Consider the following 86,290-nt stretch of genomic DNA (forward strand, 5'->3'; position numbering starts at 1 on the left):
CCGAGCCCCACTTCGATGCCAGCCGTCAGTCCATCGCCTGCTGGCTGGCAGGTCGTTGCTATCTGCCTCAGGCCGACCAGCCAACCTGATCACGCGATAGCGCGATAACTCTGTGATCATGCTTTGCCCGCTGGCCGGAGATGACGGTTTTTCCCGCTCAGGCCAGCCAATCCAGGCCCGCGTCGCCGGGGCTGGCCCTCCGTCATCAAATCATCACAAAACTGTCATATGCTCCTGTGGCGAATTCGGAGTGTGAGGTGAGGGTGACGAGGGTAACGGCGGTTTTCCTGCAATTTCTGTGGCTGGGGTGCATCAGTTTTGGTGGCCCGGCCGCCCATATCGGCTATTTCCAGCGCACCTTCGTCCAGCGCCTGGGGTGGCTCAACCAGGCCGAATTTGCCCGCCAGCTGGCCCTGTGCCAGTTGCTGCCGGGGCCGGCCTCCAGCCAGCTCGGTTTCGCCATCGGGCGCCAGCATGCGGGGCTCTATGGCGCCCTGGCCGCCTTCATTGGCTTCACCCTTCCCTCCTTCCTGCTGCTGTTTGCCGCCGCCATCGGGCTCGCGCAACTGGGGGAAAACCTCTGGCTGGATGCCGTCCTGCACGGCCTCAAGCTGCTGGCGCTCATCGTGGTGGCCGATGCGGTGTTTACCATGAGCCGCCAGTTCTGCCAGAGCCGGTTGCACCAGGGGATCATGGTGGTGAGCGCCGCCGCCCTCTGGTGGCAACCCGGACTCCTGACCCAGCTTCTGTTGCTGGGCGGGGCCGCCCTGCTCTGTGCCCGCCTTGGCCGGGGTGACGACACGGAACCGCCCGCCTCTCTCGCTCCGGACATCCGGGCTCGCCAGCCTCACTGGCCGACCCTGCTGCTGTTCGTCCTCTTGCTGATCGGCCTGCCCCTGCTGGCCCAGGGGCCCGCCAGCCAGCTGTTTGCCGACTTCTATCGGGCGGGCAGCCTGGTGTTTGGCGGCGGTCACGTGGTGCTGCCTCTGTTGAGCGAGGGGCTGGGGCAGACCCTGAGCCAACCGCAGCTCATGACCGGTTATGGCCTGGCCCAACTGGTGCCCGGCCCCCTGTTCACCCTGGCGAGTTATCTCGGCGCCCTGCTGCTGCCGGCCGCCCCCCTGGCAGGAGCCCTGCTGGCAACGCTCGCGCTATTTTTGCCGGGCTTTCTGCTGCTGTGGGCCGTCGGCCCCTGCTGGCAGCGCTGGCTCGCCCACCCCGCCCTTGCAGGCGCCGTGGGGGGCATCAACGCCGCCGTGGTCGGGTTGCTGCTGGCGGCCCTCTATCAGCCGGTGTGGCAGAGCGCCGTGCAGGCCCCCACCGATCTGGCGCTGGCAGCTCTGGGCTCCTATCTGCTGCGAGTCCTGACGCTGCCCATCCTGCCTCTGGCCGCCCTGCTGGTGACGGCCAGCCTGCTGCTGCACTGACGCCCACGGCCTGACGCCCATAAAAAACGGCGCCCCTGTTAAGGGACGCCGCTTGTCATCTCGTTGCACGCAAGGCTTCACGCGTCGGGATCGAAATCCAGACTCAGGCTGTTGACGCAGTAACGCTGGCCGGTCTCGGTCGGCCCGTCCGGGAAGACGTGCCCCAGGTGGGAGCCGCACTGGCTGCAGGTGATCTCCACCCGGGTCATGCCGTGACTGCGGTCTTCCGTGTAGTTCACCCGTCCCTCGATGGCCCGATCGAACGAGGGCCAGCCGCAGCCCGAGTCAAACTTGGCATCTGAGTGAAACAGCACGCTCTTGCAGCAGACACACTGGTAGTCCCCACTCTTGCGATTGTGGAGCAGGGCGCCACTGTAGGGGCGCTCTGTGCCCTTCTCCCAGCAGACGTGGAACTGCTCAGGGCTCAACCTGGTGCGCCATTGCTCGGGATTGTTGCCGCTCATACTGACTCCTTGCCTCTCAAACCGATGCCCAGCATACCCACTCGGGGGCCCTGACTCTAGCCCGCCAGCGGGAACTGTGATCCCGTTGGCAACACGGCGGCAACATCCGCCGTCGTCGTGACCCCGTCCGCCGCCAGCGCCACCGCCGACAGAGCGACCCGCTCCAGCAACTTGAGGGAGCGGGCATGACCCACCGCCACCTGGCGCTTGACGTCATCGGGCAGGAAGGGCATGCCATCGTTGGTGGCGGTATCGATGAGCTGGACCCACTCCATCCCCTCTCCCGCCGTCGGCAGGTGGAACTGGATGTCGTAGTCGCTGGCGTTGAACAACACGTACCAGCGCTCCCCACCGCAGTCGAGCATGCCGATGTCCATGGCAAATGCCTGTCCCATGGGCGCATGCCACTCCTGCTCGGTCAGCTGGTGGCCGTCTGGATGATACCAGTTGACCCTGTGGCAGCTGGTCGCCTTGCCATTCCAGCTGTCATCGACCAGTTGCAGGTTGGAGAAGACGTTGGATTCGGCGCGCAGGGCCATCATCTGGCGGGTGAAGGCGAGCAGCCGCTCATCCTCCGGCCGCCACTGCCAGTTGACCCAGCTGATCCTGTTGTCCTGACAGTAGGCGTTGTTGTTGCCAAGCTGGCTGCGGCCCATCTCGTCCCCGGCCAGGAAGTGCGGAGTCCCCTGGGAGAGCAGCAGGGTCGCTATCAGGTTGCGCTTCTGCTGCTGGCGCAGGTTGTTGACCCGCGGATCCAGCGTCGGCCCCTCCACCCCGTGGTTGTAGGAGAGGTTGTTGCCATGACCATCCCGGTTGTCTTCACCATTGGCCTGGTTGTGACGCTGGTTGTAGGAGACCAGATCCTCCAGGGTGAAGCCGTCGTGGTAGCAGAGGTAGTTGACGCTGGAGTGGGGGGCGCGCCAGTTCTTGGGGAAGAGATCCCGCGATCCCACCAGCCGGGTGGCCAGATCCCCCATCTTGCCCCCATCCCCGCGCCAGAAGGCGCGCACGGTATCGCGATAGCGGTCGTTGACCTCCAGCCACCGGCTCGGGAACTGACCGAGACGATAGCCGAAGGGACCGATGTCCCAGGGCTCGGCGATGAGCCTGACCCGCGCCAGCACGGGATCCGCCATCATGGCCTTGAAGAAGGCGCTCATGGGGTCGAACTCCCCCGCTTCCCGGGCCAGGGTCACGGCCAGATCGAAGCGGAAACCATCAACCTGCATCTCGGTTACCCAGTAGCGCAGGGCATCCAGCACCAGCCGCAGGCTGTTGGGGTGATCCAGATTGACGCTGTTGCCACAGCCGGTGACATTGGCGTGACGGCTGTAGTCCGGGCCATGGGCCCCGCTCTCGAAGGCATAGTAGCCCGCGTTGTCGAACCCCTTCAGCGACAGCATGGGGCCGTCAAAGCCCGACTCGGCGGTGTGGTTGTAGACCACATCCAGGATCACCTCGATCCCGGCCCGGTGCAGCTCGCGCACCATGGTCTTGAACTCGGTCACCGCCTCTCCCGAGCCGTAGCGCGGTTCGGGGGCGAAGAAGGCGATGGGGTTGTAGCCCCAGTAGTTGGTGAGCCCGATCTGGGCAAGTCTCGGCTCGGACATGTAGGCCGCCACCGGCATCAACTGCACCGCCGTGATGCCGAGCGACTGCATGTGTTCGATCATCAGCGGATGGCTGACCCCGAGGTAGGTGCCGCGCAGCCCTTCCGGGATGCCCGGATGCTGGCGGGTGAGCCCCTTGACGTGCGTCTCGTAGAGCACGACCCGCTCCGGCGGCAAGGCCGGCTTGCCGACCCCCTGCCAGTCGAAAGCGTCATCCACCACCACCGACTTGGCCACCATGGCCGCGCTGTCTCCCTCGTAGAGGCCATCGTCCCAGTGGGTCGATCGACTGAGGGCCCGGGCATAGGGGTCGATCAGGAGCTTGTCCGGATCGAACAGCATGCCCTCGTCCGGGGCGCCATGGACCCGATAGCCGTAGCGCTGGCCGGCTTTCACTCCGCGCACATGGCCGAAGCGATACTGGCCGCGCTGGCCGGGCAGGGTCAGCCGGACCAGCTCCTGCTCCTGCTCGTCGAACAGACAGAGTTCCACCCTGTCCGACTGAGGCGCCCAGACACAGAAGTGGCAACCCGTCTCGTCCAGACGGGCGCCCAGCGGGTAATCCACCCCGGTTTCCATTACAAACATCAAGACTCCTGTTTGATGAACAAGGTCGCGAGCGGCGGCAGGTCCAGCACTATGCTGTGCGTCATCCCCTGCCAGGGGGTCGGCTCGGCGACAAAGGCCAGGCCCACATCATAGTTGCTGCCCCAGTAATGCTCGCTGTCGGTGTTGAGCACCACCCGATAGCCGCCGGCCGCCGGTACCCCTAGCCGGTAGCCGATACGCGGCACGGGGGTGAAGTTGCTGGCCACCATGACGGGATTTTCACCCTGCTTGTCCGCCCTCAACCAGGCGAAGATGCTGTTGTCCGCGTCCTGATGATCCAGCCAGCGGAAGCCGCTGCGCTCATAATCCGCCTCGAACAGGGCGGCATCATGACGATAGAGCTGGTTGAGGTCGCGGATCAAGCGCTGCTGGCCACCGTGCTTGGGGTATTGCAGCAGGTGCCAGGGCAGCTGGGCGTCGTGATTCCACTCGTTGCTCTGGGCGATCTCGGTGCCCATGAAGTTGAGCTTCTTGCCGGGATGGCCGTACATGAAGCCCATGTAGGCCCGCAGGTTGGCGGCCTGTTGCCACTCGTCCCCCGGCATCTTGTAGAGCAGGGAGTGCTTGCCGTGCACCACTTCGTCGTGGGACAGGGCCAGGATGAAGTTCTCGTCATAGTGATACACCATGGAGAAGGTCATCTCGTTGTGGTGGTAGCGGCGGTGGATGGGCTCCTTCTGCATGTAGCTCAGGGTGTCGTGCATCCAGCCCATATTCCACTTGAAGCCAAAGCCCAGGCCCCCCAGGAAGGTGGGTCTGGAGACCCCGGCGAAGGCGGTGGACTCCTCGGCGATGGTCATGGCGTGGGGGTACTTGCCGTACACCTCCTCGTTGGTCCACTTCAAGAGGCTGATGGCCTCGTAGTTGTGGTTGCCCCCGTCGACGTTTGGCACCCACTCGCCGGCGTTGCGGGAATAGTCCAGATAGAGCATGGAGGCGACCGCATCCACCCGCAGCCCGTCCACATGGAACTTGTCCAGCCAGAACAGGGCGCTCGCCACCAGGAACTGGCGCACGTTGTTGCGACCGAAGTCATAGATGTAGGAGTTCCAGTCCGGGTGCCAGCCCCGGCGCGGATCCTCGTACTCATAGAGCGGGGTACCGTCGAAACGGGCCAGGCCGTGGGCATCGGACGGGAAGTGGGCGGGCACCCAGTCCAGGATGACCCCTATCCCCGCCTGGTGGCAGCAGTCCACGAAGTACTTGAAGTCGTCGACGCCACCGAAGCGGCTGGTGGGGGAGAACATGCCCACCGGCTGGTAGCCCCAGGATCCGCTGAAGGGGTGCTCGGAGACCGGCATCAGCTCGATGTGGGTGTAGGCCATCTCCTTGACGTAATCGACCAGATCCACCGCCAGCTCGCGCCAGCTCAGGCTGTCACCGTTCGGGTGACGCTTCCAGGAGCCCGCGTGCAGCTCGTAGATGGAGATGGGCTGCTCCCGCTTGTCATTGCGCTGGCTCTCGCGCCAGGCGGCATCCTGCCACTGATACTGGTCATGGTCATGGATGACGGAGGCGAACGACGGGTACTGCTCGCAGTAGAAGCCCACCGGGTCGCTCTTGTGGGGCAGACGGTTGCCAGCCGGATCCTTCAGCTCGAACTTGTAGCGCTCTCCGGCCTTGAGACCGGGCATGAACAGCACCCAGTGACCGCACTGGCTGCGCTGCATGGGGTGGCGGCGGCCATCCCAGAAGTTGAAGTCACCGATGAGGCTCACCGCGCTGGCGCTCGGGGCATAGACGGCGAAGCGCACCCCCTCCACCCGCTGGCCGAGGTGTTCGACGGTGCGCAGTTGAGCACCGAGGGTGTGGTAGAGGTTTTCCGGCTGAAACGTCAGCTCCGCCAGTCCTTCCCAGGCGGCGGCCTGGAACTGATAGGGATCGATGAATTCGGTACTGGCATCGGGGTAGCTGGCTGTCAGCTGATAGGGGAAGGGATTCTTGCGGCGAGTGAAAACAGTTTCAAAAAGGCCCGATTCATCGGTGGGGGTCAGGGTGGCAACGATTTTGCCTGACTTGAGATCCCTGACGCGGACCTCCAGGGCATCGGGTAGCCAGGCTGTCAGCTTGAGGCCTGGCCCACCCGGATTGGCCAGCAGGCCTAGGGACGAGAAGGGATCGGCACAGCGGGCGGCAACCAAACGTTCAACGGGCATCGGCATTTCCTTTCATGGCTGAACATCCGCGCCGGCCGAAGCCGGAGCGGATAAATATGAGTCAGTTGGCGACGGTGGCTCAACGACCGGCCTCATGACGAGCCAGGCTCATCCTGCTTGCCAGTGCCTTGAGCGCCTCGTCGGCAAAGATATCTTCCAGATCCCGGGAGAGCTTGCGACGCCAGTTGGGGTACTCATAGCTGGTACCCGGCACGTTCACCGGCTTGTCCATCTCCAGCCAGTCCTCCAGCTGGGTGCTGAACAGGGCACAACTGCCGCGGGACATGTGCAACTGCAGGCCGTGGTTGAGTTCGGTGTTCATGCCGACCCAGTTCACGTCGTGACTGATGTTGCCCGAGATGACCCCGTGGGCGTGCAGGCTGTCGAGGATCCGCTGCTTGGCCTGGTGGCGATCAGCATACAGGGTCTTGAGTACCGCTTCATCCGGGTACAGACCCAGCTCGCGACCCAGCGCCAGATCGTCGCAGTGCCAGAAGCCCTTGAGGGTCGGCATGTCGTGGGTGGTCAGGGCCGACATCGCCTGCTCGGTGTAGTGAGCCGGGGAGATGAAGCCGCCGTCCGCCTTGGAGCGCTCGAAGAAGAACACCTTGTAGGAGTGAACGCCGTTCTCCTTGAGGGTCACATCGATGCCTTCCGGCACGGTGCCGAGATCCTCGCCGATCAGCAGGCACTGATTGCGGTGGGATTCGAGCGCCAGGATCCCCAGCAGGTCGTTGACCGGGTAATAGATGTAGGCTCCCTTGGCGGCGGATTCTCCGGGCGGCACCCACCACAGGCGCAGCAAGGCCATCACGTGGTCGATGCGCAGCGCGCCGCAGGAGCGCATGTTGGCACGGAACAGATCCACCATGGGCTGATAGGCCGCCTCGAACAGCTGGTTCGGGTTCATGGGGGGCAGGCCCCAGTTCTGACCGAGCGGGCCCAGGATGTCGGGCGGCGCACCGACCGAGGCTTTCGGGCAGTAGAGATCCCGGTTCGCCCAGATCTCGGTGGAGCCTTCGGAGACACCCACTGCCAGATCCCGGTAGATCCCCATCACCATGCCGGCCGCCTTGGCGCGGGCGTCTGCTTGCGCAAGCTGTTCGTCGGCCAGGAATTGCAGATAGAGGTAGAAGCTGACATCGGCCTGATGCTCGGCGGTCCAGTTCGCCACCTCGGGATTGTGATAGTCGCGGAAGGCATCCGGCCAGACCGGCCAGCCCCAGGCATTGTCACCCTGGTCGTAGAAGTGGGCCTGCAGGGCATCGAACACCGCCTGCTGTTGCAGGCTGTCACCACCGGCCGCCACGAAGGCATCGAAGCTGGCCTGGCGCTCGGCGGTCAGTTTCCCCTGATCGAACACCTGGCGCAGCATGCCGATCTTGGTCTGGATGACACCGGTATAATCGACGTTCTCCTTGGCCCGCAGGGAGGCCAGCAACTGCTGGAATGCAGGAGAGGCAACCTCGGCCTTGAGCCGCTCGTTGGCCAGAAACTCCGGCACCGCCTCCACGTTGATGTAGGCCACGTTGAGCCAGCGACGGGAGGAGGGGCTGTAAGGACTGGCGCTCTCCGGGTTGGCCGGGTAGAGGGCGTGAATGGGGTTCAGACCGACAAAGTGGGCGCCCCAGGCGGCGGCTTTCTCGACCAGCTGGCCGAGATCGCTGAAATCGCCAATGCCCCAGTTGTGGCGGCTGCGCAGGCAATAGAGCTGCACGCTCGGCCCCCACACCTTCTGGCCATTGGCGATGGGCGCCTGCTTGTAGCAGGACTTGGGGGCGACGATGAGGCGCATGGTGGCGAGCGGCTCGTCGTTGCCCTCCTCCAGCAGCACCAGCTGGTGATAGCCGAGCTCGGGTTGCGCAGCCAGTGCCACGCGATAGGCCTGGCACTCCATCTCCTCGAATTCGGCGACCCCGACCAGCTCCCCGTCGATGGGGGTGATCTGGCCGGACAAAATGGCGCCATGCTCCTGCACCAGTTGCCAGCTGAGGGCATCGTTCACGAACTCCAGGGGCAGGCGCACTTCCAGGCTGATGGGTTCGCCGCTGCGCACCACCATCACGGGATCCAGAGCCCGCAGCCAGTGCTGGCGATGCTCCTCTTCCAGCTGCTCGGTCAGGGCATCCTCGTCATCGACGCGGTAACCCATGGCGCCCAGCATGGCGGCCTTGCTCTCTTCCGATACCTGGGCCGGATTGCCCCAGGCATCAACATACTCACTGGCAATACCTTTGGCGGCAGCCAGCTGTTCAATCAGGGTGGTCATAGTTTGAGAATTCCCGCTGTGGATTCTATCTATATGATTAATTTTTATGGGTGGTACTTGAACAGTGGCTCTATGGGCCATGCTAAACCGCGCACATTTTTACATATCTCCCCGGCTGGATGTGTGACCGGACAGGCACTATTGTTGATCGCTGTGGCGGCAATCGGCTGATGACGGATTCAACAAAAGTTGGTAGCCAGTTACATAAACCGAAAATAAATTTCACAGTTTTTCATGATATAGCGCAATTTCGCGCAGATTGTTGGTTGACTCACGGGGGAGTTCTAGTAAATTTACAAACGGAATTTTCTTTGACTACTGAACAGTTAGGTAACCAATTATGACTATCAAAGTAGGTATTAACGGTTTTGGCCGCATCGGCCGTTTCGTATTCCGTCTGGCCGCTGAGCGCAACGACATCGAAGTTGTTGGTATCAACGACCTGATCGACGTTGACTACATGGCTTACATGCTGAAGTACGACTCCACTCACGGTCGTTTCAATGGCACCGTTGAAGTCAAAGACGGCAACCTGGTTGTCAACGGCAAAACCGTACGTGTTACCGCTGAACGTGACCCGGCAAACCTGAAATGGGGCGACATCGGTGTTGATGTTGTTGCCGAAGCTACCGGTCTGTTCCTGACCGACGAGACCGCTCGCAAGCACATCGCTGCCGGCGCCAAGAAAGTCGTACTGACCGGTCCGTCCAAAGACGCGACCCCGATGTTCGTCATGGGCGTTAACGACGCCACCTACGCTGGCCAGGACATCGTTTCCAACGCTTCCTGCACCACCAACTGCCTGGCCCCCATCGCCAAGGTTCTGAACGATACCTTCGGTATCGAATCCGGCCTGATGACCACCGTTCACGCTACCACTGCTACCCAGAAGACCGTAGATGGTCCGTCTGCCAAAGACTGGCGCGGTGGCCGCGGTGCGGCTCAGAACATCATCCCGTCCTCTACCGGTGCTGCCAAGGCCGTTGGCGTGGTTATCCCCGAGCTGAAGGGTCTGCTGACCGGCATGGCCTTCCGCGTTCCGACTCCGGACGTGTCTGTTGTTGACCTGACCGTCAACCTGAAGAAAGCCGCTACCTACGCTGAAATCTGTGAAGCCATGAAGGCTGCCTCCCAAGGCGCCATGAAGGGTGTTCTGGGTTACACCGAAGACGAAGTGGTTTCCACCGACTTCCTGGGTGAGCGTCAGACTTCCGTATTCGACGCCAAGGCTGGTATCCAGCTGAACGACAAGTTCGTTAAAGTTGTATCCTGGTACGACAACGAAATGGGCTACTCCAGCAAGGTTCTGGACCTGATCGCTCACATCTCCAAGTAATTTGGGATGCGCAATCAAGTAGCATGAAAAAGGCGGCCATTGGCCGCCTTTTTGTTGTTTTCAGTTTTCATCATGGCAGGAGCCCACATGCAATCCATTCGTCCCCTGACAGCCCACTGCAAGCTCGCCAACAACGCCACGGGTCTGCCCGTGCTCACCATCAACAATGACAGCGCCCAGGCCGAGATCAGCCTGTTTGGTGCCCATGTGCTGAGTTACCAGCGCCATGGCGAGCCCGCTTCCCTCTGGCTGAGCGACAAGGCCGTGCTCGATGGCAGCAAACCCATTCGTGGCGGCATCCCCCTGTGCTGGCCCTGGTTTGGCCCCTCCCCCGCCCGGGTGGGTCAGGGCAAGCCAGCCCACGGCTTCGCCCGCACCACCCTGTGGACCCTGGATGGCGTCTCCGATCACGAGGATGGCACGCTCGTCCATCTCTCGTTGCGTGACAACGAGGCGACGCGCTCCCTCTGGCCCCACGCCTTCGAACTGGAGCTGGACGTGCTGGTGGGCAAGGAGCTCTCCCTGGTGCTGACCACCCGCAACACGGGCAGCAGTCCCATCGTCTACAACGCGGCCCTGCACACCTATCTGCAGATAAGCGCGCCAGAGGCCGTCAGCGTCAGCGGGCTGGGTGAGCCCTACCTCGACAAGCTGAGCGGCCAGGATGAGCGGCAACAAGGTATTCTGACCCTCTCAGGGGCCATGGATCGCATCTACCGCCAGCCCGAGCCCGTGGTGCGGCTCAAGGATGGTGCACGCACGACCCAGGTGATCAGTGGCAATCACGACAGCGTCGTGGTCTGGACCCCCTGGCTGGAAGGCGCCAGCGCCATGGCAGACATGAGCGATGATGGCTATCGCACCATGCTCTGCATTGAGGCAGCCATCACCGCCGATGCAGGTGTGACCATAGCGCCGGACGAAGAACACAGCGTCTCTACCGTGATCCTCTGATCCACGACTGGTCTCATGCAGAAGGGGCACCCACTGGGTGCCCCTTTTTTGTATTTCCAGCGACGGATCAGGCGTTGCCTTGCGTCTTCAACTTGAGTTCGGCGGCAAAGTTCAACATGCGATCCAGCGGGATCAACGCCTTCACCCGCAACGCCTCATCCACCAGGATCTCGTGGCGCTCGGCGCCGTCGGTCAGCGCCTCCTTGATCGCCACCAGGCCGTTCATCGCCATCCAGGGGCAATGGGCACAGCTGCGGCAGGTAGCCCCATCCCCACCCGTGGGCGCCTCGACCATCTCCTTGTCCGGGCAGGCCTGCTGCATCTTGTAGAAGATGCCGCGATCGGTCGCCACGATGAGTTTGCGCTGTGGCAACTCTTTGGCCGCCTTGATGAGCTGGCTGGTGGAACCCACTGCATCGGCCAGCTCGATGACGGAGGCGGGGGACTCCGGGTGGACCAGCACGGCGGCATCCGGGTTCTGAGCCTTCAGATCCCGCAGGGCCCGCGCCTTGAACTCGTCGTGGACGATGCAGTGACCCTGCCAGCGCAGCATCTCGGCGCCGGTCTTCTTCTCGATGTAGGCGCCGAGGTGGCGATCCGGGCCCCAGATGATCTTGTGACCCTGACTGTCCAGGTGCTCCACGATCTCCAGCGCGATGCTGGAGGTCACCACCCAGTCGGCACGGGCCTTCACCGCCGCCGAGGTATTGGCGTAGACCACCACGATATGGTCTGGGTGAGCATCGCAGAAGGCGGAGAACTGCTCGATGGGGCAACCCAGATCGAGGGAGCACTCGGCCTCCAGAGTCGGCATCAGCACCCGCTTGTGGGGACTCAGGATCTTGGAGGTTTCCCCCATGAATCGCACCCCTGCCACGATCAGGGTCTGGGCGGCGTGATCCCGGCCGAAGCGGGCCATCTCCAGGGAGTCACCGACGAAGCCGCCGGTGGCTTCCGCCAGCGCCTGGATCTCGGGATCCGTGTAGTAGTGGGCGACCAGCACCGCCTGACGCGTCTCGAGCAGCGCCTTGATCTCGGTGATCAGGGCCGCCTTCTGTTCGGCAGTCAGGGGAGCCGGCTTGACCGGGAAGGGGTAGTCCATCTCGACGGCAGGAGGGACACTGCTCAGTGCATTGCTCATTGCGACTGTTCCATCAACGCTTGGAAAGGCGAAAATTATACCCAGAAGCCGGCCACAAACCCATCAGCAAATCCGGGGCTCGGGCTAAGTCTGCTTCGCCACTGGAAATTATGCTCCCTGCCTGCCCGCCGGAGCCCAGAAACGAAAAAGCCCGCTATGCAGCGGGCTTCTGGCTTTCTTTGACAAGAAAGTGGTGGTCGTTACTGGGCTCGAACCAGTGACCCCCTCCTTGTAAGGGAGGTGCTCTCCCAGCTGAGCTAAACGACCTGGGAATTCAGTGAAATGATGGTGGGTCGTGCTGGATTCGAACCAGCGACCAATTGATTAAAAGTCAACTGCTCTACCGACTGAGCTAACGACCCATCGAAATCATTTTTAAAGCATGGTGGTCGTTACTGGGCTCGAACCAGTGACCCCCTCCTTGTAAGGGAGGTGCTCTCCCAGCTGAGCTAAACGACCTGGGAAACAGTGAAATGATGGTGGGTCGTGCTGGATTCGAACCAGCGACCAATTGATTAAAAGTCAACTGCTCTACCGACTGAGCTAACGACCCATCGAAATCATTTTTAAAGCATGGTGGTCGTTACTGGGCTCGAACCAGTGACCCCCTCCTTGTAAGGGAGGTGCTCTCCCAGCTGAGCTAAACGACCTGGGAAACAGTGAAATGATGGTGGGTCGTGCTGGATTCGAACCAGCGACCAATTGATTAAAAGTCAACTGCTCTACCGACTGAGCTAACGACCCATCGTAATCATTTTTAAAGCATGGTGGTCGTTACTGGGCTCGAACCAGTGACCCCCTCCTTGTAAGGGAGGTGCTCTCCCAGCTGAGCTAAACGACCTGGGAACTCGGTGGTCAAGATGGTGGGTCGTGTAGGGATCGAACCTACGACCAATTGATTAAGAGTCAACTGCTCTACCGACTGAGCTAACGACCCATCTTGAACCTGTCACCAACCGCATGTGGCGGGCAGTGTAAACATGGTGGTCGTTACTGGGCTCGAACCAGTGACCCCCTCCTTGTAAGGGAGGTGCTCTCCCAGCTGAGCTAAACGACCTGGGAATTCAGTGAAATGATGGTGGGTCGTGCTGGATTCGAACCAGCGACCAATTGATTAAAAGTCAACTGCTCTACCGACTGAGCTAACGACCCATCGAAATCATTTTTAAAGCATGGTGGTCGTTACTGGGCTCGAACCAGTGACCCCCTCCTTGTAAGGGAGGTGCTCTCCCAGCTGAGCTAAACGACCTGGGAACTCGGTGGTCAAGATGGTGGGTCGTGTAGGGATCGAACCTACGACCAATTGATTAAGAGTCAACTGCTCTACCGACTGAGCTAACGACCCATCTTGAACCTGTCACCAACCGCATGTGGCGGGCAGTGTAAAACATGGTGGTCGTTACTGGGCTCGAACCAGTGACCCCCTCCTTGTAAGGGAGGTGCTCTCCCAGCTGAGCTAAACGACCTGGGAATACGGTCTTCACCTTGAAGTGAAGAAATGGTGGGTCGTGCTGGATTCGAACCAGCGACCAATTGATTAAAAGTCAACTGCTCTACCGACTGAGCTAACGACCCTCACCACGACCAGATTCGAGTGCACTGCTGCACCGACTCTGACGGCGGCCTATATTACGGATTTATCATCCTTGCGCAATAGAAAATTCTCAAATTAAATCTGTTTGCTCACTGTGCATACAAAGCCGGGCACTGTTTACAAGAGTGTTACGAAAACAGTGACCTACGGCAATGTTACAGCTTGCTCAGACTCTGCTTGGCAAGCTGGGCCGGCGAGGTGTTCGGATACCCCTTGATCACCTGCTCATAGAAGTTTTTGGCTTCCGCCTTCTTGCCATCGAGCTGCGCCAGCATGCCTAGCTTGAGCAAGGCATCGGCCCGCTTGGGTGACTTGCTGTACTTGGTCGCGACCGTGGTGAACTGGGCGGCGGCGCCGGTTCTGTCCCCTTTGTTGAACATCAGCTGGCCAAGCCAGTAATGGGCATTGGGCACATAGCTGGAGTTCGGGAACTGCTTGATGAAGCCCTCGAAGGCGGGAATGGCCTTGTCGTAGTTCTTCTCCTTGAGCACCATGTTCACCGCGGCGTCATAGGCCTGGTTCTCGCTCTGATTGGTCGAGTAGTTGGCCGCAGCGGCGGGTGTGGCAGCAGCTGCCGGTGTCGCTGGTGTGGCGGCTGGCTGGCTGTTTGCTACCTTGTCGAGCTCCTGATAGAGCTGACGCTGGCGCTCCTGGGACTGCTCCATCTGGTAGGTTTGCTGTTCCAGCTGACCACGCAGCTCGGAGACCTCCCCTTGCAGGGAATCCACCTGTTGCTGCAGATCGGCCTGCAGACGCAGACGGGCGTTGAGGGTTCGCTCCAGCAAGGCAACCCTGTCTTCCAGACTGCCTGTTGGCACGATGGCACCATTGTTGCCGCTGAGCGCGACACTGCTGCCACTGTCACCGCTGAGATCGCTCACCGGCGCGGCCGCCTGGGCGTTCAATGCGACCAGCATGGTCAGCACGATCGGCGTTAGCTTGTACACAGATTTCATTCGGATCAAACCTTAGCGTTGGGTGCAAGCAGAGCGGCCATCACGGCAGTCGCTTGCTGATACATAAATTTCATTCGGATCAAATCGGCACATTCGATGTAAATAAAACGGCCATCAAGATGGCCGTTAGCTTATACACGAATTTTGTTCACTTCAAACCTTAGTAAACCAGGACCGCGCGGCGGTTTTTGGCAAAGGCTTCTTCGGTGTGGGACAGATCCAGCGGCTTCTCTTCGCCATAGCTGACGATGGAGAGCTGCTCGGCCTGAACACCCAGGGTTTGCATGTACTTGGCAACAGCCTTGGCACGACGCTCGCCCAGGGCGATGTTGTATTCCGGTGTACCGCGCTCATCGGCGTGGCCTTCGATCAGAACCTTGACGCTCGGACGCTCACGCAGGTAGCTGGCGTGGGCATCCAGCAGGTCGGCGTACTGACCCTGAATGTCGTAACCGTCATACGGGAAGTAGATCACGTTGTCGCGCTGCAGCGCTTCGAACTTTTGACGCATCTGTTCTTCCGGGGACAACATGCCGTTGGCGCCACCGGTTTGTACACCGCCCATGCCGTCGGTCATGCCAGACTCGGCACCAGCGGCGTCGGAGTCAGAGGAAGAACTACAGGCAGCCAGGGTGAACAGTGGCAGTGCGATGGCCAGACCCTTGAGCAGTTTATTGAGTTGCATGCTATTTCCTTAAACCTTTATAACAAAACAAAAAACAATCGATTTTTTTATCAATTCAAGAAGGGCGACCAAGCTGGTGCACGAATTTCACCGCTATTGGTCGGAAGCACTGCCTTGAAGCGACCGTCGGTCGACACCAAAGCCAGACTCTTGCGACCTTGATAGATGGTGGCATAAATGATCATGCTGCCATTGGGAGCCACACTTGGCGACTCATCCAGAGCACTCTGGGTCAAGACCAACATGGCTCCATTTTCCATATCCTGGCGAGCGATGCGATATTGTCCCTGAACCCGGGTCACCATCACCATGGACTTGCCGTCCGGGGTGATGGATGCACCTTGGTTGGAATCTCCTTCCCAGGTCATCCGGCGAGTGACACCAGTCGCCAAATTTACGCTATAAATCTGGGGTTTGCCACCACGTTCAGAGGTGAACAGCAAAGTTTGACCATCCGGCATCCAGGAGGGTTCGGTGTCGATGGTACGGTTATTTGTGACTCGAGTGAGTTGCTTGCTAGCAACATCAACAACATAGATATCCGGCTGACCATCTTTGGACAAAACAATAGCCAATCGACGACCATCCGGTGACCACTCAGGAGCCCCGTTGATGCCGCGGAAACTGGTGATCAGGCTGCGCTGCTGGCTGTAGATATCCTGCACATAGATCTCGGACTTCTGGTTCTCGAAGCTGACATAGGCCAGCTTGCTGCCATCCGGTGACCAGGCCGGGGACATCAGCGGCTCGCGGGAGCGCAGCAGGGTCTTCTCGTTGTAGCCATCGTAATCGGAGATCCGCAGCTGGTACGGGAACTGGGTGCCCTGCTCCACCGACACATAGGCCAGACGGGTCAGGAAGGCGCCACGTTCGCCGGTCAGACGCTCATAGACGATGTCGGAGATGCGGTGGGCGAATTGACGCATCTGGGCACCCGGGATGGTCGCCATGCGGCTATCCAGGATATAGCCGTTGGCCTCCCCACCCTGGGTCTTGGCCAGCTGGCCCTTCAGCACGTCGACCAGCTCGAAGTTGATCTTGTAGGAGCCATCCCCTACCGCAGAGACGGTACCCACCACCACGGCTTCCACTCCTTGGGAGGCCCAGGGTGCGAAGTTGATCTCGCCACTGGTGCTCGGGGTCTGCGGCATCTGGCCACGGGCCAGGGGCTTGAACTTGCCGCTGCGCATCAGGTCGTTGGACACCACCTCGGCGATGTCCTGAGGCAGTTGACCATTACCTTCCCACTTGAAGGGAGCTATGGCGATGGGACGTGCGCTGTCGATACCGCCGGTGATGACGATGTCCAGGGCCGCCTGAGCGCTCTGGCCCAGCAGAAGGCAGCCAACCAAAGCAAAAAACACTTTTCTTATCATGGCTTAAATACTCTGTTCCAAAAAAATGAGAGGTGAAAATCCTTTATCAGCAGAAGCTGCCAATCACAATCTGTTACTCAGTTGTATCACGCTTAGATGCTTGGTTCTAACTTGAGGTTAAACTCCTTCAACATCTCGAACGCCGCAGGATCCTTCGGCACTGGCAGTTGATTCGCCTTCAGCACCGCCGCCTTGCCGGAGCGGCAGACAGCCGGGTCACCCTGACCATTGTCCACCGAGATGACGAAACCGGTACTGGCCAATTTGACACCGATAGTACAGGTTTTGCCCCGCATGGTGGGATCCAGGATCATGTAGCGCTCCACCGTGGCCTTGATGAGCGCGGCGTACTTGTCCACTTCCCCCTTGGCGGCAGCAGATGCAGCCTGACTGCGTGCATTGGCCTCAGCGGCCAGTTGCTGCTCCATCATGGCTTCCATCTCTTTTTGCAACTTGGCTTCTTCCGCCGCCTTGCGCTTGCGCTCAGCCTCTATCTTGGCCTTCTTGTCGGCCTCCGCCTTCGCCTTCTTCTCTGCGTCAGCTTTTGCCTTCTTGGCAGCTTCATCTGCGGCTTTCTTGTCGGCCTCCGCCTTGGCTTTCTTCTCGGCTTCTGCCTTGGCCTTCTTGTCGGCCTCCGCCTTCTTGGCCGCGTCCGCCTTGGCTTTCTCGTCGGCCTGCTTCTTCTCCAGTTCTTCTTTCTTTTTCTTCAACGCCAGCGCCTTGGCCAGCTCTTCTTCCTGACGCTTGGCTTCCGCCTTGGCCTTGTCGGCTGCCTGCTTGCGGGCTTCCTCGGCCTTTTGAGCCTTCTCTTCCGCCTGCTTCTGCTCGGCAACCTTCTTCTGCTTCTCGGTCTCGGCCTTGCGGGTCGCCTCTTCGGCTTCCTTGCGCTTGGTCTCGGCGATGCGCAGACGCTCTTGCTCCTGCGCCAACTCGCGTTTGGCCTGATCGGCGTCTTCCTTGTCCTTTTCCTTCTGCTGCTGGACCGCTTTGGGCTGTGCCTGCTTCTGCTGCTGGATCTGCTGTGCCTGTTGTTCCAGGAAGTCGCTGTCCAGCATCACCGCGTTGACGATCTGTCCCTTTGACTCGGGGCGCTTTGGCTTGCTGAAGTCGATACCGACCAGCAGTATGATGCCGATGATCAGATGCAGCAGCAGCGACGCGACGAGATAACCGGAAATACCACGCTTCACATCCATCTCCGTCAGTTCACCGGATCCGTCATCAGGCCAACCTGAGGCACACCGGCTTTCTTGAGGGCGACCATCAACAGGATCACCTCTTCGTAGCGTACGGACTTGTCACCGGCCACCACCACGGGGGCGTTCTGGTTGATGGCGAGATACCCCATGGCCTTCTCGGTGATGTATTGCTGCATCGCCTCGGGCGTGCCGCTCGGCACCGGCTCGTCGTCCGCTTCACCCGCCTTGATGACGTACTCCCCTTCGGTATTCACGCTGACGATGAAGGGGGGCTTGGCATCCTCGGGCAACTGCTCGGATTCCGCCTGGGGCAAGTCGACCTTGACCCCCTGGGTGATCACCGGCGTCACCGCCATGAAGATGATGAGCAACACCAGCATGACGTCGATGTAGGGCACCACGTTGATCTCGGCGACCTTCTTGCGTCGGATCCGCTGATAGGTTTGCATTTACTTCTCACCCTGCTGTGCAATTTGGCGGTTCAGGATAGTCGTGAACTCGTCCATGAAGTTGGCGTAGGCGTTTTCCAGTCGTTCCACCTTGTTGGTGAAGCGGTTGTAGAAGATGACCGCCGGGATGGCCGCAAACAGACCCATGGCGGTGGCGATCAATGCCTCCGCGATGCCCGGTGCAACCATCTGCAGGGTGGCCTGCTGAACCTGACCCAGGGCGATAAAGGCGTTCATGATCCCCCAGACGGTACCGAACAGACCGATATAGGGGCTGATGGAGCCGATGGTCGCCAGTACCGGCAGGTTGGACTCCAGATCGTCCACCGCGCGGGACAAAGAGACGCGCATGGCACGATAGGTACCGTCCATCACCGCATCCTGGCCACGGGCACCGGCCTTGAGCAGGCGGGCATACTCCTTGAAGCCGGAGTAGAAGATGTCTTCCATGCCTTCGATGTCATCGCGGCGGGAGGAGGACTCCTGATAGAGACGGTTGAGATCGACCCCGGACCAGAATCTGTCCTCAAACTGCTCGGAGGCCTGATTGGCCGCCTTGATGGCCTTGGAACGCTGGATGATCAGCGCCCAGGAGACGACCGACATGCCCATCAGGGTCATCATGACCAGTTTGACCAACAGACTGGCTTGCCAGAACAGGCCAATAAACGAAATTTCAGCGTGCACTTAACAGCACTCCCTTGATATTTTCAGGTATTGCGACAGGTTTCATTTGCGGATGACTGACACAGGCTATCTGTACCATGGCCTGGGTGATCAGTCGTCCATCAGCCGCCAGGATCCGTTGTGAAAAACGCATGGATGCACGTTTCACTTCAGTCACTTGCGTCAATACGGTCAGTAGTTCATTGAAGCGGGCTGCGGCGCGAAAATCGATCTCGGTCCGACTCACCACGAAGGCAAGCCCGGCCTGCAGCAGGACGTCCTGCTCGATGCCGTCGGCACGCAGGAATTCGGTACGGGCCCGCTCCATGAACTTGAGATAATTGGCGTTGTAGACGATGCCTCCAGCGTCCGTGTCCTCGTAGTAGACACGCACCGGAAACTCAGAGACTTCCCCCATAAAAATCTGTGATCCATTCGACAGTCAGATGGGGGGCTATCATAGCGCAGGGCTGAATAGGAAAGAAGCAGGGGGAGACAGGGAAATCCCATCCTCCACTATTTTTTATGGCAGGAAATATTTCAGACTAGATCCATGCCAAGAGAAGTCACTGGCATTGGAAAACACAACGGAATGAAGTCGCCTTCGAATACGAGATAACCAGTTTGAAGCGCCAGGGAAGGTCTGCTTGTCTCGCCAACGACCAAGGGATGGTCGTGCCCAGATGAGCCGAAAGGTGACGTGAGGCTACAGGGCGTCGTCGACAGGGGTGATAAAAGCAGGAGGGAGGCAGATGAATATCTGCCTCCCTCCTTTATCAGGACAGGAAATAGCTTTGGGTCAACCAGAGCCCATACAACAGAGTGGGCAGTGCGAGCCAGGGGCAGAACAGTACCCGGCCGACGAGGCTGCGGGGATGGAACCCCAGGCCATGCATCACGCCACAACTAACCGCCCACATCAGCCAAGGGGCGAGCAAGAGCCCGTGCTCGCTGGTGTTGGACGCAATCAGGTTGGGAGCCTGCAAGATGGCGACGGCGAGCAGGGTCGCCGCCACCAACATCACCCCTTGCCAGGGTTGGCGCTCCAGGGGAGCCGCCAACCGGGCGAGGCGATCACTTGTTTTCATCGATCTTGCGATCCATGTTCTCGGTGTGCTCCAGCCAGAGCGCGTTGATGACGCCAAAGGCACAGGCCAGCAACAGACCCAGGATCCAGGTGAAATACCACATATCAGGGCACCTTCTTAGTAGAGCGATTGTTGGTTGTCTTCGATGTGCTTGTTGCTCACCCGGCCAAACATCTTGATGTAGGTCCAGAGGGTATACGCCAGCACAGTCGGGACGAAGATGACTGCCACGACCGTCATCACCTTGAGGGTGTTGAAGGAAGCGGTGGCATCCCACATGGTCAGACTCTGGGAAGGCTCAAGGCTGGACGGCATCAGGAACGGGAACATGGAGAAGCCCGCCGTCAGAATGATGCCTGCGATAGCCAGGGAAGAGCACAGGAACGCCAGCCAACCTTTACCCAGCTTGGCCGCACCCGCGGTCAGCAGGCTCATCGCCAGACCCAGCACGGGCGCCGCGATCATCCAGGGATAGAGGTTGTAGTTGTTCATCCAGGCACCGGCCTGCACCACCACTTCCTTGTGAAGCGGGTTGGTGACGGCATCGGTCGCCATGGTGCCAACGACCACATAACCGTCCATCCCGCTCACCCAGACACCGGCCAGCGCGAACAGCACCAGGGTCAGCAGGGAGAAGATCATGGCGGCGGTACTGGAACGGGCCAGCACTTCCCCTTCGGTCTTCATCATCAGCCAGGTGGCACCCTGAGTGATGATCATGCACAGGCTCACCAGACCGGCCAGCAGGCCGAACGGGTTGAGCAGGCCGAAGAAGTTGCCGTGATAGGTCAACATCAGGAACTGGTTGAAACTGAACGGTACACCCTGCAGCAGGTTGCCGAAGGCGACCCCGAAGATGACGGGCGGTACGGCGCTACCGACGAACAGCCCCCAGTCCCAGTTGTTGCGCCACTTGGCATCTTCCCGCAGGGAGCGGTACTTGAAGCCGACCGGGCGCAGGAAGAGGGCCATCAGGGTCAGGATCATGGCAATGTAGAAGCCGGAGAAGGCTGCCGCATAGACCATGGGCCAGGCCGCAAACAGGGCACCACCGGCGGTCACCAGCCATACCTGGTTGCCTTCCCAGTGCGGGCCCATGGTGTTGAGCATCACCCGACGCTCAACATCCTTCTTGCCAACGAAGGGCAGCAGGGCACCGACCCCCATATCGAAACCGTCGGTGATGGCGAAGCCAATCAGCAGCACGCCGACCAGAACCCACCAGACCAGACGCAATACTTCGTAATCAAACATGGGATCCTCTCCTTAAGCCTTGCTCTGTTCGAAGTGGTACTTGCCCGTTTTCAGACTGCTCGGGCCCAGACGTGCGTACTTGAACATCAGGTACATCTCGATGACGAGCAGCACTGTGTAGAACAGGCAGATCCCGATGAGGGAGAACCAGATCTCCGATGCCGGGAGATTGGAGGCGGAAACGGAGGTTGGCAGCATCTCGGCGATGGTCCAGGGCTGGCGACCATATTCCGCGACGAACCAGCCACATTCGATGGCGATCCAGGGCAGCGGGATCCCGTACAGCAGCGCCTTGAGCAGCCACTTGCGCTCGCCGATCTTGTGGCGGGTGCTGTCGTAGAAGGCGATGCCGATCAGCAGCAGCATGACGATGCCGCAGGCCACCATGATGCGGAACGCGAAGAACAGCGGTGCCACCTGCGGGATGGAGTCATCCACGGCGGACTTGATCTGGGCGTCGGTCGCATCGGTCACGTTCGGGGTGTAGCGCTTGAGCAGCAGACCGTAGCCCAGATCCTGCTTCACCTCGTCGAAACGGGCGCGGGTATCGTCGGACTTGTCACCGGATTGCAGCTTGGTCAGCAGGTCATAGGCGACCATGCCGTTGCGCACACGCAGCTCGTGCTCGCTCTTCAGATCCTTCAGACCGGTCACCTGACCGTCCAGGGAACGGGTGGCGATGATGCCAAGCGCATACGGGATCTTGATGGCGTAGTCGGTGCGCATCTCTTCCTGGTTCGGGATGCCGAACAGGGTGAAAGAGGCGGGCGCCGGCTCGGTGTTCCACTCGGCTTCGATGGCAGCCAGTTTCACCTTCTGCACTTCACCTGTCTCGTAGCCGGACTCATCACCCAGGATCAGCACGGAAACGATGGAGGCCATGCCGAAGGCGGCCGCGATGGCGAAGGAGCGGCGGGCGAAGGCCACGTCACGATTCTTCAGCAGGTAGTAGGAGGAGATACCCAGCACGAACATGGCGCCCGTGGTGTAGCCCGCCGCCACAGTGTGGACGAACTTGACCTGGGCAACCGGGTTGAACACCAGCTCGGCGAAGCTCACCATCTCCATGCGCATGGATTCGAAGTTGAACTCGGCACCGACCGGGTTCTGCATCCAGCCGTTGGCGACCAGTATCCAGAGGGCGGAGAGGTTGGTACCCAGCGCCATCAGCCAGGTGGCTGCCAGGTGCTGGCGTTTGCTGAGACGATCCCAACCGAAGAAGAACATACCGACGAAGGTGGACTCCAGGAAGAAGGCCATCAGCCCTTCGATGGCCAGTGGGGCCCCGAAGATATCGCCGACATAGTGGGAGTAGTAGGCCCAGTTGGTCCCGAACTGGAACTCCATGGTCAGCCCTGTGGTCACCCCGAGGGCAAAGTTGATCCCGAACAACTTGCCCCAGAACTTGGTCATGTCCCGGTAGACAGTGTTGTTGGTCATCACATAGACAGACTCCATGATCGCCAGGATGAAGGCCATCCCCAGCGTCAAGGGTACAAACAGGAAGTGATAAAGGGCCGTCGCAGCAAATTGGAACCGCGATAGGTCTACCACATGCTCAGCAATCATGATGTTTCCTCACCGATTATTGGCACGGCTATTTTAAGTTTTAAGGACAAAGCTTCCATTGGAAGGCCCCGAATGATCGGCCATACCAAGAACGATGACCGGATTCGACTGCAACCACATTAACAACAAGGCAATATACAAGAACAAAAAAAGCTAATGTTTAACATCTGGTAAACATTAACTGCAATTCTATTCCCGCCTATAATGACCGCTGTTTTATATCACCTTTATTTGATTGAAATCAATGTAAAACCATCACCAATACATGCCTTTTCAGGGCAACTTATCGGGATAAAAGCCTTAATTATGGGAGCCACATCACAAAACAACACAACACATAAATGTTTGATTTAAATCAATTTTAATACATAACGAAATAGTTTCAATTCTGTTAAACAAATAATACTTCGCTATCCTTCAACCCTGTATTTCCTAAACTGAAGCCCAGCCCTTGATTGCAATTTAAAACCAGTAAAAACACATGTTTATGCTTATTTTACCGCTCGCATATATGATTAGTTAATCTAATCCGAATGTGGCAAATTTTCTTGTTTGTCCGGCTTGTCGAGTGCTCCTACAATGCGCCTCGCAGTGAGGGCATACCTCTGGATACAGGCCGGTCATACTGGGTTCCCGGTACGTATTCGATGAACATTTCGAACCTGTTTGTTGGGATTAATGATGAAAAAGTTTGTTGCCAAGACCATTCGTTACTACAAGCTTTCGTTCGTTCAGCTCTATCAAATGAACCGACTCTGAGGCCTCGCGACGGCTCCTCCGTGTTTTCCTGACCGGTCTGCAGACGCTCTCACTGTCTGTGAACATCCATCCTGAATTGTCTTTGCCCACCGCATCTGCCGTGGGCTTTTTTTTGGCCTCGGGAATTTTGTCAGAATAGTAAAAAACCGCCCCTGGAGGCGGTTTTTCGTTCAATCAGATATTTCTATGCTTCCGGCGGCCGCTGCAGGCCGAAGTGAGCATACGCTCTTGCTGTCGCCAGCCTCCCCCTTGGGGTCCGCTGCAGATATCCCTGCTGAATGAGATAGGGTTCCAGTACATCCTCGATGGTGTCCTTCTCTTCCCCGATGGCGGCCGCCAGGTTGTCGAGGCCCACAGGCCCTCCCATAAACTTGTCGATGACGGCCAACAATAGCTTGCGGTCCATGAAGTCGAAACCTTCGTTATCCACGTCCAGCATGTCCATGGCACGGGCCGCAATGGGTCCATCGATCCGGCCATCGGATTTCACCTGGGCGAAATCCCGCACCCGTCTTAACAAACGGTTAGCAATACGCGGGGTACCCCGGGAGCGTCTCGCCACCTCCAGCGCCCCGTCGTCCGACATCTCCAGCCCGAGGCAGCGAGCGCTGCGGGCGACGATGTCGGTGAGATCCTTGACGTTGTAGAACTCGAGACGCTGCACGATGCCGAAACGATCCCGCAGCGGGCTGGTCAGGGAACCGGCCCGGGTGGTGGCGCCGATCAGGGTGAAGGGGGGGAGATCCAGCTTGATGGAGCGGGCGGCAGGACCCTCCCCGATCATGATGTCGAGCTGATAATCCTCCATGGCCGGGTAGAGCACTTCCTCCACCACGGGGCTGAGACGGTGGATCTCGTCGATGAAGAGTACATCGTGGGGCTCGAGGTTGGTGAGCAGGGCCGCCAGATCGCCGGCCTTCTCCAGCACCGGGCCCGAGGTGGTCTTGATGTTGACCTCCATCTCGTTGGCCACGATGTTCGCGAGGGTGGTCTTGCCAAGGCCGGGGGGGCCGAAGATCAGCAGGTGATCCAGGGCTTCTCCCCGCTGGCGGGCCGCCTCGATGAAGATCTCCATCTGGCCGCAGACGTGATCCTGACCGGTATAATCCGCCAGCTTCTTGGGACGGATGGCCCGGTCGATGACCGCATCCTCGCGGGACTCCCCCGCCGATATCAGACGATCCGCTTCAATCATGTACTACCTCACCTGGCTGCACCGTCATGGCCACAGGCTCTGCCTTAGACATCGCCATCCCTACACCAGACTGCGCAGGGATTCACGGATGATCGCCTCGACTGACATGCCATCGGCCGCTACCTTGGCAACGATCTGGCTCGCCTGCTGGGGCTTGTAGCCGAGTGCCACCAGGGCACTGGCGGCCTCTTCGCTGGCATCCGGCGCCCGCAGGACGCTCTCTTTCTCGGGCAGGCTGATGGCGGCGGGAGAGAAGAGATCGTGGCTGACCCAGCCTTTGAGGCGATCCTTCATCTCCACCACCAGACGCTCGGCGGTCTTCTTGCCCACCCCCGGCAGCTTGACCAGGGAGCTTATCTCTTCACGCTCGACGCTCATCACGAACTGGGTGGCGGTCATGCCGGAAAGGATAGCCAGCGCCAGCTTGGGGCCGACCCCGTTGGTCTTGATCAGCTCGCGAAACAGCGCCCGCTCCTGCTTGTGGTTGAAGCCATAGAGCAGCTGGGCGTCTTCCCGCACCACGAAGTGGGTGTGAATGACCGCTTCCTTGCCGAGATCCGGCAGATCATAGAAGCAGCTCATGGGCATGTGCACCTCATAGCCCACACCGCCAACCTCCAGCAACACCTCGGGGGGCTGCTTCTCGATGATGACGCCTCTCAAGCGACCGATCATGTTCTCTTCCTCGCCACGCAGACACTGTATGAATTGGGCCATAGCATAAAGAATAACTGGATAAGTATCCAGCATAGGCCTGTGGTGAATCGCCGGGCAAAGCGCCTGCCAACCGGCCTCCCTCCCTGCCCGACATGCCCCTTCCCCATTCCTCGGCGCACTGAATTTAGCCCTTGGGCCACGCGCCTCGGCCTGTTAAAATTCCGCACTTGAAATTTTCCAGGGCTCCGGGCCCGAACTAGCTAAGGTCTACCGCGATGCGTACCAGCCAATATCTGCTCTCCACTCTCAAGGAAACTCCCTCCGATGCGGAAGTCGTCAGCCATCAGCTGATGCTGCGCGCCGGCATGATCCGCAAACTGGCCTCCGGCATGTACGCCTGGCTGCCGTCCGGCCTGCGGGTCCTGAAGAAGATCGAGAACATAGTTCGCGAGGAGATGAACAGAGCGGGTGCCATCGAAGTGTCCATGCCGGTGGTCCAACCCGCCGAGCTGTGGCAGGAGTCCGGCCGCTGGGACGACTACGGCCCCGAGCTGTGCCGCCTGACCGACCGTCACAACCGTCCCTTCGTGCTGGGCCCGACCCACGAAGAGGTGATCACCGCCCTGATCCGCTACGAGGTGAACAGCTACAAGCAGTTGCCGCTCAACCTCTACCAGATCCAGACCAAGTTCCGCGACGAAGTGCGTCCCCGTTTCGGCGTGATGCGCGGCCGGGAATTCCTGATGAAGGATGCCTACTCCTTCCACATCAACAAGGAATCCCTGATCGAGACCTACGAGAAGATGCACGCTGCCTACTGCGCCGCCTTCACCCGCATGGGTCTGAACTTCCGTCCGGTACAGGCCGATACCGGCTCCATCGGCGGCACCGGCTCCCACGAATTCCAGGTGCTGGCCGAGAGCGGTGAAGACCTGATCGCCTTCTCCGATACCTCAGACTACGCCGCCAACATCGAGATGGCCGAAGCCCTGGCCCCGGCCGGTGAGCGTGCCGCTGCCACCGCCGCCCTGACCAAGGTCGCCACCCCGGGCGTGCACACCATCATTGATGTTGCCGCCTTCCTGAATGTGGCTCCGGCCACCATCGCCAAGACCCTGCTGGTACTGGGTGAAGCGGACGAGCACGGCAAGCAGGCGGTCATCGCCCTGGTGCTGCGCGGCGATCACGAACTGAACGAGATCAAGGCCGAGAAGCTGCCGGGTGTCGCCAACCCGCTCACCTTCGCGAGCGACGAGCAGATCAAGGCTGCCGCCGGTTGTGATGCCGGCTCCATCGGCCCGGTCGGCTTCGCCGGTCGCATCATCGCCGATCGCAGCGCCGCCCACCTGGCGGACTTCGTCTGCGGTGCCAACGACACCGGCTTCCACCTGACCGGAGCCAACTGGGATCGTGACATCGCCTCTTACGAAGTCGCCGATCTGCGCAACGCGGTGGAAGGCGACCCCAGCCCCTGCGGCCAGGGCAAGCTCTTGCTCAAGCGCGGCATCGAAGTGGGCCACATCTTCCAGCTCGGCACCAAGTACTCCGAATCCATGAAGGCCAGCGTGCTGAACGAGGGCGGCAAGTCCGTCACCATGGAGATGGGTTGCTACGGCATCGGGGTCTCCCGCCTGGTGGCCGCCGCCATCGAGCAGAACAATGACCAGTACGGCATCATCTGGCCGGAAGCCATCGCCCCGTTCGAAGTGGCCATCGTGCCGATGAACATGCACAAGTCCGAGCGCGTCGCCGAGCAGGCCGAGCAGTTCTACACCGAGCTCAAAGCCGCCGGTGTGGACGTGCTGTTCGATGACCGCAAGGAGCGCCCGGGCGTGATGTTCGCCGACATGGAGCTGCTGGGGATTCCCCACGCCATCGTCATCGGCGATCGCGGTCTGGACAACGGCGTGGTGGAGTACAAGTGCCGCCGCACCGGTGAGAAGCAGGAAGTGGCCATTGGCGACATCATCGCCCAGCTCAAGGGCAAGCTGGGTCGCTGATAGCACCGACGCAGCCTTCCGCCATTCATAAGAAAGCCCCGAGTGCCACGGCACTCGGGGCTTTTTGTATATGGCATGTCTCCTCCATGGCTCACCGCAATGCCGCGCTGCTGCCAAGGGATATCGCGCTGTACAGGGCGCGGCTGATTTCCTAGACTGGCGCTCTTTACCCAGCGTGCCCGAGAAGCTATGCCCATCGCCTCAGCCAATACCGTTGTCGTGCTCGACTTCGAGACCATCGGCCTCTCACCCGGACAGGGGGACAGAGCCATCGAGATCGGCGCCGTCAGGATCAAGGATGGCCATATCAGCGAGCGTTTCTCGGCATTGATGAACCCGGGCTTCAACGTCAGCAGCTTCATCGAGCAATACACCGGGATCAGCAACGCCATGCTGAAACAGGCTCCCCCCTGCCACGAGGTGATGGCGGATTTCGTCGACTTTATCGGTGATGACAATCTGGTCGCCCACAACGCCTCCTTCGACAAGCGCTTCCTGGATGCGGAAGTCGAGCGGTTACCGGCGCGATATCGCGGGCAGTTTGCCTGCTCCCTGCTGCTGTCGAGGCGGCTGTTTCCCGATGCCCCGGATCACAAGCTGGGCACCCTGGTGCAATACAAGCGCCTGCCCAATGACGGGGTTTTTCACCGCGCCCTGGCGGATGCCGAGGTGACGGCCCACCTCTGGCTTGCCTTGTTGGAAGAGCTGGAATGTCGACATGGCATTATCGACCCGGATTTTGCATTGCTGCTGACCCTGGGCAAGAAGCCAAAACAGGCGATGGCATCCTTCCTGCGGGAATATGCGACCCGGACATGATCTGTGCCGACATGCCGCCCCCATCATCCATGCCGGCATCCGATGTACCCGCCTTTGATGCCCACCGAGACCCGGCGCACAGACGGCCAGAGAGAGCCAACACTGCCTGCGAATAAAAAAGCGCGCCAATTGGCGCGCTTTTTGTCACTTTGGCAGTGGTTGATGCTGCCAGAACTCTGATGTTCAGTCGTTGCGTCCGATGAAGAGATCCGTCACATGGCAGCTGCTGCGCGCCTCGAGGGCATCCAGCATGTAGGCGGCAGCATCCTCCGGCGTCATGAAACGGCTCGGATCCACGTGTTCCGAGTTGTCCCAGAACTCGCTCTTGATCCCGCTCGGGTAGAGGTTCACCAGTCGCAGGGGCGAGCCCTTGAGCTCGGCCCGCAGGGATTCCAGAAAGCCCCGCATGCCCCACTTGGAGGCGCAGTAGAGGCTCTCGTTGGCTTTGCCGCTCTGGGCCGCGGAGGAGAGCACATTGGCCAACACGCCCCCCTTCTCGCCGATGAGGCGCACCGTCTGCTGGGCTACCAGGATAGTGGAGACGAGATTGCTCTCCACCACCCGGCGCACCTGCTCTGCGGTGTAGACCCCGACCGGGCCGAACTCCCCCACCCCGGCGCAGTGGATCACCAGCTCCGGCAATCCCCCCCAGGCCACGGCAGCGGAGAAGGCCATCTCCACCTCCTCGTGGTGGGCGAGATCGGCGGCGATGCCGACCACGGCCTTGCCGAGCAGCTGTTCCTGCTCCTGCAGCTTGTGATAACGGCGCCCCATCATGGCAACCCGGTGGCCGCGCGCTACCAGTCCGATTGTCAGTGCGCGTCCAAGGCCGGAGCCCGCGCCAGTCACTATGATGTGGCCCATCATTCCTCCCGGATCAGACCTGGATACTCGGATTAGAACGTGAATTCGCCGCCGATGAACCAGCCATCGACTTTCTGGTCGACACGGTCGAAGTCCATGTCCACTTCACGCCAGCCGGCGCGCAGCTTGAGCGGCACGGTGGCGAACTTGTAGGAGCCACCCAGACGGTAGTCATAGTTGTCCGCATCCTGCACACGCAGATCGCCGAAGGCCGCAAAGCCGGTACCCGGAATGCGGATCTCGCCACCGGTGTAGGCCATCAGCACATCCTTGTCATAGGAGTAGTGCTGGGTGTTGAAGTCGCCGTCGTAGCGACGACCGGTCAGACCCAGATCGAGCTGGAACAGATCGTTGTTCATCAGGCGATAGTAGAGGGTCAGATCATAGGCCTGCAGCTCGTTGTCGAAGGCACCACCGCTGCTGCTGAGGTCGGACATCTCGAACTTGGCATTGGGCAAGAACCAGATCCCGTGCTCCAGCTGCAGGTAGCCGTTCCAGTTGTAGTCATCGTCATAGCTGCCATCGGCCCCGACGCCATCGATCTGACCGCTGCCTTGTGCGTTCCACACATCGGCACCGGCTGCGAAACGCCAGTCATCGGCGGCCATGGCGGCGTGGCTGAACAGGGCAAGCAGGCTGCCGGCAATCAAGGTCTTCTTCATCGTATAACTCCCTTATGGACTGGAAAGGCCATCATTTTACCCAGCGCGCAAGGAATACCTAGAGCAAAAAGCTGAACCAGCGTCCATTAATGTCAGTGCTGCATGCCTTTCATCGGCTCGACCGGCTTCACCGGCAGGCTCAGGCTGAGGGTCTGACCATCGTCCAAGCTCAGGGTCAGCGGGAAGGGGGTGTCCCGGGCGAGTTCTCGCACCTCGAACAACATGACGTGGAAGCTGCCGGGTTTGAGCGCCACCTCTCCCCTCGCGGGGATCTGGATGCCATCCACCCGGCGCATCCTCATCACCCCGTTCTCGTGCAGATGGGTGTGCAGCTCGGCCCTCGCCGCGCCGGGAGAGCTGACGGTGGTCAGGGTCACCGGCTTGTCGCCGTCATTCTTGAGCACCATGAACGCAGCCGTATTGGGGGATCCCGGGGGCAGCAGACGCACATAACCATCGATGGCCTCGACCTTGGCCAGGGCCGGGCTCGCCAACAGCAGGGTCAGCATGGAGTAAAACGCACGTTTAAACATGGTTTGAATCCTTTTATGATGTTGTCAAACGACGCAAAGCTTACCCCCGTGGCACGCTTTTGACAGCCTCAGATGACAAGGATTCAGACATGGCCCCCACAATTCTGGTCGAGCAGCAGGATGGCTTGCTCACCCTGACCCTCAACCGACCCGACAAACGCAATGCCCTCGACACCGGGATGTACCAGGCCCTCACCGCCGCGCTGCAACAGGCGAGCCAGGATGAGTCTGTGCATGTGGTGCTGCTGCAGGGTCAGGCGACCTGTTTCACCGCCGGCAACGATCTCGCCGACTTCATGGGTAAAACCACGCTGGAGGCAGACGACCCTATCCTGCAGTTCCTCCACGCCTTCGCCGATTTTCCCAAACCGGTCATCGCTGCCGTCGCGGGCCCGGCCGTCGGTATCGGCACCACTCTGCTGCTGCACTGCGATCTGGTCTATCTGGCCGACAACGCGCGCTTGCAACTGCCCTTCGTCGAGCTGGGGCTGGTACCGGAGTTTGCTTCCAGCCTGCTGCTGCCCCGGGCCATCGGCCACCTGAAGGCATCAGAGCTGTTGCTGCTGGCAGAGGTCATGGATGCGAGCGAGGCGCTGCGGCTCGGACTCGCCAACCGGGTAGTGGCGGCCGATGAGTTGCTCGGCCTTGCGCGGGAAACCGGATTGAGGCTCGCAGCCAAGCCGCCGAAGGCGCTGCAAAAGAGCAAGGCCCTGCTCAAGCAGGAGCTCAGGCAAGCGGTGCATTTCGTCATCGACATGGAGGCGCGCGCCTTCTCCCAGGCCCTGCAGGGAGAAGAGGCCCAGAGCCGCATCGCCCGCAAGCTGGGGCGACGGGACTGACGGTCAGTTAAGGCGGAAGCGGCCGATCAGCTCGCAGCCCTGTACCCTGTCCTGCACCTGGATCAGTTTGGCTATCTCGGGGTTGGGGTGGCGCTTCAGGAAGGAGAGCAGGGCGGCGCGGCAGCAACCCAGCTCGCTGATGAGGGACTCGCACTCCCGGTTCGGGCACTGGGGCACCAGGGCGGTGACCAGTTCCGAGGCGAGCTTGAGGTAGCGCAGCTCGTAGGCCGGCTCCTCCATGGCACGCCAGAAGTCGGCGAGGCGATGGCAGGTGGCGACCCGCATGCTGGCGAGTTCATCCAGCGCATCGGCGCTGAGATCGTCCGCATCCAGTTCATACACCTCTCCCAGCGCCTGCTGGTAGAGACAGATCGCCGTGCCGAGCGCCCCCATGTCCAGGGCGTTTTCCGCCTCCAGCATGTAGCGTTGCCAGTTGTCATTCATCATCATCTTCCTCTCCTCTGCCGACATGAGTGGAAGTTGTATCATGGCTAATTGAGAATAAATATCAACCAGAGCGTTTGTGCAGGATCCACCCTATTCCGCTATCTGCGGGGCCCACACCGGGTTCAGCCCGCACTTTTGGATTGATTGACGCGACACTGTTTGCCGGGATAGCCGGGCAACTCCCTCGCCTTGCTGCTGCAGGCGAGTCGCTTGGCCTGGGAGATACGATCCGCCAGATTGGCGTCGTTGACCGGCAACCAGTCCATCTGCTGGCCGAGCCAGCTGGCCCAGGCGAACTCGACAAAGTAGACCCGCCCCTTCTTGCTGAAGTAGCCAGCATCCTGCAGCTGACCCGCGAGGGTGCGATAGGGATAATCCGGCAGATCACCGATGTGCTCGGGCAACTGCTGGGGGGTCAGGGGCTGGCCCTTTTCATCCTTCAGCCAGGCCCAGTGGTTGTTCTGCATCTGGCTCCAGAAGCTGCTCTTGTCCTTGAGCCGGGCGATCACCTTGACCCTGGCCTGCTTCACCCCCTGCTGCCACAGCGCCTTGGTCAGGTGGTGCCTGTCCACCAGCCAGTAGCCGCCATCGGGGGCGATGACTACGGGGATCTCTTTCTTTTTCATCAACTTGTCGAGCTGCTCCGGGCTCTTGTCCGCCAGCTCCCGCGCCGTCGCATCGACCTGCAGCTGCCCCACTCCGCCCTGGGTCGGGTGCAACTGGGCAATGCTCAGCTCACACCAGCTCCCCACCGCGCTGGTGCGCTCGCAAGGGGCCAGCGCCCAGGCACTCTGACTCAGGGCACAGGCCAACAACATCCATACTCTCATCGCACACTCCTCTGTCGGGCGAAAGGCTAGGGCTAAACAAGGTAGCACGGTCCGGCAATCCCGGGACTCACGCTGGCGGTCTGACCAGCAAAGGGGATATCATGATTCCCCATCTGCCGGCGAATTTTTCTCGCCGAGTTTCTCCCCGCTTCACACTATTTGAAGGATTCGTCATGAAAGGATGGAGCCCCCTGCTGGCCCTGCTGGCCCTGCTGGGTTGCGCCTGCGTGCAGGCTGCTGATGTACCACCCGGAACCCAACTTGCCGCCGAACAGGCGGTCGTCCGTCACCTGAAAGACGAGCCCACCAGCCTGAGCCCCCTCAAACTGGTCGGCCTGCCGGAGCTGCAGGTGCTGCGGGATCTCTACGAGGGATTGTTGACCCAGGGGCCGGATGGCAAAGTACAACCCGGGGTGGCATTGCGCTGGGATAACGAAGGCAATCAAAAGTTTACGTTCCACCTGCGGCCGGATGCCCGCTGGTCAAACGGCGATCCCGTGCGCGCCGCCGACTTCGTCTACGGCTGGCGCAAGCTGGTGGATCCCAAGGAGGCGGCCACCTTCGCCTGGTTCGCCCAGCTCGCCCACTTTGAGAAGGTGGACGAGATAGTGGCGGGCAAGGCCGCGCCGAGCGAGCTCGGGGTCAAGGCCCTGGACGATCACACCCTGCAGGTGAGCCTCTCCCAGCCGGTGCCCTATTTCCTGAGCCTGCTGACCCACCCCAGCCTCTCCCCCCTGCATCAGGCCAGCATGGAGCAATACGGCAACCAGTGGACCCAGCCCGGCAAGCTGGTGGGCAACGGCGCCTTCGTGCTGAGCCACCGGGTGGTGAACGAGCGGCTGGAACTGACCCCCAACCCCTACTACTGGGACAGGGCACACACAGTGCTGACCCGGGTCACCTTCGTCCCCATCAATCAGGAGAGCGCCGCCGCCAGCCGCTACCTGGCAGGGGATCTGCACATCACGGAGTCCTTCCCCAAGGAGCAGTACCAGAAGCTGATGAAGCAGATCCCCGGGGAGGTCTATACCCCGGAGCAGCTCGGCACCTACTACTACGCCTTCAACACCCGGCGCGCGCCGCTGGACGATGTGCGGGTGCGCAAGGCGCTCTCCTACACCATCGACCGCGGCCTCATCGCCGACAAGGTGCTGGGCACGGGGGAAAAACCCGCCTATCACTTCACCCCGGACGTGACCGCCGATTTTGCACCCAAGCCGAACCTGCTCTCTACCAGCAGCCAGCAGGCGCTGGATGAGCGGGCGAGAGCCCTGCTCAAGGAGGCGGGTTATGGCCCGGACAAGCCCCTCAAGCTGACCCTGCTCTACAACACCGCCGAGATCCACAAGAAGATGGCGCTGGCCATCGCCAACCTGTGGAAGCAGAAGCTGGGGGCTCGCGTCGAGCTCACCAATCAGGAGTGGAAGACCTATCTCGACAGTCGCCAGAGCGGCCAGTTCGAGGTGATCCGCTCCTCCTGGGTCGCGGATTACAACGATCCTTCCGCCTTCCTCGGCCTCTGGGGCAGCCAGCACAGCGGCAACATGGCCCGCTTCGCCAACGCCCGCTACGATGCCCTGCTGGCGCAGGCGGCCAAAAGCCAGAATGCCAATGAGCGAGCCCGCCTGTTCGATGAGGCCGAAACCATACTGCAGGATGAGGCGCCGATCGCCCCCATCTACCAGTACACCAACGCCCGTCTCATCAAGCCCTGGCTCAAGGGCTATCCCATCAACAACCCGGAAGACGTGGCCTACAGTCGCCAGCTCTATCTGATCAAGCACTAGACAATGCTGAATGCGCGGGGCCAGCCTGGCTGGCCTCACGCATACCCTGTTCCTATGGCCTTTATCGACATAGAATGCTGCCTTTCTGCCGCCCTTAGCCGTTGAATCTCTCTGTATATGCGCTCTTTGCTACTGACCCTGCTGTTCTCGACCCTGCCCGTCCAAGCCGCCACCGAAACCGAATGCCAACAGGCCTTCACCGACTGGATGTTGAGCCAGCAGCAGGCGTTCAGCGATCGCAAGGCCAGCAAGATGGTGCGGCGCAACGCCGAACGGGCCATCGATCAAGTTCGCACTGAATACGCCAAGCAGGAGAGCTTCTGCCAGGCCATGGCCTGGGTCGAGGCGGACAAGACGCGGGATCCCAGCTTCAAACCGAGAAGCGGGGAGATCCACGATTTCAGAGCCGGTCGATAGGCCCTTGAATGCACCTTTCAACTGCTCTTTTTTATGCGTCATAGTGTTGAATTATTGACCTAAGCCAAGATGACCCCTTGGGCCGTCCCTACAATGAAGCCTGTATAAGAAACAAGAATAAAAACAATTTTATCAGTTACTTGGCTCAAATCAGGACGCGCACATGACCACAACCCAACGGAAGGGCGAGATCCGCTTTCCCGATCAGATATCCCTGATCTCCACGACAGACCCCGCCAGTCATATCACCTACGCCAACCAGCATTTTTGCGATGTGGCGGGCTACAGCGCCAGCGAGATGGAAGGGGTGCCCCACAACCTGGTGCGCCACCCCGACATGCCCAAGGCCGCCTTCGCCGACATGTGGCGCAGACTGCAGCAGGGCAAGAGCTGGATGGGGCTGGTCAAGAACCGCGCCAAGAGCGGCCAGTTCTACTGGGTCAACGCCTATGTCACCCCCATACTCGACGACCAGCGGCAGATCATCGAATACCAGTCGGTGCGCACTCGCCCCAATGAGCAGGATATCGACTGGGCGGAGCGCCTCTACGCCCGCGTCCGGACGGGCAAGCCCCTGCCCTGGTCGAGCCGCCTCCGGCTGGAACCCGGCCCCCTCACCCTCTGCCTGTCAGGCATCGCCCTGCTGGCATTCGGCCTCGCGCTCACCACGAACCAGCCCGCCTGGGGGGTGATAGCCCTGCTCTGCCTGCTCGGCCAGATGATCCACGGTTGGCATTGGCAACAGCGGCTGCAGCGACTTCTCGCCAACGCAGGGCAAGAGCTCGGCACCCCGCTCTGCCAGGTACTCTACAGCCGACGACGAGACAGCCTGGGAGCCCTCGAGCTGCTGCTGCGCATGAAGAAGGCAGAGCTTCGGGCCGTGGTGGGGCGCAGCGTCGACACCAACCAGCAGATCCTGCAGGCCGCCGAGGATGACAGGGGTCATATCCAGACCATAGACACCCATTTGCAACAACAGCGGGCCCAGAGCGAGCAGCTGGCCACCGCCATCACCCAGATGAGCCAGTCGATCCGCGATGTGGCCGGCAACGCCCATCAGGCCAATGCCCTGGTGAGCGAGGTGCAGCAGGTCTCCGTCAGTGGCCAGCAAGCCATCGCCACCACCACTTCCTCGGTCAACCGGCTGCATCAGGAGCTGGATACCAGCCAGAGCGTGCTGGCCCGCCTGACCCAGGACAGTCAGAAGATCAGCGGGATCCTGGAAGTGATAGGCCAAATCGCGGATCAGACCAACCTGCTCTCCCTCAACGCCGCCATCGAGGCGGCCCGTGCCGGCGAACAGGGGCGCGGCTTTGCGGTGGTGGCCGACGAGATCCGGGCCCTGGCCCAGAAGACCCGCAGTTCCACCGGCGAGATCAGCGACATGATAGGGGCGCTGCAGCAGAGCACACAGCAGTTGTCAGACGGCATGAGCCAGGGTGCCCGGACCTCGGCCCTGTGCCAGCAACAGATGGGGGATACCGCCGAGGTGCTCAACCAGATCAACCGGATGCTGACCCAGGTCACCCACACCAGTGACGAGATAGCCCAGGCCGTCAGTCAGCAGGCGGACGTCACCAGCACCCTGGATCAGGGGATCCAGCAGATCCACCAGCTAGCCAACCTCACCGCCGACAACGGCCGACAGGCGCTGGACGGCATCACCCTCCTGGTAGAGCGGCTGCAAAACCTCTCTCGCCTGATCAACCAGTTCCACGACTAGCTCATCGTCCGGGGCGCGCATCCGCCGCGCCCCCTCTCTCCCGAGATCAATCCTTTTTGGCTGACGCTCCCCATATGGGGCCCTTCATTTATTTGTAACAAAAATGTAAATGAAATGACCCCTGCGCTCGCCATAACAGTCACGTTCCACCGTGCCTCGACCAACAAGGAGTTTGATGATGCCCCCGTCTCTTCACCATGCCGCCCTGCTGCTCGCCAGCACTCTGCCATTGCAGGCCCTGGCCGATACCGATGTCTATCTCACCAACAACGGCCCCGAGCCCTTGCAACTGGAGATCCGCCAAAGCGGCAGCGGTCAGTTGCAGCAAGGCAGCCAGTGGACGCAGCATCGAACCGAGCTCGGCCCCTGGGAGAGCGCCATGGTGCTCAGCTTCAATCGCTACGAGGGAGTGAAAGCGGACAAGGACTACTTGTTCGAGACCCGCGTCACCACCGCCAGCGGTGACACCTATCGCCTCAACCAGCGAATGGAGGGCACCTGGTGGAACACCAGGCTGCAACACGGCGGCGAGACCCCCACAGGCGCCTCCGGCTGGCAGAGCGATCGCGCCATCCATCGCCTCGCGGGGCCGCAGGAGCTGGCCTTCGCCGCCAAGTTCACCGGCCGCTACGACGATCTGCACTATATGCTGACCCCGCCCACGCAGGTGGAGCAGCCCGAACCGGCAGAAAACGCGCTGAAGGTCGCCAGCTACAACGTCTGGGCCCTGCCGGTCATCGCCTCCAGCATCGGCGAGCGGCTGGCCCTGCTACCCGACCATCTCAAGGGCTACGACGCCCTGCTGCTGCAGGAGGTATTTGACGGCCGCCGCGAAGGCTTCCTGCAGGCGCTCGCCAGGGAATATCCCTATCAGACCAAGGTGCTCGACAAGCCGGGGGTCAACATCCACGACGGCGGCGTGGTGATCGTCAGCCGCTACCCCATAGTGCGCGAAGCCCAGCTGGTCTATCCCCAGTGCACCGGTACCGACTGCTTCGCCGACAAGGGGGTGATGTACGCCGAGGTGATCAAGGGAGGCAAGGCCTGGCACCTGTTCGCCACCCACACCGCCAGCTTCGATACCGACGAGGCGCGCAGGCTGCGCCAGATCCAGTTCGGGCAAATTCGCGCCCTGGCCGCCAGTCTCGCGATCCCGGCCACGGATACCGTCATCTACGGCGGCGACTTCAACGTCAACAAGCGCAAGTTCGCCGATGACTACGCCAACATGCTGGCCAATCTCAATGCCCATGAGCCCGCCTACGGCGGCTATACCGAGGCGACTTTCGACCCCAGACTCAATCCTTACGCCGGTGGGCCCCTCTCCGGTGGTGCCAACGTCGAGTACCTGGACTATCTGGTGGTGAGCCGGGAGTACGGCGCCGTGAGTCATAACCTCAACAGCGTCTGGATCCCGCGCTCCAGCGACGGCAGTCTCTGGCCCGCCAGCAACCTCTCGGATCACTTCCCGGTCAAGGGGGAAATTGTCCGATGAAACGGCGCTACTGGGTTCTGGCTCTGGCCACAGTACCTATGGTGGTGCTCAATCTCGTCTGGCAGGAGGCGCCGACGGCCTCAGCGGGTACCGAGGCCAGTCAGGGTAGCCTCCGCCCGCAGCCAGCGCCGTCAGCGCCCTCCAAGCCCATCTCGGCAGATGCACCATCGTCGGTAGCAACAAGCAGCCAGATGCCCGCCCAAGCCCCCGCCCCCAGCTGGCGGGCCCTGCCAGAGGAGGCCGAGGAGCGGCTCGCCAGTGACATCCAGGAGAGCAACCAGCCGCTGGACGCGCGGCTGGAGAATCTGGAAAGCATGGAGGCGCAGTGGCTGGAGGAGGGAGAGAGCCTGACCTTATTGCAGGGCCGCTATGCCCAGGCGCTGGAACAGTTGGCCAGCGAGAGCGAGCAGATGACCCTGAGCGAGCGCCTGGCTGCCCTGACCCAACTGCAGGACGAGTGGGCGGCGCAGTACCCAGATTTGGCTTCCGAGCTGTTCAACCCGGACGCCCGATTGCTGCAGGCGCGCCAACTGTGGGGGGATGAGGAGCTGGAAACGGTTAGCCGCCACTTCCTGCCCGCCGAACGGGTCGAAGCCAGTCTCGACTTTGCCAGAGCGCGCCAGCAGCAGCTGGATCAGCGCGGCCGCTATCAGCAGCAGTTGGCCGAGCTGGAGCAGCAGTTGGCGGCAAGCCAGGGAAGCATGGATTCAGCGCACTGGCAGCAGCACAGGGAGGCGGTTCTCGGTCAGTGGCGACGGGACTTCTTCGCCCAGGAGCAGACCCGCCCCTGATATCAGAGGCTTCGGACCCAACACATAGAAAAAGGGCCCGCATTCGGGCCCTTTGATTGTCACTCGACGCTATCAGGCCAGGGGATAGCTGGCATCCAGTCCATTTTCACAGCGCCAGTTGGCCCACAGCTTGCCATCCGTGCCCATCTGCAGGGTGGCGAAGTTGCGGGTGCGCAGGTAGACGGGCGCCCCGAACGGCTTGAGAAGTTCGGTGCGGATCAGCCGGCTCTCGTCCAGATACTCGGGGTTGTCGTTGGTCATGGCTAGGATCCCCATCCACTGGAACTGGGTGGGGCACGGGTGGACGATGCCGGAGGAGACCAGTTGATGCAGGTTCAGCACCCCATCCCGCTTGTCCTGAACGACCCCGAGGCACCCCACGTGCACGTCCCCGGACAGGATCAGGGTCTTGGGCTCCAGGCTGGTATTTTTGTCCGCCCTGGCGTTCTTGCGCCGCAGCCGGGCATTGTCCAGCAACCGCATGATGAGGCGGGCCCGCTCCCCTTCATGGGCCTTGGCGCGCCAGTGATCCTTGAGATCATCGGTCAGCTCCTCCTCCCAGGGAGTGGCGTCCAGCGCCGCTTCACTGAAGGAGAAATCCCGATAGACCACGGGCACCCCCGTCATCACCAGCAGATCCCCGCTGGTGCAGCCCGCCAGCGCCTCGTTGATCTGATCCCACTGGGCCCGGCTCATCACCTGGGTCAGGGTGCGGGTGGCCCGGTTGTCCAGCGCCAGGATCTGGTAGCCCCGGAAGCCGAGCCGCCAGGAGTGATGGCCCAGACTCTTGTCCAGCAACGCCGCATTGGCGCCGGTGCGCAGTTGGAACAAGCGGAAATATTTGGCGGCGGCAGCATAGATGGCCTGATAGACCTCGCAGCGCTGCAGATCCTCCGGGTAGCTGCCCCAGCCATCGAAGATGTCGTGATCGTCCCACATCATGGCGCTCGGCACCCGGGAGAGCATGAAGGCCACCTCGAGACGCCCCCACTGCTTGCAGTAGAGCTCGCAATAGAAGCGATCCAGCTGATCCACCATGGTCTGGGTCGCCTTGCGTTTGACCTTCTCCGCCCTGTCCAGCTCGTTCCAGGCTTTCAGGGTCGGCACGCTCGTCCAGAGGGAGTCCGCATAGACCTGATCTCCCCCCATCAGCAGCAGGGAGAAGGGATGTGTCTTGTGTTCGGCAGCGAGCTTGTCCCACATGGCGTAGGGTGCCGGGGTGGAGGTGAGCAGTTTGAAATCGGAAAAACCGTTGCAGGAGGCGTAACCTATCAGCACACTCTCCTTCTTTCCTGGCATATAAAACTGCCATTTATCGTATCCACCGAGACCTCGTGCTGGCTGGTCATCCAGCAATATCTCGTAGTCGATGACAGTGCCTGCCTTCTTGGGACTCGCCTGCCAGACGAATCGCCAGAAGCCCCCTTTCGGGGTGTCCGCCTGCTTGCTGGCGGCCAGCACCTCGCCGTTGATCCTCACGGCCGCGCGCTTGCAGCTGGCCTGCGCCAGAAAACAGATGCTGTATTGGGTCTCTGATTCGAGCCCCAGCAAGGGCCCCATTACCAGACTGCTCATTCGTCATCCCTCCATGGTGAAACCCATGGAGCATAGCGAAGCGAGCGCTATTTGATACTGACCAGTTGGGCAAACGGCAAGGGGGGCCCCCTGGCTGCGACAGATTACGCCTTGCCCTTGAATTGCTTGACGCTGCGCTTTACCTGAGTGCGTCTGTTGGCCTGCTTGTCCCGGGGTGGGCGCTTGCCCTCGCCGCTACCGGGCTGATCCGTCACCGGGAAACCGGGCAATGCCAGCAGCGCCAGCTCCCGCCCGGTCAGGGTGCGGATGGCGGCCAGCGGTTCGGTCTCGCCATGGCATACCAGAGAGATAGCCAGCCCGGCGTGCCCCGCCCGTGCAGTGCGGCCGACACGATGCACATAGACGGGGGCACTGACGGGCAAGTCCAGGTTGATCACCACGGGCAAGGCCTCCACATGGATGCCGCGGGCCATCAGATCCGTAGCCACCAGCACCCGCACCCTGCCGGCCTTGAAATCGGCGAGCACCTGCTCACGGACCCCTTGTTCCTTATCCCCGTGCAGCGCCGCCACCGCGACACCCGCCTTGATGAGCTTGCGGGCCACCCCGTCTGCGGAGTCGCGAGCACTGATGAACACCAGTACCTGGGGCCAGGCATGCTCTTTCAAGAGAGCGACAAGGGCGGGCACTTTGCTGCTCTTGTTCACCAGATAGAGCCGCTCCTCGATATCCTCCGCCACGCCGTTGAGCGGATCCGTTTCTATACGTCGGGGGGCCCGCAGCAAGCCGCTCACCAGACTCTCCAGCTCGGCCGGCAGAGTGGCGGAGAAGAGCAGGGTCTGGCGGGCATCGGGCATGGCGCTGAGTATCACCTGGATATCGGGCCAGAATCCCATCTCCAGCAGGCGATCTCCCTCATCCAGCACCAGCATGTGCAGTGCATCCAGCACCAGAACCTGCTGGCTCAGCAGATCCCACAATCGGCCCGGTGTCGCCACCAGCAGCTGGGGCCCCAATGCCAGCTCACTCATCTGCTGCTCCTGCGCCACCCCGCCGCACAGGGTCACGATTCGCAGCCCCAGGGCATCGGCCCCCGTCTTCAGCGCCTCGCTCACCTGGGTCGCCAGTTCCCGGGTCGGCACCAGCACCACCCCTTGCACCCGGGACGAGGTGGCATCCAGTCGCTGCAACAGGGGGAGTCCGAACGCCAGGGTCTTGCCACTGCCGGTACGGGCCAGTGCCAGCAGGTCCTCTCCCGCCAATACCGCCGGAATCGCCCGTTGCTGTATGGGCGTCGGTCTTTGCAGGGTGGCAGGCAGGCTAGCCAGCAAGGCGGGATGCAGTTCGAGTTCGCAGAAGGTCATGACGTTACATGGATGAAGAAGTGGGAGGCGAAGTCTAGCCAGCGATCCCACGCCAGTGCAACAACCATGGACAATGCCGGCTCCCTGTGGTGTTCTTTTTATCAATCTGTCCGGGTGGCCATCGGCCCCCTCATTCAGGAGTACAGCTAGATGGACACAGCTTATCCCCGCACTCTCGTTGCCGCCCTGTTGACCCTTGGCCTGGCCGCCCCCTTCTCTTCCCAGACCGAGGCCTGCGGCTACGACATGCTGGTTGGTGACCCCTTCGCCATGGCCTGGCCTGGCTCACTGGATGTGGCCATCGCGACCGCCAATGCCATCTCCTCCAACCGGATCTCCCCCATTCCTGCGATGGCGGGAGGGGAAGGCTTCGTGCGAGCCCAGCAGTGGCTGCTGCAGCTCAAAGACAACCTGCAGCGGGCCGATCAGCCAGGGGGCTTTTTCATCCTGCTGGTGGATTCGGGGCTCTGGTCGAAGATGAGGGGCAAGGAGGTCTTGCTGCTGCAACTGCACAGTCCAGCCCCCACAGCGCAGGATAGGGTGGTCATGATCAGCGAGGCCGGGCTCAATGCCCTGCTCTCCAGGCAGATAACGGTCGAGCAGGCGCAACAGCTCGGCGTCCTCACCCTGCCGCAGGATCCGGATCAGCAGCTCGGCCAACACCTGCACCGGGCGCTCGCCCAGACCGATCCAGCCCTTCAGCAGAGCTGATAACAAAACGGCCCGCTCAAAGCGGGCCGTTCTCTTTCAAACCTGTCGTGACAGGCTCTTCGCATCCGATCAGGCCAGTGCGGCCAGGGCTGCGGCGTAGTTCGGCTCATCGGCCACTTCGGCCACCAGCTCGCTGTGCAGAACCTTGTTGTCGGCATCCAGCACCACGATGGCACGGGCAGCCAGGCCTACCAGCGGACCGGAGGAGAAGGCCACACCGTAGTCCTGCAGGAAGGAGACACCGCGCAGGGTGGAGAGGTTTACTACCTTGTCCAGACCTTCGGCGCCACAGAAACGGGCCTGGGCGAACGGCAGATCGGCGGAGATGCACAGCACCACGGCGTTGTTCAGGGAGCTGGCCTGCTCGTTGAACTTGCGCACTGACGTGGCGCAGGTCGGGGTGTCCACGCTCGGGAAGATGTTCAGGATCTTGCGCTGACCGGCGAAGTTTTCCAGGGTCACATCGGACAGATCCTTGGCAACCAGGGAGAAGGGCTTGGCCTGCTCGCCGGCAACGGGGAAGTGACCGGAGACAGAGACAGGGTTGCCTTGCAGGGTGACGGTATTGCTCATGTTATGTCCTTGATGATTGATTGAGGATCCGGGCTCCCAGTATAGGCCCAGCGGGCAGAGACAAACACCCGACAAGATAAGGGATATCACGGCTTCGGATCCACACGCAGGATGCGCACCGAACCGTCCCGATGAACGGCGATGACAGGGGCTTGACCTTGGACTAAACACCAAGGTTTACACTCTCCTCAGTCATCCAGGATCCCGCATCGGCGGGACCCCTTCCACGAGGAACGCGATATGAGCAAATCCTGCTGCGGCACTCACCCGGTTGCCGCCCCGATCAAGGCCATCAGGGCCAGCACCACAGAGCACCACCACGACAGCCACTGCTGCGACAACGCGGTGCCAGTGGCGGCCTGCAGTGCCAGCCAGCCCCATGAGCATCAGGATCATGGCGTCGGCGACTCCCCCGGGGATGAAGAGCCCCCCAGAGGTGCCTGTGTCGACCAGGACTGTTGCACGCCCCCCTCACCCGGGATATCGGCCCATACCCATGATCACACGGCTCACACCGAAGAGGATGATGAGCCCGCCCCGCTTGGCGAACCGGCACAAGACGCCAGCCGCCATAGCTGGCAGGTGCTTGGAATGGATTGCCCGAGCTGCGCCCGCAAGATAGAGATCGCCGTCGGCCGGGTGGCCGGTGTGCAGCAAGCCCGCGTGCTGTTCGCCACCGAAAAGCTGGTGGTGGATCTCGCCCCCGGCCTCTCCCCCGATCCCGTGACCGCCGCCGTGCGGCAAGTCGGTTTTCAGCTCAAGGGGACAGCCCAGGGCAAGACGGCCGATCAGCCCTCTCTCAGCCCGCTGATGACGCTGCTCGGCAAGTACTGGCAGCCCCTCTCGCTGGCGACCCTGATGCTGGTAGCCGCCCTGCTGCCGGATAGCGTCGGCAAGCCGCTGTTTGTCCTAGCCACCCTTTGGGGGCTCTGGCCCGTGGCTCGCAAGGCCTGGGCCCTGACCAGGAGCGGCTCGCCCTTCGCCATCGAGACCCTGATGACGGTCGCCGCCGTCGGCGCCCTCTTCCTCGGTGAGACCGCCGAGGCGGCCATGGTCTTGCTGCTGTTTATGCTGGGGGAACATCTGGAGGCCTATGCCGCCGGTCGGGCCCGGGCCGGGGTCACCGCCCTGATGGCGCTGGTACCGGACAAGGCACTGCGCATCCGCAAGACCCCCGAAGGCGAGCTGCGTGAAGAGGTAGCAGCCGACGAGTTGCGCCCCGGCGACCTCATCGAGATAGCCCCCGGTGCCCGGCTGCCTGCCGATGCCCGCCTGCTCGACGCCCTCGGCGCCTTCGACGAGAGCGCCCTGACCGGTGAGTCCATTCCGGTGGAACGCAAACAAGGGGACAAGGTGCCCGCCGGCAGCCTGGCGGCGGACAGGGTACTGCGCTTGGAAGTGGTCTCCGAGCCCGGCAACAACGCCATCGACCGAATTCTGCACCTGATTGAAGAAGCCGAGAGCCAGCGCGCGCCCATCGAGCGTTTCATCGATCGCTTCAGCCGCTGGTATACCCCGGCCATGATGCTGGTCGCCCTGCTGGTGGTGCTGGTGCCCCCCCTCTTCTTCGGCCAGAGCTGGGATGAGTGGATCTACCGCGGGTTGGCGCTCTTGCTCATCGGCTGCCCCTGCGCCCTGGTGATCTCCACCCCGGCTGCGGTCACTTCCGCCCTGGCGGCCGCCACCCGGCAGGGCGCCCTCATCAAGGGAGGCGCGGCGCTGGAGCGGCTCGCCCACGTCGATACCGTCGCCTTTGACAAGACAGGCACCCTGACCCTGGGCAAGCCACAACTCACAGAGCTGATCAGTCTGGATGGCAGACCCGAGTCCGAGTGGCTGGCGCTGGCCGCCGCCATCGAGCAGGGCTCCCACCACCCGCTGGCTCGGGCCGTGGTGGTCGCCGCGAACGAGCAGGGGCTAACCCTGTCTACCGCCACAGACCTTCGTGCCCTGCCCGGCATGGGGGTGGAGGGACGCATCGATGGTCTGCTCTGGCAACTGCTGGCCCCAAGCCGGGTTGCCGCACTGACCGAGGAGACGGGCGCCAGAATTGCCGCGCTCGAGCAACAGGGCAAGACTGTCGTTCTGCTCTGCCAGGAGGGGACTGCACCGGTCGCCCTGCTGGCCCTGCGCGACCAGATCCGGCCAGACGCTGCCGCGGCGCTGCAAGCATTGCACAGCCTGGGGCTGCAGAGCATCATGCTGACCGGGGATAATCCCAGAGCCGCCCAGGCTATCGCCACTGAGCTCGGCATGGGCTGGCGCGCAGGCCTGCTGCCGGAAGGCAAGGTGGAGGTGATTGGCAAGCTGGTCCGGACGCAGAAGGTCGCCATGATAGGGGACGGCATCAACGATGCCCCCGCCATGAAGCGAGCCAGCATCGGCATCGCCATGGGGGGCGGCACCGACGTAGCGCTGGAAACCGCGGATGCGGCCCTGACCCACAACCAGCTCGGTGGCCTTGCCGCCATGATCCGGCTGTCGCGGGCCGCGCTCGCCAATATCCACCAGAACATAGCGCTGGCGCTGGGCCTCAAGGCCATCTTCCTGGTCACCAGCCTGCTGGGCATCACCGGCCTATGGATAGCCGTGCTGGCCGATACCGGTGCCACAGCTCTGGTAACTGCCAACGCCCTGCGCCTGCTGCGCAAGCGCTGATCATGACGGCTGGCCCCAACCAGTGATCCCTCACTGGATAGGTCAGCAGCAACAAAAAGCCGCAACCTTGGGTTGCGGCTTTTTTTATGCGGGCGGTGAGATGTAGCCAAAAAATCAAGGCGCGGCTGATGATGGCAGTCCGCGCCTTGTGCTTACGCTCTCGGCTTATCCCACCCTTGGCGAGGTGGAATTCAACCCAATGGCTGCCGAGTCAGCCATGGGCTCGATGGGTTGGCTTACTTGGGGCTGCACTCCTGAATAATGACGGTGCCCACTTCACCGGATGCCTTGCTGGGATCGACCTTGATGAGGAAGCTCCACAGACCGCTGTCCAGCGTGACACTGTTGTTACCCATGCCACCATCCCCATGTTGCAGCGGATAGGATTGCTCAGCGCTCAGCGGGAGCAGCTTGCCGCCCGCATCCTGCACGTAGAACTGCTTGCTCCAGTTGCCATCGTCGTTGGCAAACTTGAACTCGAAACTGCCTGCATAGTTGAACGCCGCCTGATAGATGGCCAGGTTGCCATCCATCCCCTTGTAGTTCAGCTGGTAGGCGGCCTGGGCATTCCAATTGCTCAGGCTGCCGCGCACATAGAGCGGGAAGCCGAGCGGATTGCCTGACACCGTGTCCAGCACCTTGCAGGCTTGAACCGGCTCGGTGTAGCTGACGCTCAGGCTGGGTTTTTCCTTGTTCATGGCGGTAAACACGAACTTGTAGGTACCGGCCTTGTCAACATTGAACGGCAGATCTCCGCCATTGGCACAGAGCACACTGACCTGGCCTGCCGCCAGCTGATCGGAATCACTGCATTTGCCGTAGTTGATTGGCCCGCCCCAGTCACTACCGGCGATCTTCACCTGAGTCGACTCCAGTTGATCGGCCGTCACTTCGGTGGTGAACTCATAAGTAAAGTTGCCACTGAAATTCATCTGGTTGACCGGATCCCACTGGTTCAAGAAGCCGCGCACGAAGACACCTGTGTCACCAAACGGGGGTATGGTGCTCAGATCCGTCTTCTTGCCCACCGGCAGGCCTGTGCCCTGGGCACCACTTTGCGGCTTGACGAAGACGGCAGCAGACCATGGACCCAGGTTGAGTTCGCCACCACTGACCGAGGCACTACTGGCGATGCTGTCAGTGCCGCGATGGGCGCTGCTCAGCACCATGCCGGAAAGATCGATGGGTTGATCGTTGCCGTCACGGAAGTCACCGATGCTCTGGGAGGCGTTGCTGGCGTTGATCATCACCACCAGGCCGTCGATGGCCGGATCCAGATCCGCACCGGCGCCGGTGCCGTCATCCACGCTCATCACGATAAGACCCGGGAGCTGGTCAGGACCGGTGTTGCGAAAATCGACCCGCTTGATCACCTCGGCACCGCTGCCAAGACGCAGCAGACGGGAAGATTGGCGCAGTTCCGCCAGCTCCTGATAGAAGCCCTGCATCTCGGCAATCTGATCCTGCGTCGGCTTGCTGTGCTGGCCGAGTACCTGCTCGATCAGGCCATAGTTGGCCTCATCCTTGTCCTTGCGTGGCAGACCCTTGTCGAAGTTGTTGTCCCCAAGGGTGTAATCGACCCGGTTGTACCAGTCACCGGAATCGTAGCTGTCCCGCTCCATGGACTTGGAGCGCAGCAACTCGCTGCCGGCGTGGGTGAAGGGGATCCCCTGCCCCAGCATGGCGGTCGCGAGCGATACCCCCTGCATCCGCACCAGATCGGCACCGGCCGGCGCCTTGTAGACCAGATTGTCGAACAGGGTCTGGTTGTCATGCTTGGAGACATAGTTCTGGATTTCGGTCGGATCCTGGGCATAGCCCGCCGCCTGGCCGTTGTAGTCGATGTCAGAACCCTTCTTCGGAATGCCGTCCTTGTCGGTCAGCACGAACTCCTTGAGGTTCCCCGCCATGCCGAGGCGCACCAGATCGGACTGGTGCAGGGCGGTGGCGAGATCGACACCGTCCACCTCGTTGGGATCGATGAAGGCCCCGTTGCCGAAGCCCTGGGTCTTGCGAATGCCTTCCCCGCCGTCAAACGGGCTGCCGCCGCGCACTGCATCCCGCAGCCGATCGGAGAAGGAACCGATGCCGGTGCCGCCGAGATGCTTCTGGGTCGCCTGCACGAAGCGCTTGTCGTTCTCCACCTCGCCAAAGTTCCAGCCCTCCCCGTAGAAGTACATCTCCGGGTTGACCTTCTTCACCTCTGCCAGGGCCTGCACGATTTGATCTCTCGGGTGATGCCCCATCAGATCGAAGCGGAAGGCATCTATCTTGTAGTCCCGTGCCCAGGTCACCAGGGAGTCATCGATGAGCTTGGCAAACATGGCGTGTTCCGGCGCCGTGTTGGAGCAGCAGGTGGAGTTTTCCACCGAGCCGGTCTCCGGGTTCAGACGCTGGTAATACCAAGGCACTATCTTGTCGAGCACGGACTTCGAACTCAGCCCCGCCTCGTTGGTGTGGTTGTAGACCACGTCCATCACCACGTTCATGCCGATGTTCTGCTTGATGGCCTGCACCATCTCGCGGAACTCCTTGATCCGCACTGTCCCCTCCGCATCGGTGGCATAGGAGCCTTCCGGGGTGGTGTAGTGGTAGGGGTCATAACCCCAGTTGAAGGAGTCCACCCCGCGCAGATAGCCATACAGCTCCTGCACCACCGGGTTTTCCTTGCTATCCGTGGTCTGCAGATCCTCCAGCACGGACGCTATGGTCTGGCCGCCACCACAGTGGCTGGCGAACTTGGAGTTCTTGACCTCGGGATTGACCTCGCACAGCTTGCTGAAGTCGTCGCTGATGTTGGCGACCTTGGCCGGATCCTCGTCGATGGTGGCGATGTCGAACACCGGCAGCAGGTGCAGGTGGCTGACGCCGCTCTTGGCCAGGGATTTCAGGTGCTTGACCGGCACGCTGTCGCCATCGGTCAGCCCGAGGAACTTGCCCCTGTGCTCGGCCGGGGTGGATTCATCATTGCCGGTCAGATCCCGGACGTGGGCCTCGTAGATGACGATGTCGGCCGGATTGGCCTGGCTGTGGGGGGCCTTCAGGCTATCCCAGCCCTCGGGCTTGAGGGCCGGATCGTCGAGATCCACCACCTGGCTGAACTCGGAGTTCATGGCGAGGCTCAGGGAGTAGGGGTCGGTAACCTGATAGGATTCCAGCTTGCGGCTGAGGGGGTGATAAACCTCGATGGCGTAGCGGTAATACTTGCCGACGAGATCGCTGCCCCCCTGCAGGCTCCAGCTGCCGCTCGCCTCATCCAGGGTCATGGCCCGCTCGCCGAGGGGCTGATGGTGCTCATCAAACAGTGCCAGCTTGACCGACTTGGCGGTCGGCGCCCACAACCGGAAGGTGACGTTACCCCCCTCGACCATGGCGCCATAGCTGAGCTTGGCGGCGGCTTCGGCGTAGACGGCGTCGAGGGCACCGGCGCTCTGCACCAGGGTCGCCCCCTGCAGCACACCGCTCGTGTCGGTGCCGATGGCCACCAGCTCCCCCTTGAGCAGGGGCTTGAGATCCGCAGCCGAAGGCAGAGCAAAGGCGGCGGCATCCTTGAGGTGCGGGTACTTGGCCTGCTGCTCGGCAGTCAGGCTGGTGGGGGTCAGCTTGAGGTAGGGGAAGTCGAACACCCCTTCGCTGTTGGCGGTGATGGTGCCGGACTCGGTGTAGTAGAGACGAACATGGGGTTTGTCCTTGCCCCCTTGCCAGATCAGGGTGTTGCCATCGATCAGATGGGCACTGGCCCCGGCCACGCCGAAGGCGGCGGTGAAGGCCTCGGCACGGCTGCCGAAGATCTCGTTCTTGCCCGCGACGATGGCCACGGTGCGATCCGGGTGATCGCTGAACGCCACCTTCATGTCGGCACCGGTCAGGTTCGCCAGCTCGCCGTTACGGGCGATGAAGTTGATGCAGCCTTCCATCTTGGAGAGGGGCACCACCCAGGCGGGGCCAAAACTGTCGGCGGCCGACGCCGTCTTGCTGGCATCGTCCCAGCTCGCGTTCAAGCCGCCTTCGGCGGTGGCGTTACAGGCATCGTTGTTCCACAGGTGCAGACTATGACTGGCGAAGGGGCCGTCGATGCCGCGCGCCGCGCTGGTCTGGGTATCCATCAGGGCGATCACCGCTTCATTGGGGCCCGCCACCAGCAGCTCGGCCGGAGGTTGCACATTGGGAAGACGAGCGACGGGCTCATCCTGAGGTGTGGGAGGAGTAGGGGACGAGGAGCCGTTGTCATTACAGCCAGACAAAAGCGCGAGCAGTGAGGCTGTTACCAGCGCCACTTTGGTCTTTTTCATATCCATTTTTTTATAATTCCCGCTGTAGTTAGTCTCGATATTCGAGTACCCGGTTGTGGCCGAGCGGTGCCATATTAATCAGCGGGCATTGCGGCAAATGTGAGCTGATGGGCAAAAAACCACTACCCTTTCAACAAGATAACGTTTTCATAACGAAAATTGGATCGATCTCACAGACCGACGGCATGAATTAATCCTATTGCCTGACCATCTACCCAGGTGTAGGTAGATTACCCTTCATTGACACTTGAAACAGGAAGGAAAAACGATGGCACGCATAGAAGAACAGGCGAAGCGGCTGGATGCGGATTATCTGGCCATCAGCCAGTTGTTCGATCAGTTTTGTCAGCAGGCGGGCAGCCTCGCCGAGCAGTATCACTTCTTCAACTGGCCGGATTACGAGGATACCCCTCCCCTGACGCGCGCCTTCACCCTGCTGGGGGAACCCCGGGAGCTGAAGTTGCATTGCCAGCCCGGCGAGCGGGGTACCCTCAACGGGGTTCTGCAGATCCTGGATGAGGAAGGTGAAATACATGCCAGCCTGGGGTACCACGCCGACGGTCAGCTGCTGCTGGAATCAGGCCGCCTGCTGGACAACCCGCCGGCGCTGTTGCTCAAGCTGCTGCTCGGCACCGTCTGGCATAAGGCCCCCCAGGAAGGGGAGCACCAGTCCCACTGATCGGTTCTAGTGCGGGGTCACTTCAATGGTGAGATGCACCAGCTCCTCATGAATGGCGAGGCGCTCGCGGATCTCGCTCGCCGGCACAGGCTCAGCCATCGCCAGGGATAACACCCCCGCATACTCCCCCTGCCCGACCCGCCATACGTGCAGGTCACGGATCTCGGCGCCGGGCAGCTCGGCAATCACTTCCCGGATCTCCGCCACCACGGGGGCGTCCATCTCCGCATCCAGCAACACCAGCCCGGTATCACGCAGCAGCCCCTTCGCCCACACCGCCACCAGCACAGCCCCCACTATCCCCATCAGGGGATCCAGCCAGTCGGCCCCCCACAGCATGCCCCCCACCAGCGCCAGTATGGCCAGCACCGAGGTCAGGGCATCCGCCAGCACGTGGATATAGGCGGCGCGCAGGTTCAAGTCCTGATGGCCGTGGTGATCCCCATGATGATGATCGTGGCCGTGATGATGACTGTGGTCGTGACCATGATGGTGGCCGTGATCGTCCTTGAGCAACCAGGCGCAGGCGAGGTTCACCAGCAGGCCCAGCAGGGCGATGCCGATGGCCTGTTGATAATGAATGGGGCTGGGATCCAGCAGACGAGCCACCGACTCGAACAACATCAACCCGGCTACCCCCACCAGCAGCAGGGCACTGGTGAAGCCGCCCAGCACCTCGATCTTCCAGGTACCAAAGCTGAATCTGTGATCGCGGGCATAGTGGCGGGCAGCGCGATAGGCCAGCACGGAGAGGCCCAGCGCCAGGGCGTGGGAGCTCATGTGCCAGCCATCGGCCAGCAGGGCCATGGAGTTGAAGATCCAGCCGCCGCCTATCTCAGCCACCATCATGACGACGGTGAGCAGCACGGCCCAGCGGGTCTTCTGTTCGGCCAGCGGATTACCCTGATAGACCACGGGTTGGCAGCAATGCATGGGGGCGGCGGATGACATGAATTTCTCCTGCAAGATGGAATGCAATATACTATACCCCAGTATAGTTTTAATGTGCGAGAGGATCCCATGTCACACACGGTACATAACAAGAAGAAACTGCTGGCGCGGGTCAGACGCATCAAGGGACAGACAGGGGCGCTGGAGAGCGCGCTGGAGCAGGAAAGCGACTGCGCCGCCATCCTGCAGCAGATCGCGGCCATCCGTGGCGCCGTCAACGGCCTGATGCTGGAGGTGCTGGAAGGGCACATGCGCGAACATCTGGGCGCCGCCGAGGCGACCCCGGCCGAGCGGCTGGAAGATCTGGATCAGGTGGTGCAGGTACTGCGTTCCTACCTGAAATAATCCATGGTCGGTGAGCCAGGCTTGCAAACGAACACCGGGTTCGGTCCGCCTTCCATGCAAAGGGGGCAAGAGTGGGGGTTCAGACTTGAGCCATCTCCGACTTTACGCCATGATGACCGCCGATCGTTGATCCCACACTCTGGATTCCAATTCGCAAGGACCCCCCATGTTTGAACACGTCGATGCCTATGCTGGCGACCCCATACTGACGCTAGTCGAGACCTTCCACAAAGATACCCGCGAGCAGAAGGTGAACCTGGGGATCGGCCTCTATTATGACGAGCAGGGCCGCATTCCGCTGCTGGCGTCGGTCCAGCAAGCCGAGGCCCAACGTGCCGCCGCCCCGGCGCCGCGTCCCTACCAGCCCATGGAAGGGGCCGCCAACTACCGCACCGCCGTGCAACACCTGCTGTTTGGGGCCGAGCATGCCGCGGTCAAGGCCGGTCGCATCGCCACCATCCAGACCATCGGCGGCTCCGGCGCCCTGAAGATCGGCGCCGATCTGCTCAAGCGCTACTTCCCGACCTCCGAGGTCTGGGTCAGCAATCCGACCTGGGACAACCACAAGGCCATGTTCGAGGGGGCCGGCATCAAGGTGCACGACTACCCCTACTACGACGCCACCACCGGCGGCGTCCAGTTCGACGCCATGCTGGCCTGCCTGAGCCAGCTGCCGGCCAGGAGCATAGTGCTGCTGCACCCCTGCTGCCACAACCCGACCGGGGTGGATCTCTCCCGTGCCCAGTGGGATCAACTCATCACCCTGGTGGTGGAGAAGAACCTCATTCCCTTCATGGACATCGCCTATCAGGGCTTCGGTGACGGCCTGGAGGAAGACGCCTACGCCATCCGCGCCATGGTGGATGCCGGTGTCAGCTTCTTCGTCAGCAACTCCTTCTCCAAGAACCTCTCCTTCTACGGCGAGCGCTGCGGCGGCCTGTCCGTCATCTGCAAGGATGCGGAAGAAGCGGGTCGGGTACTGGGCCAGATGAAGGCGACCGTGCGTCGCAACTACTCCAGCCCCCCCACCCACGGTGGCCAAATCACCGCGGCCGTAATGAACGACGCCAGCCTGCACGCCCTCTGGGTTGGCGAAGTGACCGAGATGCGTACCCGCATCAAGGCCATGCGCCAGAAGCTGTTCGAGGTGCTGAGCTCCAAGGTGCCGGGCCGCGATTTCAGCTACTTCATCAACCAGCGCGGCATGTTCAGCTACACCGGCTTCACGCCGGAGCAGGTAGACAGACTGCGGGAAGAGTTCGCCGTCTACCTGGTGCGCTCGGGCCGCATGTGCGTGGCCGGCCTCAACAGCCGCAACGTGGACTATGTGGCCGACGCCATGGCCGCCGTGCTCAAGGGCTAAGCCCCAAGCCCCGTCTCGGCGGGGCTTTTTGTTTCCATCCCCTTCCCCGGAGCCGCCATGGATCTGAACGCACTGTCTCGACTGGGGGGCCGCCACCTGCTCATTCTCATTTCCCCTCTGGAGCCACGATGGATCTGATCGCTCTCTCCCGTTTGGGGGGCCGCCACCTGGTGACCCTGCACCTGCTGCTGGACAGCCAGAGCGTCACCCGCACTGCCGAGCGCCTCTGCACGACCCCCTCCTCCGTCAGCAAGACCCTCAACCAGCTGCGGGAGCTGCTGGGGGATCAACTGCTCTACCGCCAGGGCAACCAGCTGCTGCTCACCCCGTTTGCCGAGCGGATCGGCCCCGGCCTGCACCGCTTGCTCAGGGAGCTGAACGGTCTCACCAGCCAGGAGGGCTTCAACCCTGCCAACTGGCAGGGTCAGCTGCACATCGCCCTGCGCGAGAGCGGCATGACCTGGCCCATGGGGCCCATCCTGGGTCGACTGATGAAGGAGGTGCCGGGGCTGGTGCCGGTCATCTGGAACAAGGAGGAGCAGGCGTTGACGGCGCTGGCGGCGGGCAAACTCGATTTCGTGATCCTGCCCCATGATCAGAGCCAGCCTCTGCCGAGCCAGGCCGGGCTGGTGTGGGAGCCCCTGCGGGAAGACGGGCTCACCTGTCTGCTGCGATCAGATCACCCGGCGCTCTCCCGGGCGTGGGATCTGGATGCTTACCTGAGCTGGCGCCACATCGCCATCCGCGACACCGAGCTCGCCAGCCCCTTCTTCGAGCAGAGCCTGGCCCAGTTGCAGGTACGGCGCCAGATTGGTGCCACTCTGCCAGACTTTGGCAGTGCGGCGGCCCTGCTGCGCCAGAGCGATCTCATCCTCACCACCCTGGAGGGCTGGGCGAGGCAGGCCGAGTTGCCGGGTCTGGTGAGCCGTCCGGTGCCGTTTGACTTTGGCGCCCTGACCCACAGCCTGGTGTGGTACGGCCCGACCGGGGAGGATCCCGCCCTGCGCTGGTTCCGCCAGCGGATCCTGCAACTGGGGCGAGGGCTCGGCCAGTCATGACACTCGGCCAGCTGGCTCAGGGCTTCTTGGTGTAGATGGGGCTCGGGAAGGAGGCGACGTTGTTGCCAAGATCCGTGATGCGGGCCGCCCCCTGCTTGCGCACCTGATCCACCCGCAGCACGTGATGCATGGGGATCAGGGTGCGATTGACGTCGGCAAACTCGCTCTTGAGCTTCTCATGGCTGGGATCCACGATGAGCGCGGTGTGATTGTCCCAGACAAAATTCGCGATCTCGATGAAGCCGAACAGCTGCCCCTGATTGACCTCCCTGACATAGACCTCGTAACGCTCGTTGTGGCAAATAAACTGCACCCGGTATAAGGCGTTGGCTTCACTCATGGCTGTCTGTTGATGGTGGACGATTGACCCATTCTAGCGATCACCGGGCCCGCGCCCTATAGACGAAGTTCACAGTTGCGTCATATCGGGTCTCAACCTGCCTTACCTCTCATTAACACTCAGGTGTCATATGAGCGCGGGCAGGGAAACCGCCACAAAGCCCTTGTCGATCAGCGCCTTGGCCAGCCTCTCCAGCTCCTCTCTCGAGGCCTCCTGCCAGTCGAGCGCCTCCCCGCGCACGCCGTGGTGGCGAAAGCCGTTGAGGCGGATGGAGACCGGTCCCAGACTCTGCAAGAAGGCGCACAGACCCGCGTCCAGCCCCCCCTCCCCGTCGAGAAAGTCGCTTCGGCCCGGCACATGGAGCAGCCTCAGCTCGGCCAGCTTGCCGCACCGTGCCAGCAGTTTCAGGGAGGCGATCACCCGCTCGCGGTCGTACCCGGTCAGGGCGCGGTGTACCCCGTCCCGCCACCCCTTGAGGTCCAGCATGGCGCCGTCCAGCACCGGCAACAGCCGCTGCCAGCCCGCGGGTGCCAACGAGCCGTTGCTGTCCAGCAGACAATCCAGCCGGGCCAGCTCGGGATCGGCCTTGATCAGGGTGAAGAGAGCCACCACGAACGGCAGTTGGGTGCTGGCCTCACCGCCGGAGACGGTGACGCCGGTCAGCAACGAGGCATAACGGCGCAGCTGTGCCAGCACCTCGGCCACCGACATGACGCGGGTCTTGGGGCTGGCCTGGCACGGGCAGAGATCGGTGCAGCGGTCACACTGGCTGCAGAGGTCGGCCTGCCAGCTCACCTTTCCCTCATCCAACCGCAGAGCGCCGCTCGGGCAGGCGGGGACACAGTCGCCGCAGTGATCGCATCGTCCTATGGTGTGCGGATTGTGACAGCCGGGGCAGCGAAAGTTGCACCCCTGCAGGAAGATGACCAGACGATTACCCGGCCCATCCACGCAGGAGAAGGGCAAAATCCTGCTGACGATGGCGGTTCTCGCCAGCAAACGGCTCCGGTCAGACCCCACCCAGGCTCGCCTCCAGCCCCACCACCCGGGGAGCCCGTCGGCGGATGCCGGTCAGCTCGCTCGCCTCGGCGCCGAGGCAGGTGGTCTGCAAGCGGGAGCCCTCGTCCGCGAAGCGGGCCACATCGCTCTGGCGGATCATGTAACCGGTCACCCGCACCAGATCGCTGTCGGCCACGTTGGCGCTGAACTCACGCATACCGAGGGCGAAGGCCCCCTTGCAGAGCTGAAGCAGGGCCTGCGGGTTCTGGCGTATGGTGGGATCCAGGGTCAGGATCTCGCTGATCCCCGAGCCGTAATAGCCGTGATGGGGAGCCAGTGCCAGCACGTGACTGGCGGGATCCGGCTCCTCGCCGTAGGGGATCCGCACCCCAGGGGTCACCCCCCGGTCCACGCTCAGCCCCCCCTGGGCATGGAGCAGGGCCCGCCCGTTCCAGGCCCGAGGCTGGGGACGCTCGGTCACAAGCAGCGACAGCTGGGCCGAGATGCGGTAGCCGAGCTGATTCGCCCCCTCGTCGTGGCCGTAGCGCCCCGGCAACCCCTCTTTTTCCAGCAGCAGGTTCACCGCCTCTGCCATGCCATAGACGCCGAACATGGGCACGAAGCGATCCTCGTCGATGAGCCTCTCCTGCACCAGGAAACTGTCGAAGAAGCCGGACGCGTCGTGGAGGAAGCGGGTACGCGCCTCGATGAGCAGGGAAGCCTGCTCGCAGTAGTGGGGCAGCCAGCGGTGCATGAACGTCTCGATGTCGGGGCTGCGCTCCGCCAACGCCTTGAGGGAGAGACGCACCAGGGTATTGGCACCGCCCCCGAGCGGCAGTGCGTTGTAACAGCTGACGATGCCAAAACCGCGCTCATCGAACACAGACTTGTGCATTGGGTAGTTGACGATATGGGGTTTTCCGCACAAGGCGATATTTTCTACCGCCTGCATCAGCAGGCTGTCCGGGGTCGCATCGGGATCCCGGAACAGGCTGAGGTTCGGTGCCACCTGCTTGAGTTCGCCGTCGATGCGCAGGATCAGGCGGCAGAGGCGGTTGTCATCCGGGCCGATATTGACGTGCATGAAGGCATCCGGCAGCACCCTGTCCAGATAGATCCAGAAGCGCCGCAACTTGCCATAGAGGGTCTCGTCGTCCAGTTCCCCGACAAAGGGCAGCAGCAGCTGATCCAGCCGTCCCAGCCAGACCGGCATGCCGGTGACCGAAGGCACGTGGTGGTAGAGGATGCGCAGGGCATCGAGAGCCTCGTCAAAATCCCGGGGGGGCGACAGTTCCAGCCAGGCCGAGCCCTGGCTCAGGAAACGCTGGTAATCTGGCAGCACGTAGCGTGGCTTGTGAGGGGCATGGCCTTCGAACATGTCGCACAGCGCCCCCTCGGCCATGGCGTCCATGACGGTGGTGGGCAGTGCGGGGTAAGGCAGGGCGTTCTCGGCGGCCAGGGCCAGGGCCTGGCGCTTCTGGGCCGGAGAGAGCAAGGGATCGCAAACGATGCGCTGACAGGTGGCGGTGAGGGACATGGAAGGCTCCTTGACGGTGGAGGCTAAATCCTCACACTTGCAGGGCCTTATTTGAAGTGACATTCACAACAGAGCGGATATCCATAAACGACATCCGCTGTGCGGGATCACGGCTCAACCCAGCCAGGGCAGCAGGCTCAGCAAGCCCCCTTGCCAGCGCAGCAGGAAGAAGCCCCCCATGCCGACCACCACCACGACCAGGGTCGGCAGCCGCAACAGGGTCAACACCGTCACCAGCAGAGTGGCGGCGAGGTAATCGGGATCCCAGTCCAGCCCCTTGCCCGGCTCATAGCTGAAGACGATGGGCAGCCAGATGGCAGTCAGCACCGACTGGGCCGAGAAGCTCAGAAAAGCCCCCATCTCCGCACCGGGCTGGTAGCGGGTCAGCCGGGAGAAGAAGGCGAAGCGGTTGAAGAAGGTGATCAGGGTCAGCAGCCCTATCATCAGCCAGGCCATGACTACCTCCTCATCCGGTGCAGCACATAGCCCACCACCATGCCGGCCAGGGCCGAGACGATGATGTGGATCTCCGCCAGCAGCGGCTTGGTGACGAGGGCCGTCACGCCGCTCACCAGGGTCGCCGCCACCATGGGCAGGTTCTTCATGGCGGGGATCGTCATGGCGATGAAGGTGGCCGCGATGGCGAAATCCAGCCCCATGTGATCCAGCCCTTCGATGTATTGACCGGCGGCGATGCCGAGCAGGGTCGCCACATTCCAGAATAGATAGAACACGAAGCCCGCGATCAGCGCATAGGCGTGGTTGAAGGCACCGCTGCGCTCCCTATCCTTGAGGGCCACCGCGAACATCTCGTCGGTCAGGAAGAAGGCCAGGCTGGCACGCCAACGCAAGGGGAGCGAGAGCACATCACGGCGGAAGGTGAAGCCATACAGCAGGTGCTGGGAGGTGATGACGAAGGTGGAACCCACGATGGGCAAGAGCGGCGTGCCGGCGCCAAACAGCGTGGTGGCCGAAAGCTGGGCCGCCCCGGCGTAGACCAGCAGGGACATCAGCTGGGCCTGGATGGGGCTCAGCCCCACCTGCAGCGCCAGGGCGCCACACAGAATACCCCAGGGAATGACCGAAACGGACAACGGGAGAATATCGAGGGAGGCGCGCCACCAGAGCGCACCCGTGCTCTCGGCCCCGGACGGCTGGGGGCGAGCTTGCGAGATCATGAGGTCATCCTTGTCCTGTCAACGAGAACCGAAAAACCTATCACAGCGCGGGGGGAGATACCATGCCACCGTCGAGGCGGGTGGATGGGCAGAGCAGGAGACAGCCCGCCTCGCCGATGCGGCGACGAGACGGGCAGGATCCATGGGGATCAGGGCTGGATGACGATGGGGGTGCCGGGCTCGATGGCGCCCCACACCTCGTCCAGATCGTGGTTCAGCATGGCGATGCAGCCGTTGGTCCAGTTAGACGGCTGCAGGCGGCGGTTGCCGATGTCGTTGCGCTGACCATGGATCATGATCATGCCACCCGGATTGACCCCCTTCTCGTTGGCCGCCTTGATGTCGTCCAGATTCGGGTAGTTGATGTGGATGGCCTTGTAGAAGCCGGAGTTGGTCTTCTTGTAGTCGAGGATGTAGCGTCCTTCCGGCGTACGCTGATCCCCTTCCTTCTGCTTGTGACCGATGGGCGCCGGGCCCAGGGCGATCCAGTAGCGTTTGACCTCTTTGCCATCCTTCATCAGGGTCAGGCTATAGCTCGACTTCTTGACCACCACCATGTCCGCAGACAGGCTGGCAAAACTCAATGCGGGCCACAGCCCCAGCAAACACAGCAATACGGCTCTCATTCCATCCCTCGACAAGCCTCTGGGGCTTTTTTGTTAGCACATCATCTGAATGTCGCCACGCCCTGACGGGGGCACTGTGGCAAGCGAGCGCCATGATATTGGATCGCCATCAATACTCAATATATCCAGAGAAACATATCTGAGACCACTCCGGCGGGCTCATGCCAGTGATCATGCTTCCTTGGATGAATGCAGAGCCAAAACAGAGAGATAGGCATTGGCTCACAAAGGGAAGACTCAAATAATCCCACTTCTTTATTGATACTTTCCTTCCCTTTCCTCTGGATATACCCTGACGCCGATCGTGTTCCAAGGAGACCCCATGCCCCCTCTTTCCTTCGTCGGCACCGGCCTGCTCGGCCTCTTGCTGGCCGTCCCCCTGAGTGCGGCTCCCCTACTGCTGCAAGGGGAACATCTGAGCTATCGCATCGATCCGGACACCCTCGCCATCTCGGTGGGCGACGTGCCGGTCAGCGCGGGACAGGTGGCTCGCCAGGTCAGCCATCTGCAGCAGGACGAGCAAGGCATACGCTGGCGCTGGCCCGCCCAGGAGACCCAGGTCGAGGTGGAACTGGACGGCCAGGATCTGCTGCTCACCCTCACCAGTGACGGTCCCCGCCAGCTCGCTTGGTACAGCCTGCCGAAGAACCAGACCCACCTATCCATGGCCTTTGGTGAGGGCAGCCGCTTTTCGGTGCGTGACAGCGACTGGCTCGGCTATATCGGCGACGAGCTGAGCGAGATCGACACCCATTATGACCTCAAGCTGCCGATGTGGAGCCAGGATGCGGGCAAGCAGACCTACAGTTGGATCCTGCAGAGCCCCTATGACAATCACCTCGCCTTCAGCCGCAAGGGGGGCAGGTTGCAACTCACCGCCAACCACGAGTTCAACCACTTCAACCGGGCTCCCCTGGTGGTGCGCCTGAGCGTCGGGGACGACTGGCTGGCGGGGGCGAGGCGCTATAGGGAATGGCTGCAGGCCGAGGGAGCCTGGCAATCCCTCGCCGACAAGTTCGGCCACATCCCGGCCGGGCGGCGCCTCATCGGTGCCAGCCATCTCTATCTGTGGGGGGATGCCCTGCTGGACAGGCAGGATGTGAAAGACTGGGCCGGCCTGCAGGCCAAGATCCTGAGCAAGCCGGAGTGGCTCAAGGCCTTTGGCAGCGAGGAGCAGGCCGTACTGGCTACGCCTGCCCCCCAGATCTGGCAGCAGACCCAGATCATGGAGGGGGTCAACCGGCTGATCGCCCGCCAGTTGCCGCTCCCCGCCCAGCAGGGCCCTCTGCTGCAAGGCAAGGTGCTGACCTTGCGTCAGCAGTGGGCCAAGAGCCAGTTTGGCGATCATCTGGTGTCCCAGGCTCGTTGGGGCCAGGGGCTCTCCCTGCCGGTCATAGAGGCGCTCCATCAGGCGGGGCTGCGCAAGCTCTGGCTCGGTACCCCCCAATGGACCGCCGCCCTGCAACAGGATCAGGCCATCGCCGCCGCCAAGCGACTGGGTTATCTGGTGGGCAGCTATGACTCCTATGACACCGCCATTCCCCCGGGTAGCAATGACAGCTGGCTCACCGCCCAGCTGCCCACCGAGCTTGGCAAGCGCTGCGCCATCATAGAGGCAGACGGCAAGCCCAGACCCGGCTTTGGCGGCGAAGGGGTCTATCTCAACCCCGGCTGTACCCTGTCATTTGCCAAGGAGCGCATGGGGGAGCTGGCCAAAGCCAGCGCCATCAACAGCCTGTTCCTCGACGTGGATGGCACCGCCATGGCCTCCAGCGACTACAGCCCGGCCCACCAGCAGGGCAGCGCGGCCATGATTGCCGCCCGCAACGCCCGCATGAGCTGGGTGGGAGAGCGCCTCGGACTGGTGCTGGGCTCGGAGGATGGCAATGCCCTCACCAGCCAGCCGCTGATGTTTGCCCACGGCATCCAGAGCTGGGGCTTTGGCTGGGAAGACGCCGCCATGCGCAAGCAGGCCAAGTCCCCCTACTACCTCGGCCAGTGGTGGCCGGACGAGGCGCCCCAGGTCTTCTTCCAGCCCGCCCGCCTCAAGCCCCGCTACCTCAAGACGGTGTTCAACCCGGCGGACAGGCTGCCCCTCTATCAGGCGGTCTTCCACGACTCGGTGATCAACAGCCACCACTGGCTGCTGGACAATCTCAAGTTCCCCGCCATCCGGGAAGAGCGGGCCCTGCTCGGCTTGCTCTACAACACCCCGCCCCTGGTCAACCTGAGCCGCAGCACCCTCAAGAGCCGTCTGCCGGAACTGGTCAAGCTGGATGCCCAGTTCGCCCCCCTGCACGAGGCGCTGTGGGACAAGGCATTGGTGGGTTTTCGCTGGCGTGACGGCGTGGGGCGGGTACAGGAGACCCGCTTCTCCGACGGCAGCCGGCTGGTGGCGAACTTCGGCAAGGGCAGCATCCTGATCGATGACCACAAGCTGCCGGGGCACCAGTTGCTGGTGGCCCTCAAGGATCAGCCCGTCCGTCTGTTGAAGATCTAGGCTGAGCCATCCCGAAATATCAGGCCCTGCTCATTGGCAGGGCCTGTTTTTTGGGTGCCTCAATCTTGCTCCCGTGACTGGAGACGCCGTTGCAGCAGCCGATGGAGCAACTTGTTGTATCTGGCCCAGGAGTGGATCAGCAGGAACAGACCGGCTATCAGCGCCAGAAACAGCTGTCCCAGCTCCTGCCAGTCCAGTGAGCCGATGAAGCCCACCTCCTCACCGCTCTTGAGATAGTTGAACCAGGGCTGGAGCGCCAGAAACAGCCAGCTGCCCCAGGTCAGCAACAGCAGCAGCAGGTCACGGAGCCGATAACGCCAGCTGCGTCTGTTGCCGTTGCGAATGATCATCGCCTTGCCGAGTCGATGTTTACTCACGGAAGGACTCTCCTCTGTCCGGGCTCTCCCATACCGCCAGCTGACCGCGACGGCGCACCAGGGCCTTGGGCACGGCGACAACCACGGTCACCAGGTTGAGCAGCCAATAGATGAGGGGATACCAGGCGCACCAGATGAAACTACGCAGCATGGTGCGGTCGTAATGGCTGTCGATGATGATGCTGATGCCAAATTGCAGCAGGCAGATGCCGGTCATCAGCACTCCGGACCAGGCGAAAAAGTGTCCCTCGGCCAGGGCGGCAAGATCCGGGTGCAGCAGCCAGCTCAGGGCCAGAAGCAGCATGCCGTAACACCAGGCCACACTGGCGGCATACTCGAGCAGCAACGGCCAGAAACGCCGATTCTGCCAGCGCAGCACCCGGGAGCCGTAGCGCAACATCACTTCGGCGCCCCCCTGAGCCCAACGCAGCCGCTGCTTGTAAAGACCGCGTACCGTCTCCGGCATCAGCACCCAGCACAGGACCTGGGGTTGATAGTGGATGAGCCAGCCCGCCAGTTGCAGCTTCCAGCTGATGTCGATGTCCTCGGTCACCATGTCGGTGCTCCAGCCACCGACCGCCTCCACCGCTGCTTTGCGAAACGCCACCACCACCCCGGAGACGGTAAAGACGGTGCCATAGATGCGCTGGGCCCGCTTGATGAGCCCGATGATGGAGCTGAACTCCCCGGTCTGGATCTTGCCGATGATGGTGGAACGGGTGCGCACCCTGGGGTTGCCGGTCACGGCCCCCACTCTGGGGCTCTCCAGAAAGTGCTTCACCATCCAGATAACGGCGTCGTGATCGAGGACCGCATCACCATCTATGCCCACCAGGATCTCGCCACTGGCCTCCCCCAGGGCATGGTTGAGGGCCATCGCCTTGCCCTGATTGGGCTGGTGCAGCACCCGCAGCCGCTCATCCGCCAATGCCAGTCGATCGAGACGCGCCCCTGTGTCATCCCGGCTGCCATCGTTGATGGCCAGCACCTCGAAGTCGGGATAACGCTGGCGCAGCAGGTGGCCTATGGTCTCTTCCACATTGGCCCCCTCGTTGTAGCAGGGCACCATCAGGGTCACTCTGGGATAACGGGGCAGGGTCACCCCCCGCCTCGCCAGCGCCAGATCCCGCCGCTCCCACTGGAAGTAGTAATAGAGACCACCGCACATCCACACCATGGCCATCAGGCTGGGGTAGGCCAGGGTGAAGACTGCCAGTCCGTCAAGAAAGGTCGTCATGGCTGCGGGCTCCCGACCTGACTACCGGAGGCAATCGCCTGCCCTGATACGGCCCCGGTCATGGAACCTGGCTGGCTCGCCGCCGAAAAAACGGGTTTCAACTCGGCAGGATCCGGCTGGTTGTTGTGAAAATCGTCCGGGTAGTAGCCGAAGTTGGTCACCCCTTGCTCGCGGATGATCCGCATCCAGCGTGCCAGCTCCGCATCGGGGATGGGCTTATCGGTGCGCCAGTTGCGGCTTTGCAACTCGAACACCAGCTTGTCGGCGGGCACGGTCACCAATGCATCCTTCGCCAACCTGGCGAGCCAGGCATCCGGATCCTCGGCCTGTTCCATGTAGGGCATGGCCATCACGGCGGTGTAGTCATAGGCTCCGGCAAAGTCTGCCATGCTCTGGGCAAACCACTGCTGGGATTCGGGTTCGGTAATCAGGGCTGCATAGATGTTGCGCGCCGTCTTGAGTCCATCCAGCCCTCCCTGCCGGTAGCGGGCGGCGGCCGCTTTCAGTTCAAGGGTGAAGTCGATGAGCTGGCGGGTCTTGTGCTCCCCCTGCGCCTTGAGCGCCGCCGGGCTGCGCGACAGCAGCCCCTCCCCTTCGTAATCCCCGAGGAAGGCATCGTCGTGGAACAGCAGGCCGTCGAACTTGGTGTAAAAACCGAGATCCTCGTAGATGTCCGCAATCAACCGGCGATTGGCCGGATCCCAGGGCGCCAGGCGCAGATACTGATCCGGGGCCGGCTTGCCGGTGCGGCTGTCGGTGACATAGGGGTGACCCGGGCCGAGATCGTAGGCCAGCACCGGCATCCAGGCGTAGACCTTGACCCCGGCCCGGGTACGCAGTTGCCAGGCGACCCGGTTGAACAAGTCCGCCTTCATCGGCATGTGGCGATTCGGGAAATAGAGCGCCTCCGCCACCCCGTCGCCGTTGTCGTCCGCATAGGCCTGCAGGTAGACGGTGGTGATGCCGTAGTTCTTGACGCGATCCAGCAGCTTGTCGAGGTTCTTGCCCTGCTGCACCGGATCCTTGTCGTAGACATAGTCGAGATCCACGTGCACCAGCCGCTGCAGCGACTGGGACCAGGTGTTGCCCCCCATGATCTCGTCCAGATTCTGCAGGCTGGTCTCCTCTTCCAGCAGGTAGCGGCGCACCTGACTGCCGGACTCCGCCAACCGGTTGACCCCGTCATCCAGGGTGAAGGTGTAGGGCATGCCCGCATCGTTGGCGATCTCCAGCGCGGTCTCGTTGAAGGCGCCATAGGGCCAGACCATGATGCGCGGACTCTGCCCAAGGTGCTGGCGGATCTGCTGGCTCGACGCCTCGAAATCCGCCTTGAGCCGCGCCCTGTATTGCGCCTGGCTCTCGTAACCCTTGGAGCTCCAGCCCGCCGTGGTCACCGCGGGTTGCACATTGCCCTGGGGGTTCGCCAGCAGACCGAAGTGGGAGGCGAAGGTGTGGGAGGCTATCTCCACCAGGCCGGAGTCCTGCATCTCCTGGATCTGCGGCCAGCCAACGAAGTAGTCACGGGGCAGCTTGTCGTCGCCATAGGGCACCATCTGATCCCGGGGGACATCCAGCCAGCTGCCCACCAGCGCGAACACCGCCGGGTACTGATAGAGCTTGAGCAGGGGATAGACCAGGCGATAGAAGCTCTCGTAGCCGTCGTCGAAGCTGAGCAGTATGGCCTTGGGTGGCAGGGGAGCCTTGCCCGCCTTGGCATCCAGGATCTGCTGGAAGCTGACCGGCTGATATCCCTGCTGCCGGATCCAGTTGAAATGGCGGATCAAGGTGTCGCGGCGCATGGTCTGGGGATACAGCTTGCGATCCGGGGTCAGCTTGAGGTCGATGATGTCGTGGTAGCAGAGCACCACATAGTCATCCCCCTGACGGGCGGCCTGGGTTGCCCAGGGCAGCAGCAGAGAGATGAGCACACAAAACGGGGTGAGCAGTCGGCGTATCACAGGAAGCTCCATTGCAGATTGGCAAAGACGAAATCGCCGTACTCGGCATCCCCGTCATAGGTCGCCTTGCTACGGCCAAGGCCGTAACCCAGGCTCAGGGCTGATGAGATAACCCAGTCATGGCGGTAGCTGAGCTGCCAGCCCTGACTGCCGCCATAACCCTGTTGCCAGTAGCTGTTGGTGGACAGGAAGAGACCCTGGGTCAGGGTACGATTGGCATCCAGCGGCAGGCGATAGCGGGCGCCCAGCTCCAGCTCCAGGTTGCGATCCTCGAGAGGGTTGAAGTAATCCACCTCGACGTCATCGTTGCGGGAACTGGCAGCGCGCAATGTGCCATCGAGCCACCAGCGATCGCGGCGCCACAGGTCTTGGCGCACGAAGCCGGAGACGCTCTTGCGCAGGTTGCCGTCGCCAAGATCCATCAGCTCGAGTTGAGCCCCCGCCTCCCGGCTCTCGTCCTGGCGCCAGTTCAGCGCGAGCTGATATTGATCGGCGTAGTCGCCCCGGGCGAGTGCCCGCAGGGGGGTGTCGGCACTGTTGAGGTTGACGGCACCCGCGAGGAACCACTGATCCCCGAGCCGCCAGTCCAGCCGGTTCCACAGATAGCCCCTGTGGTTGAGCTCCGATCCCATGCCTCCTTCCACAGTCCATTGCAACGGGTAGAACGCGAGCTCCATGCCAAGGCCGCTGTAGGCGGCGCGCTCGGGTTCATTGTCAAACTCGCCAAAGCCCCCCTGACGGCGCACGAACAAACGATGGCCCTCGTCGCTGCGGGCGCTGTAGAGACGGGCGTCATAGCGCCAGTCCCGGCTCGCCAGCACGGATCCCCCCTCGCTGCTGCCGTGGTTGAACTCGGTCATCAGGGTGGGCGCCTGCTCCTGCTTGAGGCGCTGACCCAGCGCCTTGCGATCCCGGTTGCCCTCCCCCAGGGCGCGGATGCGGGCCGGGGTCTGCTGCCACTGACCCCGATCGAGGCGGGCATTGAGCCGCCCCGGTTCGAGTTGCACCTGACTGGCGGGAGCCAGCCAGCGAGCCGCCAGGGCATAGGCCTCATCGGCCCGATCCGGCTGACCACGCCAGCGGCGCAGATCCCCGAGCTGCATCCAGAGCCAGGGATTGGCCGGCGCACTGTCAAGCCAGCCAAGCAGTTGGCGCTCGGCCTCATCGGCCTGGCCACGCCAGGCCAGCAGCAGGTTTTGCAACTGCAGCAGCCGCTCGTAATCATCGTTGTCCATGCGGGTGTTGCCGGTGAAATCCCAGCGGGTCAGGGGCTCCTGCCACTGGGCCAACACCCCGGTGGCCACCTCATAACGTTCCTGATCCGTGTAGGCATAGAAGCGCTTCTCCCGCAGCGCCTTGTCCGCCGGCATCCGCTGTGCCAACTCGTCGTAGATGAGGCTGGCCTCACGGCTGCGCCCGAGACCCGCCAGGGCATCGGCGCGAGCCATCAGCACATAATCGGGCTGGGCCCCTTTGGCCAGCAGGGCGGCGGAGCCCCGCTCGGCGAGTGCGAAGCGCCCGAGGGCCACCAGGGTCACGATGCGATCCCGCTCGTTGCTCAGATGCAGGGGGTGATCGCTCGGCGCCTTGTCGAGGATCCGCTCCTGCAACGCCAGCGCCCGCTGCAATGCGTGGGTGGTGAGCGCGGGATCCTCGGTCTGGGCGACACTGCGCAGCAGGCTGACCGCTTCATAGTGATCCAGCCAGAGCCGATCGATCTGATTGAACAGCGCAGGGTGCTGGTGCATCAGATCCGACGCCGCCGGACCCGCCCCCAGGCTCACCGCGACCCGATAGAGCGCCAGCAGCTGCTCGGGGTTGTCGGGGTCCCGCTCCAGCCACTGCTGACGGGCCAGCATCTCCCCCATGGCATCATCCTGTCTGCGTGCCCCATAGATGCGGGCATCCAGAATGGCCTCATCCCGGCCGAAGCGGGACTCATAATCGCTGGCGGCCTGCCGGGCCAGGGTCAGGTTGCCCTGATCGCTGGCGCTCAGGTAGAGACCGAGCCAGGCATTGCGGTTATCCGGCGCCCGCCCCTGCAAGATGCGGTAGTAGCTGATGGCGAGGGGATAACGACGCTCGTCCCGCGCCGCTCTGGCGAGAGCTTCGAGGGAGACATCGGAGATGGGTTTGAACTCGCAGGGCTCACAGCTCGCCAGGGCGGCTGCCGGATCCTTGCGCCAGAGTTGCACGGCGATGAGGTCGTCGAGCACCTTGCCATCCTGGCTGCGCCGGTAGAGGGCATCCAGACCTGCGGCAGCACGCTCGAGCTGCCCCTGCCGCGCCTGGATGACCCAGGCTTCTCTTTCCTGATCGAGCGCCCCCGCCCGGGACAACCCGGGCAACAACGCGAGAAGATAAAACATGCGATTCATTCGCAACATACACCCAGATTTCGTGGCGCCAGCCATGGCGGATCAGGGTTGAGCCTGATCATTCAACGGGACATGGACACTCGGGGATTTGAGGGTGAAAGGCAGAGATTGCCCTTCGTATGTGCGGTCCAGCCATCTCCAGAGGAGACCTGCGACTTTCCGAACCCGATTCACATCGGGGGTGGCGAGGCGGTCGATTTTGAGTCTGCGTCGACATTAGTCAATGGGGGGATATTATGAACTTGGCCTGAACGCAGACTGATGGTGGGGATAAAATTTGCGGCGAAAAACATTGTTATGGCCAGGGTTATCAAGCCATATCGATTAATAGACGCTACCTGAGGCTGATAATTCGCTATTAAAATTAACAGTTTTAAACGGCAGGGGCTGCGACCTCAAGTGTCGCAGCCCCTGGCTTCAACGCAGGTCTGCCAAGCCTGGCAAGTAGCGCAAGGAGAAGAACCAGCGCTGGCTGCCGCACCGGCCCGGTGCCGACCAGAGAGCCCGTTGCTGGCTCTCAGCCAGGGGCTTGGCCTGGAAGGCGCCTTCGCCCTGCTGCTGGACGAACAGCTCGTGGATGAGCCCGGCCACCCGTCCCTCGCAGGGCTCGAGGGCGCTCAGATAGAGGTTCCGCTCCGGCTGACTCAATACGCCGGTCCCGCTGCCATCCTGCACCAGCAGGCTCACCCCGTTCTGCGCCATCAGGGTCAGCATTTCCCGATAGGCTTCAGGGCTCATCTTGCCGGTAAAGAAGCTGCTGATATAGACGGGCACCGGGTTCAACTCATTGAGCGCCTTGCCAAGACTCGCCAGGTGACGAGCCAGCAGTGCCTGGCGCTCGGGCGCTCGCCAGTTGAGATCATCGAGTTCGGCAGGCAGGTACCAGCCTGCGATGTGCCCCTCGCCGAGACGCGCCTGCCATTCCTGCGCCAGCGAGAGGTTGTGGCTCTCCTGCTGACCGAGATAGCGATCGAGATGACCTGCGCTCTGATCCTGATGCTGGAAGAATTCGGGGTCGGAATAGAGTCCCAGGATCAGGGTCAGTCCCGCCTCGTTGACACGCTTGAGCCGATCCGTCAGCCAGGCGCTCTCCTCCGGCTTGGCGAAGGCCTCACCGTAACGGGTCCATTGCACGATCAGGGTATCGAAACCTTCCCGTTTCACCTGGGCCAGGATCTCGTCCCAGCGCGCCTCGCCGATGGCGGCATCCCGCAGCTGGGGCTGATAAATAATCCCCTGACTCGCCTGGGCGGGCCATGCCGCCGCCAGCAGGATGAGAGTCAATGCCGTTATCCAATGTCTCATCACCATCTCACTCCCATGGTCATCATCAGGGTGCCTTTGTCGTAGTCATCGCCGGTTTCGATGTCCTTGATGACGGGATTGCTCTTCAGTCTGTGCTGGTATTCGATCCCCAGGCTCAGCTTGTGGGGCCAGGCATCGTAGCGGGTCTCCCCGAACCAGTGATTCCAGCGCACCCCGACGCCCCCCATCAGCAGGGTGTAGTCATCGGATCCCGACGAATATTCCACCGTGCCCCCCTCAGCGTTGTAATAACCCCGATCCGGGCTCTTGTCATTCCAGTACTGGCGCCCCTGCACATGGGCATAGGGCTCGAGGGTGTCACCCCAGCGGATCTTGTGGTGATAGCTGAGACGATAATCGGCTACCAGGCTGGTCTGCTGTGAACGCAGGTAGCGAGCCGCATCTAGATAGAGGTTCTGGGCCCACCAGCCACTCTCCCCCACATGCCACTCATCGCTGTATTTACCGTCATTCAGGAAGGAGGCGCTGGCCCGGATCAGGGTGTCGTGCTCGCCCCCCTGGCTGTTGTTGAGGGGGATCAGCTCCTCGGCCGCGAGGAAAAAGGTCTGGCTGGAAAAAGGTTTCCATCGCAGCCCTATCCCCAGAGTCGGATCCCTGAAGTCGAGAGGATTGCTGCCTCTGTCCTCGGCATAGGTACCGTCGTAGGGGGTGCCTTCATTGAGGTGATAGATCTGCTGGCTCTGGCTACTGCCATAGAGACGACCGTAGACGGAGAGCGTCTTGCCATTGCGAATGGGCTCGTCCCCCAGACGATACTCCACCTCGGTCTGGGCATAGCTCTGGGCCACGGCATTGCCCCCGATACCGCTTACTGTACCGGCCCCGGTACCGGTCCAGGCATCGAAGCTGTAGGTCCAGCGGCGTCCCAGATCCTCGTGCAAACGCCTCAGGTCGTAACGCAGCTGCGCCGGTTGCTCCCCGTCGATGGCCTTGGCGGCGTAGTCCCGCGCCTTCTGGTTGTGAGCGAGGGACTGGTTGATATAAACCAGCTGCTCGGCAAGCTGGGTATCTCCCGGCCGGTAGATGGACTCCAGCCAGTCACTGGCCGCCTGCTTCTCGTCATTGCCCAGCAGGGCATAGCCATAGGCGAGTTGATACTCCCGGTTGTCCGGCTCCAGTCGATTGGCGGAATGCAGCGCCGTGCGAGCCTGCGCCGTCTGGCCGAGGTGCTGATGATGCTGAGCCAGTTGCGCATAGTCCGATGCCTCGGGCGACAGGGCGATGGCTTTCTCAAGGCTGGCGATGGCCTCTTCATCCTGCTGGGTACTGGCCAGAGCACGCCAGTATGCCGCCCCCTGGGGCAGGCCGGCCCGCCGATACCCATCCAGCCATTGCCTGGCCTGGGACTGATCGCCGGCATCCAGGGCCGACTGGATGGCGGCCATCTGCTCCTGCTGCTCGGGAGCCAGAGTCACCTGCTGCCAGGCCTTGAGTGCCGCCCCATAGTGGTGATTCTCATAGGCCTGGTAAGCCAGCTGGCGCACATCCTGCGGCAAGCCGAAGCTGGCGGCCCGGGCGAAGGCATATTCCGCCAGACCCGGCTTGGTCTGGCGATAACAGTGGCCGAGCGCTCGCCAGCTGTCGGCATCATAGTCTGCGGCGAGATCCCCCAGCACCCGTACCACACCGTCACACTGGCCCGACTGGGCCAGCAGACCGGCTTGCAGGCTTCGCAGTCCGGGCTCAGGCAGCGGTTCGGCCAACCGATCTGGCAGAGGCGCGGCTCCTTTCTCCCCTTGCAACAGGGTCAGACGCCGGATCAGGGTTTCCCGCCCGGCCTGGCTGGCCCCCTTGTAGGGCCAGTAGTCGATGAGCAGCGCCCGGCTCGCGGCCGTGAGGCCCGCCTGCTGCAGGCGATAGCTCACCTGCTCGAGCGTAGCCATGGGCTGACGCGAGCCCCTGATGAGCTGACGCCCCTCGCTGGCCAGTTTGTTCCACTGGCGCTGATGCAGGGCGGACTCGAAAGCGAGCTCCGCATTCCCTTGCGCCGGCGTCCTGGCCAGCAGCCTGTCCAGCTCGGCCCAGCGCCCCTCGCGGCGCAGCACCGGCAACATCAGGCTGGTATAAAATCCCTGATTCTCGGCAAATTGCAGGGTCTCGTCGCTGCCGAGGGTCTGGTTATTGGCGGCCAGTTGCAGCCACTCCCGCTCCTGATCCGCCCGTTGGAACTGCGGGGCATGGGCCTGCTGGTAGCGGCCGAGGGTCGCTCCTCGCTGATCCTTGCCAAGGGCCAGGGCAATGGCCAAGTCCAGCTCTGCATCATCGCTTGGCAACCGGTGGCGCAAGGCCACGGCCTGTTCGACCTTGTCCTGTGCCAGCAGCATGTTGACCCACTGTTTCGTCTCGCCGGGTCCGAGCTTGCCCGCCTTGTCCAACCAGGCGAACTGACCCGCGGCCAGGGGCCAGTTCTGTTCCCCCAGAGCACGCTGCAGCAAGTTGCGCCGCAGACCAAGGCCCTGGGAACTGTCCGCCAGGGCGGGATCCTCCAGCGCCGTGGCCAGCGCGCCCAGATCCCCATCCAGCAGATCACGTTCGGCTCTCGCCACCTTGCACTCGAGCTGATTGCAGGCCGGATCCAGTGGGTTCTTGCGCTGCAGCCCCTCGGCCATGGCAAGCAGTTCGGCGTACCCCGGCGTGATGGATAGCTGCTCATGGATCAGCGCAGCGGCATGTTTGTCCTGACCAAAATGCTCGTAGGCCCGTGCCAGATAGAGTGCGATGACCGGGTTCTCGGGCTGCAACTTGCGAGCCTGCTCGAACTCGGCGATGGCCCTGTCACGATGCTCCCGTTCCATAGCAGAAAATCCTTTTTGAAGGTGCGGGTACAGCACGAAACGCTGATAACTGCTCACCCCTGGACCCAGGTCATATTCCGCCGGGGCGGCCATGGCACCCTGCCCGAGCAAGAGCCCGGACAGGAGCAGTAATTCGGGACGCATCAAACGGTCTCCTCTTTCTGTCGCGCCAGCCAGGCTTCATCATTCACCCCGGCCGCCCGCAGCAAGTCATGCACATTCAGTTGATAGCGGTTCTGCAGCCCCTTGGCCTGGGCCAGCACCTGTTCGCTGACCACTTCCTGATCGACCAGAAAGTCCCCAAGCACCTCTTCACTGCTCTCGTGGCGCAGCAACAGGGAGCGCAGCGCCGCCTCGTCGATATGACCGAGGGAGGTGAGGATCTCCGGCAGCATCACCTGGCTCGCCTGATAGCGGGACCAGATATCGGCGTAGCCGGCCTCATCGATCAGGCCATCGGCCAGGGCTTTTTGCAGCACGCCCTTGGGGTCGGTACGCGTGGATCGCACATACCAGCGACGCAGCCCCAGGGTGACTTCCCCCTTGCAGGCAATCACATAGGAGACCCGCGATGCGAGCTTGCGCGACAGAGCGCCAAGAGAGACAGGGTCCAGATAGGTTTCGCACCCCAGCACCAGCACCTCTTTCTCCATGCGCAGGGGGATTACCCCGTAATGCACAGCCACGTTGGGAGGCACCTTCTCCAGCAGATCCTCGGGCAGGCTGAAGGCATCGACGTGCTCCCAGGCGACCCCGCTCTGCTCCGCCACACCGGCGGCCAGCTGTTCCGGGGTGATCAGGCCCTGATGCACCAGGCTGCTGCCAAGGCGCAGACCCGGCTCCATGTTCAGTACTGCCTCGTCCAGCTGCTGCTTGCTCAGGCTGCCCTGGCTAACCAGGATCTGGCCGAGGGGACGGCGCGCCCGGTTCTCCTCCCCGAGGCTCGGGAAGTCGTGGGTGGTCTTGTCCCAGGCCACCCGACGGGGATCCCCCTGGGCGATGATCTGGGAGAGGGCCCGCCAGTTCGCCATGAAGTTGATGATGTTGCCCCAGAACAGCCGGGGAATGGACATCATCCCCTGGATCAGGCCGTAGTAGCGGGTCACGAAGATCATCCGCTGCAACATGCGGTTGCTCATCAGAAACATGTTGATCCAAAGCAGGGTGATCAACCAGCTGTCCCCCTCGAAGATGGAGAGGAAGTAGTAGGGATCCGGCGCCAGCCACTGGTAGAGGATGAGGGCCAGCAGTTGCAGCAGGATCAGGCTGGCGGTGAAGCTGAGGAAGTTGGTCAGCGCCCCCTTGCGATCACGCCAGAGGAAGTAGTTGAGCTTCCAGTTGTTGCTCCACTTGTGGGTCTTGAAGCCTTGATAGACGATGCCGATGATCCAGCGGGATTTCTGTCGCACCGCGGTCTGGAAGGTATCGGGGAAGTATTCTCGCACGCAGATGACGTTGGTATCCCGCTCGTGCATGCCAAGCCGCCAGCGCTTGTTCGGGGTGCTCCTGGCCTCGCGGATGACGGGGAAGCGTACGAACACCTCCTCCATCCCCTTCTCCTTGAGTCGAAAACCGATGTCATAGTCTTCCGTCAGGCTCTGCACGTCAAAAGCGATACCGTCGCCGTCTTCCAGCAGGGCGATGACGGCCCGGCGGCTGAAGCAGGTGCCCACTCCGGCACTGGGCACTTGGCCGGAGACGGCCTCGCGCACCGGCACATCCTTGCTGTGCAGCTCGGCGAATTCGTCCAGGTAATGCAGGCTGGTGAAGTTGTACCAGGGACGTTCGAAGGGGTAGACGGGGATCTGGATCAGATCCTTGCGATCCACCAGATAGTTGAACAGCCGCAGCTCCATGTCCGAGATGACATCCTCGGCATCGTGCAGAATGAAGCCGGCGAAGGAGAGGTTGGCCTTTCGTTCGAACTGGAAGATGGCATCGAGCACATTGTTGAGGCAATCCGCCTTGCTGGTCGGCCCCGGCCGGGCGCAGACCACCTTATGCACATTGGGGAAGCGGGCGCAGACTTCGTCCACATCCTTCTGGGTGTCGGGATCATTGGGATAGGTGCCGACGAAGATCTGGTAGTTCTCGTAGTCAAAGCGGGTCGCCGCCAGCTCCGCCATCTGACCGATCACCCCGGTCTCATGCCAGGCGGGCACCATGATGGCGAGAGGCTGCTCCTCCCGTTCATAGAGTGCCGGGTATTCCAGACGTTCGTGGCGACGATAGACGGTCAGTCGCCGCCAGGTGGCGCGCAGCCAATAGACTGCATCGATAAAGAGATCGTCGACGCCGCTCACCAGCATGGCCATCGCCACCACGATGGCGATCAGCTTCAGACCGTAGAGATAGGTGGCAAAGCCATCAACCAGCCAATATTCCGACATCAGGATCACCCCAGCAAGGTATCAGCCATGATAGCCACGATGCGCGCGCAGGCCTGGCCATCACCAAACGGATTGGCCATGGTGCGCGGGGCAAAGTCCGCCGCCTGCCACAGTTCGGTGACACGCTGGACGATGCGCTCCTCATCGGTGCCCATCAGCTGGGCATAACCGGACTCCACCGCTTCGGGCCGTTCGGTTTCCTCCCGCAGCACCAGCAGCGGCACGCCGTAAGTGGGCGCCTCCTCCTGCAGGCCGCCGGAGTCCGTCATCACCAGCCAGGCATCGGCGATGGCCTGCTGCATGGCCAGATAATCGAGGGGTTCGGTCAGGGTGACATTTGGCAGATGGCCGAGCAGCGGATAGACCGCCTCCTTGATCACCGGGTTCAGATGCACCGGGAAGAGCACCCGCATATCGGGATGAGCGGTGGCGAGACGGGCGATGGCACGGCAGATCCCGTCGACTTCGTCACCCCAGTTCTCCCGGCGGTGCACGGTGACCAGCAGATGACCCGGCTGGGGATTGTTGCGCTGGATGCCATGGCGCTCACCGGCCCAGAGCTGGGCATCGATGACGGTGTTGCCGGTGACATGGACCCGCGCTGCCGACACCTGCTCGGCCAGCAGGCAGTCCCGCGCACGGGGAGTCGGCGCCAGATGCAGTTGTGCGATGCGCCCAATCATCTGGCGCAGCCCCTCTTCGGGGAAGGGGCGGTCAAGGCGATAGGTACGCAGCCCGGCCTCCACATGGGCCACCGGCACCTGATGATAGAAACCGGTCAGGGCGCCGAGGAAGGCACTCTCGGTGTCCCCCTGCACGATCACCATGTCCCAGTGCTCTTTTGCCATCAGGGCTTCCAGCTGGGCACGGCAGCCCTGGCTGAATTCAAAGAGGCTGGCCCCCTGGCGCTGCAGCGACCAGTGAGGGCGGATATCGAAGCACTCGAGCAACTGGGTAGCCATGCTGTCATGCTGACCGGTATGCACCCAGCGCACATCGGCCCAGGGCGCCTGCAGGAGGGCATGATAGAGGGGGGCGAGTTTGATTATTTCAGGGCGAGTGCCCGATACCATCATGATCTTCTTCATCACAACATGCTCCGTTCATGAGAACCATATCACCGCAAGGAGTCTAGCCGACCAGACACATCATCAGCCCGTACCTATGCAGAATAATATCAATAGATTACAAGTCACTAGGGAGGAGGGGAACACTAATAGGGGGCGATTCCCCCGGATGATCACTCGTGGATATCCTGATACCGCGCGACAGCAGGCACGGTACCTAATGCTGGTATCCCTGTTCGCCCGGCTCGGTGTGAGGCGGTCATCATCATTGAATGGATATAGAACGTCATCAGATATGGAGCGAGTCATCAGACCCTCGTCATAGGCAATCCAGCCATCTCACGAGGGAGATCTGTGATTTTCCGAACCCGGTTCGCACCGAGGGTGGCCTATCAATCATCTGCTCAGGAGCCAGGCCAGTCCATATTTAAAATGTAAATATTCCAACAAATCGAACATAAACCAAATCTAAATCAATTATCTGAACTTAAGTCGACCTCATGACATATAGCAGCAGAGCGAGGAAGGCGATAGCGGATAAACCGGCAAGGGTCACCTCTTGTCGTACCCTGCCTGACGCCCGCTGAGCCCGATAAAAAAAGCCCCTTTCGGGGCTTTTTTGTACAGGCATTCGATGACATCACCGTTGGCCCCTAGGCGGGCTGACTCTCCCCCTGATAATGGCGCAGGATCCAGGTTTCAAAGTCCGCCAGCATGCGGGCTTCCGACTCGCTGTTGTCGGCGATGAGCTCGGTCCCGTGCACCACCCGGATGTGGGCGTTGAGAGGGGCGCCATCACCGACGGGCGGACGTTGACGCGCCCCCGCCATACAGGCCGAGGCCGTTGCCCAGGCATCCTCTACGCTCTGGTTGCATACCCGGGCCAGGGGCGCCGCACTGAAGCCTTCGCCGGTCAGGCTCTGCAGGGTCTGATCATGGGTCATGCCGTTGCCCGGCCCCCAGTAGTGGGCCGCCAGATCCGGGCCGATGCGCGGGTTGTCGGTGAGGTAGCCATCCCGGCGCAGGAAGTAGGCACGGGTCTGCTCCACCGCCATCAGGGCCAGCAGGTAGCCGTGGTAGGCACAGGCCGACTCCTGATTGAGCAGGTGCGGAATGGCGAGCAGCGGGCGCGGACTCTCCACTCCCAGGATCCTGCGCTCCCACTGGCGGGCCAGCGCCAGCACGGCGGCCGGAGTGCGCTCGGCGTCCTCCATGGCATAGAGATCCCGTTCGAAGTAAGAGACCAGGGCAATCTGGCGCTCGTTGAAGGCCCTGAACGGCTGGCGAGCCTCGATCATGGCCTTGATGAGGGCATCCGGGATCGCTTCCCCCGCCTCATTGCGGGCGTACCCCTTGAGCCAGTCCGCATCGTCCAGCAGGCTGTCGCAGAACATGGATTGCGTCTCCGCATAGGCCATGGAGGTGGGCGGGAACTCCTGGGAGAAGCAGGGGGCGTTGCCGGTGACGTTGGCAAAATGCGCCGCGTGCCCCCCCTCGTGGAACAAGGTGTTGAGGCCATTCCAGCCGCTGCCCACCTGGGCGGGGTTCGCCAGACTGGTGAAGTTGACCACGGCAGGCACCCACTCTCCCTCCTGCCAGAAGCTCGGCACCGGGCCATGGCAGAAGCCGTTCTCGTATTTCCCCTCCCGGGTCAGCAGATCCAGGGTCAGGGTCGCCTCCCGGTACTGGATGCCGAGGCGACGGAAGCTCTCGACCCAATCCTTCAGGGCCCGGGAGAAGGGCACGTAGGGGTCGAGCTGACGGGTCACGTCGCCGCTCACGAAATAGCGCAGGTTGTGGGGCAGCAGCGCCGCCTCCCCCTTGGCGCCCTTCAATTCGGCGAGGCCCAGGTGCACCCGATCCTCGGTGCGGGCGATGAAGTCATCCAACACCGTAAACAGCTGCTCCGGGCTCATCTGCTCGTTCTTGCGCACCTTGTAGTCGAAGTAATCCCGATAGCCCATGGCGCGAGCGAAGCGGTTGCGAAGCGTGACGATGGCCAGATAGCCGTTGTCAACCACCCACTGCTCCAGGGTATGGAACATGGCGAGCGCGCTCTGGCGCACCGCCTCATCCGCGCTGGCCGCGAGGGAGGCACTGGCTGCCGGCAGGCTGCCAGCCACCTGCCGCCCCTGCTCGTCCAGCAGGGTCAGCTTGAGCTCCTTGCGACGGGCGAACAGCTCTGCCTCGGCGGCCACCAGCTCGTCCATCAGCACCGCAGCCTGCGGGTCTTCGATGACGTTGCACTCGAAGAAGGCGATCCAGCCCCCGAGCCCCCGTTTGAGATCCGCCCCTTCGGCCTCGGCCAGCATGGCCCGCAAGACCGGCAGGCGGGCCGGATCGGCGCAGAATGCCTTGTAGGCCTGTTCGGCGGCGGTGAACCCGGCCTGATCATCGCTGGTGCCCATGTAGGTGGACCAGAAGAGATCCTCCTTGCGCCTGTGTACCTTCAGGTAGTCGGCGTTGAGCTGGTTCAAGTAATTCCTGGCATTGGAAATCATAAGGTCCCTCTTTTTATCGGCGGCCACTGGCCGACCATTCCTTTTTGATGGCGCCCTGACAGCAGGGCGGGTGCGCGAGGATGCACCTCATCACGCTAGCAAAAGCGGGCTCCGCTGTCTGCCGCGAGCAAGGGATTATCTTCGTGAATAGAGTCTTCCTGGCGGCGCTGGGTGCCGGTGGCAGGGAGGCCGGGGCCACATGGGGGAATAAAATAAAAAAGTGGCGTATTGGCTCTACTCCGATGAGAACAAGCTGTAAAGATTTACACTTAATAATTCAATAGAAAGAAGTCATGATGGGAGCGTCGTAGTCAAACGCGACACCATGACCCATTTTGTAGTCATTTGGCAAACTGGTTGAAAGGCCAGGACGCAAAGCCTCCGGTCTAAAGACATGTCGTCCAGGATAGCGGGGTTGCAGCACAGTGTTTCGGGAAACTCCCCTGCCAACTTGACTGCCCACATCTATCGAACAGAGGAATGTATGGCAGCAACCATTCAACTCAATCACCTCACGGCGGCGCTCGCACTGCTGGCCAGTGGCGGCGTGCTCGCTCACGGCTACATCAGCCAGCCGGAGGCGCGCAACTACCTGTGCAAGACGGGTGGCAACATCCAGTGCGGCGCCATCCAGTGGGAGCCCCAGAGCCTGGAGGCACCGTCCGGCTTCCCCGCTGGCGGCCCGGCCGATGGTCAGATTGCCGCCGCCGGCCATCCGCAATTTGGCGAGCTCAACGCCCAGACCAGCGATCGCTGGACCAAGCGCGACGTGAAAGCCGGCCCCTTCGCCATCAGCTGGACCTTCACCGCCAACCACACCACCCGCAACTGGCGCTACTACCTCACCAAGCAGGACTGGGATCCGAACCAGCCACTGACCCGGGCCTCCTTCGACCTCACCCCCTTCTGCGTCATCAACGGGGGCATGGTGCAACCGCCCAAACAGGTTACCCACAACTGCGTCCTGCCTGCCCGTACCGGTTATCAGGTGATCCTGGGAGTCTGGGAGGTGGGGGATACCACCAACAGCTTCTACAACCTGATCGACGCCCGCTTCGAGGGAGGCACCCAGCCCCCCCTGAGCTGGAGCCAGGGCGGGACCATCTATCCCTCCATCGATCTCGCGGCCGGTGACAAGGCCATGACCCGGGTGTTCGATGCAAGCGGCGAGCGCACGGATCTGCAGACAGTGCTGACCATCGCCAGCACCGAGCAGGGCCAGAAGAACAACTGGGCCCACGCTCTGGCCAGCAAGATCAACGGGGAACAGAGCCAGATCCGCGCCGGTCAGCAAGGAAGTGACGGCCAGTTCAATCCCGTCTACGGCCAGAACCCTGTCTTCCTCAAAGCAGGCAGCAACCTGCAACGGGTCGAGATCCAGCTCGAGCAGCAACAACCGCCGATCGGTGACAGCGTCAGCGTGAGCGGCCTGGAGAGCGAATACCTGCTCGATGGCGGCAAGCTGACCCTGAGCTTCACCGTCGCGGCGCAAGGGGATCTCGCTGTCACCAGCACCCTCTATGACCATGGTGGCGTCGCCAGGGGTCAGAGCAGCGCCGACATCAAGGACAGCAGCCAGAGCTTCACCATGCCGCTGACCGGGTTGAGTGCAGGCCATCATCAACTGGTGATCACGGGCAAACCCAAATCGGGAGGCGCGGCCGTGCAGCAGACCCTGGATCTGATGCTCAAGGATCCGGCCAGTGGCGGTGACTATCAGTACAGCTTCCCCGAGGGCGTCGCCGCCTACACCGCCGGCACCAAGGTGCTGCAACCCAAGAACGGCAAGATCTACCAGTGCAAGCCCTTCCCCTACAGCGGCTGGTGCAGCCAGTGGGCGAGCACAGCCACCCAGTATGAGCCGGGCATCGGCTCCCACTGGCAGGAGGCCTGGACCTTGCTGCCATAATCGTCTGAATGCAAAACAGGGAGCCCGAGGCTCCCTGTTTTTTATGGCGATTCACTCAGATCTGGTAATCGAGCGCCGCATCGTTGCGCAGAGCCCGCGCCTGGATGTCTGCCAGCGCTAGCTCCGGGTTGCAGAGCTGGATGAACTGCCAGGCAAAATTGTGCTGGAACTGCCCCTGCTTGAGCCCGATCCAGGCGGTATGGGGAGCAAACAGCCGACTGCCATCGAGTTGCACCAGCCCCTTGTCCCGCTGGCCGTTGAAGGCCATGTCCGCCAGTATACCCACCCCCATTTCCAGCTCGACATAGGTCTTTATGACGTCTGAATCCTGAGCCGTCAGCAGGATCTGGGGCACTATCCCGGCTTCGGCAAACGCTTCATCTACCCGCACCCGTCCGGTCAGCCCCGCCTGATAGGTGACGATGGGCCATTGGGCCAGCGCCGCCAGGGTCAGCTCCCGCTCGGCGGTAAGGGGGTGCTGCTCCGGCACCACTATGTTGTGATGCCAGCGATAGTAGGGAAACGCCACCACCCCTTCGCTCTTGTCGAGCTGTTCGCTGCTGATGCCGATGTCCACTTCGCCGGTCTGCACCAGCCGCACTATCTCCTCCGGGCTGCCTTGGCGCAGCTCCAGTTGCACCAGCGGGAACTGCTCGCGAAACGCCTTCACCACCCGTGGCAGGGCATAGCGCGCCTGGGTGTGAGTGGTCGCGACCAGCAAGCGGCCCGAGTCGCGGTTGGCGAAAGTGCTGGCCAGCTTGCGGATGTTGTTGGCGTCATTGAGGATGCGCTCGGCGATCACCAACAGCTCCTTGCCGGGCTCCGTCATGCCGAGCAGCCGCTTGCCGTAACGGATGAAGAGCTCGAGCCCCAGCTCTTCCTCCAACTCGCGGATATGGCGGCTGACCCCGGACTGGGAGGTAAACAGGGCATTGGCAACCTCGGTCAGGTTGTAGTCCCGCCGCGCCGCCTCCCGAATAATGCGTAATTGCTGAAAATTCACGTCATCGCCTCCTGCGCTGACCGGCCCCGTGGATGGGTTCCCGGGGCCTTGTTCTCTGTCTCAAGCCTGAACACGATGGATGGCTCGCGCACTAGATCTGGTAGTCCGGGTAGAGCTGAGCCTGCTTGGCGATCAGTCTCACCCCCTGCCCCGGCACCAGGGTACGGGCCGCCTCCTTGCTAAGCTCGGCCTCGTAGTGAGCCCCCTTGCCATTGGGAGTGCCTGCGTCACCGTTGCCCCTGAGTTCGACCCGGATCCGCGGCCCCATGGGCAACAGGCGAGTGATGGTGGCGCTGATGCCACCTGGCGCATCCGCCGGCAGGATCTCCAGCTCGTGGGGGCGCACATAGGCGATGGCCGCGCTGCCCTGGGCCAACTGAGAGTCGCTCGCTCCCCCCAGCCACTGCTCGCCGATGCCGAGCCCCTGTTCCGCCACCCGGCCATGGAACAGGTTCACGCTGCCGAGGAAGCTGTGCACGAAGGAGCTGGCGGGCTGGTCATAGACCTCGGCCGGGGTGCCGACCTGCTCGACCCGACCGGCATTCATCAGCACCACCCGATCCGCCACCTCCAGCGCCTCCTCCTGATCGTGAGTCACGAACAGGCTGGTAACATGCAGCTCGTTGTGCAGCTCCCGCAACCAGCGACGCAGCTCCTTACGTACCTGGGCATCGAGGGCACCGAACGGCTCGTCCAGCAGCAAGACCTTGGGCTGTACCGCCAGGGCCCGCGCCAGGGCAACCCGCTGGCGCTGGCCACCGGAGAGCTGGGTCGGGTAACGGCCAGCCACGTGGCTGAGCTGCACCAGATCCAGCAGCTCCTTGACCCGGGCGCGGATATCCGCCTCGCTCGGCCGCTCGCTGCGCGGTTTGACCCGCAGGCCAAAGGCCACGTTCTCGAACACCGTCATGTGGCGGAACAGGGCGTAGTGCTGGAACACGAAGCCGACGTTGCGCTCGCGTACATGCAGGGCGGAGGCATCCTCCCCCCGGATGATGACGTTGCCGCTATCGGCCTGCTCCAACCCGGCGATGATCCGCAGCAAGGTGGTCTTGCCGCAACCGGAGGGCCCCAGCAGGGCGACCAGTTCGCCGTCGTGGAAGTCGAGATTGATGTCGGCCAGGGCCGCGTACTGATTGAAATGCTTGTTGAGTTGTTGAACCTGAATGCTCATGGCTGCCTCGTTGAAACTGTGAAATCAGTGAGATTTAATGGGCTGACCACGCAGCCGGGCCAACAGGGTTTCCCCCAACAGGGTGAAGATCCCGAACAGGGCCAGCAGGCTTGCCACCGCGAAGGCGGCGCCGGTCTGGTACTCGTTGTAGAGGATCTCTATGTGCAGCGGCAGGGTGTTGGTCTGGCCGCGAATATGGCCGGAGACCACGGAGACGGCGCCAAACTCCCCCACCGCCCGGGCGGTACAGAGCAGCACGCCATACATCAGGCTCCAACGAATGCCAGGCAGGGTCACCCGCCAGAACATCTGCAAACCGCTCGCCCCCAGCATGATGGCTGCCTCTTCCTCTTCCGGTCCGCGCGCCTCCATCTGGGGCAACAGCTCGCGCACCACGAAGGGCACGGTAATGAAGGTGGTGGCCAGGATGATCCCCGGGGTAGCGAAGATGATCTTGATGTCATGCTCACTCAGCCAGTCGCCAAACCAGCCGCGGCTGCCGAACATCAGCACGAACATCAGGCCGGCGATGACGGGGGAGACCGAGAACGGCAAATCAATCAGAGTGATGAGCAGTTGCCGGCCCGGGAAGCGGAAGCGGGCGATGGCCCAGGCGGCCGCCAGACCGAACAGCACGTTCAATGGCACCGAGCAGAGGGTCACCAGGGCGGTGAGGCCGAGGGCACTCAGGGCATCCGGCTCGCTGATGGCATGCCAGAAGAAGGCAAGACCTGGGCTTAGCGCCTGAATGAAGACGGTGGCGAGTGGCAACAGCAGCAGGGCGGCAAACCAGCCCAACCCGACTGTGATGAGCAACCACTTGACCCAGACCGGCTCGCGAGTCACAGGCTCATGGCTCGACCGCGTGCCCTGCGGGGCGGTCTCGACAACCAGGGTAGAGGCGTTCATATGCGGCTCCCTCCGATCCGGGCCCAGCTCCAGGCCTGCAACTTGTTGATGATCAACAGCAAAATGAATGAGATAAGCAGCATGACGGAGGCGATGGCGGAGGCGCCTGCGTAGTCATACTCCTCCAGGTGGCTCATGATCATCAGCGGCGCGATTTCCGACACCATGGGCAGATTGCCCGCGATGAAGATGACGGAGCCGTACTCCCCTACCCCGCGGGCGAAGGCCAGGGCGAAGCCGGTCAGCAGTGCCGGGATCAGGGTTGGCCAGAGCACCCGGGCAAAGGTCTGCCAACGGTTGGCCCCGAGGCTCGCGGCCGCCTCCTCCTGCTCGGTCTCGGCTTCACGCAGCACCGGCTGCAGGGTGCGCACCACGAAGGGCAGACCGATGAAGGTCAGGGCTATCACGACACCTATGGGGTTATAGGCGAGTTCGATGCCAAGGGGAGCAACCCATTGGCCGATCCAGCCGTTGGGGGCGAAGATGGCGCACAGGGCGATACCGGAGACGGCGGTGGGCATGGCGAACGGCAGATCGATGAGCGCATCCACCAGACGACGACCGGGGAAGCTGTAGCGCACCAGCACCCAGGCTAGGATGAGACCGAACAGGCTGTTGAGCAGGGCGGCGATAAAGGCGGCACCGAAGCTCAGGCGAAATGAAGCCAACACCCGGGGGGAGTTGATCACCTGCCAGAATTCGGCGGCACTCAGGTTGTTGATGGCAAACAACACCAACGCCGAAAGCGGCAACAGCACCAGTATGCCCAGGTAGAGCAGGCTGAAGCCCAGCGTCGCCCCCAGGCCAGGCAGGACAGAGTAAGAACTTAATCGCATAACACTTCCGATTGTTATAAGTAAGTTTCGATATAGCGATTCTGCTCACTCCCGCCAGATGCAACAAACACCAATAACGCCTTTGCTAATCACTTTTTTATCTAACAACGATGAAACAAGGCTTTTAGAGCAACAAATATAAAAAAAGGTCTTTTATATAAATAAAAGACCTAACCAAACGGAGCCGTAAAACCAAAACCGGAAGTTGCTGCCATGAGTACGATCATGGGGACGGGCGACGGTCCCCCATCTCTGTGTGTTTCCTCCTTAGCCTCTGCGCCGTGACTATCGATGACTAACGGAAGCTGAGTGCCGCCCGCTTGCCCCAATCGGTCTGAAGCGGTTCCACCACCATCTCGGCCCGCCGATGAAGGATGCCGAGCAGGTTGAGGCCCTGACTCCACTCCCCGTGACCTGACTGGGCATTGATATGGCCCACCTCTCCTGCATCGAACAGGGGAACCTGCCACTGACGGCTCCAGTACTCGGCCCGCTCGAAAGACATCCAGGGATCGTTGCGACTGGCGATGAGCTGGGCGGAGACCTTGACCGATCCCGCCAGCGCCTCGTCCGGGATGCCGAAACGGGCCGGATCGGCAGGGGCCACGATCAGGATGGAGGAAACCTTCTCCGGTTGCAGCCTGGCGGCGGCGATGGCCGTCAGGGCACCGAAGGAGTGGGCCACCAGATGGACCCGGCCACGCCGGCTCCTGAGCTTGCTAGCCAGCTTGGCACTCCAGACCGTGAGGTCAGGCTTGTCCCAGGGCAGCCCGACCATGCGCTGCCACTGGGGGAAGTGTTGATGCCAGCGACTCTGCCAATGATCCGGTCCACTGTTGTGCAAACCGGGAACCAGGAGGATCTTGTTCATCTGGAGGCTCCTATCCGTGACGCGGGACCCAGTGGGGCAGACTTAGCTGCCCGGCTGGTAGATCTGGTCGAACAGACCGCCCTGGGAGAAGTGTTTCTTCTGGGCCTTGTCCCAATCCCCTTCCAGATCCTTGACGGTGAACAGGTTCAGGGTCGGGAACTGGGCCGAGGTTTCCTTCAGGATCGCCGGATTGCTGGGACGGTAGTGATACTTGGCGATGATGCGCTGCCCCTCATCGGAGTAGAGATAATCGAGGTAGCCCTTGGCGACCGCCTCGGTGCCGTGTTTCTTGGCGACCTTGTCCACCACGGTGACCGGCGGCTCAGCCAGAATGGAGACGGACGGTACCACCAGTTCAAACTTGTCACTGGTGCCCGGCTGACCCAATACCAGCAGCGCCTCGTTCTCCCAGGCCAGCAGCACATCGCCGAGGCCGCGTTCGATAAAGCTGGTCGTGGCACCGCGAGCACCGGAATCCAGCACCTTCACGTTCCTGAACAGATCGCCGACGAACTTTTTGGCCTCCTCCTCACTGCCGCCCTTCTTCAGGGCATAGCCCCAGGCAGCCAGATAATTCCAGCGCGCCCCGCCAGAGGTCTTGGGGTTGGGGGTGACGATGGAGACATCCTTGCGCACCAGATCGCCCCAGTCCTTGATCTGCTTGGGATTACCCTTGCGCACCAGGAAGACGATGGTGGAGGTATAGGGAGACGCGTTATTGGCGAGCCGTCCCTCCCAGTCACTGGCGGTGAGACCCGCCTTGGCCACCGCATCGACGTCGTAGGCCAGTGCCAGCGACACCACATCGGCTTCCAGACCGTCCACCACGGCACGTGCCTGCTTGCCGGAGCCACCGTGAGACTGGCTCACCACCACATCGTCTCCGGTCTTGCTCTTCCACTCCTTGGCAAACGCCGTGTTGTACTCCTGGAACAGCTCGCGGGTAGGGTCGTAGGAGACGTTGAGCAGCCGGACTTCGGCGGCATTGGCTTGGCCGAGCGCAAGCAGGGATAACAGGGAGAGAGCGGTCATTCGCAGTTTCATGGTGATACTCCTTATCGTTGGATTGAGTACAGCATGCCTCCTCTTTGATATACCAGGAAGAAAGAAATAGCGCATTGCTTATCTCTTTTCTGCATATCAAGGGTGAGTCAAAAACAAGATTAAGGTGAGATCGCGAGGGAAAAATGAGAAATACAGGGACGAAAAAAAGCCCAGTCATTAGACTGGGCTTCTTGTTAGTGGCGGAGCGGACGGGACTCGAACCCGCGACCCCCGGCGTGACAGGCCGGTATTCTAACCGACTGAACTACCGCTCCGCATTCGGTTAGCTTTCGCTAAATCTTTTGCCGCTTATCTGAGGTGTCATCCTCGCAGCCAATCGCGCAATGTGTGCACAACTGTTTAATTGGGTGCCTGGCAGTGTCCTACTCTCGCATGGCGAATGCCACACTACCATCGGCGCTACCGCGTTTCACTTCTGAGTTCGGCATGGGATCAGGTGGTTCCACGGCGCTATGGCCGCCAGGCAAATTCTTAATCTAGAAAGCTGACGTGAATAACGATGTCGCTCTTGGCTCGTCGCTATCACTGAATTTGAGTAGTTCATGCACTTGCTACAAGGCCAGAAACACTTCTTGGGTGTTGTATGGTTAAGCCTCACGGGTAATTAGTATGGGTTAGCTCAACACGTCGCCGCGCTTACACACCCCACCTATCAACGTTGTGGTCTCCAACGGCCCTTTAGGACCCTCAAGGGGTCAGGGATGACTCATCTCAGGGCTCGCTTCCCGCTTAGATGCTTTCAGCGGTTATCGATTCCGAACTTAGCTACCGGGCAGTGCCACTGGCGTGACAACCCGAACACCAGAGGTTCGTTCACTCCGGTCCTCTCGTACTAGGAGCAACTCCCTTCAATCATCCAACGCCCACGGCAGATAGGGACCGAACTGTCTCACGACGTTCTGAACCCAGCTCGCGTACCACTTTAAATGGCGAACAGCCATACCCTTGGGACCGACTTCAGCCCCAGGATGTGATGAGCCGACATCGAGGTGCCAAACACCGCCGTCGATATGAACTCTTGGGCGGTATCAGCCTGTTATCCCCGGAGTACCTTTTATCCGTTGAGCGATGGCCCTTCCATTCAGAACCACCGGATCACTATGACCTACTTTCGTACCTGCTCGACCTGTCCGTCTCGCAGTTAAGCTGGCTTATGCCATTGCA

Annotated in this window: 69 protein-coding genes, 15 tRNA genes, 2 rRNA genes and 1 riboswitch (2 of these 87 running past the window's edge); of the genes, 20 read left to right on the forward strand and 66 right to left on the reverse strand. The window is 61.8% G+C overall.

Features of this window, described 5'->3' with window-relative positions; all coding sequences use genetic code 11:
- Together VZC39_RS17015 and chrA are read left to right on the forward strand one after the other, a co-directional pair.
- Positions 1 to 89, forward strand: partial view of a nucleotide triphosphate diphosphatase NUDT15 gene (locus VZC39_RS17015; protein ID WP_434664065.1) — the 3' end only. The gene continues 352 nt to the left of window position 1, outside the view; 89 of the gene's 441 nt are visible here — the last part of the coding sequence; the start codon falls outside the window, past its left edge; it ends in the stop codon at positions 87 to 89.
- Positions 90 to 263: 174 nt separating this feature from the next.
- Positions 264 to 1,427 (forward strand): chromate efflux transporter, encoded by a 1,164-nt coding sequence (gene chrA, locus VZC39_RS17020; RefSeq protein ID WP_434664067.1) that lies wholly within the window; start codon positions 264 to 266, stop codon positions 1,425 to 1,427.
- 77 nt (positions 1,428 to 1,504) lie between these two features.
- On the opposite strand, the gene msrB is transcribed toward chrA, so the two are convergent.
- The 4 genes from msrB to malQ all read right to left on the reverse strand — a co-directional run bounded on the left by msrB (position 1,505) and on the right by malQ (position 8,535).
- The gene (gene msrB / locus VZC39_RS17025) at positions 1,505 to 1,891 is read right to left on the reverse strand and encodes a peptide-methionine (R)-S-oxide reductase MsrB (RefSeq protein ID WP_349919514.1); all 387 of its coding nucleotides are present in this window, start codon (positions 1,889 to 1,891) and stop codon (positions 1,505 to 1,507) included.
- 56 nt (positions 1,892 to 1,947) lie between these two features.
- The gene (gene glgX, locus VZC39_RS17030) at positions 1,948 to 4,089 is read right to left on the reverse strand and encodes a glycogen debranching protein GlgX (RefSeq protein ID WP_434664069.1); all 2,142 of its coding nucleotides are present in this window, start codon (positions 4,087 to 4,089) and stop codon (positions 1,948 to 1,950) included.
- Positions 4,089 to 6,266 (reverse strand): 1,4-alpha-glucan branching protein GlgB, encoded by a 2,178-nt coding sequence (glgB, locus tag VZC39_RS17035; protein WP_434664071.1) that lies wholly within the window; start codon positions 6,264 to 6,266, stop codon positions 4,089 to 4,091. The genes glgX and glgB overlap by 1 nt, the downstream gene beginning before the upstream one ends.
- Before the next feature lie 79 nt (positions 6,267 to 6,345).
- The gene (malQ, locus tag VZC39_RS17040) at positions 6,346 to 8,535 is read right to left on the reverse strand and encodes a 4-alpha-glucanotransferase (protein WP_434664073.1); all 2,190 of its coding nucleotides are present in this window, start codon (positions 8,533 to 8,535) and stop codon (positions 6,346 to 6,348) included.
- Positions 8,536 to 8,875: 340 nt separating this feature from the next.
- Between malQ and gap the strand changes: the two genes are divergently transcribed.
- Positions 8,876 to 9,871, forward strand: coding sequence for a type I glyceraldehyde-3-phosphate dehydrogenase (gene gap, locus VZC39_RS17045; RefSeq protein WP_100859352.1), 996 nt, complete (start codon positions 8,876 to 8,878; stop codon positions 9,869 to 9,871).
- Between the two features lie 87 nt (positions 9,872 to 9,958).
- Entirely contained in the window at positions 9,959 to 10,825 is an 867-nt protein-coding gene (locus VZC39_RS17050) for a D-hexose-6-phosphate mutarotase (RefSeq protein WP_434664076.1), read from the forward strand.
- Positions 10,826 to 10,892: 67 nt separating this feature from the next.
- Here VZC39_RS17050 and nadA read toward each other — a convergent pair whose 3' ends face one another.
- From nadA to ruvA, 28 genes are all read right to left on the reverse strand, one after another.
- Positions 10,893 to 11,966 (reverse strand): quinolinate synthase NadA, encoded by a 1,074-nt coding sequence (gene nadA / locus VZC39_RS17055; RefSeq protein WP_349919524.1) that lies wholly within the window; start codon positions 11,964 to 11,966, stop codon positions 10,893 to 10,895.
- Between the two features lie 191 nt (positions 11,967 to 12,157).
- Positions 12,158 to 12,233: transfer RNA gene (locus VZC39_RS17060), tRNA-Val, on the reverse strand.
- Between the two features lie 19 nt (positions 12,234 to 12,252).
- Positions 12,253 to 12,328: transfer RNA gene (locus VZC39_RS17065), tRNA-Lys, on the reverse strand.
- A 21-nt stretch (positions 12,329 to 12,349) separates the two neighbouring features.
- A tRNA-Val gene (locus VZC39_RS17070) sits at positions 12,350 to 12,425 on the reverse strand.
- An 18-nt stretch (positions 12,426 to 12,443) separates the two neighbouring features.
- Positions 12,444 to 12,519: transfer RNA gene (locus tag VZC39_RS17075), tRNA-Lys, on the reverse strand.
- A 21-nt stretch (positions 12,520 to 12,540) separates the two neighbouring features.
- Positions 12,541 to 12,616 (reverse strand) — tRNA-Val (locus tag VZC39_RS17080).
- Positions 12,617 to 12,634: 18 nt separating this feature from the next.
- Positions 12,635 to 12,710: transfer RNA gene (locus VZC39_RS17085), tRNA-Lys, on the reverse strand.
- A 21-nt stretch (positions 12,711 to 12,731) separates the two neighbouring features.
- Positions 12,732 to 12,807: transfer RNA gene (locus tag VZC39_RS17090), tRNA-Val, on the reverse strand.
- Positions 12,808 to 12,827: 20 nt separating this feature from the next.
- A tRNA-Lys gene (locus VZC39_RS17095) sits at positions 12,828 to 12,903 on the reverse strand.
- A 44-nt stretch (positions 12,904 to 12,947) separates the two neighbouring features.
- Positions 12,948 to 13,023, reverse strand: a tRNA-Val gene (locus tag VZC39_RS17100).
- Between the two features lie 19 nt (positions 13,024 to 13,042).
- Positions 13,043 to 13,118: transfer RNA gene (locus tag VZC39_RS17105), tRNA-Lys, on the reverse strand.
- A gap of 21 nt (positions 13,119 to 13,139) precedes the next feature.
- Positions 13,140 to 13,215, reverse strand: a tRNA-Val gene (locus tag VZC39_RS17110).
- 20 nt (positions 13,216 to 13,235) lie between these two features.
- A tRNA-Lys gene (locus tag VZC39_RS17115) sits at positions 13,236 to 13,311 on the reverse strand.
- A 45-nt stretch (positions 13,312 to 13,356) separates the two neighbouring features.
- Positions 13,357 to 13,432 (reverse strand) — tRNA-Val (locus VZC39_RS17120).
- Positions 13,433 to 13,465: 33 nt separating this feature from the next.
- Positions 13,466 to 13,541: transfer RNA gene (locus tag VZC39_RS17125), tRNA-Lys, on the reverse strand.
- Positions 13,542 to 13,715: 174 nt separating this feature from the next.
- The gene (gene ybgF / locus VZC39_RS17130) at positions 13,716 to 14,516 is read right to left on the reverse strand and encodes a tol-pal system protein YbgF (protein ID WP_349919525.1); all 801 of its coding nucleotides are present in this window, start codon (positions 14,514 to 14,516) and stop codon (positions 13,716 to 13,718) included.
- Between the two features lie 160 nt (positions 14,517 to 14,676).
- The gene (gene pal, locus VZC39_RS17135) at positions 14,677 to 15,201 is read right to left on the reverse strand and encodes a peptidoglycan-associated lipoprotein Pal (protein WP_100859355.1); all 525 of its coding nucleotides are present in this window, start codon (positions 15,199 to 15,201) and stop codon (positions 14,677 to 14,679) included.
- Positions 15,202 to 15,251: 50 nt separating this feature from the next.
- A complete protein-coding gene (gene tolB, locus VZC39_RS17140) occupies positions 15,252 to 16,577 on the reverse strand; it encodes a Tol-Pal system beta propeller repeat protein TolB (protein WP_349919526.1) in 1,326 nt (441 codons plus the stop codon).
- A gap of 92 nt (positions 16,578 to 16,669) precedes the next feature.
- Complete coding sequence (tolA, locus tag VZC39_RS17145; RefSeq protein WP_434664079.1) at positions 16,670 to 17,773, reverse strand: cell envelope integrity protein TolA; 1,104 nt, start codon at positions 17,771 to 17,773, stop codon at positions 16,670 to 16,672.
- Between the two features lie 5 nt (positions 17,774 to 17,778).
- On the reverse strand, positions 17,779 to 18,225 hold the full coding sequence (gene tolR, locus VZC39_RS17150; RefSeq protein WP_005331545.1) for a protein TolR: 447 nt from the start codon (positions 18,223 to 18,225) through the stop codon (positions 17,779 to 17,781).
- Positions 18,226 to 18,912, reverse strand: coding sequence for a protein TolQ (gene tolQ, locus VZC39_RS17155; RefSeq protein WP_349919529.1), 687 nt, complete (start codon positions 18,910 to 18,912; stop codon positions 18,226 to 18,228).
- Positions 18,902 to 19,309 carry a tol-pal system-associated acyl-CoA thioesterase gene (gene ybgC, locus VZC39_RS17160; protein ID WP_434664082.1) on the reverse strand — a complete coding sequence of 136 codons (408 nt, stop codon included), beginning with the start codon at positions 19,307 to 19,309 and terminating at the stop codon, positions 18,902 to 18,904. Before ybgC ends, tolQ begins: the two co-directional genes overlap by 11 nt.
- 358 nt (positions 19,310 to 19,667) lie before the next feature.
- Positions 19,668 to 19,979, reverse strand: coding sequence for a cyd operon YbgE family protein (locus tag VZC39_RS17165; RefSeq protein ID WP_434664084.1), 312 nt, complete (start codon positions 19,977 to 19,979; stop codon positions 19,668 to 19,670).
- Positions 19,966 to 20,082, reverse strand: coding sequence for a cytochrome bd-I oxidase subunit CydX (cydX, locus tag VZC39_RS17170; protein WP_100859361.1), 117 nt, complete (start codon positions 20,080 to 20,082; stop codon positions 19,966 to 19,968). Before cydX ends, VZC39_RS17165 begins: the two co-directional genes overlap by 14 nt.
- A gap of 14 nt (positions 20,083 to 20,096) precedes the next feature.
- Entirely contained in the window at positions 20,097 to 21,233 is a 1,137-nt protein-coding gene (gene cydB, locus VZC39_RS17175; RefSeq protein WP_434664087.1) for a cytochrome d ubiquinol oxidase subunit II, read from the reverse strand.
- A gap of 12 nt (positions 21,234 to 21,245) precedes the next feature.
- Positions 21,246 to 22,802, reverse strand: coding sequence for a cytochrome ubiquinol oxidase subunit I (gene cydA, locus VZC39_RS17180; protein ID WP_434664090.1), 1,557 nt, complete (start codon positions 22,800 to 22,802; stop codon positions 21,246 to 21,248).
- 943 nt (positions 22,803 to 23,745) lie between these two features.
- Positions 23,746 to 24,756: a Holliday junction branch migration DNA helicase RuvB gene (gene ruvB / locus VZC39_RS17185; RefSeq protein WP_349919537.1), complete on the reverse strand. Its 1,011-nt coding sequence runs from the start codon at positions 24,754 to 24,756 to the stop codon at positions 23,746 to 23,748.
- Positions 24,757 to 24,816: 60 nt separating this feature from the next.
- Positions 24,817 to 25,431 (reverse strand): Holliday junction branch migration protein RuvA, encoded by a 615-nt coding sequence (ruvA, locus tag VZC39_RS17190; RefSeq protein WP_434664094.1) that lies wholly within the window; start codon positions 25,429 to 25,431, stop codon positions 24,817 to 24,819.
- A gap of 257 nt (positions 25,432 to 25,688) precedes the next feature.
- Between ruvA and VZC39_RS17195 the strand changes: the two genes are divergently transcribed.
- A complete protein-coding gene (locus VZC39_RS17195) occupies positions 25,689 to 27,413 on the forward strand; it encodes a proline--tRNA ligase (RefSeq protein ID WP_434664097.1) in 1,725 nt (574 codons plus the stop codon).
- A 189-nt stretch (positions 27,414 to 27,602) separates the two neighbouring features.
- A complete protein-coding gene (locus VZC39_RS17200; protein WP_434664100.1) occupies positions 27,603 to 28,232 on the forward strand; it encodes a 3'-5' exonuclease in 630 nt (209 codons plus the stop codon).
- 183 nt (positions 28,233 to 28,415) lie between these two features.
- On the opposite strand, the gene VZC39_RS17205 is transcribed toward VZC39_RS17200, so the two are convergent.
- The 3 genes from VZC39_RS17205 to VZC39_RS17215 form a co-directional block, all read right to left on the reverse strand.
- Positions 28,416 to 29,096 (reverse strand): SDR family oxidoreductase, encoded by a 681-nt coding sequence (locus VZC39_RS17205; RefSeq protein WP_434664102.1) that lies wholly within the window; start codon positions 29,094 to 29,096, stop codon positions 28,416 to 28,418.
- 32 nt (positions 29,097 to 29,128) lie between these two features.
- Positions 29,129 to 29,758: a TIGR04219 family outer membrane beta-barrel protein gene (locus VZC39_RS17210; protein ID WP_434664104.1), complete on the reverse strand. Its 630-nt coding sequence runs from the start codon at positions 29,756 to 29,758 to the stop codon at positions 29,129 to 29,131.
- Between the two features lie 92 nt (positions 29,759 to 29,850).
- Positions 29,851 to 30,291, reverse strand: coding sequence for a copper chaperone PCu(A)C (locus VZC39_RS17215; protein WP_349919544.1), 441 nt, complete (start codon positions 30,289 to 30,291; stop codon positions 29,851 to 29,853).
- Positions 30,292 to 30,380: 89 nt separating this feature from the next.
- Between VZC39_RS17215 and VZC39_RS17220 the strand changes: the two genes are divergently transcribed.
- Positions 30,381 to 31,130, forward strand: a complete 750-nt coding sequence (locus VZC39_RS17220; protein ID WP_434664106.1) for an enoyl-CoA hydratase — start codon at positions 30,381 to 30,383, stop codon at positions 31,128 to 31,130.
- A gap of 3 nt (positions 31,131 to 31,133) precedes the next feature.
- On the opposite strand, the gene VZC39_RS17225 is transcribed toward VZC39_RS17220, so the two are convergent.
- Together VZC39_RS17225 and VZC39_RS17230 are read right to left on the reverse strand one after the other, a co-directional pair.
- On the reverse strand, positions 31,134 to 31,577 hold the full coding sequence (locus VZC39_RS17225) for a DUF2753 family protein (RefSeq protein ID WP_434668504.1): 444 nt from the start codon (positions 31,575 to 31,577) through the stop codon (positions 31,134 to 31,136).
- Between the two features lie 122 nt (positions 31,578 to 31,699).
- On the reverse strand, positions 31,700 to 32,407 hold the full coding sequence (locus VZC39_RS17230; RefSeq protein ID WP_434664108.1) for a ParB-like protein: 708 nt from the start codon (positions 32,405 to 32,407) through the stop codon (positions 31,700 to 31,702).
- A 173-nt stretch (positions 32,408 to 32,580) separates the two neighbouring features.
- Between VZC39_RS17230 and VZC39_RS17235 the strand changes: the two genes are divergently transcribed.
- The 5 genes from VZC39_RS17235 (at position 32,581) to VZC39_RS17255 (ending at position 38,620) form a co-directional block, all read left to right on the forward strand.
- Entirely contained in the window at positions 32,581 to 34,194 is a 1,614-nt protein-coding gene (locus VZC39_RS17235) for a peptide ABC transporter substrate-binding protein (protein WP_434664110.1), read from the forward strand.
- A gap of 117 nt (positions 34,195 to 34,311) precedes the next feature.
- Complete coding sequence (locus VZC39_RS17240; RefSeq protein WP_434664113.1) at positions 34,312 to 34,611, forward strand: hypothetical protein; 300 nt, start codon at positions 34,312 to 34,314, stop codon at positions 34,609 to 34,611.
- A 163-nt stretch (positions 34,612 to 34,774) separates the two neighbouring features.
- Positions 34,775 to 36,334 (forward strand): methyl-accepting chemotaxis protein, encoded by a 1,560-nt coding sequence (locus tag VZC39_RS17245; RefSeq protein ID WP_434664115.1) that lies wholly within the window; start codon positions 34,775 to 34,777, stop codon positions 36,332 to 36,334.
- 178 nt (positions 36,335 to 36,512) lie between these two features.
- Positions 36,513 to 37,829, forward strand: coding sequence for a sphingomyelin phosphodiesterase (locus tag VZC39_RS17250; RefSeq protein WP_434664118.1), 1,317 nt, complete (start codon positions 36,513 to 36,515; stop codon positions 37,827 to 37,829).
- Positions 37,826 to 38,620 carry a hypothetical protein gene (locus VZC39_RS17255; protein WP_434664119.1) on the forward strand — a complete coding sequence of 265 codons (795 nt, stop codon included), beginning with the start codon at positions 37,826 to 37,828 and terminating at the stop codon, positions 38,618 to 38,620. Before VZC39_RS17250 ends, VZC39_RS17255 begins: the two co-directional genes overlap by 4 nt.
- Positions 38,621 to 38,692: 72 nt before the next feature.
- On the opposite strand, the gene VZC39_RS17260 is transcribed toward VZC39_RS17255, so the two are convergent.
- Together VZC39_RS17260 and VZC39_RS17265 are read right to left on the reverse strand one after the other, a co-directional pair.
- Entirely contained in the window at positions 38,693 to 40,195 is a 1,503-nt protein-coding gene (locus tag VZC39_RS17260; protein WP_434664121.1) for an alkaline phosphatase D family protein, read from the reverse strand.
- Positions 40,196 to 40,299: 104 nt separating this feature from the next.
- A complete protein-coding gene (locus VZC39_RS17265) occupies positions 40,300 to 41,520 on the reverse strand; it encodes a DEAD/DEAH box helicase (RefSeq protein ID WP_434664124.1) in 1,221 nt (406 codons plus the stop codon).
- A gap of 150 nt (positions 41,521 to 41,670) precedes the next feature.
- Here VZC39_RS17265 and VZC39_RS17270 point away from each other — a divergent pair, with 150 nt between their 5' ends.
- Positions 41,671 to 42,231: a hypothetical protein gene (locus VZC39_RS17270; protein WP_349919561.1), complete on the forward strand. Its 561-nt coding sequence runs from the start codon at positions 41,671 to 41,673 to the stop codon at positions 42,229 to 42,231.
- Between the two features lie 69 nt (positions 42,232 to 42,300).
- Here VZC39_RS17270 and tpx read toward each other — a convergent pair whose 3' ends face one another.
- Positions 42,301 to 42,804 carry a thiol peroxidase gene (gene tpx, locus VZC39_RS17275; protein ID WP_349919562.1) on the reverse strand — a complete coding sequence of 168 codons (504 nt, stop codon included), beginning with the start codon at positions 42,802 to 42,804 and terminating at the stop codon, positions 42,301 to 42,303.
- A gap of 240 nt (positions 42,805 to 43,044) precedes the next feature.
- Between tpx and VZC39_RS17280 the strand changes: the two genes are divergently transcribed.
- The gene (locus VZC39_RS17280) at positions 43,045 to 45,462 is read left to right on the forward strand and encodes a zinc/cadmium/mercury/lead-transporting ATPase (RefSeq protein WP_434664126.1); all 2,418 of its coding nucleotides are present in this window, start codon (positions 43,045 to 43,047) and stop codon (positions 45,460 to 45,462) included.
- Between the two features lie 236 nt (positions 45,463 to 45,698).
- On the opposite strand, the gene pulA is transcribed toward VZC39_RS17280, so the two are convergent.
- The gene (gene pulA / locus VZC39_RS17285; RefSeq protein ID WP_434664129.1) at positions 45,699 to 49,760 is read right to left on the reverse strand and encodes a pullulanase-type alpha-1,6-glucosidase; all 4,062 of its coding nucleotides are present in this window, start codon (positions 49,758 to 49,760) and stop codon (positions 45,699 to 45,701) included.
- 262 nt (positions 49,761 to 50,022) lie between these two features.
- Between pulA and VZC39_RS17290 the strand changes: the two genes are divergently transcribed.
- Positions 50,023 to 50,433 carry a hypothetical protein gene (locus VZC39_RS17290; RefSeq protein WP_349919566.1) on the forward strand — a complete coding sequence of 137 codons (411 nt, stop codon included), beginning with the start codon at positions 50,023 to 50,025 and terminating at the stop codon, positions 50,431 to 50,433.
- Positions 50,434 to 50,439: 6 nt separating this feature from the next.
- Here the strand turns inward: VZC39_RS17290 and dmeF are convergent, their stop codons facing one another.
- Positions 50,440 to 51,384, reverse strand: coding sequence for a CDF family Co(II)/Ni(II) efflux transporter DmeF (dmeF, locus tag VZC39_RS17295; protein ID WP_349919567.1), 945 nt, complete (start codon positions 51,382 to 51,384; stop codon positions 50,440 to 50,442).
- 69 nt (positions 51,385 to 51,453) lie between these two features.
- Between dmeF and VZC39_RS17300 the strand changes: the two genes are divergently transcribed.
- From VZC39_RS17300 to VZC39_RS17310, 3 genes are all read left to right on the forward strand, one after another.
- Positions 51,454 to 51,729 carry a metal/formaldehyde-sensitive transcriptional repressor gene (locus VZC39_RS17300; RefSeq protein WP_349919568.1) on the forward strand — a complete coding sequence of 92 codons (276 nt, stop codon included), beginning with the start codon at positions 51,454 to 51,456 and terminating at the stop codon, positions 51,727 to 51,729.
- 166 nt (positions 51,730 to 51,895) lie between these two features.
- On the forward strand, positions 51,896 to 53,092 hold the full coding sequence (locus VZC39_RS17305; RefSeq protein WP_434664132.1) for an aromatic amino acid transaminase: 1,197 nt from the start codon (positions 51,896 to 51,898) through the stop codon (positions 53,090 to 53,092).
- Between the two features lie 128 nt (positions 53,093 to 53,220).
- Positions 53,221 to 54,150: a LysR family transcriptional regulator gene (locus VZC39_RS17310; protein WP_434664135.1), complete on the forward strand. Its 930-nt coding sequence runs from the start codon at positions 53,221 to 53,223 to the stop codon at positions 54,148 to 54,150.
- A 16-nt stretch (positions 54,151 to 54,166) separates the two neighbouring features.
- Here VZC39_RS17310 and VZC39_RS17315 read toward each other — a convergent pair whose 3' ends face one another.
- The 6 genes from VZC39_RS17315 to VZC39_RS17340 all read right to left on the reverse strand — a co-directional run bounded on the left by VZC39_RS17315 (position 54,167) and on the right by VZC39_RS17340 (position 58,830).
- Positions 54,167 to 54,490: a DUF1820 family protein gene (locus VZC39_RS17315; protein WP_349919572.1), complete on the reverse strand. Its 324-nt coding sequence runs from the start codon at positions 54,488 to 54,490 to the stop codon at positions 54,167 to 54,169.
- Positions 54,491 to 54,616: 126 nt separating this feature from the next.
- Complete coding sequence (locus tag VZC39_RS17320) at positions 54,617 to 55,489, reverse strand: YjjW family glycine radical enzyme activase (protein WP_434664138.1); 873 nt, start codon at positions 55,487 to 55,489, stop codon at positions 54,617 to 54,619.
- A 10-nt stretch (positions 55,490 to 55,499) separates the two neighbouring features.
- Positions 55,500 to 57,026 carry a YjjI family glycine radical enzyme gene (locus VZC39_RS17325; protein WP_434664140.1) on the reverse strand — a complete coding sequence of 509 codons (1,527 nt, stop codon included), beginning with the start codon at positions 57,024 to 57,026 and terminating at the stop codon, positions 55,500 to 55,502.
- Positions 57,027 to 57,140: 114 nt separating this feature from the next.
- Positions 57,141 to 57,482 (reverse strand): AzlD domain-containing protein, encoded by a 342-nt coding sequence (locus VZC39_RS17330; RefSeq protein WP_434664142.1) that lies wholly within the window; start codon positions 57,480 to 57,482, stop codon positions 57,141 to 57,143.
- 2 nt (positions 57,483 to 57,484) lie between these two features.
- Positions 57,485 to 58,204: an AzlC family ABC transporter permease gene (locus tag VZC39_RS17335; RefSeq protein ID WP_434664145.1), complete on the reverse strand. Its 720-nt coding sequence runs from the start codon at positions 58,202 to 58,204 to the stop codon at positions 57,485 to 57,487.
- 149 nt (positions 58,205 to 58,353) lie between these two features.
- A complete protein-coding gene (locus tag VZC39_RS17340) occupies positions 58,354 to 58,830 on the reverse strand; it encodes a L,D-transpeptidase family protein (protein ID WP_349919577.1) in 477 nt (158 codons plus the stop codon).
- A gap of 322 nt (positions 58,831 to 59,152) precedes the next feature.
- Here VZC39_RS17340 and VZC39_RS17345 point away from each other — a divergent pair, with 322 nt between their 5' ends.
- Entirely contained in the window at positions 59,153 to 61,330 is a 2,178-nt protein-coding gene (locus VZC39_RS17345; protein ID WP_434664149.1) for a glycoside hydrolase, read from the forward strand.
- Between the two features lie 59 nt (positions 61,331 to 61,389).
- Here VZC39_RS17345 and VZC39_RS17350 read toward each other — a convergent pair whose 3' ends face one another.
- From VZC39_RS17350 to VZC39_RS17390, 9 genes are all read right to left on the reverse strand, one after another.
- Entirely contained in the window at positions 61,390 to 61,707 is a 318-nt protein-coding gene (locus tag VZC39_RS17350) for a hypothetical protein (RefSeq protein ID WP_434664152.1), read from the reverse strand.
- Positions 61,700 to 62,944: a poly-beta-1,6-N-acetyl-D-glucosamine synthase gene (gene pgaC / locus VZC39_RS17355; protein WP_434664154.1), complete on the reverse strand. Its 1,245-nt coding sequence runs from the start codon at positions 62,942 to 62,944 to the stop codon at positions 61,700 to 61,702. Before pgaC ends, VZC39_RS17350 begins: the two co-directional genes overlap by 8 nt.
- Entirely contained in the window at positions 62,941 to 64,902 is a 1,962-nt protein-coding gene (gene pgaB / locus VZC39_RS17360) for a poly-beta-1,6-N-acetyl-D-glucosamine N-deacetylase PgaB (protein WP_434664156.1), read from the reverse strand. The genes pgaC and pgaB overlap by 4 nt, the downstream gene beginning before the upstream one ends.
- The gene (pgaA, locus tag VZC39_RS17365) at positions 64,899 to 67,271 is read right to left on the reverse strand and encodes a poly-beta-1,6 N-acetyl-D-glucosamine export porin PgaA (RefSeq protein WP_434664159.1); all 2,373 of its coding nucleotides are present in this window, start codon (positions 67,269 to 67,271) and stop codon (positions 64,899 to 64,901) included. The genes pgaB and pgaA overlap by 4 nt, the downstream gene beginning before the upstream one ends.
- A 426-nt stretch (positions 67,272 to 67,697) precedes the next feature.
- Positions 67,698 to 68,585 carry a DUF4434 domain-containing protein gene (locus VZC39_RS17370; RefSeq protein ID WP_349919587.1) on the reverse strand — a complete coding sequence of 296 codons (888 nt, stop codon included), beginning with the start codon at positions 68,583 to 68,585 and terminating at the stop codon, positions 67,698 to 67,700.
- On the reverse strand, positions 68,585 to 71,545 hold the full coding sequence (locus VZC39_RS17375; protein WP_434664160.1) for an NfrA family protein: 2,961 nt from the start codon (positions 71,543 to 71,545) through the stop codon (positions 68,585 to 68,587). Before VZC39_RS17375 ends, VZC39_RS17370 begins: the two co-directional genes overlap by 1 nt.
- Positions 71,545 to 73,791 carry a cyclic di-3',5'-guanylate-activated glycosyltransferase NrfB gene (nrfB, locus tag VZC39_RS17380; RefSeq protein WP_349919591.1) on the reverse strand — a complete coding sequence of 749 codons (2,247 nt, stop codon included), beginning with the start codon at positions 73,789 to 73,791 and terminating at the stop codon, positions 71,545 to 71,547. Before nrfB ends, VZC39_RS17375 begins: the two co-directional genes overlap by 1 nt.
- 5 nt (positions 73,792 to 73,796) lie before the next feature.
- Positions 73,797 to 74,879: a non-hydrolyzing UDP-N-acetylglucosamine 2-epimerase gene (gene wecB, locus VZC39_RS17385; RefSeq protein ID WP_434664164.1), complete on the reverse strand. Its 1,083-nt coding sequence runs from the start codon at positions 74,877 to 74,879 to the stop codon at positions 73,797 to 73,799.
- 632 nt (positions 74,880 to 75,511) lie between these two features.
- On the reverse strand, positions 75,512 to 77,359 hold the full coding sequence (locus VZC39_RS17390; protein ID WP_434664167.1) for a M3 family metallopeptidase: 1,848 nt from the start codon (positions 77,357 to 77,359) through the stop codon (positions 75,512 to 75,514).
- Between the two features lie 337 nt (positions 77,360 to 77,696).
- A riboswitch (cyclic di-GMP riboswitch) is annotated at positions 77,697 to 77,782 on the forward strand.
- Between the two features lie 61 nt (positions 77,783 to 77,843).
- On the opposite strand from VZC39_RS17390, the gene gbpA reads away from it, so the two are divergent.
- Positions 77,844 to 79,268 (forward strand): N-acetylglucosamine-binding protein GbpA, encoded by a 1,425-nt coding sequence (gene gbpA, locus VZC39_RS17395; protein WP_434664170.1) that lies wholly within the window; start codon positions 77,844 to 77,846, stop codon positions 79,266 to 79,268.
- A 55-nt stretch (positions 79,269 to 79,323) separates the two neighbouring features.
- Here the strand turns inward: gbpA and cbl are convergent, their stop codons facing one another.
- From cbl to VZC39_RS17440, 9 genes are all read right to left on the reverse strand, one after another.
- The gene (cbl, locus tag VZC39_RS17400) at positions 79,324 to 80,271 is read right to left on the reverse strand and encodes an HTH-type transcriptional regulator Cbl (protein WP_349919597.1); all 948 of its coding nucleotides are present in this window, start codon (positions 80,269 to 80,271) and stop codon (positions 79,324 to 79,326) included.
- Positions 80,272 to 80,362: 91 nt separating this feature from the next.
- Positions 80,363 to 81,445, reverse strand: a complete 1,083-nt coding sequence (locus tag VZC39_RS17405; protein WP_434664173.1) for a sulfate/molybdate ABC transporter ATP-binding protein — start codon at positions 81,443 to 81,445, stop codon at positions 80,363 to 80,365.
- A gap of 24 nt (positions 81,446 to 81,469) precedes the next feature.
- On the reverse strand, positions 81,470 to 82,354 hold the full coding sequence (gene cysW / locus VZC39_RS17410) for a sulfate ABC transporter permease subunit CysW (protein WP_349919601.1): 885 nt from the start codon (positions 82,352 to 82,354) through the stop codon (positions 81,470 to 81,472).
- Positions 82,351 to 83,190: a sulfate ABC transporter permease subunit CysT gene (cysT, locus tag VZC39_RS17415; protein WP_349919603.1), complete on the reverse strand. Its 840-nt coding sequence runs from the start codon at positions 83,188 to 83,190 to the stop codon at positions 82,351 to 82,353. Before cysT ends, cysW begins: the two co-directional genes overlap by 4 nt.
- Before the next feature lie 295 nt (positions 83,191 to 83,485).
- The gene (locus VZC39_RS17420) at positions 83,486 to 84,061 is read right to left on the reverse strand and encodes an RBBP9/YdeN family alpha/beta hydrolase (protein WP_434664176.1); all 576 of its coding nucleotides are present in this window, start codon (positions 84,059 to 84,061) and stop codon (positions 83,486 to 83,488) included.
- 42 nt (positions 84,062 to 84,103) lie between these two features.
- Complete coding sequence (locus VZC39_RS17425) at positions 84,104 to 85,105, reverse strand: sulfate ABC transporter substrate-binding protein (RefSeq protein ID WP_434664179.1); 1,002 nt, start codon at positions 85,103 to 85,105, stop codon at positions 84,104 to 84,106.
- A gap of 198 nt (positions 85,106 to 85,303) precedes the next feature.
- Positions 85,304 to 85,380, reverse strand: a tRNA-Asp gene (locus VZC39_RS17430).
- A gap of 95 nt (positions 85,381 to 85,475) precedes the next feature.
- Positions 85,476 to 85,590, reverse strand: a 5S ribosomal RNA gene (gene rrf, locus VZC39_RS17435).
- A 119-nt stretch (positions 85,591 to 85,709) separates the two neighbouring features.
- Positions 85,710 to 86,290 (reverse strand): 23S ribosomal RNA (locus VZC39_RS17440) (it continues 2,308 nt past the right edge of the window).

Origin of the sequence: Aeromonas sp. NJAU223 (genome assembly GCF_051125555.1) — a bacterium.
Taxonomy (GTDB): Bacteria; Pseudomonadota; Gammaproteobacteria; order Enterobacterales; family Aeromonadaceae; genus Aeromonas; species Aeromonas veronii_G.

Coding starts and splice junctions, on each gene's coding strand:
- VZC39_RS17300 (WP_349919568.1), top strand. CDS start 51,454: ATGTCACACACGGTACATAACAAGAAGAAACTGCTGGCGCGGGTCAGA.
- glgX (WP_434664069.1), bottom strand. CDS start 4,089: ATGTTTGTAATGGAAACCGGGGTGGATTACCCGCTGGGCGCCCGTCTG.
- glgB (WP_434664071.1), bottom strand. CDS start 6,266: ATGCCCGTTGAACGTTTGGTTGCCGCCCGCTGTGCCGATCCCTTCTCG.
- cysW (WP_349919601.1), bottom strand. CDS start 82,354: ATGAACGCCTCTACCCTGGTTGTCGAGACCGCCCCGCAGGGCACGCGG.
- VZC39_RS17230 (WP_434664108.1), bottom strand. CDS start 32,407: ATGAGAGTATGGATGTTGTTGGCCTGTGCCCTGAGTCAGAGTGCCTGG.
- VZC39_RS17335 (WP_434664145.1), bottom strand. CDS start 58,204: ATGATCTCGCAAGCTCGCCCCCAGCCGTCCGGGGCCGAGAGCACGGGT.
- nrfB (WP_349919591.1), bottom strand. CDS start 73,791: ATGTCGGAATATTGGCTGGTTGATGGCTTTGCCACCTATCTCTACGGT.
- VZC39_RS17390 (WP_434664167.1), bottom strand. CDS start 77,359: ATGATTTCCAATGCCAGGAATTACTTGAACCAGCTCAACGCCGACTAC.
- VZC39_RS17205 (WP_434664102.1), bottom strand. CDS start 29,096: ATGGGCCACATCATAGTGACTGGCGCGGGCTCCGGCCTTGGACGCGCA.
- VZC39_RS17425 (WP_434664179.1), bottom strand. CDS start 85,105: ATGAAACTGCGAATGACCGCTCTCTCCCTGTTATCCCTGCTTGCGCTC.
- VZC39_RS17345 (WP_434664149.1), top strand. CDS start 59,153: ATGCCCCCTCTTTCCTTCGTCGGCACCGGCCTGCTCGGCCTCTTGCTG.
- VZC39_RS17215 (WP_349919544.1), bottom strand. CDS start 30,291: ATGTTTAAACGTGCGTTTTACTCCATGCTGACCCTGCTGTTGGCGAGC.
- VZC39_RS17420 (WP_434664176.1), bottom strand. CDS start 84,061: ATGAACAAGATCCTCCTGGTTCCCGGTTTGCACAACAGTGGACCGGAT.
- VZC39_RS17240 (WP_434664113.1), top strand. CDS start 34,312: ATGCGCTCTTTGCTACTGACCCTGCTGTTCTCGACCCTGCCCGTCCAA.
- pulA (WP_434664129.1), bottom strand. CDS start 49,760: ATGGATATGAAAAAGACCAAAGTGGCGCTGGTAACAGCCTCACTGCTC.
- cydA (WP_434664090.1), bottom strand. CDS start 22,802: ATGATTGCTGAGCATGTGGTAGACCTATCGCGGTTCCAATTTGCTGCG.
- cydB (WP_434664087.1), bottom strand. CDS start 21,233: ATGTTTGATTACGAAGTATTGCGTCTGGTCTGGTGGGTTCTGGTCGGC.
- dmeF (WP_349919567.1), bottom strand. CDS start 51,384: ATGTCATCCGCCGCCCCCATGCATTGCTGCCAACCCGTGGTCTATCAG.
- gbpA (WP_434664170.1), top strand. CDS start 77,844: ATGGCAGCAACCATTCAACTCAATCACCTCACGGCGGCGCTCGCACTG.
- VZC39_RS17255 (WP_434664119.1), top strand. CDS start 37,826: ATGAAACGGCGCTACTGGGTTCTGGCTCTGGCCACAGTACCTATGGTG.
- ybgF (WP_349919525.1), bottom strand. CDS start 14,516: ATGAAATCTGTGTACAAGCTAACGCCGATCGTGCTGACCATGCTGGTC.
- pgaA (WP_434664159.1), bottom strand. CDS start 67,271: ATGTTTTATCTTCTCGCGTTGTTGCCCGGGTTGTCCCGGGCGGGGGCG.
- ruvA (WP_434664094.1), bottom strand. CDS start 25,431: ATGATCGGTCGCTTGAGAGGCGTCATCATCGAGAAGCAGCCCCCCGAG.
- gap (WP_100859352.1), top strand. CDS start 8,876: ATGACTATCAAAGTAGGTATTAACGGTTTTGGCCGCATCGGCCGTTTC.
- VZC39_RS17225 (WP_434668504.1), bottom strand. CDS start 31,577: ATGATGAATGACAACTGGCAACGCTACATGCTGGAGGCGGAAAACGCC.
- VZC39_RS17200 (WP_434664100.1), top strand. CDS start 27,603: ATGCCCATCGCCTCAGCCAATACCGTTGTCGTGCTCGACTTCGAGACC.
- VZC39_RS17280 (WP_434664126.1), top strand. CDS start 43,045: ATGAGCAAATCCTGCTGCGGCACTCACCCGGTTGCCGCCCCGATCAAG.
- nadA (WP_349919524.1), bottom strand. CDS start 11,966: ATGAGCAATGCACTGAGCAGTGTCCCTCCTGCCGTCGAGATGGACTAC.
- VZC39_RS17290 (WP_349919566.1), top strand. CDS start 50,023: ATGGCACGCATAGAAGAACAGGCGAAGCGGCTGGATGCGGATTATCTG.
- VZC39_RS17050 (WP_434664076.1), top strand. CDS start 9,959: ATGCAATCCATTCGTCCCCTGACAGCCCACTGCAAGCTCGCCAACAAC.
- pal (WP_100859355.1), bottom strand. CDS start 15,201: ATGCAACTCAATAAACTGCTCAAGGGTCTGGCCATCGCACTGCCACTG.
- VZC39_RS17375 (WP_434664160.1), bottom strand. CDS start 71,545: ATGCGTCCCGAATTACTGCTCCTGTCCGGGCTCTTGCTCGGGCAGGGT.
- VZC39_RS17210 (WP_434664104.1), bottom strand. CDS start 29,758: ATGAAGAAGACCTTGATTGCCGGCAGCCTGCTTGCCCTGTTCAGCCAC.
- VZC39_RS17235 (WP_434664110.1), top strand. CDS start 32,581: ATGAAAGGATGGAGCCCCCTGCTGGCCCTGCTGGCCCTGCTGGGTTGC.
- VZC39_RS17325 (WP_434664140.1), bottom strand. CDS start 57,026: ATGTCCCTCACCGCCACCTGTCAGCGCATCGTTTGCGATCCCTTGCTC.
- VZC39_RS17250 (WP_434664118.1), top strand. CDS start 36,513: ATGCCCCCGTCTCTTCACCATGCCGCCCTGCTGCTCGCCAGCACTCTG.
- VZC39_RS17165 (WP_434664084.1), bottom strand. CDS start 19,979: ATGAAAACAAGTGATCGCCTCGCCCGGTTGGCGGCTCCCCTGGAGCGC.
- VZC39_RS17370 (WP_349919587.1), bottom strand. CDS start 68,585: ATGAGACATTGGATAACGGCATTGACTCTCATCCTGCTGGCGGCGGCA.
- tolA (WP_434664079.1), bottom strand. CDS start 17,773: ATGGATGTGAAGCGTGGTATTTCCGGTTATCTCGTCGCGTCGCTGCTG.
- tolB (WP_349919526.1), bottom strand. CDS start 16,577: ATGATAAGAAAAGTGTTTTTTGCTTTGGTTGGCTGCCTTCTGCTGGGC.
- VZC39_RS17340 (WP_349919577.1), bottom strand. CDS start 58,830: ATGAGAGCCGTATTGCTGTGTTTGCTGGGGCTGTGGCCCGCATTGAGT.
- tolR (WP_005331545.1), bottom strand. CDS start 18,225: ATGCAAACCTATCAGCGGATCCGACGCAAGAAGGTCGCCGAGATCAAC.
- VZC39_RS17315 (WP_349919572.1), bottom strand. CDS start 54,490: ATGAGTGAAGCCAACGCCTTATACCGGGTGCAGTTTATTTGCCACAAC.
- cysT (WP_349919603.1), bottom strand. CDS start 83,190: ATGCGATTAAGTTCTTACTCTGTCCTGCCTGGCCTGGGGGCGACGCTG.
- tpx (WP_349919562.1), bottom strand. CDS start 42,804: ATGAGCAATACCGTCACCCTGCAAGGCAACCCTGTCTCTGTCTCCGGT.
- VZC39_RS17245 (WP_434664115.1), top strand. CDS start 34,775: ATGACCACAACCCAACGGAAGGGCGAGATCCGCTTTCCCGATCAGATA.
- VZC39_RS17265 (WP_434664124.1), bottom strand. CDS start 41,520: ATGACCTTCTGCGAACTCGAACTGCATCCCGCCTTGCTGGCTAGCCTG.
- VZC39_RS17260 (WP_434664121.1), bottom strand. CDS start 40,195: ATGAGCAGTCTGGTAATGGGGCCCTTGCTGGGGCTCGAATCAGAGACC.
- VZC39_RS17330 (WP_434664142.1), bottom strand. CDS start 57,482: ATGGCCTGGCTGATGATAGGGCTGCTGACCCTGATCACCTTCTTCAAC.
- pgaC (WP_434664154.1), bottom strand. CDS start 62,944: ATGACGACCTTTCTTGACGGACTGGCAGTCTTCACCCTGGCCTACCCC.
- VZC39_RS17405 (WP_434664173.1), bottom strand. CDS start 81,445: ATGAGCATTCAGGTTCAACAACTCAACAAGCATTTCAATCAGTACGCG.
- wecB (WP_434664164.1), bottom strand. CDS start 74,879: ATGAAGAAGATCATGATGGTATCGGGCACTCGCCCTGAAATAATCAAA.
- cydX (WP_100859361.1), bottom strand. CDS start 20,082: ATGTGGTATTTCACCTGGATCCTGGGTCTGTTGCTGGCCTGTGCCTTT.
- ruvB (WP_349919537.1), bottom strand. CDS start 24,756: ATGATTGAAGCGGATCGTCTGATATCGGCGGGGGAGTCCCGCGAGGAT.
- VZC39_RS17270 (WP_349919561.1), top strand. CDS start 41,671: ATGGACACAGCTTATCCCCGCACTCTCGTTGCCGCCCTGTTGACCCTT.
- malQ (WP_434664073.1), bottom strand. CDS start 8,535: ATGACCACCCTGATTGAACAGCTGGCTGCCGCCAAAGGTATTGCCAGT.
- ybgC (WP_434664082.1), bottom strand. CDS start 19,309: ATGGGGGAAGTCTCTGAGTTTCCGGTGCGTGTCTACTACGAGGACACG.
- VZC39_RS17310 (WP_434664135.1), top strand. CDS start 53,221: ATGGATCTGATCGCTCTCTCCCGTTTGGGGGGCCGCCACCTGGTGACC.
- msrB (WP_349919514.1), bottom strand. CDS start 1,891: ATGAGCGGCAACAATCCCGAGCAATGGCGCACCAGGTTGAGCCCTGAG.
- VZC39_RS17195 (WP_434664097.1), top strand. CDS start 25,689: ATGCGTACCAGCCAATATCTGCTCTCCACTCTCAAGGAAACTCCCTCC.
- VZC39_RS17305 (WP_434664132.1), top strand. CDS start 51,896: ATGTTTGAACACGTCGATGCCTATGCTGGCGACCCCATACTGACGCTA.
- VZC39_RS17220 (WP_434664106.1), top strand. CDS start 30,381: ATGGCCCCCACAATTCTGGTCGAGCAGCAGGATGGCTTGCTCACCCTG.